The sequence below is a fragment of the Pseudarthrobacter scleromae genome, from assembly GCF_014644515.1.
GTDB classification, from domain to species: Bacteria; Actinomycetota; Actinomycetes; order Actinomycetales; family Micrococcaceae; genus Arthrobacter; species Arthrobacter scleromae.
In genome coordinates this window covers 56,135-170,026 of the sequence record NZ_BMKV01000003.1, presented here as the reverse complement: position 1 = coordinate 170,026, position 113,892 = coordinate 56,135, and the positions used below count along the sequence as shown (strand labels likewise).

General features: G+C 65.7%; 104 protein-coding genes, 2 tRNA genes, 1 pseudogene and 1 riboswitch (2 of these 108 only partly in view). Of the genes and pseudogenes, 45 read left to right on the top strand and 62 right to left on the bottom strand.

The genetic code is table 11. The features are described 5' to 3' along the window. The 3 genes from IEX33_RS08885 to IEX33_RS08875 all read left to right on the top strand — a co-directional run. On the top strand, nt 1-338 hold the end of the coding sequence (locus IEX33_RS08885; RefSeq protein ID WP_229675303.1) for a polysaccharide deacetylase family protein. The gene continues 694 nt to the left of window position 1, outside the view; 338 of the gene's 1,032 nt are visible here — the last part of the coding sequence; the start codon falls outside the window, past its left edge; its stop codon occupies nt 336-338. A gap of 17 nt (nt 339-355) precedes the next feature. Further along, nucleotides 356-3,163, top strand: a complete 2,808-nt coding sequence (locus tag IEX33_RS08880) for a cation-translocating P-type ATPase (protein WP_188729479.1) — start codon at nt 356-358, stop codon at nt 3,161-3,163. Between the two features lie 269 nt (nt 3,164-3,432). Then, nucleotides 3,433-3,963: a hemerythrin domain-containing protein gene (locus IEX33_RS08875; RefSeq protein WP_188729477.1), complete on the top strand. Its 531-nt coding sequence runs from the start codon at nt 3,433-3,435 to the stop codon at nt 3,961-3,963. A 10-nt stretch (nt 3,964-3,973) separates the two neighbouring features. On the opposite strand, the gene IEX33_RS08870 is transcribed toward IEX33_RS08875, so the two are convergent. Continuing rightward, nucleotides 3,974-4,456, bottom strand: a complete 483-nt coding sequence (locus IEX33_RS08870; protein ID WP_188729475.1) for a universal stress protein — start codon at nt 4,454-4,456, stop codon at nt 3,974-3,976. Between the two features lie 318 nt (nt 4,457-4,774). Between IEX33_RS08870 and IEX33_RS08865 the strand changes: the two genes are divergently transcribed. Continuing rightward, a complete protein-coding gene (locus IEX33_RS08865) occupies nt 4,775-5,398 on the top strand; it encodes a response regulator (protein WP_188729474.1) in 624 nt (207 codons plus the stop codon). 66 nt (nt 5,399-5,464) lie between these two features. Here IEX33_RS08865 and IEX33_RS08860 read toward each other — a convergent pair whose 3' ends face one another. Continuing rightward, nucleotides 5,465-7,144, bottom strand: coding sequence for a GAF domain-containing sensor histidine kinase (locus IEX33_RS08860; RefSeq protein WP_188729472.1), 1,680 nt, complete (start codon nt 7,142-7,144; stop codon nt 5,465-5,467). A gap of 252 nt (nt 7,145-7,396) precedes the next feature. Here IEX33_RS08860 and IEX33_RS08855 point away from each other — a divergent pair, with 252 nt between their 5' ends. The 5 genes from IEX33_RS08855 (at nt 7,397) to IEX33_RS08835 (ending at nt 12,876) form a co-directional block, all read left to right on the top strand. Beyond that, a complete protein-coding gene (locus IEX33_RS08855; protein WP_188729470.1) occupies nt 7,397-7,858 on the top strand; it encodes a pyridoxamine 5'-phosphate oxidase family protein in 462 nt (153 codons plus the stop codon). Nucleotides 7,859-7,913: 55 nt separating this feature from the next. Continuing rightward, a complete protein-coding gene (locus tag IEX33_RS08850) occupies nt 7,914-8,789 on the top strand; it encodes a universal stress protein (protein ID WP_188729468.1) in 876 nt (291 codons plus the stop codon). A 24-nt stretch (nt 8,790-8,813) separates the two neighbouring features. After that, the gene (locus IEX33_RS08845) at nt 8,814-11,258 is read left to right on the top strand and encodes an HAD-IC family P-type ATPase (protein ID WP_188729466.1); all 2,445 of its coding nucleotides are present in this window, start codon (nt 8,814-8,816) and stop codon (nt 11,256-11,258) included. Nucleotides 11,259-11,336: 78 nt separating this feature from the next. Then, nucleotides 11,337-12,350 (top strand): zinc-dependent alcohol dehydrogenase family protein, encoded by a 1,014-nt coding sequence (locus IEX33_RS08840; protein WP_188729464.1) that lies wholly within the window; start codon nt 11,337-11,339, stop codon nt 12,348-12,350. A 103-nt stretch (nt 12,351-12,453) separates the two neighbouring features. Then, nucleotides 12,454-12,876, top strand: a complete 423-nt coding sequence (locus IEX33_RS08835; RefSeq protein ID WP_188729462.1) for an Hsp20/alpha crystallin family protein — start codon at nt 12,454-12,456, stop codon at nt 12,874-12,876. A gap of 95 nt (nt 12,877-12,971) precedes the next feature. Here the strand turns inward: IEX33_RS08835 and IEX33_RS08830 are convergent, their stop codons facing one another. From IEX33_RS08830 to IEX33_RS08800, 7 genes are all read right to left on the bottom strand, one after another. Continuing rightward, a complete protein-coding gene (locus tag IEX33_RS08830; RefSeq protein ID WP_188729460.1) occupies nt 12,972-13,997 on the bottom strand; it encodes an ATP-dependent 6-phosphofructokinase in 1,026 nt (341 codons plus the stop codon). Continuing rightward, a complete protein-coding gene (locus IEX33_RS08825) occupies nt 13,994-17,215 on the bottom strand; it encodes an HAD-IA family hydrolase (RefSeq protein ID WP_188729458.1) in 3,222 nt (1,073 codons plus the stop codon). Before IEX33_RS08825 ends, IEX33_RS08830 begins: the two co-directional genes overlap by 4 nt. Before the next feature lie 42 nt (nt 17,216-17,257). Then, nucleotides 17,258-19,672 carry a phosphoenolpyruvate synthase gene (ppsA, locus tag IEX33_RS08820; protein WP_188729455.1) on the bottom strand — a complete coding sequence of 805 codons (2,415 nt, stop codon included), beginning with the start codon at nt 19,670-19,672 and terminating at the stop codon, nt 17,258-17,260. Between the two features lie 140 nt (nt 19,673-19,812). Continuing rightward, entirely contained in the window at nt 19,813-22,362 is a 2,550-nt protein-coding gene (locus tag IEX33_RS08815) for a cation-translocating P-type ATPase (protein ID WP_188729453.1), read from the bottom strand. Beyond that, a complete protein-coding gene (locus tag IEX33_RS08810; protein ID WP_104186003.1) occupies nt 22,359-22,823 on the bottom strand; it encodes a universal stress protein in 465 nt (154 codons plus the stop codon). Before IEX33_RS08810 ends, IEX33_RS08815 begins: the two co-directional genes overlap by 4 nt. Before the next feature lie 66 nt (nt 22,824-22,889). Then, nucleotides 22,890-24,704, bottom strand: a complete 1,815-nt coding sequence (locus IEX33_RS08805; protein WP_188730110.1) for a heavy metal translocating P-type ATPase — start codon at nt 24,702-24,704, stop codon at nt 22,890-22,892. 136 nt (nt 24,705-24,840) lie between these two features. After that, nucleotides 24,841-25,323, bottom strand: coding sequence for a pyridoxamine 5'-phosphate oxidase family protein (locus IEX33_RS08800; RefSeq protein WP_188729451.1), 483 nt, complete (start codon nt 25,321-25,323; stop codon nt 24,841-24,843). A gap of 141 nt (nt 25,324-25,464) precedes the next feature. Here IEX33_RS08800 and IEX33_RS08795 point away from each other — a divergent pair, with 141 nt between their 5' ends. From IEX33_RS08795 to IEX33_RS08780, 4 genes are all read left to right on the top strand, one after another. After that, nucleotides 25,465-25,935 carry a pyridoxamine 5'-phosphate oxidase family protein gene (locus IEX33_RS08795; protein WP_188729448.1) on the top strand — a complete coding sequence of 157 codons (471 nt, stop codon included), beginning with the start codon at nt 25,465-25,467 and terminating at the stop codon, nt 25,933-25,935. A gap of 14 nt (nt 25,936-25,949) precedes the next feature. Then, nucleotides 25,950-26,321 carry a DUF5655 domain-containing protein gene (locus IEX33_RS08790; protein WP_229675302.1) on the top strand — a complete coding sequence of 124 codons (372 nt, stop codon included), beginning with the start codon at nt 25,950-25,952 and terminating at the stop codon, nt 26,319-26,321. Between the two features lie 89 nt (nt 26,322-26,410). Continuing rightward, a complete protein-coding gene (locus IEX33_RS08785; RefSeq protein ID WP_188729446.1) occupies nt 26,411-26,881 on the top strand; it encodes a GyrI-like domain-containing protein in 471 nt (156 codons plus the stop codon). Between the two features lie 23 nt (nt 26,882-26,904). After that, nucleotides 26,905-27,414 (top strand): flavodoxin domain-containing protein, encoded by a 510-nt coding sequence (locus IEX33_RS08780; protein ID WP_229675301.1) that lies wholly within the window; start codon nt 26,905-26,907, stop codon nt 27,412-27,414. Nucleotides 27,415-27,481: 67 nt separating this feature from the next. Here the strand turns inward: IEX33_RS08780 and IEX33_RS08775 are convergent, their stop codons facing one another. Continuing rightward, a complete protein-coding gene (locus IEX33_RS08775) occupies nt 27,482-27,949 on the bottom strand; it encodes a DUF1003 domain-containing protein (protein ID WP_188729444.1) in 468 nt (155 codons plus the stop codon). A gap of 174 nt (nt 27,950-28,123) precedes the next feature. Here IEX33_RS08775 and IEX33_RS08770 point away from each other — a divergent pair, with 174 nt between their 5' ends. The 4 genes from IEX33_RS08770 to IEX33_RS08755 are packed head-to-tail and all read left to right on the top strand — an operon-like array spanning nt 28,124 to nt 31,711. Further along, on the top strand, nt 28,124-28,396 hold the full coding sequence (locus IEX33_RS08770; protein ID WP_188729442.1) for a YegP family protein: 273 nt from the start codon (nt 28,124-28,126) through the stop codon (nt 28,394-28,396). A 15-nt stretch (nt 28,397-28,411) separates the two neighbouring features. Beyond that, nucleotides 28,412-29,374, top strand: a complete 963-nt coding sequence (locus IEX33_RS08765) for an ABC transporter ATP-binding protein (protein ID WP_188729440.1) — start codon at nt 28,412-28,414, stop codon at nt 29,372-29,374. Nucleotides 29,375-29,393: 19 nt separating this feature from the next. Further along, complete coding sequence (locus IEX33_RS08760; RefSeq protein WP_188729438.1) at nt 29,394-30,548, top strand: ABC transporter permease; 1,155 nt, start codon at nt 29,394-29,396, stop codon at nt 30,546-30,548. Next, a complete protein-coding gene (locus IEX33_RS08755) occupies nt 30,545-31,711 on the top strand; it encodes an ABC transporter permease (RefSeq protein WP_188729436.1) in 1,167 nt (388 codons plus the stop codon). The genes IEX33_RS08760 and IEX33_RS08755 overlap by 4 nt, the downstream gene beginning before the upstream one ends. Nucleotides 31,712-31,760: 49 nt before the next feature. Here IEX33_RS08755 and IEX33_RS08750 read toward each other — a convergent pair whose 3' ends face one another. Then, entirely contained in the window at nt 31,761-33,221 is a 1,461-nt protein-coding gene (locus IEX33_RS08750) for a DUF5129 domain-containing protein (RefSeq protein ID WP_188730106.1), read from the bottom strand. A gap of 28 nt (nt 33,222-33,249) precedes the next feature. Next, nucleotides 33,250-34,020 (bottom strand): SDR family NAD(P)-dependent oxidoreductase, encoded by a 771-nt coding sequence (locus tag IEX33_RS08745; RefSeq protein WP_188729434.1) that lies wholly within the window; start codon nt 34,018-34,020, stop codon nt 33,250-33,252. A 154-nt stretch (nt 34,021-34,174) separates the two neighbouring features. On the opposite strand from IEX33_RS08745, the gene IEX33_RS08740 reads away from it, so the two are divergent. The 6 genes from IEX33_RS08740 to IEX33_RS08715 all read left to right on the top strand — a co-directional run bounded on the left by IEX33_RS08740 (nt 34,175) and on the right by IEX33_RS08715 (nt 38,449). Further along, the gene (locus tag IEX33_RS08740; RefSeq protein WP_188729432.1) at nt 34,175-35,047 is read left to right on the top strand and encodes a universal stress protein; all 873 of its coding nucleotides are present in this window, start codon (nt 34,175-34,177) and stop codon (nt 35,045-35,047) included. Between the two features lie 41 nt (nt 35,048-35,088). Next, on the top strand, nt 35,089-35,526 hold the full coding sequence (locus tag IEX33_RS08735; RefSeq protein WP_104186015.1) for a VOC family protein: 438 nt from the start codon (nt 35,089-35,091) through the stop codon (nt 35,524-35,526). A 128-nt stretch (nt 35,527-35,654) separates the two neighbouring features. Then, nucleotides 35,655-36,710 (top strand): zinc-dependent alcohol dehydrogenase family protein, encoded by a 1,056-nt coding sequence (locus tag IEX33_RS08730; RefSeq protein WP_188729430.1) that lies wholly within the window; start codon nt 35,655-35,657, stop codon nt 36,708-36,710. Nucleotides 36,711-36,783: 73 nt separating this feature from the next. Next, nucleotides 36,784-37,314, top strand: a complete 531-nt coding sequence (locus IEX33_RS08725; RefSeq protein WP_188729428.1) for a hypothetical protein — start codon at nt 36,784-36,786, stop codon at nt 37,312-37,314. Continuing rightward, complete coding sequence (locus IEX33_RS08720) at nt 37,311-37,505, top strand: hypothetical protein (protein WP_188729425.1); 195 nt, start codon at nt 37,311-37,313, stop codon at nt 37,503-37,505. The genes IEX33_RS08725 and IEX33_RS08720 overlap by 4 nt, the downstream gene beginning before the upstream one ends. Nucleotides 37,506-37,561: 56 nt before the next feature. After that, nucleotides 37,562-38,449, top strand: coding sequence for an HNH endonuclease (locus IEX33_RS08715; RefSeq protein WP_188729423.1), 888 nt, complete (start codon nt 37,562-37,564; stop codon nt 38,447-38,449). Here the strand turns inward: IEX33_RS08715 and IEX33_RS08710 are convergent. Both IEX33_RS08710 and IEX33_RS08705 read right to left on the bottom strand, forming a co-directional pair. Continuing rightward, the gene (locus IEX33_RS08710) at nt 38,446-39,168 is read right to left on the bottom strand and encodes a Pr6Pr family membrane protein (protein ID WP_188729421.1); all 723 of its coding nucleotides are present in this window, start codon (nt 39,166-39,168) and stop codon (nt 38,446-38,448) included. The two genes, IEX33_RS08715 and IEX33_RS08710, sit on opposite strands and share 4 nt — an antisense overlap. A 53-nt stretch (nt 39,169-39,221) precedes the next feature. Then, nucleotides 39,222-39,716, bottom strand: coding sequence for a hypothetical protein (locus IEX33_RS08705; RefSeq protein ID WP_229675300.1), 495 nt, complete (start codon nt 39,714-39,716; stop codon nt 39,222-39,224). Between the two features lie 238 nt (nt 39,717-39,954). Between IEX33_RS08705 and IEX33_RS08700 the strand changes: the two genes are divergently transcribed. The 5 genes from IEX33_RS08700 (at nt 39,955) to IEX33_RS08680 (ending at nt 45,907) form a co-directional block, all read left to right on the top strand. Beyond that, nucleotides 39,955-40,977: a LacI family DNA-binding transcriptional regulator gene (locus IEX33_RS08700; RefSeq protein ID WP_188729418.1), complete on the top strand. Its 1,023-nt coding sequence runs from the start codon at nt 39,955-39,957 to the stop codon at nt 40,975-40,977. Between the two features lie 147 nt (nt 40,978-41,124). Next, complete coding sequence (locus tag IEX33_RS08695) at nt 41,125-42,420, top strand: extracellular solute-binding protein (protein ID WP_104186022.1); 1,296 nt, start codon at nt 41,125-41,127, stop codon at nt 42,418-42,420. Nucleotides 42,421-42,502: 82 nt separating this feature from the next. After that, complete coding sequence (locus IEX33_RS08690) at nt 42,503-43,465, top strand: carbohydrate ABC transporter permease (protein WP_188729416.1); 963 nt, start codon at nt 42,503-42,505, stop codon at nt 43,463-43,465. Between the two features lie 46 nt (nt 43,466-43,511). Continuing rightward, a complete protein-coding gene (locus IEX33_RS08685; RefSeq protein ID WP_188730104.1) occupies nt 43,512-44,354 on the top strand; it encodes a carbohydrate ABC transporter permease in 843 nt (280 codons plus the stop codon). Between the two features lie 2 nt (nt 44,355-44,356). After that, the gene (locus tag IEX33_RS08680) at nt 44,357-45,907 is read left to right on the top strand and encodes a glycoside hydrolase family 32 protein (RefSeq protein ID WP_188729414.1); all 1,551 of its coding nucleotides are present in this window, start codon (nt 44,357-44,359) and stop codon (nt 45,905-45,907) included. Between the two features lie 38 nt (nt 45,908-45,945). Here IEX33_RS08680 and IEX33_RS08675 read toward each other — a convergent pair whose 3' ends face one another. After that, nucleotides 45,946-47,109 carry an alpha/beta hydrolase family protein gene (locus IEX33_RS08675; RefSeq protein WP_188729411.1) on the bottom strand — a complete coding sequence of 388 codons (1,164 nt, stop codon included), beginning with the start codon at nt 47,107-47,109 and terminating at the stop codon, nt 45,946-45,948. A 118-nt stretch (nt 47,110-47,227) separates the two neighbouring features. Between IEX33_RS08675 and IEX33_RS08670 the strand changes: the two genes are divergently transcribed. Beyond that, the gene (locus IEX33_RS08670; protein ID WP_188729410.1) at nt 47,228-48,772 is read left to right on the top strand and encodes an HNH endonuclease signature motif containing protein; all 1,545 of its coding nucleotides are present in this window, start codon (nt 47,228-47,230) and stop codon (nt 48,770-48,772) included. A 140-nt stretch (nt 48,773-48,912) separates the two neighbouring features. Here the strand turns inward: IEX33_RS08670 and IEX33_RS08665 are convergent, their stop codons facing one another. From IEX33_RS08665 to IEX33_RS08655, 3 genes are all read right to left on the bottom strand, one after another. Then, the gene (locus IEX33_RS08665) at nt 48,913-49,518 is read right to left on the bottom strand and encodes a hypothetical protein (RefSeq protein ID WP_188729408.1); all 606 of its coding nucleotides are present in this window, start codon (nt 49,516-49,518) and stop codon (nt 48,913-48,915) included. 58 nt (nt 49,519-49,576) lie between these two features. After that, nucleotides 49,577-50,398 (bottom strand): nuclease-related domain-containing protein, encoded by an 822-nt coding sequence (locus IEX33_RS08660; RefSeq protein ID WP_229675299.1) that lies wholly within the window; start codon nt 50,396-50,398, stop codon nt 49,577-49,579. Nucleotides 50,399-50,575: 177 nt separating this feature from the next. Further along, on the bottom strand, nt 50,576-51,397 hold the full coding sequence (locus IEX33_RS08655; protein WP_188729406.1) for a hypothetical protein: 822 nt from the start codon (nt 51,395-51,397) through the stop codon (nt 50,576-50,578). A gap of 643 nt (nt 51,398-52,040) precedes the next feature. Here IEX33_RS08655 and IEX33_RS08650 point away from each other — a divergent pair. After that, on the top strand, nt 52,041-52,559 hold the full coding sequence (locus tag IEX33_RS08650; protein WP_229675333.1) for an SRPBCC family protein: 519 nt from the start codon (nt 52,041-52,043) through the stop codon (nt 52,557-52,559). Here the strand turns inward: IEX33_RS08650 and IEX33_RS08645 are convergent. Continuing rightward, nucleotides 52,552-53,418: a hypothetical protein gene (locus tag IEX33_RS08645; RefSeq protein ID WP_188729402.1), complete on the bottom strand. Its 867-nt coding sequence runs from the start codon at nt 53,416-53,418 to the stop codon at nt 52,552-52,554. The two genes, IEX33_RS08650 and IEX33_RS08645, sit on opposite strands and share 8 nt — an antisense overlap. Further along, complete coding sequence (locus IEX33_RS08640) at nt 53,402-55,168, bottom strand: FAD-dependent oxidoreductase (RefSeq protein WP_188729399.1); 1,767 nt, start codon at nt 55,166-55,168, stop codon at nt 53,402-53,404. Before IEX33_RS08640 ends, IEX33_RS08645 begins: the two co-directional genes overlap by 17 nt. Between IEX33_RS08640 and IEX33_RS08635 the strand changes: the two genes are divergently transcribed. The 3 genes from IEX33_RS08635 to IEX33_RS08625 all read left to right on the top strand — a co-directional run bounded on the left by IEX33_RS08635 (nt 55,167) and on the right by IEX33_RS08625 (nt 57,605). Further along, complete coding sequence (locus IEX33_RS08635; protein WP_377089983.1) at nt 55,167-55,703, top strand: UBP-type zinc finger domain-containing protein; 537 nt, start codon at nt 55,167-55,169, stop codon at nt 55,701-55,703. The genes IEX33_RS08640 and IEX33_RS08635 overlap by 2 nt on opposite strands. An 87-nt stretch (nt 55,704-55,790) precedes the next feature. Further along, complete coding sequence (locus IEX33_RS08630; protein WP_229675298.1) at nt 55,791-56,996, top strand: cytochrome P450; 1,206 nt, start codon at nt 55,791-55,793, stop codon at nt 56,994-56,996. A 141-nt stretch (nt 56,997-57,137) separates the two neighbouring features. Then, a complete protein-coding gene (locus IEX33_RS08625) occupies nt 57,138-57,605 on the top strand; it encodes a hypothetical protein (RefSeq protein ID WP_229675297.1) in 468 nt (155 codons plus the stop codon). A gap of 11 nt (nt 57,606-57,616) precedes the next feature. Here the strand turns inward: IEX33_RS08625 and IEX33_RS08620 are convergent, their stop codons facing one another. Continuing rightward, nucleotides 57,617-57,778 carry a hypothetical protein gene (locus IEX33_RS08620; protein WP_229675296.1) on the bottom strand — a complete coding sequence of 54 codons (162 nt, stop codon included), beginning with the start codon at nt 57,776-57,778 and terminating at the stop codon, nt 57,617-57,619. Between the two features lie 286 nt (nt 57,779-58,064). Here IEX33_RS08620 and IEX33_RS08615 point away from each other — a divergent pair, with 286 nt between their 5' ends. The 5 genes from IEX33_RS08615 to IEX33_RS08595 all read left to right on the top strand — a co-directional run bounded on the left by IEX33_RS08615 (nt 58,065) and on the right by IEX33_RS08595 (nt 61,838). Continuing rightward, nucleotides 58,065-58,589 (top strand): hypothetical protein, encoded by a 525-nt coding sequence (locus tag IEX33_RS08615; RefSeq protein WP_188729395.1) that lies wholly within the window; start codon nt 58,065-58,067, stop codon nt 58,587-58,589. Nucleotides 58,590-58,667: 78 nt separating this feature from the next. After that, nucleotides 58,668-59,360, top strand: a complete 693-nt coding sequence (locus tag IEX33_RS08610; RefSeq protein ID WP_188729393.1) for a histidine phosphatase family protein — start codon at nt 58,668-58,670, stop codon at nt 59,358-59,360. A 24-nt stretch (nt 59,361-59,384) separates the two neighbouring features. Further along, nucleotides 59,385-59,939: a DUF3090 domain-containing protein gene (locus IEX33_RS08605; RefSeq protein ID WP_188729391.1), complete on the top strand. Its 555-nt coding sequence runs from the start codon at nt 59,385-59,387 to the stop codon at nt 59,937-59,939. Further along, nucleotides 59,939-60,706 (top strand): SCO1664 family protein, encoded by a 768-nt coding sequence (locus IEX33_RS08600; RefSeq protein ID WP_188729389.1) that lies wholly within the window; start codon nt 59,939-59,941, stop codon nt 60,704-60,706. Before IEX33_RS08605 ends, IEX33_RS08600 begins: the two co-directional genes overlap by 1 nt. A 325-nt stretch (nt 60,707-61,031) precedes the next feature. Then, entirely contained in the window at nt 61,032-61,838 is an 807-nt protein-coding gene (locus IEX33_RS08595; protein WP_188729387.1) for a DUF5677 domain-containing protein, read from the top strand. 495 nt (nt 61,839-62,333) lie between these two features. Here IEX33_RS08595 and IEX33_RS19330 read toward each other — a convergent pair whose 3' ends face one another. Together IEX33_RS19330 and IEX33_RS19525 are read right to left on the bottom strand one after the other, a co-directional pair. Then, nucleotides 62,334-62,675 carry a hypothetical protein gene (locus tag IEX33_RS19330; RefSeq protein WP_229675295.1) on the bottom strand — a complete coding sequence of 114 codons (342 nt, stop codon included), beginning with the start codon at nt 62,673-62,675 and terminating at the stop codon, nt 62,334-62,336. Nucleotides 62,676-62,720: 45 nt separating this feature from the next. Further along, nucleotides 62,721-63,548: pseudogene (locus tag IEX33_RS19525) on the bottom strand (zinc-ribbon domain-containing protein); the annotation flags it as partial. Between the two features lie 128 nt (nt 63,549-63,676). Between IEX33_RS19525 and IEX33_RS08585 the strand changes: the two are divergent. Then, entirely contained in the window at nt 63,677-63,919 is a 243-nt protein-coding gene (locus IEX33_RS08585) for a hypothetical protein (RefSeq protein WP_188729383.1), read from the top strand. A gap of 38 nt (nt 63,920-63,957) precedes the next feature. Here the strand turns inward: IEX33_RS08585 and IEX33_RS08580 are convergent, their stop codons facing one another. Next, a complete protein-coding gene (locus tag IEX33_RS08580) occupies nt 63,958-65,730 on the bottom strand; it encodes a DUF4209 domain-containing protein (RefSeq protein WP_188729381.1) in 1,773 nt (590 codons plus the stop codon). A 220-nt stretch (nt 65,731-65,950) separates the two neighbouring features. On the opposite strand from IEX33_RS08580, the gene IEX33_RS08575 reads away from it, so the two are divergent. Next, complete coding sequence (locus IEX33_RS08575; RefSeq protein WP_188729379.1) at nt 65,951-66,523, top strand: hypothetical protein; 573 nt, start codon at nt 65,951-65,953, stop codon at nt 66,521-66,523. A gap of 671 nt (nt 66,524-67,194) precedes the next feature. On the opposite strand, the gene nrdF is transcribed toward IEX33_RS08575, so the two are convergent. From nrdF to IEX33_RS08540, 7 genes are all read right to left on the bottom strand, one after another. Then, a complete protein-coding gene (gene nrdF / locus IEX33_RS08570; protein WP_056079660.1) occupies nt 67,195-68,169 on the bottom strand; it encodes a class 1b ribonucleoside-diphosphate reductase subunit beta in 975 nt (324 codons plus the stop codon). 90 nt (nt 68,170-68,259) lie between these two features. After that, nucleotides 68,260-70,380, bottom strand: a complete 2,121-nt coding sequence (nrdE, locus tag IEX33_RS08565; protein WP_188729377.1) for a class 1b ribonucleoside-diphosphate reductase subunit alpha — start codon at nt 70,378-70,380, stop codon at nt 68,260-68,262. A 20-nt stretch (nt 70,381-70,400) separates the two neighbouring features. After that, the gene (gene nrdI / locus IEX33_RS08560; protein ID WP_229675294.1) at nt 70,401-70,895 is read right to left on the bottom strand and encodes a class Ib ribonucleoside-diphosphate reductase assembly flavoprotein NrdI; all 495 of its coding nucleotides are present in this window, start codon (nt 70,893-70,895) and stop codon (nt 70,401-70,403) included. 46 nt (nt 70,896-70,941) lie between these two features. Then, nucleotides 70,942-71,187, bottom strand: coding sequence for a glutaredoxin-like protein NrdH (nrdH, locus tag IEX33_RS08555; protein WP_066276552.1), 246 nt, complete (start codon nt 71,185-71,187; stop codon nt 70,942-70,944). A gap of 369 nt (nt 71,188-71,556) precedes the next feature. Then, nucleotides 71,557-72,942: a class I SAM-dependent methyltransferase gene (locus tag IEX33_RS08550; RefSeq protein ID WP_188729375.1), complete on the bottom strand. Its 1,386-nt coding sequence runs from the start codon at nt 72,940-72,942 to the stop codon at nt 71,557-71,559. Continuing rightward, complete coding sequence (locus IEX33_RS08545) at nt 72,939-73,670, bottom strand: DUF1365 domain-containing protein (protein WP_188729373.1); 732 nt, start codon at nt 73,668-73,670, stop codon at nt 72,939-72,941. Before IEX33_RS08545 ends, IEX33_RS08550 begins: the two co-directional genes overlap by 4 nt. Next, nucleotides 73,667-75,067, bottom strand: a complete 1,401-nt coding sequence (locus tag IEX33_RS08540; RefSeq protein ID WP_188729371.1) for an NAD(P)/FAD-dependent oxidoreductase — start codon at nt 75,065-75,067, stop codon at nt 73,667-73,669. Before IEX33_RS08540 ends, IEX33_RS08545 begins: the two co-directional genes overlap by 4 nt. 119 nt (nt 75,068-75,186) lie before the next feature. On the opposite strand from IEX33_RS08540, the gene IEX33_RS08535 reads away from it, so the two are divergent. After that, nucleotides 75,187-76,104, top strand: coding sequence for a LysR family transcriptional regulator (locus IEX33_RS08535; protein WP_188729369.1), 918 nt, complete (start codon nt 75,187-75,189; stop codon nt 76,102-76,104). A gap of 45 nt (nt 76,105-76,149) precedes the next feature. Next, nucleotides 76,150-76,656: a DUF2004 domain-containing protein gene (locus tag IEX33_RS08530; protein ID WP_104186131.1), complete on the top strand. Its 507-nt coding sequence runs from the start codon at nt 76,150-76,152 to the stop codon at nt 76,654-76,656. A 78-nt stretch (nt 76,657-76,734) separates the two neighbouring features. On the opposite strand, the gene metE is transcribed toward IEX33_RS08530, so the two are convergent. The 8 genes from metE to IEX33_RS08490 form a co-directional block, all read right to left on the bottom strand. Next, nucleotides 76,735-79,077, bottom strand: a complete 2,343-nt coding sequence (metE, locus tag IEX33_RS08525; protein ID WP_188729368.1) for a 5-methyltetrahydropteroyltriglutamate--homocysteine S-methyltransferase — start codon at nt 79,075-79,077, stop codon at nt 76,735-76,737. A gap of 66 nt (nt 79,078-79,143) precedes the next feature. Beyond that, nucleotides 79,144-80,106, bottom strand: coding sequence for a methylenetetrahydrofolate reductase (locus tag IEX33_RS08520; protein ID WP_188729366.1), 963 nt, complete (start codon nt 80,104-80,106; stop codon nt 79,144-79,146). Between the two features lie 323 nt (nt 80,107-80,429). Beyond that, the gene (locus IEX33_RS08515) at nt 80,430-81,191 is read right to left on the bottom strand and encodes a hypothetical protein (RefSeq protein ID WP_188729365.1); all 762 of its coding nucleotides are present in this window, start codon (nt 81,189-81,191) and stop codon (nt 80,430-80,432) included. Continuing rightward, the gene (locus tag IEX33_RS08510) at nt 81,188-82,366 is read right to left on the bottom strand and encodes a vWA domain-containing protein (protein ID WP_188729363.1); all 1,179 of its coding nucleotides are present in this window, start codon (nt 82,364-82,366) and stop codon (nt 81,188-81,190) included. Before IEX33_RS08510 ends, IEX33_RS08515 begins: the two co-directional genes overlap by 4 nt. Then, complete coding sequence (locus tag IEX33_RS08505) at nt 82,363-83,352, bottom strand: vWA domain-containing protein (protein WP_188729360.1); 990 nt, start codon at nt 83,350-83,352, stop codon at nt 82,363-82,365. The genes IEX33_RS08510 and IEX33_RS08505 overlap by 4 nt, the downstream gene beginning before the upstream one ends. Continuing rightward, complete coding sequence (locus tag IEX33_RS08500) at nt 83,343-83,813, bottom strand: hypothetical protein (protein ID WP_188729357.1); 471 nt, start codon at nt 83,811-83,813, stop codon at nt 83,343-83,345. The genes IEX33_RS08505 and IEX33_RS08500 overlap by 10 nt, the downstream gene beginning before the upstream one ends. Beyond that, nucleotides 83,803-84,702 carry a DUF58 domain-containing protein gene (locus IEX33_RS08495; protein ID WP_188729355.1) on the bottom strand — a complete coding sequence of 300 codons (900 nt, stop codon included), beginning with the start codon at nt 84,700-84,702 and terminating at the stop codon, nt 83,803-83,805. The genes IEX33_RS08500 and IEX33_RS08495 overlap by 11 nt, the downstream gene beginning before the upstream one ends. Before the next feature lie 8 nt (nt 84,703-84,710). After that, nucleotides 84,711-85,718 carry an AAA family ATPase gene (locus IEX33_RS08490; RefSeq protein ID WP_188729353.1) on the bottom strand — a complete coding sequence of 336 codons (1,008 nt, stop codon included), beginning with the start codon at nt 85,716-85,718 and terminating at the stop codon, nt 84,711-84,713. Between the two features lie 140 nt (nt 85,719-85,858). On the opposite strand from IEX33_RS08490, the gene IEX33_RS08485 reads away from it, so the two are divergent. Continuing rightward, nucleotides 85,859-86,062, top strand: a complete 204-nt coding sequence (locus IEX33_RS08485; protein ID WP_188729352.1) for a hypothetical protein — start codon at nt 85,859-85,861, stop codon at nt 86,060-86,062. Between the two features lie 42 nt (nt 86,063-86,104). On the opposite strand, the gene IEX33_RS08480 is transcribed toward IEX33_RS08485, so the two are convergent. The 6 genes from IEX33_RS08480 to IEX33_RS08455 form a co-directional block, all read right to left on the bottom strand. Next, entirely contained in the window at nt 86,105-86,980 is an 876-nt protein-coding gene (locus tag IEX33_RS08480; protein WP_188729351.1) for a carbohydrate ABC transporter permease, read from the bottom strand. Next, entirely contained in the window at nt 86,977-87,858 is an 882-nt protein-coding gene (locus IEX33_RS08475; RefSeq protein ID WP_188729350.1) for a carbohydrate ABC transporter permease, read from the bottom strand. The genes IEX33_RS08480 and IEX33_RS08475 overlap by 4 nt, the downstream gene beginning before the upstream one ends. 3 nt (nt 87,859-87,861) lie before the next feature. Beyond that, on the bottom strand, nt 87,862-89,214 hold the full coding sequence (locus IEX33_RS08470) for an extracellular solute-binding protein (RefSeq protein WP_188729349.1): 1,353 nt from the start codon (nt 89,212-89,214) through the stop codon (nt 87,862-87,864). 115 nt (nt 89,215-89,329) lie between these two features. Further along, on the bottom strand, nt 89,330-90,532 hold the full coding sequence (locus IEX33_RS08465; RefSeq protein WP_188730095.1) for an ROK family transcriptional regulator: 1,203 nt from the start codon (nt 90,530-90,532) through the stop codon (nt 89,330-89,332). 210 nt (nt 90,533-90,742) lie between these two features. Further along, nucleotides 90,743-91,948, bottom strand: coding sequence for a class I SAM-dependent methyltransferase (locus IEX33_RS08460; protein WP_188729348.1), 1,206 nt, complete (start codon nt 91,946-91,948; stop codon nt 90,743-90,745). Nucleotides 91,949-92,017: 69 nt separating this feature from the next. Next, nucleotides 92,018-93,100 carry an FAD-dependent oxidoreductase gene (locus IEX33_RS08455; RefSeq protein ID WP_188729347.1) on the bottom strand — a complete coding sequence of 361 codons (1,083 nt, stop codon included), beginning with the start codon at nt 93,098-93,100 and terminating at the stop codon, nt 92,018-92,020. A 66-nt stretch (nt 93,101-93,166) separates the two neighbouring features. On the opposite strand from IEX33_RS08455, the gene IEX33_RS08450 reads away from it, so the two are divergent. Then, nucleotides 93,167-94,489, top strand: a complete 1,323-nt coding sequence (locus tag IEX33_RS08450) for a class I SAM-dependent methyltransferase (RefSeq protein WP_188729345.1) — start codon at nt 93,167-93,169, stop codon at nt 94,487-94,489. Between the two features lie 96 nt (nt 94,490-94,585). Here the strand turns inward: IEX33_RS08450 and IEX33_RS08445 are convergent. From IEX33_RS08445 to IEX33_RS08385, 13 genes are all read right to left on the bottom strand, one after another. Further along, a tRNA-Ala gene (locus tag IEX33_RS08445) sits at nt 94,586-94,658 on the bottom strand. A 179-nt stretch (nt 94,659-94,837) separates the two neighbouring features. After that, a tRNA-Ala gene (locus IEX33_RS08440) sits at nt 94,838-94,913 on the bottom strand. Between the two features lie 113 nt (nt 94,914-95,026). Then, entirely contained in the window at nt 95,027-95,428 is a 402-nt protein-coding gene (rsfS, locus tag IEX33_RS08435; RefSeq protein WP_188729342.1) for a ribosome silencing factor, read from the bottom strand. A 59-nt stretch (nt 95,429-95,487) separates the two neighbouring features. Next, nucleotides 95,488-96,900 carry a hypothetical protein gene (locus IEX33_RS08430; protein WP_188729340.1) on the bottom strand — a complete coding sequence of 471 codons (1,413 nt, stop codon included), beginning with the start codon at nt 96,898-96,900 and terminating at the stop codon, nt 95,488-95,490. 7 nt (nt 96,901-96,907) lie between these two features. Beyond that, a complete protein-coding gene (gene nadD, locus IEX33_RS08425) occupies nt 96,908-97,561 on the bottom strand; it encodes a nicotinate-nucleotide adenylyltransferase (RefSeq protein WP_268238412.1) in 654 nt (217 codons plus the stop codon). 13 nt (nt 97,562-97,574) lie between these two features. Next, nucleotides 97,575-97,805 (bottom strand): hypothetical protein, encoded by a 231-nt coding sequence (locus IEX33_RS08420; protein WP_104186060.1) that lies wholly within the window; start codon nt 97,803-97,805, stop codon nt 97,575-97,577. Nucleotides 97,806-97,882: 77 nt separating this feature from the next. Further along, on the bottom strand, nt 97,883-99,256 hold the full coding sequence (locus IEX33_RS08415; RefSeq protein WP_188729339.1) for a glutamate-5-semialdehyde dehydrogenase: 1,374 nt from the start codon (nt 99,254-99,256) through the stop codon (nt 97,883-97,885). Nucleotides 99,257-99,282: 26 nt separating this feature from the next. Beyond that, nucleotides 99,283-100,434: a glutamate 5-kinase gene (proB, locus tag IEX33_RS08410; RefSeq protein ID WP_188729337.1), complete on the bottom strand. Its 1,152-nt coding sequence runs from the start codon at nt 100,432-100,434 to the stop codon at nt 99,283-99,285. Beyond that, the gene (gene obgE, locus IEX33_RS08405) at nt 100,424-102,013 is read right to left on the bottom strand and encodes a GTPase ObgE (protein WP_188729335.1); all 1,590 of its coding nucleotides are present in this window, start codon (nt 102,011-102,013) and stop codon (nt 100,424-100,426) included. The genes proB and obgE overlap by 11 nt, the downstream gene beginning before the upstream one ends. A 115-nt stretch (nt 102,014-102,128) precedes the next feature. After that, nucleotides 102,129-102,392 carry a 50S ribosomal protein L27 gene (rpmA, locus tag IEX33_RS08400; protein ID WP_009372867.1) on the bottom strand — a complete coding sequence of 88 codons (264 nt, stop codon included), beginning with the start codon at nt 102,390-102,392 and terminating at the stop codon, nt 102,129-102,131. Nucleotides 102,393-102,453: 61 nt separating this feature from the next. Continuing rightward, a complete protein-coding gene (gene rplU / locus IEX33_RS08395; protein WP_066276623.1) occupies nt 102,454-102,762 on the bottom strand; it encodes a 50S ribosomal protein L21 in 309 nt (102 codons plus the stop codon). A gap of 264 nt (nt 102,763-103,026) precedes the next feature. After that, nucleotides 103,027-104,604, bottom strand: coding sequence for a bifunctional hydroxymethylpyrimidine kinase/phosphomethylpyrimidine kinase (gene thiD / locus IEX33_RS08390; protein ID WP_377089966.1), 1,578 nt, complete (start codon nt 104,602-104,604; stop codon nt 103,027-103,029). Continuing rightward, nucleotides 104,594-104,691: riboswitch (TPP riboswitch) on the bottom strand. (Overlaps the previous gene by 11 nt.) A gap of 219 nt (nt 104,692-104,910) precedes the next feature. Then, entirely contained in the window at nt 104,911-108,432 is a 3,522-nt protein-coding gene (locus IEX33_RS08385; RefSeq protein ID WP_188729334.1) for an Rne/Rng family ribonuclease, read from the bottom strand. Nucleotides 108,433-108,871: 439 nt separating this feature from the next. On the opposite strand from IEX33_RS08385, the gene IEX33_RS08380 reads away from it, so the two are divergent. Then, the gene (locus IEX33_RS08380; protein WP_104186066.1) at nt 108,872-109,543 is read left to right on the top strand and encodes a vitamin K epoxide reductase family protein; all 672 of its coding nucleotides are present in this window, start codon (nt 108,872-108,874) and stop codon (nt 109,541-109,543) included. Between the two features lie 63 nt (nt 109,544-109,606). On the opposite strand, the gene ndk is transcribed toward IEX33_RS08380, so the two are convergent. The 4 genes in view from ndk to ileS are tightly spaced (at most 39 nt apart) and all read right to left on the bottom strand, a layout consistent with a single transcriptional unit that may run on beyond the window. Further along, nucleotides 109,607-110,026 (bottom strand): nucleoside-diphosphate kinase, encoded by a 420-nt coding sequence (ndk, locus tag IEX33_RS08375; RefSeq protein WP_188729332.1) that lies wholly within the window; start codon nt 110,024-110,026, stop codon nt 109,607-109,609. Between the two features lie 39 nt (nt 110,027-110,065). Then, on the bottom strand, nt 110,066-110,530 hold the full coding sequence (locus IEX33_RS08370; RefSeq protein WP_104186068.1) for a DUF4233 domain-containing protein: 465 nt from the start codon (nt 110,528-110,530) through the stop codon (nt 110,066-110,068). Between the two features lie 4 nt (nt 110,531-110,534). Then, the gene (locus IEX33_RS08365; RefSeq protein ID WP_188729330.1) at nt 110,535-111,893 is read right to left on the bottom strand and encodes a bifunctional folylpolyglutamate synthase/dihydrofolate synthase; all 1,359 of its coding nucleotides are present in this window, start codon (nt 111,891-111,893) and stop codon (nt 110,535-110,537) included. Nucleotides 111,894-111,896: 3 nt separating this feature from the next. Continuing rightward, on the bottom strand, nt 111,897-113,892 hold the 3' portion of the coding sequence (gene ileS, locus IEX33_RS08360; RefSeq protein WP_188729328.1) for an isoleucine--tRNA ligase. It continues 1,337 nt past the right edge of the window; the window shows 1,996 of its 3,333 coding nt (coding positions 1,338-3,333); the start codon falls outside the window, past its right edge; the stop codon is at nt 111,897-111,899.

Below are 113,892 nucleotides of genomic sequence, written 5' to 3'. Positions count from 1 at the left end.
TCCTGGCGGCCGGAGGCGATCCGCGCCCGCTGTTCCGCTTCCCCTTCGGTGAACGGGATGCCCGCACCATTGCCGAAGTCAACAGCCTCGGCTACGTTGCGGTCCGGTGGACCGTGGACACCCTGGGGTGGAAGGGCACCAGTGGCGGCGCTACAGCCCAGACGGTCGCGGACCGCACGCTGGCCGCCCTGCAGCCAGGCAAAATTGTCCTGATGCACATCGGTTCGAATCCTGACGACGGTTCCACCCTTGATGCCGACGCCCTGCCCAACATCATCGACCGGATCAGCGCCGCAGGGTACGGCTTCGCCACCCTTGACGCGCTGCTGGCCCCCTAGGACCGGAAGGGCCAGTCATGGAAAAGACCAGGCAGGCGAGATCCACCGGCAGGCGTCCTGCTGCGGCAGCCAGCGGAACGGCTGACCCCGCTCACCACGGACTCCCCCTGCATGAGGTGGTCCTGCTGCTGGGGACGGACCACGTCCAGGGCCTCGCATCCGCGGAGGTGGCCAGCCGGCAGGTCCAGTTCGGCGCCAACGTCCTTCCGCGTTCACGCGGCGGGGGGATCTTCCGGAAACTCGCGCGGCAGTTCAACAATCCGCTGGTGTACGTGCTGCTGGCCGCGGCAGCCGTCACATTGTTCCTTGGTGAGTACCTGGATTCGGGCGTCATCCTGGCCGTCGTCCTGGTCAACACGGTGATTGGCTTTGTCCAGGAAGTCCGGGCAGAGGCTGCCCTGGATGCTCTCCACTCCCTGGTCCGCACCCGTGCAGTGGTGGTCAGGGATGGGCAACGGCTGGAGGTGCCCTCGGAGGATCTGGTTCCAGGAGACCTGGTCCTGCTCGAGGCCGGCGACAAGGTCCCGGCGGACCTTCGGCTGGTCCGGCTGTCCGGCCTGCGGGCGGACGAATCCGCACTGACAGGCGAGTCCGAAGCAGTGGCAAAGGACGAGGTGGTGCTTCCCCCGACAACACCGGTGGCGGACCGCCGGAACATGGTCTACAGCGGCACCCTGGTGACGGCCGGCACTGGCGCCGGGGTCGTCGTCGCCATCGGCGGCGAGACGGAGCTCGGTGAGATCCATCGGCTGATGGGAGCGGTCCAGCCGGTAGCCACCCCCCTGACCCAAAAGCTGGCGCGCTTCAGCATGACGCTGACGGTGGCCATCCTTGCCCTGGCCGCCGTGACCTTCCTTGCCGGCGTGGCACGCGGCCAGGAGCCCGCCCAAATGTTTACAGCCGCCGTCGCGCTGGCAGTGGGGGCAATCCCCGAAGGCCTTCCCGCGGCAGTCACCGTAACGCTCGCCATCGGCGTCCGCCGGATGGCACGGCGCCGCGCGGTGGTGCGCCGGCTGCCGGTTGTTGAGACGTTGGGCAGCACAACGGTCATCTGTTCTGACAAGACCGGCACGTTTACCGAAAACCAGATGACGGTGCGGGGCCTCTGGACTCCGGCCGGCTCCTACGACGTGACAGGCTCGGGCTACGGCCCGGAGGGGCGTATCCTTCCCGCAGGTGCGGGTGCAGGTGCGGCTGTCCAGGGCGTCGTGGAAGCGGCTGGTGGGGCGGCGACGGCGGCGCAGGACGTTGCGCTGCATTGGTCCCTCCTGGCCGGCGGCGCCTGCAATGACGCAAAGGTGGTCAGGGAAGGGGATGTCTGGCAGGTCCAGGGGGATCCCACGGAGGCGGCGATGCTGGTGGCCGCCGGGAAGGGCGGCGTGGACATTGCGCAGTTCCTCGCCGCCACTCCGCGCCGCAGCGCGCTGCCCTTCACGTCCGAGCGCCTGTACATGGCCACCCTCCACTCCCCCCGGCTCCCGGACGGAAGCGGCACCGGGAAGGACACCGTGCTGGTGAAGGGCGCCGTGGAACGGGTGCTGGAGCTGTGCGCCTGGCAAATGGACAGCCACGGCGCCAACGGGTACCTCAACAAGCAGGCAGTCCTGGAGGTTGCGCACCAGTTTGCCGGCACGGGACTGAGGGTCCTGGCGACCGCCACGATGCACTTGCCTGCCGGCACCGTCCTCTCGGAGGCAAACCTGCACGGGCAGATGACGCTGACAGGGCTCCAGGCGATGTTCGATCCGCCGCGGGAGGCGGCAGCGGCGGCAGTCCGTGCCTGCCACCAGGCCGGAGTGGCCGTCAAGATGATCACCGGGGACCACGTGGGAACGGCCGCCACCATCGCCGAGGCCGTGGGCATCACCGCGGACCGGGCGGACGGGACAGCACTGACCGGAGTGGAGCTGGACGCGATTCCCGCAGACCAGCTGCCGGATGCGGTGGAGCGGGCAACCGTCTTCGCGCGGGTATCCCCCGAGCAGAAGCTCCGCCTCATCGGTGCACTCCAGTCCCGGGGACACGTGGCTGCCATGACGGGGGACGGCGTCAACGATGCACCGGCCCTCCGCCAGGCGAACGTAGGGATCGCCATGGGCCGGTCGGGGACGGAAGTGGCCAAGGAGGCCTCGGACATCGTCCTCACCGACGACGACTTCGCCACGATTGAGGCAGCTGTAGAGGAAGGCAGGAACGTCTTTGACAACCTGACCAAATTCATGGTCTGGACCCTGCCCACCAACATGGGGGAAGGCCTGGTGATCCTCGTGGCGATCCTGGCCGGAGCAACGCTGCCCGTCCTGCCCACGCAGATTCTCTGGATCAACATGACCACCGCTGTGTGCCTGGGCCTGATGCTGGCCTTCGAACCGAAGGAGCCGGGCCTTATGTCCCGCCCTCCGCGGGCCCCCGGCCGGCCGCTCCTGACCTGGGCCCTCACGTTCCGGATCCTGCTGGTCTCCGCCCTGCTCGTGGCAGGCACCTGGTGGATATTCGAACTTGAACTGGCCAGTGGAGCGTCCCTCGCCGAGGCCCGGACCGCGGCGGTGAACGTCTTTGTGGCGGTGGAACTGTTCTACCTCTTCAGCTGCCGTTCCCTTACGCGGTCTGTCTGGCGGATCGGCTTCTTCAGCAACCGCTGGGTCATCCTGGGCGTCATGGTCCAGGCGGCCGGCCAGTTGGCCATCACCTACTCACCGGTGATGAACGGGCTCTTCCACACGGCCCCCATCGGTGTGGACACGTGGCTGCGGATCCTGGGCATCGCCGTGCTGGCTTCACTCGTTGTCGCCGTGGACAGGCGCTTCCGGCGCCACGCGTTCTAGGCAGGTCCAGCACTCCAGGACCTTTGCCGCACCAGGGCCATGCGATAAATCCGAGCATCTCGCCACAGCCCACCCACACCACCCAACGGGCAAGGAACGTGTTTCTGTGCGCCGCAACGGATCCACCGGCAGCCACCTCCCGAAGTAGGGGACCAATGGCTCTGCCACCCGCCCGGCCCCGCTGCCCATACTTAACGCCACGAGCAGGCGGGACGCTGCCGGCACGCTGCACGCACCGGGCTGCAAACCCTTGGGAAGGGGAAGGGACCATGAACCAGGGCAAGGACGATGCCGCCGAGGCAGCAGCACTCCAGGCTGTTGAACGACATCATGCGCACATGCTCAAACACCTCAACGGGCTTGTGGCCCTCCTGATGGAAGCCGTGGAGGCACGTGACGCTGTTGCCGAAGATACAGCGCAGGCCACTCTCCTGGACTGGTGCGACACCCACCTGATCCCCCATGCCCTCGCCGAAGAAGGCCCTTTGTACGGTGGACCGCACGCCACACCCGAGGGAAGGCTCCTGGTGGAGGGGATGCTTGCCGAGCACCGTGTGATAGTCGATCTCGTGGAGGAACTGCGAACCTCCAGCGGACTTGCCTCAGCCGTGGCCGGCTCTGCCATCCAGCGGTTGTTCGCCCTGCACCTGGACAAGGAAAACCGCCTGCTGATGCCCTTCATTGTCCAGTCCCCGGACATGTCCCTTGCCGAGTCAGTGCGGGGGCTTCACGAACTGACCGGAGAAGGCGCGGGTCACCACGGCGGAACGCACGACGGCGGCGCCGCGCACTATCGCTGATAAGCCGGCCTTACTGCCCGTCGTCGCTTTTCCGTGCGTGGCTTCCCCTTTTTCCGTGCGTGGCTTCCTCCGGGGCGTGGACCACCAGGACCGGGCAGTGGGCGTGGCTGACGCACGCCGAGCTCACCGAGCCCAGCACCAGGCTGCCGTGACCGCGCCGCCCCACGATGAGGAGGGATGCTTTCCGGCTACCCTCTATCAATTGCTCGCTGGCTTTCCCCCGTACCAGCCGCGGCTGGACGAATGCCGGCACTTCCGGGCCGAAAGCGTCCGCAAGGGCCTGCTCCAGTGACTGCTTGGCGGCGTATTCGAAGCCCTCAATGCCCACCACGAGGTAGAGCCCATAGCCGGGAGGCACGTCCCAGCATGCCCAGGCTTCCACCGTTGCTCCGAGGGGCCCGGCCAATGACCCGGCTGTGCGAAGGGCCGCGATCGAGGCGTCGGAACCGTCCACGCCTACAACAATCCTGGGGTGCCGCTCGGGGGCGTCCATGTGGCTCCGATCTGTTGGGTCTGCTCCCAGACTGTACAGGGTCCGGGCAACGGGATAGGGCCTAAAGTCACCGGCCGGCCGGGGCGCCGGGCCGGTGGCGGACAGCCGCCGGTGGTGGGGGCGGCAGATATATGATCAGGACTCCAGACTTTGGTCCCTTCCAGCGGGTCCGCGCGGAAGGAAAGATGGGACTAAGCCCCTGGCACGGGCTGGCCGGCACAGCAGTGCAGGCATAGTCCTTAAGACAATTGGGAGCATAGGGTGCAAAGGCTTGAGTCAGGCTCGCACGGGGCCGCAGATCCCCAGGAGCCGCTTCGCGTGTTCATTCTCGATGACCACGAGCTTGTCCGGCAGGGACTGAAGGACCTGCTGGAGGGCGAAGGATTCGAGGTGGTCGGGGAAAGCGGATCCGCGGCGGAGGCTACACGCCGTATTCCGGCGCTGCAGCCGGACATCGCGATCCTGGACGGACGGCTCCCGGACGGCACCGGCATCGAGGTATGCCGGGACGTGCGCTCGCTGGACCCCCGCCTGCATTGCCTGATCCTGACAAGCTACGACGACGAGCAGGCCATCCGCGGCGCCGTCCTGGCAGGAGCCTCCGGGTACGTCCTCAAGCAGATCAGGAGCGACGACCTCCTCGCCGGAATCCGGAGGGCCGCTGCCGGCGAGTCCCTGTTTGAGCCCGGAGTCAGGGAGCGGATCATCGCCGGGCTTTCCAAGACCCAGACAGACCCGCGGCTGGATGCGCTCAGTGCCCAGGAGAAGAAGGTCCTGACGCTGATCGGGCAGGGCATGACAAACCGCCAGATCGGCGAGGAACTCTTCCTGGCCGAGAAAACAGTGAAGAACTACGTGTCATCCATCCTCGCGAAGCTGGGCTTCGAGCGGAGGACACAGGCCGCCGTGTACGTCACGCGGAACAGCCAGGACGGGCAATAGCCTTCCCCACGGGCCCGCTGCTGCCGGTCACGGCAGAGGTTCAGGGCGGGCCGCTTTCCGGTTCTGTCACAGGCGCTGGGCGGTCCACGTGATCCGGGTGCCCTCCCCGGGCGCGCTCCGGATGGTGCAGCTGCCGCCCAGCATTTCTGCCCGGTGCCGCATATTGGCCAGGCCACTCACCTGTGCGGGTTCGTCAAAACCGCACCCGTTATCCTGGATCACCAGTTCAACCTGGCGTGGGGTTACGGACACGGCAACGCGGATCTCCTTGGCACCGGAGTGGCGGGCGGCATTGCTGAGTCCTTCGGAAAGAACGGACAGCACATGGCCGGCAACGTTCTCCCGGACTGCGTCCACGGGGCCGGTAAAGGCCACTTTCGGTTCCACGGCATAGCTGCGGGAGTTGTCCTGGACCACGCCCAGGATACGGCTCGTCAGGGGGTCATGGTTTTCCTCACCGGTCCGAAGGGAGTAGATGGTGTCCCTCAGCTTCCGGATGGTGTCGTCCAGTTCGGACGTGACCGTGGCAATCCGTTCGTGCGCTATGGGGTCAAGGGTGTAGCGGCGGAGGCTCTGGATACTCAATCCGGAGGCAAAAAGCCGCTGGATGACAAGATCGTGCAGGTCCCGGGCAATCCGCTCCCGGTCCGTGAACAGAAGGTTCTGTTCACGGAGCGCATGGACCCGCGCGAGGTCGAGTGCCAGCCCGACCCTGCTCCCGAAAATCGAGCTGGATTCCGCTTCGGCCTGGCTGTAGGCAATTGATCCCTGCGGACGGGCGAGCAGCAGCACGCCGTTCTCGCTGTTGCTGTGGCCGATGGCGCACACCAGCACCGACCCCAGCTTTTCCGCCACCTGGTCACCAAACACCTGCTGGGGATCACGCACCACGCGGGACTCCCCCGTCTCGATGACCTTGGAGACGGCATCAGAAGCACCGATTTCCTGCCCCGCCTGCAGGCCCTGGACGCCCAGGGACGACCTGCACCGCAGGACCCCGTCACCGGCCGGGACAGCAATCACGGCAAGCGCAGAGTCTGAGACCCGCAAGGCAGTTTCGGCCACCAGGTCCAGGTTGTCCGAGTCCCCGGGATGCGGCGCCATGATCAGCCGGCTGCTCAGTTCCATCCCCGCCTCCAGCCATTTCTGGCGACGCTTGCTGTCCTCGAACAGGCGGGCATTCTGGATGGCCACACCGGCAGCGGCGGCGAGGGCCACGGCAAGGTCTTCATCCTCCGGTGTGAAGTCCTGCCCGCCGTCCTTTTCGGTCAGGTAGAGGTTCCCATACACTTCGTCGCGGACACGGACCGGCACCCCAAGAAAGGTGTTCATCGGTGGATGGTTGGGGGGAAAGCCTGACGCCATGGGATGCCGGCCGAGGTCGTGGAGCCTCAGTGGCCGGGGCTCCCGGATCAGGTGTCCCAGGACGCCGTGTCCCGTAGGCAAGTCCCCAATGGACCTGATGTCTTCTTCATCGACTCCAACGGTGATGAAGTGGCTCAGGCTGCGGTCCTCCGCGATCACCCCCATCGCGCCGTACTTCGCACCCACAAGTTCACATGCCGACCGGACAAGACGGTCCAGCACGGCTTCAAGGCTCAGATCCTGGGCCAGGGCGACGACGGCGGCGAGCAGGCCGTTCATCCGTTCCTGGGTTTGCAGCAGCTCATCTGCGCGGGCAACGAAGTCCCGGAGGAGGTCTTCGGCCCGTTCCTTCATGGGAGAACTCCACGGCTCAGTGCTCATGTTTCGCCTCCTGTGACAAGTGCCGGCGTCGTTGCAGGCCCTCAGCGGTGTTGCGCGCGTCCGGGAAGTGGTTCCCCCGGCAACGCCGCTCCAGCCTGAGTACGAAGCGACGTCCCGGCACCAGTCTAGGAGAGTAAGTCAAGGTCTGAAATGCCCCATTATGGGAACGCCGGATATCAGCTGCCGCCGGGACCGGCTGCAGTAGGACCTTCTTCCCTATCCCCGTCCCGCTCGGCGGCCTAGGCTACGGCCATGGACACAGCTGCAACAGAACCGGAACACGAAAACCTTGGAGTGCATGACTGCTGGAGGTACCTGCGGTCAACCTCCGTGTGCAGGATGGCCTTTACCCGCGGCGACACGGTGGAGATCTTTCCGGTCAACTTTGTGCCCAGCAACGGCACCCTGCTGATTCGCACAGGCCCGGGAACGAAGATGGATGCAGTGGCCGGCCGCAAGGCAGTGTCCCTGGAAGCCGACGGGCTGAACCAGTACGGCACCATTGCTTGGAGCGTGGTGGTGAAGGGGCACGCTGCCGTAGTGGACGACGACGAAGACTTCCAGGATGCCTCAGACGCAGGTCTGTCTCCCTGGCAGGCAGGCCCAAAGGAAAGCCTTATCCGCGTGACGCCTGAGGAAATCACCGGGAGGAAATTCGTCATCGCCCCGCCAACCCGGTGGTGGGCCCCGCAGGAACCGGCCGGCAGGGCCTGAACCCCTGTCCGGCATGAGAAACCGTCAGCAACAGCAGATTCACGGAAGGTCACCCATGGACGCACACAAGCCCGTCGCCGTCGGCATCGCCGACTCCCCTCCTTCCAAGGCCGCACTGCTGTGGGCAGCGGCCCGAGCCCGCCGGCAAAAGGTGCCGTTGGCAATCCTTCATGTCCTCGACGACCGCTGGATGGCCGGCGAAAGGATTGAAGCCCTCCCCTACATCGACGTCCTGCGCAAGTCTGCGATGGACATGCTGGAAGAAGCCGGAGAAACGGTGCGCAGCGCAGAACCGGACCTGCAGGTTTCCCATGAACTGCTGGAAGGAAGCGTTGGGGCATCCCTTGGCAAGTACTCGGAGAACGCCTCGATGCTGGTCCTGGGCAGCAGCGGCCACTCCCGCGGTGCGCTGACCGACCGGGCCCTCCAGGCAGCTGCAACGGCCGAATGCCCGGTGGCCGTGATCGGGACAGGGCAGGGCAGTGGGCACGGTGTGGTGGTGGGCGTGGACGGGTCGAGGGAGTCCACGCAGGCCGTTGCTTTCGCGGCGGCCGAGGCTGATGCACTGGGCGAGGAACTCACCGTCCTGTACGCGTTCACTGGCCCCAACCGCTGGATCAGAGCGGGCCTGCCGTCCAGCAGCTTCGCTGGACATGTGGAGGAAGAGGAACAGGTTGTCCTGGCCGAGACTGTGGCCGGACTCCGCCAGGACTACCCCGGCCTTGTAGTGCACGGAGTCCTGGAAACAGTCTTGGAACCTGCAGATGCCCTGGTCCGCGCAGCCGCGGACGCCAGGATGCTGGTCCTGGGCAGCCGGGGCAGGGGAAGCTTCGGCAGGCTCCTGCTCGGGTCGACGGCGCACGGCGTCCTGACCCAGCCACCCTGCCCCACGGTCATCACCCGGCTGAAGAAGTCCCGGCATGACACATGACGGGCGGGCCCTGCGCTCCACGTGATGTTTGAAGCAGGGGAAAGCACCGGGCGGCACGTGGCTTCCGGCGCCTCCGCGGGACAGCCGGGGCTGGGCGGACTCAGCTCCGCCGAGGTCCTGGCCCGGACCAACGCGGGACAGATCAACAGCATCCCCGGTGCAACAAGCCGCAGTGCGTGGGACATTATCCGGGCGAACGTCCTGACCCTTTTCAACGCCATCGTGGCGGCCTGCTTTGTCCTGCTGCTGGTGCTGGGCCAGTGGCGGGATGCGCTCTTTGGCTTCTCGGCGCTGGGGAACTCCCTGATCGGAATCATCCAGGAATACCGCGCCAAGCAGTCCCTGGACAGGCTGGCCATTCTCCACGCGGCACAGAGCAGGGTCATCCGGGACGGCAGCCCCCGGCTGGTCCCGGCGGAGGCCCTGGTTCCGGATGACATCGTCCTCCTCAGCGCCGGGGAACAGGTGGCCGCTGACGTGCGGCTCCTGGACGGCGGGTACGTGGAGGCGGATGAATCCTTTTTGACCGGTGAGTCAGCGCCCGTGTCCAAGCAACCGGGAGCCGCGCTCCTGTCCGGGTCACTGATCATGGCCGGCAGCGGGCTGGCGGTGGTGGTCGGGGTAGGGCCGGATACGTTCGCCTACAAACTGACTGCCGAAGCCAGACGGTTCGCCCTGGTCACGTCCGAGATACGCTCCGGCCTGGACAAGGTGCTGCGCGTCATCACCTGGCTGCTCCTGCCCACTGCCGTCCTGGTTACCCACGCCCAGGTCCAAAACGCCGGCGGCTGGGAGGCCGCCTTCAGCTCCGGCCAGTGGATACCTGCCGCGGTGGGACTTGTGGCCAGCATCATGTCCATGATTCCCCTTGGCCTGGTCCTGCTCACCAGCGTGGCTTTTGCGGTGGGCGGGGTCCGGCTTGCCGGCCACATGGTCCTGGTCCAGGAGCTTGCGGCCGTTGAAGTACTGGCACGTGTGGATGTCCTGTGCCTGGACAAGACCGGGACCTTGTCCTCCGGCGCCATGACATTCGACGCCGTGCACGGCGCCGGCGCCCCACCGGCCGAGGGGTGGCGGAAGGCCCTTGAATGGTTCGGCGCCAAGGAGGAAGCCAGTACCACCGCCAAGTCCATCGGCGACGCTTTTCCCACAGCCGACGTTTTGCCCGAAGCGTCATCCGTGCCGTTCACCTCGGCCTTGAAATGGAGCTCAGTGACGTTCCCGCCGGGCTCGCAGGCCGCCGGAACCTGGGTACTTGGGGCCCCGGATTTCGTACTGGCGGAATTGCCATCCGACGCCCCCGCCCGCCGGAGCGCCGCGGCGCTGGCCTCCACCGGCCTGCGGACGCTGGCACTCGCCCACATGCCCGGGCCCCTGCCGGTATCGGAGCAGGACGGCGCACTGCCCGCGGGCCTCGTTCCGGTGGTGCTGCTGACCTTCCGCGAGGATATCCGGAAGGAAGCACCAGCGACCCTTGCCTATTTCCGGCAACAGGGGGTGGCCTTGAAGATCATCTCCGGTGACGACCCCCGCACGGTGGCAGTGCTCGCGCGCACGGTGGGCCTGGGCCCGGGCGGGGCCTACGACGCCAGGAAACTGCCAACGGACCCGTTGCTACTGGAGGAAGCGGTGGAGACGCATCACGTTTTTGGAAGCGTGACGCCGTCCCAGAAGAGGGACATGGTTCAGGCGCTGAAGCGGGGCGGGCACACGGTGGCCATGACCGGCGACGGGGTTAACGACGTCCTGGCACTCAAGGAAGCCGATCTGGGCATCGCCATGGACACAGCGTCACCGGCCACCAAGGCGGTAGCCCGGCTTATCCTCCTGGACGGGCGCTTCGACAGGTTGCCGGCGGTGGTTGCCGAGGGCCGCAGGGCCATCAGCAACATCGAGCGGGTTTCCATGGTGTTCCTCAGCAAAACCGTCTACATCACCGTCATCTCGTTGACGTTTGCCCTGCTCCTGTGGCCCTTTCCGTTCCTTCCGCGCCAGATGTCCGTCCTTGACGGACTCACCATCGGCCTGCCGGCATTCTTCCTGGCACTGCAACCCAGCGCGCAGCGTTATGAGGCCGGATTCCTGAAACGCTCCCTGGCCTTCTCGGTGCCGGCCGGAGTGTGCGTCGCCCTGTGTGTGCTGGCTGTCAGCATGTACGCGCGTTTCGCTGCACCTGGCAGCGCCGAGGCCACGCAGTCTGCCGCCGTCATCACCCTGGCCCTGATGGCCTCCTGGATCCTCGTGACCGCATCCCGGCCCCTCACCTGGACGAAGACCCTCATCCTGGCGGGCATGTACACGGGCCTGGCGCTGCTGTTCACCGTGCCCCCGGCAAAAGAGTTCTTCCGCCTGGGCTGGCCGCCCACGGACCTCCTGGCCGCTTCGGTCACGGTGGCCGTGGGCGGCAGCATCATCATCGAAGCAATCCGGTACGTCCAGCGGCGCCTGGCCGGCCGCTCAGCAGACTGAAGACCAGGGTGACCTTCGGCTCTGGGAGGCACAGCGAAGCTGGGCCATTGTTAAGTAACCCGGCAGAAGGAGGTAAAGGTGCTCGCATGGTGGGTGGGCCACCCCGGCCCCATGTCCACCCGTCCCCTGGTCAGGGGCCTCCGCGAAGACCCCAGGCCCGCGGCCAATGAACTCCTGGTGGACGTGAGTGTCTGCGGAATCTGCCGGACCGACCTCCATCTGGCCGAAGGGGACCTGCAACCACGCCGTCCCGGGGTTGTCCCGGGCCACGAGGCGGTGGGCGTGGTGGTGGAAACCGGCCCGGGCGCCCACCGCTTCGCGCCGGGCGACAGGGTAGGCGTCGCGTGGCTGGGCGGCGTCTGCGGAACGTGCACGTATTGCCGCCGGGGTGACGAGAACCTGTGCTCGGCGCCCGTCTTCACCGGATGGGACAAGGACGGCGGCTACGCCCAAAAACTCACTGTCTCCCAGGATTTTGCCTACCTCATTCCGGAGGTGTTCAGCGACGAACAGGCAGCACCGCTGCTGTGCTCAGGCATCATTGGCTACCGTGCGCTGCAACGCGCCAACCTGCCGGCCGGGGGGCGCATTGGTATCTACGGTTTCGGCAGTTCCGCGCACCTGACCGCGCAGATGGCGATCTACCAGGGGGCATCCGTTTTTGTCATGACCCGGTCTGAGGAGGCCCGGGCCCTTGCCCGGGACCTGGGAGCTGAATATGCCGGCGGCGCGTATGGCAAGCCACCGGTGCCGCTTGATTCCGCGATTCTTTTCGCCCCGGTGGGCGACCTGGTGCCGGCCGCGCTCGCAGCCCTTGACCGCGGCGGCACACTTGCGATTGCCGGTATCCACCTCACCGACATACCAGCCCTGAACTATGAGGACCACCTGTTCTACGAGCGCCAGGTCCGCAGCGTGACAGCCAATACACGCGCTGACGGGCGTGAGTTCCTTGCGCTCGCGGCCCGGATCCCGCTGGCACCCACCACCACCGCCTACCCGTTCGATGCCGCGGACACGGCCCTTGGTGATCTCGCTGCGGACAGGGTTACCGGTTCTGCCGTCCTGCGGGTCCGCCCGGAAAAAGCGTGAAGCCAAGGTGGGACCTTGGACTCTGGAACAGCACCTGCAGTGGGCGGATGGTGTTAATGCCGGGTGATGCGTCAGCCCGGCTCACAATGAGCAGGAGGCAACAATGACTGACCTGATGAAGTGGTTTGATTCCCGGCGTTCCCCCATGGATGTGATCGAAAGGCTCTTCGAAGGAGAGATGGGGTCGTCCGCAATCCGGGTTGAGGAAATGGTGGATGGCAACACCTTGGTGGTGCGGGCGGAGCTGCCCGGAATCGATCCGGAAAAGGATGTGGACGTGACCGTAACCGACGGCGTCCTGTCCATCAAGGCCGAGCGGCAGGAGAAGACGGAACACAAGGACAAGGACAGCTACCGGTCCGAATTCCGCTACGGTTCTTTCGTCCGGCGGCTCCCCCTCCCCAGCGGGGTGCAGCAGGGTGACGTCACCGCCTCCTACAAAGACGGCGTCCTGGAAGTCCGCGCTCCCCTTCCGGACCAGCAAGAGGTGGCTTCCGCATCGAAGATCCCGATCAGCAGAGGCTGACGGTTTGTGCCTGGCCCTCCGGGGCCAGGCACGGTCACGCCACGTCGCGCCACCCAGGTGTCCTGCAGCCAAGTGTCGCGTCAGCACCGGTGCCCTCAGCCGAACAGGACTGCCGCCTCCTTGTACCGGGCCTCGGGAACCACCTTCAGGCTTCCGAGCGCAAGCTCGAGGCCCACGGTGACGATGTCCGTGCCGCGGAGGGACACCATGGTCCCCCACGAGCCATTCGCCGCCGCATCGACGGCCGCCAGCCCCAGCCGCGTGGCAAGGACGCGGTCATAGGCCGTGGGCTCTCCACCGCGCTGGATGTGGCCCAGGACGGTGGCCCGCGTTTCTATCCCGGTGCTCTGCTGCAGCTGTTGTTCCAATAGCCGGCCGATGCCCCCAAGGCGGGGCCGGCCAAAGGTATCGAGCCCACGGGGCGCATACGGTGATTCCTGCCCCTCCGGTGCAAAAGCCTCGGCCACCACCACCAGGGGCGCCCGCCCGCGGTCCCGTGCTGACAGCACCCACGTGGAGATCTGGTCCAGTGACACCGGATGCTCCGGGATGAGGATGGCGTGGGCGCCCGAGGCCATCCCCGAGTGAAGGGCGATCCAGCCGGCATTCCGGCCCATGACCTCGGCGATCATGCACCGGTGGTGCGACTCCCCCGTAGTCCTCAGCCTGTCAATGGCTTCAGTGGCAGTCTGGACGGCCGAATCAAACCCAAACGTATAGTCCGTCGCACCGAGATCGTTATCGATGGTCTTGGGAACACCCACCACGTTGACGCCCTGGTCGCAGAGTTCCTTCGCTGCGGCGAGCGTCCCCTCACCGCCAATGGCGATCAGGCCCATCAGGCCGTTGCGCCGCAGGCTTTCCCGCACCGCGTCGGTTCCGCCACGTTCCAGCGGATTGGTGCGGGATGTTCCCAGGATGGTTCCGCCGAGCCGGGATATGCCGCGGACGCTCCGCCGGGGCAAAGGAACCACATCCTGTTCCAGGACTCCCCGCCAGCCGTCGCGGAACCCCACGAACCCGTATCCATGGACAACCTCACCGCCCAGCACGGCGCCGCGGATTACTGCATTGACGCCGGGGCAGTCCCCGCCGCTTGTCAGGATTCCGAGTTTCTTCACGACGCGGCCGATCCCTCCACCGGCATGGGCAGCCGGAATGTCCTGACCTGGCCGGCGGCGAGCGCAGCCTTCCTGCCGTTGACGCGCACGCTGATGGGTTCAGCGTCCCCGTCCGCCGAGGCAATCCTCATGCGACCGTCCTTCAATTCGACGTTCAGGAAATGCCCGCGGTACCGGACCCTGAAGGCGACGGACCGGAGGCCGGTGGGCAGGTTGGGAGCGAAGACGAGTGTGTCGCCGCTGAGCCTCAGCCCGGCGAAACTGCGCTGGATGACGTCGATGCTTCCCGCCATGGCCCCCAGGTGGATGCCCGTGCGTGTTGTGCCGTGCTGGGTATCGTCGAGGTCGGCGTCGAGCGCTTCCCGGAAGCTGTCCCAGGCACGGTCGGCGTCCAGCGCGGCAAGGACGGAAGCGTGGGCAACCCGGCTCAAGGTGGACCCGTGGGCAGTCCGTGCCAGGTAATACTCGATGGTCCGGTTCAACTGGTCGCCCGTCAACGCGTATCCCAGTTCCTGGAGCAGGGCGATCACCCCTTCATGGCCCAGCAGGTAGGGCAGCATCAGGACATCGGCCTGCTTGGCAAGCTTGTACCGGTTGGTTTCGTCACCTTCGGCTTCCAGGATCAGGTCGAGCCGCTCGATGCTGTCATAGGTTTCCCGGTACCGTTCCCAGTCGAGTTCCTCGAGCTCCTCGTACCCGGCAAACTGGCTGATGACGCCGTCCGTGTGGAACGGGATGAACATGGCCCTGCCCACCTGCTCCCAGCCAGCTGCCTCCTCACCGGTGATGCCAAGCCTTTCCATCAGGCCGGCGAGTTCGTTCCCGTGGAAGATGCCCATGATCTCCGCAGCCCTAAGGCAGACCCAGGCAGCCATGGCGTTGGTGTAGGCGTTGTCGTCCAGTCCGGGATCCGTGCGGCCCGGATATCCCGTGTGGTATTCATCTGGCCCGACGACGCCGCGGATGTGGTACCGCCCGGTGTCCTGGCTGTGCCCGGCCCGCGATGCGAAGAACCGGGCAACCTCGACCACCAGTTCGGCGCCCTTGCGGAGGAGCCAGGCTTTGTCGCGGGTGGCCTGGAAATACTGCCAGACGTTGAAGGCCACAGCCAGTCCCGAATGCAGCTGCATGTGCGAGTGGTCCTTCACCCACCTGCCTGATCTGTCGTTGTAGAGCCACTTGGGGGTTTCTTCCGTACCGTCGCTCCCGCTTTGCCAGGGAAACTGCGCCCCGGAGAGGCCCTGGACCGCTGCCGCGTGGCGGGCTGCCGGAAGCCTCCGCCACCGGTATTCGATGAGGGACCGGGCTACATCCGGCGTCCTGGTGGTCAGGAGCGGCAGGACAAACAATTCGTCCCAGAAGACATGGCCGCGGTAGCCCTCGCCGTGGAGCCCCCGGGCAGTGACCCCGGCGTCGAGTTCCGCCGTGTGGCGCGTGAGGGTCTGCAGCAGATGGAAGATGTGGAGGTTGAGGACAAGACGCACCTGAACCGGAGCCTCGATGTCCACCAGGAACGGATGGAGTTCGCTTCGCCAGGCGTCCTGGTGTGCGGTCATGAGGGCGTCGATGTCCCCGCCTGCGCGGGCCAGCACGGCCACGGCGGCTGAGGCCGGCGAGGCGATCGCCCGGTCGCGGGATGTCGCCACAGCGACGGTCTTGTTGATTCTTGCTGCAGCTCCGTCTGCGAGGGCCACTCGGAATGTCATGAAGTGGAAGGGGCCGATGCTGCCGGGCTTCCCCGCGCCTGTCCCGCCGGGGCCCGTTCCGCCGGCGCCTGCTCCCCCGGACACACTCGTCCGGAATGCCACGGCTACCCGGATCAGGCTCTGGGTCGTCTCGGCCTCGACCACGGAAACGTCCTCCGGAGCAGGCTGCTTGAAGCTGCCGCCGTCCATGGTCCGGTCAACAAGGTGAACCCCCGGGCTGGAGGCCGGTTCGGGGACATTCGAGTTGGTGACGCCCGTGGTGACGCCGCTGCGCACTTCCACGGCACCGCTCCAGCCCAAGGGCGTGATCTTCGTTTCAAGGCCCAGCAGGTGGGGTTCAGCCATGGACACGAACCTGGTCTGGACAATTTCCATCCGCTTTTTGTCCGCGGCCTGGAGCAGGAGCCGCCGTTCCAGGACCGCACGCTGGAGATCAAGGGTGCGGCGCTCGCGGATAACCGCCAGGCCTCCTTCCGACCACCACTGCCCGTCCGCCAGCCGCAGGTCCAGGGGAAGGCAGTCAGGCGCGTTGACCATGTGTTCTTCCACGAGTACTTCGCCGGCGACTTCGGCGGCCAGGCGGTTGAAGACGCCCGCCAGGTACATGCCGGCATACCGGATGCTTCCGCCGCCCTCCGGGGATGCGCCCCGGACGGCCAGGTAGCCATTGCCAAGGGTGGTCAGCGCTTCCCGGTGGCCCTCGTGTCCTGCATCGAAGCCCTCATAGACAAGCTGCCAGGGATCGCCAAGGACAAGGCCCAGGTCCAGTTCGCGGACGTCATTGAGGACGGTGCCGGCACCGGCGGCTTCGAGCTCCCGCCGCGTTCCGGTGCGGTCGATGCCCACCACCAGGCCGAACCCGCCCCGGTGCGCTGCGAGGACCCCTGCCACCGAATCCTCGATGACCACGGAGTGGGAAGGCGATACCCCAAGGCGGAACGCGGCCGCCAGGAAGACGTCAGGGGCGGGCTTCCCCCGGAGGCCCAAATTGGCTGCAGCAGTCCCGTCCAGGATCACGCCGAAAAGATCCGGAATGCCGGCGGCGTCCAGGACCGAGGACGCATTGCGGCTGGACGTGACCACCCCGGTGGGGACTCCGGCGTCGGAAAGCCTCTGCAGCAGTTGCACCGTTCCCGGGTAGCTCTGGACGCCGTCCCGCTTAAGCCGCTCCTGGAAGAGCCGGTTCTTCAGTGCACCGAGGCCGAATGCGGTCCAGGTGCCGGGCTCATCCCCGTCAGACCCATTTTCGACTTTGACCCCCCGTGAAGCAAGGAACTTCAGGACGCCTTCCTCCCGGGGAAGGCCGTCGATGTAGGTGCGGTAGTCAACTTTGGAAAGGGGTGAACGGTCGGCAGTGTCCGGCACCCTGGGGTCCTGCAGGATCTGTTCGAAGGCCTCCCGCCAGGCCGCCTGATGGACCATTGCCGTGTTGGTCACCACCCCGTCCAGATCGAAAATGACGGCGTCAAAGGGCGGCCTCGCGGCTGCGGCAGTGGGTGATGGCGCGGTCATATGACAGGGATACCAGCAGGCCGTCCGCCGTTGACAGTGCCGTTAGGCCTGTCTGGCCAGCCGCTGCTCGGCTGCGGCGATGACGGGCAGGGTCTTCACGTAGGTGTCCGGGTTCAGCGAGATGGAATCTATGCCGCGGGCGACCAGGAATTCGGCCAGATCCGGGTGGTTGCTTGGCCCCTGCCCGCAGATTCCGATCTTGATGCCCGCGGCGTGCGCCTTGTCGATGGCCTGGGCAATCATCGCGCTGACGGCAGGGTCCCTCTCATCGAACAGCCCGGCAAGCTGTTCGGAATCGCGGTCCACCCCCAGCACCAGTTGGGTCAGGTCGTTGGAGCCGATGGAGAACCCGTCGAAGCGTTCGGCGAACTGCTCGGCCAGCACGACGTTCGAGGGTATTTCACACATCATGTAGAGCTGCAGCCCGGCACTGCCCCGCACCAGTCCCTGGCCGGCCATCGCTTCGATGACCAGGTCTGCTTCCCGGACGGTCCGGCAGAACGGGACCATAACGATGATGTTGGCGAACCCCACTTCTTCGCGTACCCGTTTGAGGGCCCTGCATTCGAGGGCGAAGCCTTCCCGGTAGTGATCGCTGTAGTAGCGCGAAGCTCCGCGGAAGCCCAGCATGGGGTTCTCCTCCGGACGTTCAAAAAACCCTCCGCCGATCAGGTGGCTGTACTCGTTGCTTTTGAAATCGCTGAGCCGGACGATCACCGGTTTGGGGTGGAAGGGCGCCGCTATCTTGGCGATCCCGGTGGCCAGCACGTCAACAAAGTACTCCGTGGGGTCGCCGTAGCCGCTGGTGAGCTTCCGGATGAGCGCGGCTTCCTCCGGATCTGTCACTCTTTCAGGGTGGACCAGTGCCATGGGATGGATGCGGATGAGGTTGTTGATGATGAACTCCATCCTCGCGAGGCCCACTCCCGCCGCCGGCAGCCGCCACCATTTGAAGGCTGCGGCAGGACTGCCGATGTTCACCATCACGTCAGTGCGGGTGGCGGGAAGGGCCTCGAGGTCCACTTCTTCCACGCCGAACTCCAGCAGCCCCTCATAGACGCGGCCTTCCTCGCCTTCGGCGCAGGACAGGGTGATGGGGGCGCCATCAGGCACTGCTTCCGTAGCATTCCGGGTGCCGACGACGGCGGGCACGCCGAGTTCCCGGCTGACGATCGCTGCGTGGCTGGTGGGGCCGCCGTGGTCAGTGACGATGCCGGCTGCCCGCTTCATGACCGGGACCCAGTCCGGGTCCGTCATCCTGGTCACCAGCACGGAACCGTCCACGAAGGATTCGATGTCTTTTGCGTCCCGGATGACGCAGGCCTGACCGGCCGCGATGGCATCCCCAATGGCCGCCCCCGCGGTCAGCAGCCGCCCCTGCTGCCGGAGATGGTAAGTCCGGAATGACGTGCTGCTGCGCTGGGCCTGCACCGTTTCCGGCCTGGCCTGCACCATGAACAGTTCGCCCGTCACGCCGTCTTTGGCCCACTCCATGTCCATGGGCCGCCCGTAGTGGTCTTCCACGGCCTTGGCCCAGCGCGCCAGCAGAACCACTTCGTCGTCGGACAGCACCAGGGACTCCTGTTCCCGTTCGGTGGTCTCCACCATCCGGGTCCGCGCGTTGCCCCCGTGGCTGTAGACCATTTTGCGTTCCTTGGCGCCCCGTTCCCTCTCGATCACGGGGCTGAAGCGCTCGTCGGCGAGCAGCGGCTTGAACACCTGGTATTTGTCCGGATTGATGGTCCCCTGGACAACGGTCTCCCCGAGGCCCCACGCTGCGCTGATAAGCACGGCCTCCGGGAAGCCGGACTCGGTGTCAATGGAGAACATGACCCCGGAGGCGCCGAGGTCCGAGCGGACCATGCGCTGGACGCCCACGGACAGGGCCACGTCGAGGTGGTCGTAGCCCTTCATTTCGCGGTAGCTGATGGCCCTGTCCGTAAACAGCGAGGCATAGCAGTTCCGGCACGCCTCGAGGACGGCGCGCTCACCCGCCACATTGAGGAATGTCTCCTGCTGGCCCGCGAAGCTGGCGTCCGGCAGGTCCTCGGCCGTGGCGCTGCTGCGGACTGCGACGGACACCTCGCGTTGGCCGGCCCGGCGGGAAAGGAGCCGGTATCGCTCCTGGATCGCCTCGCCGATGCTGTCCGGGAACGTTGCTGACAGGAACAGCTCCCGGATTGCCGCCCCCGCCTGGCGCAGCGTTGCGCGTCCGGCCCGGTACTCCTCGATGTATGTCCTGATGCGCGGCTCCAGGGCGTTGGAAGCCAGGAAGGCGCGGTAGGCGCCGGCGGTGGTGGCAAACCCGTCGGGAACCCTCACGCCGGCGGACTGCAGGGAGCGGCTCAACTCGCCCAAAGACGCGTTTTTTCCTCCCACGGACGCGATGTCCCCGATCCCGGTGTCCTCGAACCACTTGACGTGGACATCGGCCGGGGATGTTGCGGGAGCAGTCATGCCTTGATTCTGGGCCGTGCCCGAAGGGCCGGGCAGAGTCTTTGGTCCCAAGCAGCCGCATGTCCAAGGACTGGACTCCCTCCCAACCCCGAGGGACAGACCACAGGGACGGGACCACGGGCGGGGATCACACGCCGGGGTCACCGGGCGCTGCGGCCCCTGAAGCCCTTATAGGCCCAGTCCGCCGCCAGGACCGCCGGGACGGCCAGGGCGGCAACGAACAAACCGGACGCCGGCGGCGGTGCCTGGCCCAGCAGGGCGGCGAGCTGCGGCAGGTACAGGCAGCCTGCAAGCACGGCCAGTTCAGCCAGGACAGCCCACGCCAGGAGCTTGTTCGAGCCCCACCCCAGCCTCCACGGCGGCACGGTGGCACTCCGGCAGGCGTAGGCGTTGGCCAGCTGGCCCAAGACCACCGCTGTGAAGGCAGCCCCTGACGCGGCCATGAGGAGCCCCGGATCCGGCGCCTCGCCCCGGGTCCAGCCGCCGCCGAAAAGGACAACGGAGAACGCGGTCATTTCAACAAGGGCCTCCACCGGGCCCAGCACGCAGAAGACCCGCACCATCAGCTGCCTGTCCATCAGGTGCCGGCGCTCCGGGGGCCGGGACAGCACCCGCTTGCCGGGCGGCTCGGCACCCAGGGCCAGGGCAGGAAGCAGGTCGGTACCGATGTCCAAGGCAAGGATCTGCAGGACGCCCAGCGCAAGCGGGAACTGGCCGCCCGAGAGGGCCCAGACCACAAAGGGGGTCAGCTCCGCCACATTGTCGGTGAGGTGGTAGGTGAGGAACCGGTGGATGTTGGAGTAGGTGGCCCGGCCCTGCTCGATAGCTGCCACGATGGTCGCGAAGTGGTCGTCAAGGAGCACCAGGTCGGCCGCTTCGCGGGCAACGTCGGTGCCGCTCAACCCCATGGCCACCCCAATATCAGCCTCACGGAGGGCCGGCCCGTCGTTGACGCCGTCGCCAGTCATGGCCACCACATGGCCCCGGGACTGCAAGGCTTTGGCAACCCGGAGTTTCTGCTCCGGGGACACCCTGCTCACCACTACCCCGTCCCGGTCCAGGAGCGCCCCCAGCAGCTGTTCATCCCCGGGAAGGTCCGAGCCCTCCAGGACGAATTCCGGTACCCCCATCAGCCCGATTTCACGGGCAATTGCCGCTGCGGTCGCAGGATGGTCGCCGGTGATCATGGCCAGTTTGAGTCCGGCCTTGCGGGCAGTCCGGATGACGTCGCCCACGTCCGGCCGCGGCGGATCATGGAGCCCGATCAGTCCCAGCAGCTCCATGCCGCATTCGATGTCCCCGGCGGGGCGGGACTCCCAGTCGGCGGACGGCCCATCGAGCCGCCGCCGCGCCACGGCCAGGACACGGAGCCCGCGGGAGGCCATGGCCTGGACCTGGTCCGCCACCGGGCCGTCGACGTCGCTGCACAGCGGAAGGACGGCCTCGGGAGCGCCCTTGCAGAAAAGGTCGTGCCCCACGATCGCCGACTCCCGCCGTCGTGAAGGATCAAAGGCGAAGCGGCGCGAAGGCGCCATGCGGGCACCTGCCACGCCCAGCCGCCGCGCCAGCACGTCGATGGCGGCTTCCATGGGGTCGCCCAATGCCCGCCATTGCCCGTCATGCAGTTCGGCCCGCCCCTGCGAGGCGGCGAGCGCCGCGAGCGCCGTTTCCGCGGCTCTCTCCTGCCCGTCCCCCTGGACGGTGCCCTCCGGGTTGTATCCCTCGCCCGCTATGTGGACCGAACCGCCGGATGTGAAAACTTCGACGGCGTTCATCCTGTTCTGGGTGAGGGTTCCGGTCTTGTCGGTGCAGATGAAGGTGGTGGAGCCGAGGGTTTCCACAGCCTCGAGGTTGCGGACCAGTGCGTTGCGGGAGGCCATGCGCTGCGCCCCCATTGCCAGCGACAGCGTCACGGTGGGCAGCAGGCCCTCGGGGACAAGCGCGACGGCGACGCCGATGGCGAACAGGAAGGAATCGCGCCATTCGATCCCCACCAGCAGGGACACCAGGAAGAACAGGGCCGCGATCCCCAGGGCAACGGATGCCACCACCCGGACTATCCGGCGCAGTTCCAGGGACAGCGGGGTAGGCGGGGGAACCGCGCCGCTGGTGAGGGCGGAGATCCCGGCCAGCCGTGTCCGGGCACCGGTGGCCGTGACAGTGGCCTCGGCGTCGCCGTTGACCAGGAACGTGCCGGCCCAGGCGGAGTCACCGCCCGTTTTAGGCACCGGATCGCTTTCGCCGGTCAGCATCGACTCGTCCACGGCGCAGGCTTGCGCCGTGGACAGGAGGACGTCTGCGGGGATGCGGTCGCCGGCGGTCAGGAGCACGGTGTCGGAGACCACCAGTTCACTGGCGTGGACTTTCCGGACGCGTCCGTCCCGCCGCACCATGACGTCAGCCGGCAGCAGCCCCCGCAACCTGGCCGCGGCGTGCTGGGCCCGTTCCTGCTGGATATGGGCAAAGACCCCGTTGACAAGAACGACGACGATGATCGCCACGCCCAGTTGCGGCAGGTCGGCGAGGAAGGCCAGGGCTGCCGCGCACCACAGCATGAGGGCAAAGAAGTGCGTCAGCTCCCCCCAGAGTTTCCGCCACTGCGGTACGGGCTCCTCGGCAGGGAGAAGGTTCGGTCCTGCCTGCTTCAGGAGTTCTGCAGCCTGGCCCGAGGTCAGGCCCGCCGCCGTCATGGCACGTCGTCCGCCTCCTGGCCCACCAGGAGCACCGGGCACGCGGAATGCGCTGCGCAGGCCTTGCTGACCGATCCCATGGACGTGCCGAGGAATCCGCCCTCACCGTGCCGGCCGACAACCAGCAGCTGCGCCCGCCGGCTCTCTTCCACGAGGACTTTGCCGGGCGGCCCGAACTTGACGGTGACGTCGATGTTCTGCGGCCGGTCCCCGGTGAATGCCCGGCCCAGGGCGTCCTCAACCAGGCGGCTGGCGGTGTCCTCCAGCCTCGCCGTCAAGGGATGCTCGGCGTTTTCGAGGTGGGCCACCACCAGGTAATCGGGCATGCCGATGCAGGTGATGACCTCCAGCCGCGCACCCAGGCGTGCGGCGAGGGTTCCGGCGTACCGCAGGGCGGCGGAGGAATATTCGGAACCGTCGACGCCCACGATCACAGGCTTGGACACTGTTTCTGCGTTCATACCCACCACATTCGCCACTGCCGGCGGAGTGCGGAAGGGCCGAAGGTCATGCCGGGGCCTGCCGGATCAGCCCCGGCCCGGGGGTTTCCGCGGCCGGGCCCCGTGCAGCGCCCTCAGCCCGTTCAGGATGGTGGCAAGGTCCACGAGTTCCTGCAGGAGGGCACCGGTGACTGCAGGTATGTAGCCCGTCATGGCCACGGCCATCAGGCCGATGCTCAGGCCTATTCCTGTCCAGATACTCACCAGGGCCACCGCTACCGTGCGCTTCCCGATTTCGACCGCCACGGCCACCTTGGACAGGTCATCGAGCATGATCACGACGTCCGCCGACTCACTCGCGGCGGTGGCACCCTTTGCCCCCATGGCGATGCCCACGTCCGCGGCTGCCAGGACGGGGGCGTCATTGACGCCGTCGCCCACCATGATGACGGGGCGCTCCCGGACGGCTGCCACCGCGTTGACCTTGTCCTCCGGCAGGCAGTCAGCCTGCACATTCCGGATACCGGCTTCCTCGGCGATGTGCGCCGCAGTTCCGTGGGCGTCGCCGGTCAGCAGCATGGTGTGCCGGACCCCCAGCCGGTGCAGCCGGGCAAGGGTCTCGCCTGCGTCGGTGCGCAGCGGGTCTTTCATGATCAGGGCTCCGGCATAGCTCCCGTTGACGGCGACATAGATGGCCAGTTGGCCGCTCTGCAATGCAGCTTCCCGGAAGCCTGCGGATGAGTTCCGGACCAGCCCCGCCTTGCCCACCACCACACTGTCCCCGCCGCATATGGCTTCCACGCCCTGGGTGGCATGTTCTGTGGCCCGGGTGACGGGGAGGAGCTCAAGGTTGTGCCGGGCGGCGGCTTCGATGACCGAGGCCGCCAGGACATGCGAGGAGTACTGCTCGGCTGAGGCGGCGAGCTGCAGGATCCGCCCGGCGTCCACCGCAGCACCTGCTCCCTGGTCCTGGGCAACCTGGACCGTGTCCAGCACGGGGCGCCCTGAGGTCAGCGTTCCGGTCTTGTCGAAGACCGCCGTCCTGGCTTTGGCCAGCTGCTCCAGGGTCCCGGAGTTCTTGATGATGATGCCCCTGTGGGCTGCCTGGCTGGTGCCGGCGAGGAACGCCACGGGCGCGGCGATCAGGAGCGGGCAGGGTGTTGCCACCACCAGGACCTGGGCGATGCGCACGGGATCCCCGGACAGGGCCCAGGCGGTTCCGGCCATGAGGATTGCCAGCGCGGTAAAGGGAACTGCGTACCGGTCGGCCAGGCGGACCACCGGGGCCCGGCTGGACGCCGCCTCCTCCACCAGGGCGATGATGCGGCTGTACTGTGAATCCTTGGCTGTGGCGGCCGCCCGCATCCTGATGGCCGTCTCGCCGTTGACCGAGCCGCTGAGCAGGAGGTCCCCCCGGACCCGCTCCACGGGCAGGCTCTCCCCCGTCAGCGACGATTCATCCAGGCTTGCGGCGTCGGACAGGAGCTCCCCGTCCACCGGAACCAGCTCGGAGGGGCGCACCACCAGCACATCGCCGGGAACAACCTCGCCCACGGGTGTTTCCTCCAGGACTGATCCGGCAGCCTCGCGGTGGGCGAAGCGGGGAGCCCTGTCAAGCAGGGACTTCAGTTCACGCGCTGCCCGTCCCTGGGCGAAGATTTCGAGCGCTTCCCCGCCGGACAGCATGAGGATCACCACAAGGGCGGCTAGGTACTCACCCACCCACACGGTGCTGGCAATCGCCATCAGCGCCAGGATGTCGATCCCCCAGCGGCCCTCGCGGAGCGAGCGGAACATCGCTACCGCACGGATGACGGCGACGGCGGCGGCGTAAACAGACGCGCCGAGCCGGGCAGGCTGTTCCAGTCCGGACTGCAGCATGATTCCGGTGACGGCGAGCATCAGGCACGTCAGTGCCACCAGGGGGTACTGACGGATCAGCGCGGAGGCCCGGCCGGGGAGCGACGTGCCGGGCTCTTCAGAGCCGGCGTCCGGCTGCGGCGGTGCGGGGGTGCCGGGCGGGGCTGCCGGCTTTCCCTCAGGCAAGGCCCGCCTGCGTCGGAACGTCCAGATGGCTCCACCAGGTCAGCGGGGAGGTGACGGTGAAGCGCCGGCCGCTTACCGCCGTCGGAATGATCCGCACGAAGTGGTCCTTGTGGCCTGCCTGCCAGGGGAACAGGGTGAGGCCGGCACCGGTCATCAGCTCCGGTGAGGGCTCAAGGACCTCGGCGTGGCCCTTCACAAGGACGCTCCAGGCGGTTCGTTTGTCCTGGCCAGTGCCGTCCGCTTCAAGCGCGACGGCAGTGGGCTGGGCCGCGGCGTGGAGCTTCGTCCCTTCTCCGGTGCGGAAGACCACGGATCCGTGATCCACCTTGTAGTTCACGGGGAAGATCTCCGGATGGCCGTCCACCAGGACGGCCAGGTGGCCCACCGAAACCCCGCGCAGGAGATCCCAGCAGTCGTTGGTGCCCAGGACTTCCACTGCGGATGGGGCGTCCCGTTCCGGTGAGGTATTGCGCATACAGCTGAAAATACTGCCGCCCCGCCGGGACCGCTAGGGCATTTAGGCCCGGGCCCGCCCCCGGAAACGGCCAGGGGCGGCGGCCAGGTCAAAGGTCTTTGGGCCCTGTCAGGGATGTGGCCCGCACCTTAGGATCTTGGCATGACCGACAAGAAAATCGCTCCTGAAGCAGAAATCCTCGAGTCCGATGAGTGCTGGAGACTGCTGGAACAAACGAGTATTGGACGGCTTGGCGTCGTCGTCGACGGACAGCCCGACGTGTTCCCGGTGAGTTTCAAGCGCGACGGCGAGGGCCTGGTCTTCCGGACGGGCAGCGGAACAAAGCTGCAGGCCATTGAAGCGAACTCGATGGTTGCCCTGGAGGCGGACAGCGTGAGTGCCGAGTTTGGCCTGGCCTGGAGTGTTGTGGTCAAGGGCGAGGCTGTGCAGGACGACGCCGCGTCCCCCGCCCTGAATGAGACACGCCGGGGGCTCTTTCCCTGGCAGGGCGTCGGGCAGGACCACCTGATCAGGATTATTCCGCAGTCGGTGACGGGCCGGAGGTTCACCCTGTCAGCCACCGGCACCTGGCAGACACCGTTGAACGAAGCCACCCGCGCAGGGCTCGAATAGCCACAGCCGTTCCGGTGCAAGGCGGCGAGCCCTGGACTGTTGACCGCTTTTTCGAGGGTTCCGGCGCTGCCCGGAACATCTACGATGCGGCAGAACGCATGGCGTCCGGAATCGGACCCATGACGGTCCGTGTGTCAAAGAGCCAGGTCTCGTTCCGCCGCCGCAGGGGCTTTGCGTATCTGTGGCGCCCGGGCAAGTACGTCAGGTCCGTGGTTCCTGTGGTGCTGTCGCTGGCGCTTCCCCACGAGATCGGCTCGCCCCGCTTCAAGGAGACAGCGCACCCTGCCGCCGGGATCTGGATGCACCACCTTGAGCTTTTGGACAGCAGCCAACTCGACGGCGAGGTGGAGCAATGGATGCGCCAGGCGTACGAGGCTGCAGGCTGAATGCGCGGGCCCAATTCCGCCCCGCGGGCCGGACAGTTTAGAGTCCTAAGGCCCTGTCAGGCCCGGTGCCAACGGCGCAGGCTGGAGCTATGAATGACTCTGGTGCGCACCCCAGGAAAGTCCACCTCGCTGAGCAGCCGGTCGCCGTCGTGCGTGAACGCGTCCGGATGGACTCACTGACGGATTTCTTCGGCAGGGCCTTCGGGACGGTCATGGCAGCAGCCCAGAAGCAGGGTGCGGCCCCCGCGGGCCCTCCTTTCGCGCTTTACCGGGGAAAGCCCGGCGAGACCGTTGACGTGGAAGCGGGCTTTCCCATGGCTGGGCACTTCAGTGACGCCGATGGAGTGGCCGGCGGGACGCTGCCGGAAACTGACGCCCTTGAGGCCATGCATATCGGGCCCTATGACACCCTGGAAAACACATACAACGCGGTCCTTGGCCAGATGCAGGCGGAAGGCCTCACCCCGGGGGACGTTATGTGGGAGTACTACCTGAGCGACCCCGAAACGGAACCCGACCCCGCAAAGTGGCAGACACGGGTCATCTGGCCCTTCGCGTGACTGCCCTGGCCCCAGGAGGTCCGGTGAGAATCCTTGTTGCGTACGCAACCCGCCATGGTGCAACGGCCGGCATAGCCGAACGCATCGCCTCCCGTCTCTCCGCGGACGGTATCCCGGCAGAGGCTCATTCGGTGACCGACGTGGACGACGTTGCTTTGTACGACGCCGTGGTGCTGGGCGGCGCCGCCTACATGGCGCACTGGTTGAAGGATGCCACAACCTTTGCCAAACGGCACCAGCAGGAACTGCAGAACCGGAAGGTGTGGCTTTTCAGCAGCGGCCCGCTCGGAAACGACGCCGTCGACAAGAACGGCGAAGATGTCCTGCAAAGTGCGCGGCCTAAGGAGTTTTCGGAACTTCAGACGCTGCTCCAGCCCAGCGGTGAAGAAGTATTTTTTGGTGCGTGGAACCCGGATACTCCACCGGTCGGCATCGGCGAGCGCCTGATCCGGCTCGCTCCGGCGTCCAGGGAAGCACTGCCGGCGGGTGACTCCGCAATTGGGACGCCGTCGATGCATGGGCTGACCACATAGCTGCCGAACTGAAATCAGGCAGCGAGCCCACACCGGGTTCCGGCGCACCAGGACCTGCCCAGGCGGGCTAACTGCCGCCGTCTGCCTGCCGCGGCGCACCAGGCTGCAGGACCCCGGGCTGCGGGACAGCAGGCTTCCCAAGCATGGCCCGGAGCTCCTCCAGCATTTCGAGCTGCTGGATATTGATGGCCATCAGCCGGTCCAGCTCTGACTTTGACTGCACATCGGTCTCGTAGTCGTGGCGTGCCATCGCCGCCGCAATGGCGTCCTGGCGTTTGGCGGCAATCAGCAGGATGGCGCCCTGGAGTCCGGCAAGCATCGAGAGGAAAAGGTTGAGGAGTATGTAGGGATAGGGGTCCCAGGCTGCTGCTGCCAGGACATACGTGTTGTACCCGGCCCACGCCGCCATGGCGGCGAGGAACAGACCCACAAAAGTCCAGCTGCCCATGCCGTTGCGGAGGACGTCAGCCGCCCGCTCACCCCGGCTCAGGCCCTCCTTGTGCCGCGCATGCCACGTACTTCTTCGCTCGCTCATGTGCCTAGGGTATGCGGCCTCCGCGGTCCCCGCTGGACTGATGTGCGGACAGACCTTGGCGGGGTTGACCCCCGGCGAACACCCATAACGGGACCTTGGCCCCTAATGGATTGCCTCGTCCTCTGGCACGGTGGACAGAGGCCGGATGCAAGACCATCGAGGGAGAGCACATTTATGGCGGGAACGTTCGAGCTGTTTGCCGATGAGGATGCGCGGATCAGGTTCAGGCTTGTCGCGCCGGACGGAACCGTGCTGGCGGTGTCCGGACAGTACCCGGACAAATACCAGGCTGCCGCGGCCATTGAGGATGTCCGCGAGTGCGCCGGAACGGGTTTGATCAGTGACCTCGCTCCGTCATCCAACCTTGCAAGGACCAGGACGCCCAAGCGTGCGCACCACGTCCGCCCGCGCCTTGCCGGCAAGGCAAACTCGCTCGGTGCCGCTTAGAAATCCGTTCGGCCAGTGGCGGCAGACGTTCGGATGCAGAGGACCCAGGTCCTGGGTGTAAAAGGCCTGGTCAAGCGCTATGGCGACCATACCGTCGTCGACGATGTCTCCTTCCATATCGGGGCCGGTGAAACGTACGGGCTGCTTGGTCCCAACGGCGCAGGCAAGACCACCATCATTTGCATGGTCTCCGGGCTCATTCCCGCCGACACGGGATCCATCGAGCTGGCCGGTTCGGCCATGACGCCGGCGAGCACTCGGCTGAAAAGCCACATCGGCCTGGTCCCCCAGGATCTTGCCATCTACCCGGACCTGACGGCGAAGGAGAACCTCCAGTTCTTTGGCCGGCTCCAGGGACTGAGTGGCCGGGACCTGAAGGCCCGCACCGGGGAGGTCCTTGACCTCATCGGCCTTGCGGACCGGGCGGGTGAGCAGACCAAGAAGTTTTCGGGCGGGATGAAGCGCCGGCTGAATATCGGCATCGGACTGCTGCACCGGCCCACCCTGCTGATCTTGGACGAACCAACGGTGGGGGTGGACCCCCAGTCCCGGAACTCGATTTTGGAATCGGTGGAGGCGCTTGCCACGGAGGGGATGGCGGTTCTCTATACCACCCATTACATGGAAGAGGCGGAACGGCTGTGCGACCGGATCGCCATCATCGACGAAGGCCGGATCCAGGCGGAGGGCACCAGGGGCGAACTGGTGGAGCTGACCGGCGGGGTGGACCGCATCGACCTGCACGGGAGCGGAAACACCGGTGCAGCTGCCTCGGCGCTGCGGCGGCTTCCAGGGGTAAAGCATGTCGACGGCGGCGCGTCAGGTTTGACGCTCACGGTGCACAACGGCCCGGGCCTCCTGGCCCCTGTTGTGGCCGAAGCGGGCGGAGCGGGGATGGCGTTGTCCTCCGTGGAAATCGTCCGGCCCGACCTTGAATCCGTCTTCCTGCACCTGACCGGCAAAGCCCTGCGGGACTGACGTGCGCGGGCTGTGGACGATGGTCGCCAATGACCTCCGGCAGCGGATCCGGGACAAATCCGTCTTCATTTTCTCCCTCGTTGTCCCTCTCGCGCTCATGGGAGTCCTGAACCTGTCCTTCGGCGGCTTCGATACCGGGAACGTCGACCTGAAGCCCGCCGTCGTCGTTGCCAGCTCGGAGGACAGCGGGCAGCTCGGTGACGCTCTGTTGGAAGCGGTGGACTCACTGCCCATCATGGACGTGACCGTCCGAAAGGTCGCTGCCAGCGATGTCAGCCGGGAAACCAAGGACACGGGAGCTGAGCTTGGCATCATCCTCCCGGCTGACTTTACGACGGCGGTGACGTCCGGGCAGGCGCCCTCGGTCCAGGTGGTTGAAGGGGATGCGGCCGGCATTGAAACTGACGTCCTGATTTCCGTGGTGGACGGGCTCCTGGGGCAGTTCGCGGCAGGCACCGAGGCTGCCGAGGCGGGCGAAAGTGCCGGACTCCCCCACGATGTCCTGGGCGGAATTGCCCAGCAGGCTGCGGCCGGGACGCCTGCCCTGACCTTGTCGGAAGGCCACGCGTCCGCTGGGCAGCTGTCACTCAAGGGAACGCTGGTGGCGGGGCAAACCGGGCTTTTCCTGCTCTTCACCGTCGGCTTCGGGGTCCTGGGGCTGCTGGCCGAACGGGAGGAGGGCACACTGTCCAGGCTGCAATCCACCCCTGTGGCTCCCGGCACGATTATCACGGCCAAGGCCCTTGTCGGATTCATTCTTGGCGTAGTGGCCACTGCGATACTGCTGGCAGCAGGAAGCATCCTGTTCGGCGTCTCCTTCGGTGCACCGGCGGTGGTGGCGCTCCTGGTCCTGGCTGTGGCCGCGGCGGCCACGAGCCTGACGTTCATCGTTGCCCGCCTTGTCCGCAGCGCCGAACAGGCCAACATCGCCCAGTCCATCCTGGCCATGGTGCTGGGTATCGCCGGCGGCGCCTTCTTCCCGATTGAAGCCTCGGGGTTCCTGGCCACGCTGATGGACCTGAACCCGATTGCTGCCTTCATCCGCGGCCTTGGCGTCACAGCAGGCGGAGGCGGAGTGACGGACGTGGCCGTCCCCCTTGCCGTGATGCTGGGCTTCGCCACCGTGGCCACCCTGGCATCCCGGGTGCTCCCGGACAGGGGTGCCCGGGGATGAGAAGCATCCTTGGAATCGCCGTCGTCGAAGTCAGGCTCTTCCTGCGGGACAGGTCCAATATCTTCTTTGTCTTCATCTTTCCCCTCCTGCTGATCCTGCTGCTGGGCTCCCAGTTCGGTGCCAACAGCGGCCAGGCACGCGTTGTCCTGTCCGGTGGTTCAGGCACAGAGTTGTCGAAGGTCCTTTCGGAGCAATTGAAGAAAGACGGTGTCCAGGTGTCCTCCGCCGGAGCCGGGGCGGCGCGGGACCAGCTCAGCCGGGGAAGGGCTGATGTCGGAATCTTCATCAGCGACGACGACTCCGCGGCTTTCGCGGCCGGCCAGCCGGCGGACCTTGAGGTGCTGACTGCGTCGCAGTCAGCCGCGCAGGCTGTGCTCCAGGAGGTGCGGGCCTCCGTCCAGGCCGTCAGCACGGACCGAAGGCAACAGTCCCTTCTCGAATCGGCAGGAGTGGGCGCGACGGAAGCTGCAACAGCGTTGAAGCAGGCGAAGGAATCGGTGCAACAGCCCCAGATGGTGCTGGTGGACACCAACGACGTCACGCAGGTCTTCCAGGGGCTGGGCCGGTTCGACCTGGGTGCCGCGCAGCAGCTCCTGCTGTTTGTCTTCCTGAGCTCCCTCACGGGTGCCGCCACCCTGATCAAGGCCCGGCGTTTAGGAGTCATAGCGCGCGTCATGACGGGCCCCGTTTCAAGCTGGCAGGCGCTCGCAGGCCAGGCGCTGGGACGGTTTGGCATTGCGGCCGTCCAGGGCGGTTACATCATGCTGGGAACGGCGCTGCTGTTCGGCGTTGACTGGGGAAATCCCCTGCTGGCGGGGTTGGTTTTGGCGTTCTTCTGCGCGGTCTCGGCCGCAGCAGCGATGGTAATCGGCTCGCTGATGGATAACGACGCCGCCGCGTCCGGCGTGGGGGTGGGACTGGGTTTGGTGCTGGCTGGGTTGGGCGGCTCCATGGTGCCCCCGGAGTTCTTCTCCGAGACGCTGCAGGCCGTCTCCCGGGTGACGCCACACCGCTGGGCGTACGACGCTTTCGCCTCTATCCAACGGCACGACGGCACCCTGGCGGATATCCTTCCGCAGCTCGGCGTCCTCGCCGCAATGGCGCTGGCACTGCTCGCACTCGGGTCATTCCTGCTGCAGCGGAGCCTCAGCCGGGCATTGTAGTTTCTGGTGCTTGGCCCGTTCCAGGGTGATGTCCGGCGGGAAGCCCGGACTAGAAACTGGATGAACTGCCCGAACCGGAGAAGCTTCCGCCGCTGCTTCCATAACCGGTGGTGCTGCCGCCTCCGCCCCGGGCGGAGCTGACGCTGCTGACTCCCGTGTTGAGGCCGGAGTTGAAGGTGGCCACGGAGAAGAAGTGGTAGGACGGGTATACGGTGCCCAGGATGCTGGGCTCGTAGCTGCGCCGCCTTTTGTGGTTGAGTCCGTCCTGGGCCGCCTGCATCTCCTTGCGCATCAGCTGCGCCTCGCGTTCGCTCTTCGCGAATCCCTCGATGACTGTCTGGGCATGATTTTCCAGCAGCACGGCCAGCCGGGACCGGGCGTCGTAGAGGCGGTCGAGCGCCTTTTCGGGGCTGATCTTCTCTTCGGCCAGCTCCGCCGTCCAGCGTTCGATGTCCCGGTGGCTCTGGTCCCGGAAGGACCGTAGGGCCGCCGCGGTGGTCGAGTCCCCCTGCCCGTGGCGCTTGGTGAGGAGTTGCTCCAGGCCGGCAAGATCCTTGCGGAAGGGTGCGAGTTGGCGGTCCCAAGCCGTAGGCCACGTGCCGGCCTTGTTGAGGAGGGCGTTGGTGTCGGCGATGACATCGTCCAGCGCGTCGAGCTCGGAGGCCGCGTCTGCGTATTCCCGGGTGAGCTTGAGGTGCCTTCGGCGGCCCAGGTCGCGGCTGGACAGCGCATGCACCTTGTTGGAGAGCTGGCTGGCGGTGTTGTACCGGTTGAGGAAAGTGCGGTGCTTCTCGAGGACATGGCCTCCGTACCGGGAGGCTTCGGGAATGGTGCCCGCGTTCAGCTCTGTCACCTCAAGGTCCATGCTGACGTTGGCGTAGCTTTGGTCACCGCGCTCAATCTCTTTACGGCTGGAGGATCTGGTGACGGCCCGCACAGTGATCCAGGCGGCCGCGCCCAGGGCTGCAGTTCCGGCGGTTACCCAGGCGGTGACCAGGAACGCCGCGGACAGGTACCACGGCTGGTTGATGAGCTCGGCCGCACGGCGGACCCCCGCCACGGTTCCGTCCGTCCACTGCGCGTCACGGAGGAGATCCTTCGCCGCGTCCTGGATGTCGCTCCGTTGTTCAAGGGACACCTTCCGGTCCTCGCCCATGTAGGTTCCAACGTGACGGCCCACCGGATCAAGGGCAAAAATGAAGAGCCCATCAGCCCACTTCTGCCCGTCCGAGCTGATCCACTCGGGATGCTCGCTCCGGGCAAACCTGAGGACTTCTTCGTTGAGGTTGTCCTCGGTGCTGCCGTTGTACGTGTAGATGACAACCCGCGTGGGCTCGTAGAAGTCAATCCCCTCAAGGGCCGGAATCAGCGTGTTCCGGTCCAGCACCCCCGCCGTGTCCTGAACTTCCACAGACACCGGCGGATCGGCGAAAGCGGCGGCCGCTCCGGCCGGTAATAACGCTGCCAGGACCAGCAGCAGGCCCACGAGCCTGTGCACTGCGGTGTTCATCGAAGACATCCAGCTGCTCCTTGCACGCTCAGACGGCGTTCCATCCGTTGTCGGAGGGAAGCACCACGCCGTTGATGTTGGAGCCGTCCCTGCTGAGCAGGAAGGTTATCCCGGCGGCGACTTCCCCGGCTTCCGCGATGGGCGGCACATTTGCCTGGAGCAGGGGGCCAAGGACCTCGGCGCCGAGCTGGGACTTGAATTCTGCATGGATGTTGGTTTTAGTGCCGCCGGGGGCTACTGCATTGACCCGGATCCCGCGGCGGCCGTACATGACCGCTGAGCTGCGGGTCAGGCCGATCAGGGCGTGTTTGGAGACGGTGTAGGCAGCACCTGCCGCCGACCCGCGCAGGCCCGCTTCGGAGGAGACGTTCACAATTGAGCCGTACCCCGCCGTCAGCATCACCGGCACCACGGCCCTTGTGAGGCGCATGACGGCAGTCAGGTTGACGTCCAGCACCCGCTCCCACGCGCCGTCGTCGAGCTCATGCACGGGCTGGAAGCTGTCCATGATGCCTGCCACGTTGGCCAGCGCGTCGATGCGTCCGCCGGCGGCGGCCACCACGCCCTGCACCGCGTCCTCTTTGCTGATGTCACCGGCAACCGGTACTAAACCGAGCTCCGAGTAGTCGGCTGCCAGCTTGTCCAGGCCTTCCCCGCTCAGGTCGCTTGCGATGACACGGCCGCCCTCACGGGCAACACGCAGGGCAGTTGCACGTCCTATCCCGGATGCGGCACCGGTGATAATAACCGTTTGGCCCTCGAACCGGCCCGGCGTGATGTTTTCCTGCCACACAGCCATGCGGTGCTCCTCAATCCTCAGCATGTGTTGCTTACCGCTGCTGTGTGGTGCTCTGCTTGGTTGAGCGGGTACACAGGAACCCACGCCACCAGCATGCAGTCCCAGAAGAAGCCACCACAGGGCCGAAAGTCCCCTGACCAGGAGCGCAGAAGCTATGCAGGATTCAAGGTCCATCGTTGCCGGCTATGACGGTTCGGCTGAAGCTGCAACCGCCATCCACTGGGCGGCGGAACAGGCGCAGCTGCGCAACCGCACCCTTCTTGTGGTGCACTGCTCCATCTGGCCGCTGCTGACCAGGAACCTCGGCCCGGTTCCTGGTGTTGCGGACAGCGGGCTGGAGCGGGCGGCGCAGGCAATTCTCGAGGAGGGCATCAGCCGTGCCGAGGCGGCGGCACCCGGGCTGAAGGTTGAAGGCACCCTGTTGCATGGATTGCCCGCATCGTATCTTGCCGAGATCTCTTCCGGCGAGGAGATGATCGTCGTCGGCAGCCGGGGCCTGGGCGGGTTCCTGGGACTCCTGGTGGGATCCGTAAGCCTGGAGCTGGCGGCCACCGCAACGTGTCCGGTAGCAGTGATTAGGCCTGATCTCCACCCCGGCGGGCCCGTCGTCGTCGCGGTGGACGGAACGGGGTCCCCCACTGCGCTTGAGGACGCCTGTGAACTCGCCTTTGCCTGGCAGGCGAGCCTCACCGTGGTCCATGTCCACCACACGCCGCCCGGGTACGGGCATCGCGGGATGCCTGACGCCGAGGCTGCCGCCAGGGAGGTCCTCGGTTCCGCCATTGGCCGTGCCCGCACCCTCGCCCCTACAGTTGCAGTGGACGGAAAGGTGCTCACCGATACCTCAGTCGCCCATGCCATCCTCAAAGCGTCGGAAGGTGCACGAATGCTGGTTGTGGGCACCAAGGGCCAAGGGCTCCTCAGGGAAACGATAGGTTCCACCGCCCATGCTGTCCTGCACCACGCATATGGCCCGGTCCTCATCTCACGCCGCGGCACAACCGCCCGCATCAGGGGAGAACAATAAGGCCACTGGAGCTGGTGGCTCGGCCTTGGTAGCTTCAACGCATGGCCATCAAGTTCGAGAACGTCGGCATCGCCGTCCGCGACATTGAAGCAGCAATTGCCTTCTTTACCGACCTCGGGCTCACGGTCGTCGGCCGCGATACGGTCAGCGGCGAGTGGACGGATACGGCCGTCGGGCTGGATGGCAACCACGCCAGGATTGCCATGCTCCAGACCCCGGACGGCCGTGGTCAACTTGAGCTTTTCGAATACATCCACCCCGAAGCGAACCAGACCAATCCAACCCGCCCCAACGACATTGGCATGCACCGCGTGGCCTTCTCGGTGGACAACCTGGACACAGCCCTTGAGGCAGCCGCGAAGCACGGATGCCATCCGCTGCGCGGCGTGGCGACCTACGGCGACGCCTATAAGCTCACGTACCTCCGCGGCCCCAGCGGAATCATCGTGATGCTCGCCGAGAAACTGCAGAAAGACTGACACCCGCGGACGGCACAATCCTGGCCACCGGGACCTAGGACCCTTATCGATCCCGGCACCCTCCTCCATCCTTGAGGTTGACGCAGCAGTCCGGGATCAACCCGATCGCCGACCAACAAGGAGCAGTCATGAAGGCCATTGTCTACGGCGGGCCCGGGAAAAAATCCTGGACCGATGTGCCGGACCCGTCGATCATCAATCCCAGCGACGCCATCGTCAAGGTGGACACCACCACCATCTGCGGAACAGACCTGCACATCCTCAAGGGTGATGTCCCTGCAGTCCAGGAGGGACGGATCCTGGGCCACGAAGGCGTGGGAACCATCACCGAAGTGGGGGCCTCCGTCACCACACTGAAACCTGGCGACAGGGTGATCATTTCCTGCATCAAGTCCTGCGGCCACTGCGCCAACTGCAAGACCGGGCTCCATTCCCATTGCCTCGGGGACGAAGGCGCATCAGGAATCGGCTGGGTCTTTGGCCACCTCATCGACGGCACCCAAGCCGAATACGTCCGCGTTCCCTATGCGGAAAACTCCCTTCATCTCCTCCCTGAGGGGGTTACGGACGAACAGGCCGTCATGCTCTCGGACATCCTCCCCACGGGCTTCGAAATCGGGGTCCAGTACGGCCGCGTGAAGCCCGGGGACACGGTGGCTGTGGTGGGAGCGGGCCCGGTGGGGCTGGCAGCGATTGCCACTGCGGGCCTCTACGGGGCGGCCACCATCATCGCCTTAGACCTTGACCGGAACCGCCTGGAGCAATCCCGCGCGTTCGGGTCTACACACGTTGTCCTGTCAGGCGATTCCGACTGGAAAGACCAAGTGCTGTCCCAGACGGACGGGCAGGGCGTGGATGTTGCCATCGAGGCCGTGGGCATTCCCGCCACCTTCGGTATGTGCACCGAGCTTGTCCGGCCCGGCGGCACAGTTGCCAACGTTGGCGTGCACGGCAAACCGGTGGAACTGCACCTGGAGAACCTCTGGATCCAGAACATCAACATCAGCATGGGCCTGGTAAACGCCAACACAACGCCCATGCTGCTGAAACTTGTTGCACAGAAGAAGCTGCCCGCAGAAAAGTTCGCCACACACCATTTCCGCTTCGAGCAGTTCATGGACGCGTACGACACTTTCGCCCGGGCCGCGGAGACCAACGCACTGAAGGTGGTCATCACCGCCTGACGGTCGCGTCCAGATGGGCACGGCGCGGGGCGTCCGCCCGGCTGACAGCCACACCGCCGCCTATGCTGGTCCAGTGACCCCTGACCCCACCCCAAGCCCGCTCGACGTCGTCGTCCATTCGGGACCGGCTGACTGGTGGGTCATCCTTGCCGGCCTGGGTCCCCTGTCCGTCCTCATCGCTGCACTGCTGGCGTTTTATATCAATTGGCGCACGCTTAAACAGCGCACTGCTGCCGATGCCACTGCGCTGGAGCAGAAGCGGGAGGCCGATGCCCATGCACTGCTGCAAAAGACCGAAGCGGACAGCCGCGCGGAATGGTGGCGCCGGACGCAGTGGGCGCTGGACCGGGCACTGGACCAGGACGAAGGAACGAAGGCCCTGGGGCTGGCAACCCTGGAAGTCCTGGCACGCAGCGAGCTCGCCCGCACCGAAGAGCTTGAGTTGTTCGACATCGCCTGGAAGAGCGTGTGGGGCGATGAAAACGCGGACGACGACGGGCAGGGCACCGAGACGGACCAGGAGACGGCGTTCGTGGACGCCGGTGGCAACATAGGCGAGAATGGAACCACGGGTGAAGACACTACCAAGGAGGTTGGACCATGAGCGCAGCATCGTCTGAACACCGGTTCGTCCATACTCCGCGGAGCGCCGCCGCCAAACCGGCTCCGAAGAAAGCCACCCCTGCCGAGCATCGCGTCCAGGTGGCTGCTGCCAGGCTGCGCGTCACGCTCGACCAGCGCCTCGGCCGCGAAACACCGGCCAGGACCAAGGCGCTGGCCAAGGAACCCATCTAGGTTCCGTTCTGCAGGCTGTAGAGGCCAACACACATGTGTGCTGGATTGGGTGAGTGATGGCTGCAGTAATTCTTGGATGGAACCCAAGCGGCTCCAACCCCTGGGACTATCATGCCGCCGTCGGGCTTGTGGCGGAGTCCGGCAGGTTCCTGCGGCGCTGGAGTGCTGACCGGCCACTCAGCGTTCCCGCAGGGAGTGAAGCCTGGCTCTTCGTCCAGGGCAGCAGCGACGCCGGCACTGGGCTGATCGGCCACGGGATGGTGGCGTCCGAGCCGTACCAGGTGCAGTCCGGGGACGACGGCGCCATGGCCTGGCACGCCAGCGTGCTGTTCGACGCACTGCTCCCCCTCGGTGAGCAGATCCGTCAGGACGCGCTCTGCGCAGCAGTCCCCGGGATTTCCTGGAGTGAGGCACTGATCCGCGGGGGCGTTACCGTTCCCGGTCACGCGGAGCCCGGCCTCCGCCGCCTCTGGCGGGACCTCGGGCCGGCGGCAACCGGTCCTCCACACGTTGTTTCAGGCGCCCTCCCGCCGGACGCCGTCAGCACCATTGACGTGAACCGCCATGAGCGAAACCCTGACGCACGCCGGGTGTGCTTGGCGTTCCATGGAACGTCCTGCGCTGCCTGCGGTTTCTCCTTCGAAGCCTTTGATGGCGACGCCGGCTCCGGGTCTATTGACGTGCACCACGTGGTGCCGCCGGAGCTGCTTGGGAGCGGGTACCAGCTGGACCCCGTAGCCGACCTCGTGCCGCTGTGCCCCAACTGCCATGCACTGGCACACCGCAGTGCCGGCCCGCCGCGCACCGTGTCCGAGCTCCGGCACATCATGTCCGCCTCCGGCCACCTGAGTGGCCAGGTGGTCAGCGACCTTGCCCTCCAGGCCCAGGAGGATGCGAGGAGAATTCTGGAAGGACCACCTGTTCACCGGCAGCCCCGGGATTAGGTTGCCGGCCCTTCGCGCTGCCGGCGTCCAAGGGCAGGAGCGGCGCGCGCGTTGCCGGCAAGATGCACCAGGGCCGCGATCACCAGGAAAGCCACCAGGACCTGGGCTATGGACGCCACGGCAGCAGGCCAGCCGCCCTCAAGCGTGGGATCCAGGAAATCGTAGACGTACCAGCCGTCGATCGAACCCCGGACCCAGGAAAAGATGAGGAATGCCACCGGGTACGCAAGCCACGCCAAAGGCCGCCACCAAGGACCGCGCACCGTCCTCGTGACCAGGAGCCAGTCGAGGAGAACATACAGCGGAGCCAGGCGGTGGTGTGCCATCTGCGGCCAGTACAGGTCCCAGCTCCACCATGGTTCCTCCGGCGGCGCCACGAGGACAATGTAGATAAGTCCCGTCATCACCAGGTAGAGCACAAAGGCGCCGAAGAGGTGGTCCCACCAACGCGGGAGCCTGGCCGCCGGCCATGCCGCCGATGCGATCAGCAGGAGCCCGAGGCCGAGGTTCGCCTGGACGGTGAATTCCGAATACAACTGAAAGCTGTCGACGTCGTTGCCCGGCAGGGTTGCGTCATAGGTCTTCTGCACGAGTGCGGCGAGCACGAACGCGCCCACCAGCAGCCGGACCGCCCTGACCCACGGGCTGTCCGGGTGCAGGGCGCTGGCCGGGTCGCGGTGATGCTCCTCCAGGGGAACCAACTTGCGTGCGCTGCTCATTCGCAAAGTGTCGCACGCCAGGGACGTCCCTGCGCAGGGCACAAAGACCGCTGTCAGCTGCTTTCACCCGACGGGCCCCGCATTCCGCTGTAGGCCGTGGCGGCGCCCGCCAGGAATATGAGGACAGCGAGGTACACCGGGCCGAGGTGTCCAAGCGTTGCCAGGCCCCAGGGGTAATGCGCCGGGACAGAGATTGCGAGGCTGACTGCCGTAACGGTGACGGTGGCGGCGAAGGCCCACCGTTCCCCCCGCCGCACCCCGAACCAGGACAAGGCTGCAATTGCCAGCCCGGTGGCAGCGATGAAGCCGCTAAGCGCAATGTGCAGATGGCTGATGTAGTGATACAGCTGGGGGCTGAACGCCTGGACCTCCGCCCTGCCTTTGTCCACCTCTTCGGGACCGATGCCCAGCTCCAGGAAGGCGCCCGAGAAGTTGAGAGCCAGGAAGGCTGCGGCGTACCCCACGAAGGCCAGCCCGGCAAGCGCCATCAGGGCTGCTCCGGCCCGGAGCCGGAACTGCTTTGCGGAAGTAGTTTGGATGGCAGGCACAGCCGCCACCCCCTCTCTGGTTCACGTTCTTCTTTGATGAGAGTCCCCTGTTCCACGCCTGTCAAGGGAACTTTTCCGGGAAGCGGCGGGCTGATTAACCCCTCAGAAGAAAGCCCCTGTTCGCCGTCTGCACGAAATAACCGGCAGTGGAATCCGCAAGAAAGCTTGACGGCTGCAAAACGTTTTGCATATAGTGATGCAAGCAACATACAAAACGTTTTGCAAAGGAACGAAGTCAATGGCGACAAAGGTAAACATCAGGGACGTGGCCAAGGCCGCAGGCGTCTCCGTGACCACTGTGTCGCATGCCCTGAGCGAAGCGCACAGCTCCCGGGTCAACGCCCGGACCGTGGAGCACATCAAGGCCGTGGCCGGCGACCTCGGCTACGCCCCTAACCGGCTGGCAAGCGGGCTGCGCAACCAGCGCTCCCAGATCCTGGGCCTCGTCAGCGACGAAATCACCACCACCCCTTTTGCCGGTGCGATGATCCAGGGTGCACAGGATGCCGCTTCCGAACACGGGCACCTGCTGATGGTGGTCAACTCCGGCCTCGATAACGAACTTGAACGCCAGGAAATCCGGGCACTGCAGCAGCACCAGGTGGACGGCATCATCTATGCGCGCATGTTCAACCAGCAGGTATCCGTCCCGGAGGAGCTCCAGGCCGTGCCCACCATCGTGCTGGATGCCACCTCGGACAACCCCGGGCTGTCCTCGGTTGTGCCGGACGAGTTCGGCGCCGGTGACTCTGCCGCCGAGCTGCTGGTCACGGCGGGGCACCGCAACATCGCCATGATCAACAACGAGGACGACATCCCCGCTGCCCACGGGCGGCTCGCCGGATTCCGGGCAGGCCTGGACCGCCACGGACGGCAGCTGCCGGCGGAGCTCCTTGTTGCGGGCCATCCCAGCACAGCGGGGGGCCGGCAGGCGGCACTGGAACTGTTATCCAGGCCGGACCGTCCCACAGCACTGTTCTGCTTCAGCGACCAGATGGCCATGGGGGCCTACCAGGCGGCCGGCCACCTTGGCCTGAAAATCCCGGATGACCTCTCGATTGTGGGCGTGGACAACCTCGAGCTCATCGCGGACGCCCTCTGGCCGGGGCTGTCCACCATGGCACTCCCCCATTACGAGATGGGCCGCTGGGCTGTCCTGAAGCTCCTTAACGAGCTTGAGAACCCCGGCACAACCCGGGTGCATGAAAAGATCGCCTGCCCGCTGGTGGAGCGGGGCTCCGTTGCTCCACCCAGGAACTGAGCGGCAGCAGAACTGATCCGGCGCAAGCGGCCGGTCAGGCTCCATCCTGAATTACCCCGAAAAAAACGGGAACGCAGCCGTTGCAGCGGCCGCGTTCCCTGCAGGACCCTCATCAATCCCCCGCTGTCCAAGCAGAAAGACCGACCCATGAACAAGAAGCTCACCAGGATCCTGGCGACCAGCATAGCCGCTGCCGCCCTCACTGCCACCCTCGCCGGCTGCGGCAAGGGCAGTTCCTCGTCCACCACCGAAGGCTCCACAGAGATCACCATGTGGACCCACGCCGCCGGAAACCCGGCCGAACTGGCGGCGACCCAGTCGATCGTGGACTCCTATAACAACAGCAGCGGCGCGAAGGCGCAGATCAAGGTGCAGGCTTTCCCTCAGGAGTCCTACAACGATTCCGTTGTTGGGGCCGCGTCAGCCGGCAATCTTCCCTGCATTGTGGACATTGACGGGCCTAACGTTCCCAACTGGGCGTGGGCCGAGTACCTGACGCCACTGAAGCTATCCGCGGACCTTTCCAAGAACCTCCCCAGCACCGTTGCCACGTGGGAGGGCGAGACTTATGCGGTTGGGTACGGCGACGTCGCTTTGTCCATGTTTGCCCGCAAATCTGATCTCGCTGCGGCGGGCGTCCGTGCCGCCACCATTGAGAAGCCATGGACGAAGGAGGAGTTCCAGGACGCGCTGACCAAGCTCAAGGCGCTGGGCAAGTGGGATTACCCGTTGGACATGGGTACTGCCGGAACGGGTGAGTGGCTGCCGTATGCGTACTCGCCGTTCCTCCAGTCCTTCGGCGGAGACCTGATCGACCGCGATGATTACCAGTCGGCTGACGGAGCCCTCAATGGTGACAAGGCTGTCGAGTGGGCCAAGTGGTTCCGCGGCCTGGCGGACCAGGGCTTCATGGCGACGAAGAGCGGGAAAGATTCCACCCAGGACTTCCTGAACAACAAGAGCGGCCTTCTCTACACCGGTTCCTGGGCAGGGGACACGGCCCGGGAGGCCCTGGGAGATGAGCTGGTGGTGATGCCCACGGTGGACCTGGGCAACGGTCCCAAGATCGGCGGAGCCTCCTGGCAGTGGGGCGTCACCAGCGGCTGCAACAATACGGATGCCGCAATGGACTACCTGTCCTATTCCCTTCAGCCGGAAAACGTGGCTGCCGTCATCAAGGCAACGGGAGGCATCCCCGCCACTGATGAAGCCGCGGCCCTGATTCCCGCGTTCGCCGAGGGTGGTGCAAACCGTATCTTCATGGAGTTCTCCCGCGAGTACGCCGTGTTGCGGCCTGAGACTCCGGCCTACCCGTTCATCGCTACCGAATACGGCAAGGCTGTCCAGGACATCCTGGCCGGCGCGGATCCCAAGGCAGCCCTGGACAAGGCGGTCAAGGCGATTGACGCCAACATCAAGTCCAACGGCGGCTACAAGAGCTAGCCAGCTGCCGAACGGTACGACGACGGCGGCGTGCAACCCGCCGTCGTCGTACCTCCGGCCCTGACTGTCAACGGAGAATCCCATGACAACAACCCAGCTTCCCCCTACTCCTGGCCGCCGCGTGGCGGCCCCGGCCCCGGCCGCACCGCCCAACAAACCCCATCGCAGGCCGCGCTACCTGCGCGAGCAGCTCAGCGGGTGGGCAATGATCGCCCCCGCGGCAGCCCTGCTGCTGCTCTTTGTCTTCCTCCCGGCGATCCTGGGCTTTGGCCTGGCATTCACTAATGCACGCCTTGTGTCGCCGCGGCCCGTTGAGTTTGTCGGTACGGACAATTTCGTCCGGCTCTTCACGGATCCCACGTTTTGGCGGGCGCTGCTGAACGTCAGCTACTTCGCGGTTGTGGTGGTGCCCGTCCAGTCAGGCCTGGCCCTCGCTATGGCGCTACTGATCAACAAGAAGTTCCGCGGCGTGAACTTCTTCCGCACCCTGTACTTCCTGCCCGTGGTGACGTCCATGGTGGTGGTGTCGCTGCTATGGCTGTTCATGTATCGCAAGGATGGGCTCATTAATGAGTTCCTGTCCGCGGCCAGCTTCGGCCTGATCGACGGCCCGGACTGGCTCAACAACCCCGCCACCGCCATGCCGGCCATCATCATCCTGTCCATCTGGCAGGCCGCCGGCTTCCACATGATCATCTGGCTCGCCGGCCTGCAGAGCATCTCCGGCGAACTGTACGAGGCAGCCCAGCTGGACGGAGCCAGCCGCTGGCACCAGTTCCGCTACGTGACCTGGCCGGGCCTCAAGCACACCCGCACACTGATTCTGGTGACCATCACCATTCAGGCACTCGGGCTCTTCGACCAAGTCAGCGTCATGACCCAGGGCGGGCCGCTCGATTCCACCACCACCATCATTTTCGAGGCGGTGCGCTCCGGCTTCAAGCAGCAGGAAACCTCCTACGCCTCGGCCATCTCCCTCGTATTCTTCGTCCTGGTGCTGCTGATCTCCGCAGTGCAGCGCTACCTGACCCGAGAGAAGGACTGACGTGAAGCAGAATCTCAAGTCCAACCGTCTCAGCATCGCAGGGACCATGGCGGTACGGATCCTGTTCGCCGTCGCCGCCGCTTTCCCCATCGTTTTCATGCTGGTGTCCTCGCTCAAGCCGGACCAGCAGATCTTCGGTGACATGTCCTCCGTGGCAGCGTTCCTGCCCATCGGCAACATCTCGTTCGACAACTATGGGGCCGTGTTCGACCGGGTGCCCGCCGCCCGCTTCCTGATGAACTCCATCGGAATATCCGCGATCACAGTGGTGCTGGGTATTTTCGTCAACAGCCTCTGCGCCTTCGCCCTGTCCCGCATGCAGGTCCGCGGGAAGAAGATTGTGTTCACCGCGATCCTCGCCACGCTGATTGTGCCTTTCCAGACCCTGGCCCTGCCGCTGGTGTGGTGGGTCAACCAGCTCCCCTACTTCGAACTGAACGGCTTCAGCCTCGAGTTCTCCAAGGGCTGGCTGGACACGTACCAGGTCCAGATCATCCCGTTCATCGCCAACGCCTTCTCCATCTACCTGTTCCACCAGTACTTCGAGTCCATTCCCAAGGAGCTGGACGAGGCCGCGCGCATCGACGGCGCCGGCTGGTTCAAGATCTACCGCCAGGTGGTCATGCCGCTGTCCGGCCCGGCCACCGCCACCGTGGCGATCCTGACCTTCCTCCCTGCCTGGAACTCCTACCTCTGGCCGCTGATGGTGGTCCAGTCCGAGGAACTGCGTCCGGTGATGATCGGCATCCAGTACTTCTTCCAGCTGAACGTCTCGTGGGGCGAGGTGATGGCATACGCTTCCCTCATCACCGTTCCGGTGGTGGTGCTCTTCATCGCCTTCCAGCGTTCGTTCGTCAACAGCATCGCCTCCAGCGGCGTGAAGGGCTGACCATGAATTCACTGACGACGGCGCCAGGCGCACCTCCCGCCACCACCGCACGTGCCGCCTCACCTGCCCGTGCCGCCGCGGACCCTTACCGGCCGGAGTTCCACTTCACCGCCGAACGCAACTGGCTGAACGATCCCAACGGGCTGGTGTACCTCAACGGCACCTACCACCTCTTCTACCAGCACAACCCGTTCGGCCCGGACTGGGGCAACATGTCCTGGGGTCACGCCACCTCCCCGGACCTGCTCCACTGGGACGAGCAGCCGGTGGCCATTCCGTGCGACGAGCGCGAGGCCATCTTCTCCGGCTCGGCGGTGTTCGACGAGCACAACACCAGTGGCCTCGGCACTGCCGGGAATCCTCCGCTGGTTGCCATCTACACCAGCGCCTACAGTGACCCCTCACCGTTGGCCGGCCGGCAGGCCCAGTCGCTCGCCTACAGCCTCGACGAGGGGACTACCTGGACAAAGTACTCCGGCAATCCCGTCCTGGACCGCGCGTCCGCGGACTTCCGGGATCCCAAGGTTTTTTGGTACGACGGCGCTGGGGGCAGTTACTGGGTGATGGCCGCCGTTGAGGCGGTGGAACGCCAGGTGGTGCTGTACAAGTCGGCCGACCTGACGAACTGGCAGTACCTGAGCACCTTTGGCCCGGCCAACGCCACCGGCGGAGTCTGGGAGTGCCCGGACCTCTTCGAGCTGCCCGTGGACGGCAAACCCGGTGAGACCATGTGGGTCCTCATCGTCAACATCAATCCGGGCGGCATCGCCGGCGGTTCCGCCGGGCAGTACTTCCTGGGCGCGTTCGACGGCGTGGAGTTCCGTTCCGAGTCGACGGTTACGGAGGGCTTACAACAGGACGGCAGCCGGATGCGTGAGTACGGCTGGCTCGACTGGGGCCGCGACTACTACGCCGCGGTCTCCTTCAGCGGGGTAGCCGACGGCCGGCGGATCATGATCGGCTGGATGAACAACTGGGACTATGCCGGCTCCACCCCCACCGGCGGGTGGCGCAGTGCGATGTCGCTGCCGAGGGAGGTCTCGCTGGCCAGGCTGGACGGGAAAATGGTGCTTCGGCAAACGCCCGTTGACCCGTTTGCCGGGCAGGAATCCCCAAGCTTCAGCCTGGGTCCGCAGGCCCTGGCATCTGGTATCCAGCAGCTGCCGGTGGCGGCCGCCGTGGCGCGGCTGGACGTGGTGTTCCAGCCGGGTGCAGCAACCCGTGTGGGGCTGGTGGTCCGGGCCGGCGCAGCCGAACGTACCGTCATCAGCTACGACGTTGCGGACGGCGTCCTTCGCCTGGACCGGCGGAAGTCGGGACGGGCAGATTTCCATGCAGCCTTCCCTTCCGTCGAAGCCGTCGCCGTTCCGCTGCGGGATGGCCGCCTTCGACTGTCAGTCCATCTGGACCGCTGCTCCGTGGAGGTCTTTGCCCAGGACGGGCTCGCCACCATCACGGACCTCGTGTTCCCTGCGGAGGCGAGCACGGCCCTGGCGGTCTTCGCGGAAGGTGGGGGCGCGCACCTCGTGGCGCTCGACGTCGTCGGACGCTAACGCTGGCAGGTGGTCCCGGCGTTCGGGACCATTCCTCCTCAGGCTGGGGACGTTTCGGCTGAGCCCGTGTCGGCAGCCTGCAGCCAGGTGGTGAGCACCGCGCACGCGAGCTCGAGGTTCCCCATCTGGCAGTGCTGGTCGGCGTTCTCAGCCCGGGTGAACACGCGTGTGGTGACGCTTCGGGCCGCCACGAGCGCCCTGGCTTGTGCCCTGGCCAGCGCTGACGGTTGGAAGGCGTCGTTTTCACCAACCATCAACAGCACGTCTTGGTTCACCCGGCCGCTGCCCAAGTGGGTGGCGTTCATGCCCAGGAACCATTCGGCGACGTCCGCCGGGTCATCGCTGTTGAGCATGTACAGGACCTGGTCCACCACAACACGCAGGGTGGGAAACAGCCGGGCCCGGGTCCGCACGCTCCAGCGCATGAAGCCGCGGCGCCGCACCATCCCGCGTACCGGGCCGCGCGCCACGCGAGGGAGCCTGTAAAGCCAGTCGTACACCGGCGGCCAGGCCACCACCCGGTGGATCCGGGGCTCGCGGCCTGCGGCACGCAATGCCCAGTACCCACCCATCGAGATGCCCACCAGGGCGGCCTGGTCGAGCCGGAAGTGGTCCAGCACCGCCCCGACGGGCTTCTCCCAGTCGTGGTCGAAGGTGAGCCCGTTCAACGTCCGGGCACCGCCTTGGCCCGGGCCCTCGAAGGCAATCACTTGGAAACCTGCGGCCGCGATCCGCTGGCAGATGGGGAAGAACTCCTCGATCAGGGAGTCGAACCCACCGTGCAGCAGCACCGTCCCGCCGTTTCGTGGGCCTGACGCCGGAAGCGAATAGGCTGGCAGCGACGCCCCGCCGTAGGGGATGTTGTGACGTGTCAGTCCAGCACCGAATGCCGTGTCGAAGAGCTGCAGGTAGCGGCGGTAGCGGGCTGTTTTCTCCACTGACCGTGGCGGCGTGAAGAACTCCGCGATCCTCGCGTAACCCGCCGCCTGCCGGTGCCGGTCCTCTGCTGCGGCCCGGTTGGACAAGGTCTCGAACACGGCGGCACAGTCATCCATCCCCCGCACCTGTGTGGCGGCGCTGAGCAGCTCATCCCGATCCGCAAATCCCAGGGCATGGGCGCGGTTGAGTTGGTAGTTGATGAAGTCCCGTCGATGGAATCGTTCAAACCCCACGGGAAGGGCCACAAGCTCCGGATCGCTCACATCGCGATCGTACTCTTGCGCTGATGGACGGCGCAGTAGGCGGCGGCGCTTCGCTGTGCTATTTCCCGGCTGCCCGATGCCAAACGTCATTGTCGGACCCCCTTGGCATGATGGGTTCATGGGCAGGGAAGCGGTGGCGGGGGCGTTTGCGGATATCAGGGCCGCTCTTGCCGTGCTCAACGCTGAGGTGGACGGGTGTGGTTCGGAGCCGTTCTCGGCCGTTGATCCGTTGGCCGGACTGGCGGATGGGAGCCTGGACATCCTCGCCGGCGCGGCGGCTGTGGAGGCCGGCGTGGCGGGCCTGAAGGCCCGAGCTGCCATGAAGTACGCCGGCACCGCCCATGCCCTGGCCCCTCCCGGGATGCCGGTGCAGGCGCAGGAAATGGCTGTGGCCGCCGAGATCGGGTGCGTGCTGGCCATCGGGCCGCGGGCCGCCAGCGCGTTCCTGGCCGTATCCCACGCCCTGACCAGCACCCTGCCCCTGACCCTCGCGGCCCTGCAGGCCGGCACGATCTCGTGGCAGCACGCCCGGGGCATGGCGGACGAGGCAGCCACCCTCGATGCCGCCGGCGCCGCCGCCCTGGAGGCCCACTTCCTGGACCCGGACACACCCCGGCCTGCCGGTGCGGCGACGATCGGGGAGATGCCGGCGTACCGGTTCAGGCACAAGGCCCGGACCTGGCGGGAACGCCACCATCCCGAATCGCTGGAGAAACGCCATACCAAGGCCGTGGCGGACCGGCGGGTGGAATACAGTCCTGACCAGGACGGGATGGCCTGGCTTTCGGCCTACCTCCCCGCCCACCAGGCAATGGCAGGCTGGAACCGGCTCAACGCCCTCGCCCGGGGAATGCAAGGCCCCCACGAGGCCCGCACCCTCACCCAACTCCGCGCCGACCACTTCGCCTCAGCCATCCTCACCAGCGGCACCAGCACCAGCAGCGGCGACGGGGCAGAGACAGGAACGGATCTCACCCCTTCGTCGCGGATCCGGGCGCAGGTTCTCGTCACCGTGCCGGTCCTCGCCCTCATGGGAGTGACCGACGAGCCAGCAATGCTCGACGGGTACGGACCCATCCCAGCCTCCATGGCGAGGGACCTGGTCGCCAACGGCGCCGATGCGTTCCACCGCGTCCTGGTCGATCCGCGGGACGGGGCCCCGCTGGAGATCGGGCGGACCAGCTACCGGGTCACCAAAGCCATGCGGAACTGGCTCCGGCTGCGCGACGGCACCTGCCCCTTCCCCGGCTGCAGCAACCCCTCCCTGGACAATGAGGCAGACCACCTCCTCGCCTGGCACCACGGCGGAACCACCGGCATCAGCAACCTCGGACAACCCTGCCCCAAACACCACAAACTCCGGCACACCACCGGCTGGACCCCAACACCAGCCACCACAAACCAACCACCCGGCTGGACCTCACCCACCGGCCGCCACTACAAAAGCGAACACCAGGACTGGGAACCACCCCACTGGCCCCAACCTGTCCTGTCGGCCATGCCCGCGCACCTGAAACCCCGGGAGCGCCGCAACGGGCAAGAGCATCAACCGAAGCCCTACCCGCCCATGCCCGCTGAGCCCGGCGGCCACGCGGACTATTTGTACATTCCACGGTCCCCAGGAGAAGAAAGCCTGCACCGCTTCCTCTACGGCGGCTCCTGACCGCTGCGCAGCTCCCTGCCTTCGGCTCCCCTGCAGGGGATTCCGCGATTGACCGCGGCTTGTCGGGCTGCAGACGGCCGGTCAGGCTTGCCCGGGCGGGAAACGGGAAGCGGCTCAACAGCCGGTTCTAGCTGGGGCTTTCAAGGCGCTGATTCAGCCCGATCGCGGAGGTTCAGCAGCATCTTGCGCATCATCCAGAAGTCGCCGAACTCAAGCAACAGGGAGAAGGCGATAGTGGGCGAGAGCCACCGGTACCGCGAGCGCACACGGCTGATCAGTCGCGTTGAGCCGTCCGAAATGGGGTCGAGCTGCCACGTCCAGGTGGTGTCACCGGGCGTACCCCAGATCATCGACTTCGGTGCGTCGATCTCCTGGACTGGCATGCCATGCTTGCCGTCGGGACTCATGGGCACAATGTCTCCCACGGCGAGGTCCTGAAGTTCGGGGATGATGCGCCGGGCGCTTGGACGGCCCAGGTTGTCGAGGATGTCGTAGCTGTACCAGCCGGCCCGGGTGAGTCCGTCCTGGACCAGCCACGGCCAGATCCGCTCCGGAGGGGCGCCAACCGTGACCGCTCGCGTGGCGTTGAACGTTGGTCCGGGCACGAGGTCATCTCCGGGCAAAGCACGCGAGACCTCTTCCGGCGTCGCGCCCCAGTGGAGCTGCCACGGACGCACGTACCGGGCATAAGTGGTGACCGCAGCGGCAGCTGTGAGCACGATGCCCAAACGCCTGTGGAACCGCATCACCCCAGTTTGCGCGTCACTCCCCTGCCAGGTCCAGAGGCCAAACGTCACGGCCGATTCAGCGACCGCCCAGGCCCTGGAGGATTGCTGCGCCCCATTGCGCGCTGTTAGCCAGGACCACGAAACCGACTGCCGGAACGCTCAACGCCCAGGCTGCCTGCCGCCGTCGTGCTTGTTCAACCATTATCCGGAGGGCAGTGAAGCTGTCCTGAAGGGCTGGCAGTTCGCTTGCGGCAAAAGGCTTCCGGCACCAGGTCCCCGGCCGGACCGCCGCCGACGCGATCTGGGCCACTTGCTCCGTGCCCAGGACGGGCTGGCTCCGGCGCAGCCAGGAAAGGAGCCGTGCGTCCGTCACCACGGTCACGCGCTCGGGCCGCGCTTTGATGGTCAGGCTCTTCGGTTGGACGATGACCACAACGCCGGTCACCTCGACGGGGAAGCCAGCAGCGGAGCCCAGAAGTTTTGCTGCCCGGGCAGCTTCGTAAGCAGCGCTACGAATGTGGTGGGTCCTCTTTCCCGCAACCAGGAGTGCCCGCCCTGCCACCCAGACGGGCTGGCCGGAGTGGTTCTTGGTGTTCAGGGTGAACACTCCCGCCGGCCCCACCAGCACGTGGTCAATATCCGAGGAACCCGTACCCACCGGCACGGCATGCAAGACCAGCCACTCGGGACCCAGCCCTTCAAGAATCCGTCCGACGGCGATTTCGCCGAGAGCCCCCTTGTACCAGGGCATGCTCTCCGGACTGAGTGGGCTGGCACCAAACACCCGCTGCAGCCAGCTACGGCGCGGAACGCGGCTTTGCACCGCCATCAACTCTTCGAGCACTGCCTGCCCGGGAACCCGCTCCCGCAGCAGCTGTGGCATGGCATCAGGGCTCATGGTCGTCTCCAAACTTTCGGATGCTGGACAGCGTAGATCGGGGAGAGTTCGGAAAACAGCGGCGGAGGGCCCTGTTTCGGAATGCTTCCGGAATATTTGCCCAACGTTGAGCCCTTCTTGCGGAAACACGGAATCTGGTGCTTCGTCCAGCGCTTCGCACCCCCGTGGCACATCCTTCTAAGGCAGACCGTCCACCGCGTCGAGCCCGCGCCGGGCGACGACGTACCCCCAGAGCAACAGCGCGTGGGGACGGGTTCCCCGCCAGCTCAAGGGGACAGAAGCGCCGTCCCGCTCCACAAGGGTGGCTGACCAGCGGCGGCGGACCAGCCCGGGCCGGCGGAGGCGGAGATTGGTGAGGGAGGCATAAGGGATCCAACGCCCTGCGTGCTGCTTGGCGAGTCTGACGGCTCGCGCCGGCGTCACGGTGGCGCGCTGAAAGCGAGGATTCTCGCCCTGGTCCAACGGACCGTGCGGGATGGTTCCGGCGGGCAGGATAAGGATGCCGTTCATGTTGACCCACACCTGAACCCGCCGGCCACCGCTGGCGGCGTCCCCGCAAACCAGCCGGCACAGGTCATCGTCCTCTTCAGGTTCCACCGGCTGCGTCGGACGGGACGTAGTGGTTGAGGCGTCCAGGTGGACTTCGCCTCCAGCCGGAACATCCTGCTGGTCCGCGACATAGGGGTCATGCGCCCTCACGTTGGCAGCTGCGACAGCCTGCATCACGGCCGCGCGCAATCCATCGGCGCACAACCGGGGCGCATCAACGGCGAACACCTCGCGATCGAGCTGGACAACCGAGCGGACGCCAGCCTGCCGGCCCAGGAGTTCTGCCAGATCGTCATGGTCGCGGCGAACAAACAGGCCGACTTCATCGCCGAGTCCCACCTGCCAGCCGTGGCCGGCAATCTCGGGCTCGGCGTCGGGATCAACATCGATCCAGTCCGCCAGCTCCGCTGCACCAACGGGTCCCAGATCCTCCCCTGCGCCGTAAGGCATAAGGAGTCCCAAATGGTGCAGAACATCAGCGGTGTGAACAGTACAGTCATGTTTGTTCAGTCGGTGTTGCACCAGCAGGCTCCCCCAGGATTAGTGCGGGCCAGGACCGGGACCGCACTAAGGGCGGGCATCGGTACTCTTCCTGGGTCCGCAGCGACATGTCATCGAATCAGCCGGTCTCGAAGTGAGTTCGATAGTAAGTCATTTCGACTGGGGCGAGGCCAGCCCCGGACCAAAAAAGTTTGATCCTTTACTTGGGCACGTTGCCGTGCGGCATCCGCACCGCTGGCGGCCATGTCAGTTCCAAAGGGACCTTGGGCTCTGGGTGCCGGGCCCGGCCGGGTCGTAGTGTCAGGGCAACCAAAATTTCCGTGGCGGCGTCCACGGCTTCCGTAGGGTACCCGGACACCACCTACTTCAGGAGACAGTTAAGATGCTTTCGCTTCGAAGCGCGGACCACCACGGATCGGCCCGCACTCCTGGGAATCGGGTTCCGCGAGCCATCGGGACCGCAGTGTCTGTCGGTGTCCTTACCCACGTCGTGCTGCCCCGTCTTTTAGGTAGGTGGGGTGCTGCCGGGTACGAGGCGGGTATGCCGCTACCAGGCGATCACCTGATCCCAGGGCCCGACTCCGTGCAGACCATGGCAGTGACCATCTCCGCGCCGCCTGCCCAAGTATGGCCCTGGCTGGTGCAGATGGGGGTTGACCGGGCTGGACTGTACTCATATACGTGGGTTGAGAACGGGCTGCTCCATTTGGGCGTAACCAACGCGGATCGGATCCACCCGGAGTGGCAGGACCTTGTAGTCGGTGACACCATCGCCTTCACGCCCGCCCACTACCCCGGAGGGCGCATGGGGCCCCGGGTAGTGGAGCTGGAGAGCGGCCGGCACCTCGTCCTCGACGCAAGCCCCGGCGCGCCGGCGGGCACGGTTACCGGCACGTGGCAGTTCATCCTCCACGAAGCGGACGACGGCGGGACGCGGCTGCTGCTGCGGACGCGCACCGGTCCGGGGCGGCCGGCAGGACTGCGCTTCATGGACTTCCTGCTTCAGCCGGGTTATTTGGTCATGGATCGCGCGATGCTGTTGGGCATCAAGCAGCGCGCTGAGCGGCAGGCGAAGAAGGATCAAGCGTTTGCGGAAAGTCCGCTCAGCTAATTTCGGCCTGTGCTCCGGGCGATCGGGATAGAGCGAGTGCCCATCCACCGGCGGTTCCAATGGCCAGCAGCACTGTGACGAAGCCGATGGCCGGTGCGCTCGGCCATGCCAGGGCGCCGCCATACCGCAGCAGGGCAAGCGCCTGCAGAATGACGAAGGCAACCGAGGTCAGGGCCACGGGGCGTACGGTGCGGAGGTCGGCGCTGGACTGGCCCTGCGCAGCCGACCATCCCAGGCCGACCAGCCACGCTCCGACCGCCCTCGCCGTGAGCTCGGACAGTGTCCAGGGCCACCACGTGGCGGCATAAGCGGGTATTGCCAGAAGCGCCACACCGAAGCACAGCAGTACCCCGGCGATCCCCACCATGAGCAGCCGTAGCGCAGGGGGCAGCACCGGCCGACCCGCCGTCACGGACGTTGGGGCAGGACGCCGGGAGCGGATCTGCATCCAGCTGACCACGAGCATCGCCACGGGCACCATGGCATAGATCGCCAGCCACGCCCAAGTGGCTATCTGGGCCAGTGCGCCATTTTCTGGCGAGAGGTGGAAGCGATCCAGATGAAGCAGGGTGACCCCAAGAGTCAGCGTAGTGAAGACGAACACGGGCCAGACTGCCAGCCTCGCTGACTCCCAACTCGCTGAGCGGGCGCCCGTCACCTCCAGACCGGCGGCCGACCAGTATGCCGCCCCGAGGAAGACGGCGGTCATGGGCGGATTGACTGTCCATGCGAACCATTCCGCAGTCCGCAGCGGAAACACGAACAGCACGAGCCCGGCAAGAAACACGAGGAATGCAGCAACGTAGAGCAACAGCCTCATCGCCGGGATCAACGGTGTGGCCTCAGTTGAAGCGGACATCTCCGGGCAGCTCCTCGGGTACGGCAGCATCACCTGGGGCAGGGGGCGAAGCAGGCAGGAGGTGCTCGGCCAGGTAGGTATGGAGCATAGATACCACTGTGGCGCCGTCCCCCACGGCGGTAGCCACCCTTTTGATGGAACCGGCCCGCACGTCGCCGATCGCAAAGATGCCGGGCATGCTGGTTTCCAGGGCCAGCGGATGCCTGCCGGGCATGACGGACCCGGCGTCATGAACATCCCGGTTGGTGCCAGTGCGGAGGAAGCCGGCCTGGTCACGCTCTACGGTGTCGGGCAGCCAGGAGGTCCGCGGCACCGAACCGATGAGCACAAATAAACCGCCAGCTTCGATCTCCTCACCCGGCGTTGCGTCGGGGGCGCCGGGTGCGGCGACCTTGACCGAGGCAAGGAATCCGTCCCGGTCGCGTGCGCCCACGATCACGGTGCCATAACGGATCGCAACGTTCCTGGTAGCCTCCAGCTGGGAGATGAGGTATTCCGACATGCTCACCGACAGGGTGGGTCCACGCACCAGCAGCGTCACCTTCTTCGCGAACTTCGCAAGGTGCAGGACCGCCTGTCCGGCCGAGTTGCCGCCCCCCACAACGCAGACGTTTTTTCCGGCCATCGACGGCGCCTCGGAGACTGTGGCCCCGTAGAAGACGCCCCTGCCCACCAGATCCTCTATCTGGGGTATCCCGAGGCGGCGGTAGTCCACTCCGGTGGCCACCACTACTGTGCGGCACCGCACCACGCTGCCATCGGAAATCGACACAGCGTACAGTGCTCCGTCCGGGGCGAGGCCTTCCACCTTCCGCAAGAACAGGAAGTCGGTGCCCAAAGTCCAGGCCTGGTGAAACGAGCGGTAGGCCAGATGGGCGCCGCTGACACCGCGGGAGAAGCCAGGGTAGTTGCGGATCAAGGAGCTGGTGCCGGCCTGGCCCCCCACAGCCTCTCCTTCAACCACCATGGTGGCGAGGCCCTCCGAGGAGGCATAGACGGCGGTCGCAAGACCGGAGGGGCCGGCTCCAACCACCACCACATCGAAAATCTTGTCCGGTGGTGGCGGTCGCGTCACCCCCATCGCTTCGGCAATCTCCAGGTCAGTTGGGTTCTGCAGGACAATTGGTGACGCAGTGAACTCCAGCACCAGGACCGGCAGCATGGGGTCGCGCAGGCCAAGGCTCTCCAGCGTCCGTTCCGCCGTCTCGGACCCCACAGGATGGAAGCCCACTGGGATGTGGTTTCGGCTCAGGGAATCGCGCAGCGAATGGGTTCTCCCGTCGCCAACCTCCCCGATCAGCCGGACCGCCTCGAACCCGACCCCCTGGGCCAGGTGCCAGTCATCAAGGGCGTCAGTGATCGCCCCATGGAATTCTTCGTCGCGCGAGCGTTCGGGTCGTATGATCAGCAGCTCCGCGTGCCCCTGCCCGATCGCACGGAATACGGTGGGCGCGCTGGCGAAGTCACCCCATGTCACCACAACTGCACGCTTTGCGGCCGGGTGAAAGCCATAGGCACGACGCAGGAAATCGAGCCCACCGCGGTCAGCTGGCCCGTAACACCCGAGTATGAGCGCGACCGGGCGGTTCCAGCGCCGGAGCCCCTCAAGCACCGCCCGCCCGTGGGCGTGCCCCTCGCAGGCCACCACCTCATAGTCGGCACCGTAGCGCCGGCGTAACTCGTCTCCGAGAATGCGCCGGGAGTCCGAGTCTGAGGTGGCAATCAGCATGATCGGAACCGAGTGATCCATGGCCGCCGTCTTTCCGGTTCAATGGTTCGGTGGCGCTCACGATACTCGCGCTGGGACAGTGCAGACAAGGGCGCGGAGATTCTGCCAGAATGGCTCCCGACAGGGCCGCCGGGATGACCTGAGCAGGACCGGAGTGATGGACATGGAGTACCCCTTGGAGGACCGCCCAATTGCGGGGATCAACCTTGCCGCCACACCCAGTGGAACGGGATGCCTGGAGTGCCTTGGCGGTGACGGCCCGGGTTGGTGGCTGCATCTTCGCCGCTGCGCACAGTGCGGCCACATCGGATGCTGCGATTCATCTCCGTCCCAGCATGCCAGTGCCCACGCGCGGAAAGCCGGTCACCCCGTCGTGAGGTCCTTTGAACCCGGGGAGGACTGGTTCTACGAGCACACCACGAAGAAATTCTTCCGTGGCCCCAGGCTTCCGGACCCTCAGTCCAGGCCACCGGAGCAGCCCTCACCTGCACCGGCGGACAAGGTACCGGCAGACTGGCGGGAGCGCCTCCACCCAGTAGGTAGCGATCCGGAGTAAACCGGGCCAACTCCAGCTAATGACCCGGAAGCTGGCAGTGGCTAAAATCAGGGTTCAACGCTCCAACTGGCTGAGGGCACGGCGTCCGTGGAGCCGAAGAGTCCCAGGCGAGCAGAGAGGCCAGCCATGGATTTCAGTGCGTCCCCTGAATATCAGCTCAACCCTTTCCCCTACTACGAACGCATGCGGGAAACTGCCCCCGTCTATTACGACGAACAGTCTGGCAGTTGGCACGTCTTCCGGTACGACGACGTTCAGCGGGCTTTGTCCGAATATGCCACCTTCTCGTCGCACATGGGAGGTGATGATGCATCGGGGACCGGCCAACTGTTTTCCTTGAGCCTGATCGCCACAGATCCTCCAAGGCACCGGCAGCTGCGCTCCCTGGTTACCCAGGCGTTCACTCCCAAGGCCGTGGATGCGCTGGCTCCCCGCATCGCCGGGCTCACGGACGAGCTGCTGGAGGGCATCGCGGACCGCGGCAGCGCGGACCTGATCAAGGCGTTGGCGTACCCGTTGCCTGTCATAGTGATCTCTGAACTCATGGGAATCCCCGCGCAGGACCGTGAGCGCTTCAAACGGTGGTCGGATGTGATTGTCAGCCAAACTCGGGCTGGTTCGGCCAGTGAGGATCACACCGCAGCGAACATGGAGATGACGGAGTACTTCCTGGCCCTGATCGACGAACGCAGGAGCCGCCCGGGCCAGGACCTGATCAGCACCCTGCTGGCAGCGGAGATTGACGGCCAAAAGCTGACAGTGCCCGAACTGCTCGGTTTTTGCGCCTTGCTGCTTGTCGCAGGCAATGAAACCACCACAAATCTGATCGGCAACGCCGTTTTGTGCCTGGCTGAGAACCCCGGAACCATGGAGCGCCTGCTCAGGGAACCAGCCCTGATTCCCCAAACCATCGAGGAAGTGCTGCGCTTTCGGTCGCCGGTGCAGTCCATGTACCGGTTGACGGTGGCGGAGACCACCCTGGGAGACGAAGTGATTCCAGCCGGAGCACCGATCGTGGCGTGGATCGGCTCCGCCAACCGCGACGAGAGGCAGTTCCAGCGGCCTGCCGAGTTCGATGTTGATCGCGGCCACAACCGGCATTTGGCATTCGGCCACGGCATTCACTTCTGCCTCGGCGCGCCGCTGGCCCGGCTAGAAGCCCGGATCGTGTTGGAGGCCCTGCTGGCCCGTTTGCCCGGGCTTTCCCTGGAACAGGGCGTTCACCTGGAACGAATGGACAGCACCATTGTCTATGGGGTGAAGGCACTCCTGGTGAGTTGGCAGCCGGCCTGACCGGCAAGACTTGGTGCGACTATGGCGGCGAGGGACAGGCGGCAGGTGGTTGCGCTTGCCGCGTGCTCGTTAATGACCCTGATGGGGTGCTCTTATGACTACCCTGAGCCGGAGTATCCGCCAGCAAGTGGCACTGATCCATTGAACAAGCCAACCTCTGCCCCGGATGCGTCGGCCGTGTCCCCGCCGGTGTACGTTGACCCGCTGGTACTGGAGCGGGAGGTCAAGAACTATGGTGAGCTGGACCGGCTCCTCAAGGCAGTGCCGGGACCCGCCATTCTTTTTGAGGAGGGGCCATTGGATGGCCCGGTCAGGGGCTTTGGAGCAATGGAGAAGGTGCCGGCGGCCGGACAGTACACCGTCACCGCAGCCTGTGTTGGTGCATCAGGCGCCAAGGTTTCCGTTGGCCAGGAGCATCCGGGTGCGCCCTTTCAGCCTCTGGAGCTGGCGCTGGATTGTGCCGGGTCCACTTCGAAAGTCATTGAACTCGAGCAGGGCTACATTTTCGCGCACCTGGACCTTCCCGGGCCCGGTGATACTCCGTGGACGGGGGCAGTTGGCGGGGTCCGCGTGACAGGCCCCCTTGCCGCAGCAGAAGGCGGACGATAACGTCCCACTGCTCACCCCGGCTGGTCCTCAAGGGACGAGATGATACTGCCGCAGCCCTGGAAGAACATCCGGCGGCCAAGACCGCCGTCGGCCCAGATCCAGACAATGGAGTGGTCGCCCGTCATGGCATCCACGACGCCCGTGCCGGACAGGCCGGCGTCCAGGAAGCTCACCCTCTCCCCTACAGTGAACCGCGGATGCCGGGTCCTCTTCCGGCGCAGCCTCGAGTGGGAGGTTCCGGCTACCACTGGAGGACGCCTGTTGGCTGGGAGGTGAACACGTTCATGAAATTCCTTGGGTCGCGGGCGGTTCTGCCAGCTCATTACAACCCTGCCCGCTGCTCCCAGGTCACGCATACACGTGGTGAAGCCACAGTATCCGTATTGGTGGGACGCTGCACCGGGAACGCTTGTTTTTCGAATGTGACCGGACAACACCTTCCAGCCATAGACTGCATCCATGAAAACGGGTTGGGGGATCCTGGGCGTTGCCGCGCTGATCGCGGTCACGCTGCCGGCTGCGGGCTGCAGTACGGCGTGTCCCGCCATTGGCTACGTCAGCACCCTCGAAGTGACCGTTCAAGGCGGTGCGGAAGCTGTCGACGACGTCCAGCTATGCACGGACGAGGGGTGCTCGGCGCCAGAACCCACTGCAGACCCAGCCGCTTCCCTCGCAGTCACCGACCACTGGATACAGCTTCCCGGTGGAGGATTCTCCCCCGCACCCGGCCCAAGTGTCCCGCCGCCCGCCTACCCCGACACCCGCTACATCGGCAGCAGGCAGGGCGAGGACACCTGGCGGTTCACCTTCATCCCTGGCCCGGTACCCAGTTACATCACCCTGCGCGCCCTCGCTACGGACGGCTCGGTGCTTGCCGAGCAGGTGAACGATCTGGAGTGGACCAGGGAAGACCCCTTCAATCCTTGCCCCGGCCCGGTCACTACTCCCCCGGTGGTCTTCTTGGTGGGTGAACGATCACCGTGAGTGGTCTGTGACCTGTGGCCGGCAGATTTCACGAGCCTGGGTGGGCGCTGCCACCGAGCGGGTGGATAGGCTGGGTGGATGGCAACAGTTATCCTCGTGCGGCACGGACGCACCACAGCCAATGCCACTGGACTGCTGGCCGGGCGGGCCGCCGGTGTCAGCCTGGACCAGACCGGGCGCGAGCAGGCGGCTTTGACCGGAGAACGGCTCGCGGCGGTGCCGGTCGTCGGGGTGGTATCTAGCCCTCTCGAGCGTTGCCAGCAGACCGCCCAGCTCATCCTCGACCGCCAGGCCGGCACTCCGTACGCGCCGGTGGAACCCGACCTTACCGAATGCGATTACGGCCAGTGGCAGGGCCGCAAGCTCAGTGACCTCGCAACCGAAGATCTGTGGTCGGCCGTGCAATCCCAGCCGTCCGCCGTCGTCTTTCCCGGCGGTGAATCCATGGCCGGGATGCAGGCCCGGGCGGTGGCCGCCATTCGCCGCCACGATGCCGCCTTCGAAGCCGAGTACGGGCCAGGAGCCGTCTGGGTGGCGGTGAGCCACGGTGACGTCATCAAATCCATCATTGCCGACGCACTGGGCATGCACCTGGACCTGTTCCAGCGAATTAGCGTGGGTCCGGCCTCCGTATCGATCGTGCGTTACAGCGCCACAAGCCCAAGCGTTTACGCGACCAACACCGAGGCCGGGGATCTGTCCTGGCTGTCGAATGGTGTCCACTCCACCGACGCGCCGGTGGGCGGCGGTGCAGGGCACCAGGCGCCTTGAGGCGCCTGTGCCTAAAATGCTCTTATGCCTACACGTGTTCATGAGTTCGACTGGCCTGATCGGGTAGTCGTCGGCACCATTGGCCCTCCGGGGGCACGGACGTTCTACCTGCAGGTGCGGGCAGGGAATCAGACGGTCAGTATCGCCATGGAGAAGCAGCAGTCGGCCCTGCTCGCGGAGAAGATCGACGAAATCCTCGACCAGCTTCTCACCATTGACGGGAACCCTCACAGCGTCCCCACCAGTACTCCCATTGAATTGGTTGACAATGACCAGCTCGAGGCCGTTCAGGAGCAGTTCCGGACCGGCGCCATGAGCTTAGGTTGGGACCCGACAACGGCCCAGGTCGTGATCGAGGCCTACCCCATCTCCGATGTCGACGCTGATAACGGCGACGAACGGCTTGATGAGGACGACGCCGACGTGCCCGAAATGCTGCTGGTGCGGATGCCGGTCGGCACCGCCCGCGCCTTCGCCAAGCGCACGCGGGAGGTTGTGGGCGCCGGGCGTCCGGCGTGCCCGCTGTGTGGTTACCCCGTAGACGCGGACGGTCACGTCTGCACCCTGCCCGAGGCCTGATGCCTGCGCCCGACATGGTGACGGCCGAGCTGACGCTCACGGGGCGCATCACGACGGCGTCGAACGCCACCTTCCTGGGCAGCATCGGCGACACGGCGGTTGTCTATAAGCCGATTGCCGGGGAGAAACCGCTGTGGGATTTTCCCGACGGGGTCCTTGCCCACAGGGAGGTTGCCGCTTATCTGGTCTCGGAGGTCCTCGGATGGAACGTGGTGCCCCGCACCTGGCTGCGCGATGGTCCGTTGGGCGAAGGGATGGTGCAGCTGTGGCAGGAGGCAGACCCCGACCAGAACGCAGTGGACCTAGTTGCGTCGGACGACGTACCTGAGATCGGTTGGAAACACGTCCTCGAGGGCCAGGATGAGACCGGTCGGATGGTCGCCCTCATCCACGAGGACTCCCCGGCGCTCAGGCGCATGGCGGTGTTCGACGTCGTCGTCAACAACGCCGACCGCAAAGGCGACCACATCCTTGCCATGACGGACGGACACCGGCACGGCGTGGACCACGGGCTTACCTTCCACCGTGACCACAAGCTGCGCACGGTGCTGTGGGGGTGGCTGGGGGACGCCCTGACCGCCGAGGAGCTTGAGGGTATCGACCGCGTCAGCGAAGGACTGGACGGTGAGCTGGGCCGGAACCTGGCTGACCTGCTCAGCGCCGAGGAAATTTCCTCGCTAGCCGCGCGCTGCGCCCGGTTGCGTGCGGCGGGCCGGTTTCCCGCTCCACGCGGTCAGATGTCGGCGGTGCCCTGGCCGCTGTTCTGAGGCTTGGGGTGCCCGCCCGGAACGGCTGCCTGGCGAAAAGCCCAACGGCCCCGTGTGAGATTCCGATCTAGCTGGACCATTCCGTCAAGTTAAACCCACTGTTTGTGGGAAGTTTTCGATCAGGCAATTAGGCCGCTGTTCCAAGATAGTTGGCCCTTCTTCTCAAAGACGGTCGACCAGCGTCCGGACCGAATTCACGGGGATGTAGCTGCACCTGGCCAATAAGTTCCATTCCCCAAGGGGATCTGGCCCGCCGATCACCGAAAGGCTTGCCGATGGATCAGAAGCTCAGCGTCCGCCACGCTGCCTTTGAGACACTTGAGCCATGAGCGAAAGCAGGAGCAAGAGGCAGCGCCAACAGAATCGCCATGCCACAGTGCCTCGGCGCGCGACCGAGATATATGACGAGCTGATCGCCCTCGTACATGGATTGCCGCTGCCACCGAATGTGCCTCCCGGTGAGTGGAATATCCAGAAGACCAAGGACGTCCATGCTCCTGCCGTGGCATGGGGCTGGCTTGCGCGAATCACTCGTTCAGGGCAGGCTGCCATCCATTTGGAGAACTTGGGTTTCGGTGCCGAAACCCCACCGCTGACTCGAAGCGCCATCGAGCATGCCATCAGATTGCTTTGGGCAGCGGATTCGGGAACGGCCTTCATCGATGTTGCGCTCCTGACGAAGGAGCAGGGCCTCATGAAGATCCTCGACGCCCAATCGGACGTCTGGTCATTCGAAAAGGAGCTTGCCGATGCCATGGAGCGACACATACTGGAAGCCGGAGCCGCGGATAGATCTCTCGGCCATCTCGGCCACCTTCGCAAAATTGTTGATCTAAATCCCGAGGAGCGAGGTCCGCTCTATATGGGCTGGCTCATCGACACCCAAGACAGCCACCCTTCACTGGCCAGCGCCCAGCCTTACTACACCGTAACGGACGGGGCCACCGCAAGAATCCAGTTCGAATGGGAGCCTCGGTTCTCGACAGCCGTGCATATGAAGGCAACGCTTGCTTTAATAGCAGGGCTTCATGCATACGCGAAGATCGTCGGAGCTACGGACCGCATAGAGCCTCTACTGGACGACATCATTCGGAGACTCAAAGCAAGACATTTACAGAAGGATGCCACGTAGGCTCGAGCGGGCCAATGTAGTCGATGCCGTACCCCTTGCTAGCCGGCCTCCACCGAAGTGTCAGCCAGTTCCGGCTCCGGTAAGAAATCTGTGTCGTCCATCTCCCAATTCGGCTGGATTTTGTCGTACCCGACCCGGGCGATGGCACTCCCCTATTTTTCGCGGGCCAGCTCCACACGCTCCCGCGCATCGTTGGCCCGGTCGCACTGCTGCGTTGACAAGTAGAAGGAATGGGCAGAAACAAGCCGGTCCCAGCGGGAAGCCGCTTGGAAGTCCACTTCCCCATGCGATGCGTGCTCTAGAGCAGCAACCAATTCACAATTATATGGAGATGCGGCAATGTCGAGTAGGACTTGGCTGGGCAGCATTCGCATACTAAAGAATATGGCTGGATACCTTGGTGATACTCGAGGAGGGAAACGGGATACCGGCACCCCAGTTGTTGCCCTGTAGTAGCCCTATCAGGGAGCCAACGCACTCCCTCCAAAGCTTTAGTCAGAACGCGGACAGCCAATCCTTTATGCCCCTAATTGTGTCCAGCGGGGCTGTCTTATACAGGAAGGAGCGAACCTGCAGCAGCCGCTCGTGTTGAATCTCAAGGAAAGGCAGATGGTTCTCTCTGATGCGGGCGACAAAGTAGCCTGCATCCAAAAGATCAAGAGTCTTGCGCGTGTCCACCTCACGTCGTTTGGCGTGCCAGTGCTCCCCGTCGTATTCGATGCTGAGTCCCATCGTGGGCCCGACGACAACTTGAATGTCGGTTCTCCAACGCTTTGTGCCGCCTGTCGAATCGACAATACCGGGAGCAGCGGCCCCGAAAATCGTCACGGCCGCCAATAGGTGTTCTTGTTCGACTGACGAGGTACCCGCTGTGGAACATACCTGGCAACCCGATCCGGAAGAGCGGGCAGCAACCTTGGCCCGCCAAGTATGCCCCGAGTCTTTCCTACATTGCCATGTCACCAGCGTTGGCGAAAAGGGCTTCACATGCCACGGTGTGATCGTGTTGTCTGGATGCCATTCTTCGGCTAGGTCAGGGTCACGAAGGCCGAGGCTGTCGAGTATTGTCTCACACTTCGGACAAAGGAACTGCTCGTACTTCAGCCGGGTCTTTGGTGACTGCTCCCACTCATGTCCGCAGCAGCCGGATTGCCACCAAACACTCCGAGTGGAGGCGATAACCACCTTTGATGACAAGAGCTTGTTTTTCGTTGGATGCCATTGAGGTGCCAGCTCGGTGTGATCCGCAACGAAGCTCTTTTTCGTTGCCTGGGCACGGCAAATCGGGCATCCCGATTGTTGAAATGTACTGGGACTCACCCTCGGGAAATGACCCGCGGGGCATTCAAAGCGCCTAGGGCGATAATCTCCGAGCGTAAGATCACCCATCGGCTCCTCGTCCCGCCAGGCGGCTGTGAGTTGCGGGATCTCTACAATGCGTTGTTGCCCGAGCGCACGGTGACGGTGGTCTCGGTCCTCGTTGCAATGTTTACACGCCCAGTTCTCCAAGGCACCGTAGACGGCGTACTCGTAGCTGTGGCCATCAGGGCAAATCCAGAAACACTCTTTGCGAGCCTTTTCCGTCAACGTGTTGAGTAACGTTGGATCATTTTTTTCGTGGTCCCACCGCCGAAGTAGCTCAGGGTTGGTGTCACGGAACGGGGGCCTCTTACGCCGATCCTGATCCGTTCTCACTACAGGCGAAGTCATCGTGAGTCCATTCCCTTCGCCGGTGAGTGCAGTCCACCCCAGATCGTACCCGTGAACGGCCAAGGAATCGCAATAGACCCGCCGATGCTGGTGACGCCATTTCGACGCCCTTCAGGACACGGCTTGACGTGCGAACAGGCGGGCTGCTCTACGCAGACGCAGGCCACGGACTAGCCCTGGTCGTGGCACCCGACGGCAGCTACCGCCCAATGCAGGGCAAGCGACTCCCCCCGGTCTGGGCGGCCCCGGCAGCCGAGGATGCCAAATGGCACCAACGCCTGGCCCAGCTCGTCGACTTCCGCGCCGAAGGCAAAGGCTTGAGGCTGCTGGGGCTGTCCAGTGAGGGACCCGATTACGTGCGCCGGTCTTAGCTGAACCAGACTGCAAACTGGGAAGTCACGCGGGCAGGTCATGACCAGACCCATCCCAGGCGTCGCCGAAGCCGCCTCCTTGTCATCGTGGGCAGGGCTTCTAGACTCTGCTGATCAAAATTGTTAGGCATGGCACAAAAGAGCCCCGCGAGGCGAAGCAACAAGGCAGATTGTTGCTCAGAAAATTCCATCATGAAGCCGTGAGCAGCCAGATTGCGAAGGTTCATCCCTGGCGTCAACAACGTCATTCGAAGTGCTCGAACCCAGTCGGGGTCGAGATCTCGCTTAGCCAGGGCGTCAACGTAGAAATCCATCGCGGGGAAACGCCCTGGAGAGTCACCGCGCTGGGTCCGGTAGAGCGGCTCGTCGAGTGTACGGAGCAGCCCTCGCGCGGCACTTTCGATCAGCGGAACTGAGAGCCTTGCCGAATCTGAATAGTTCTCCGCCCAGTGAAGGGAGAGCGACTCAGAGAAGAAGTGTGCAAGCGATCGATCTGCCGAGAGCGTTTCCACCATCCAGATAGTAATTTCATCAGCCCGTGCCATTGGGAAACGCTGGCGGATATGTTCCAGTTCAAGCGCAAGAAGCTCCGCCGTTGTACTGAGAGTCGTTGTTTCGATCCGTGTGATTTCTTCTTCCATGAAGTCGTCGTTGGTGCGCTCTGGAAGGCCATGTGTCCCGTAGACCGTCCGCGTGATGAGTGATCTTATCGATCCCGCCGCCGCCTTTTGGGCCCTTCGCTTGTTTGCTTCATGGTCTCCGGACGGTGAAGGACTGGCTAGGAACGTCATGAGGGCATGACTCCAGTCACGCGCGCGACCGTACTTGCGAAGATATGCGCGAAACGCGTTTTTGGACACTTTCACTTCGTGGTAAACCGATTCCCAGCCCATGGAGTCGCGGTCCACGGACTGCATGATGCGCACCGCTTCATCTCTGAGGTCGGACAAGCCATAGTCGCCTGCCAAACTTGCTGCGGTTTGCGCGTGATGCATCTTTACCATGCCATGGTCGTCGGCCCGGGCACGGGCTATGTACTGTTCTGTGTGCCAGCGGCGCGCTGATTCCAGTTCAGCGGGGTCATCCGCAAGTCGCGTAAGTGACTTGGCGATTTCATCAGTAAAAAAGGTCGACGCTCCTCCGATAGTGAAAAGACGACTGCGAATCCCCTCCCGCTCTTCCCTGGACATGCTCTCGCCGCCGCGCGGTTCGGCAGAAAGCGCAGCCAAGAGAGTGAGTGCGGGCCCGCTTGTCTCCGGCCTGCTCGTAAAAACCTCGCTTTTTATGTACATGGCCTGGCGAACTGCTCGTTCTTCAGTCATTCTGCGTGATCGAGCAATGGTATTGGCTCTTGCGAGGGACAGTGCTACCTGCTGAGGGGTAACTCTCTCAAGTTCTGCTGCCGCTAGATAAGATGCGACAGTCGCCGATGCGTGGTCGGGCTTAGGCCTTACGCGCGCCGTCAGGAGAATGTCGGCAACCTGGGCCCGGATGGTCGAGGGGCGCAGCATATCGTGCACTTCAGCCCAAAGGAACCAGGCGCCTGCCGGAGTCTCCGACATAGGGCGCGTGACCGTGACAGAAAGCGCAGACTGGACGAGATTCACGTCGCCGCCAGTTCCGAAGTCCTCTTGCAGTTCATATGAGAAAACGAAGTCTATTTCTGCCCGGAGACTCTCATCCAGAAGCTTATATTCTTCATTAGAACTCAGATGCTCCCAGATCTTCAAGATTTCATCAGACGGGGTCGCGACCTTTTCGAGTAGATCTGACACGACCGGAACATCGGCTGGATTGAACTCGTATGACACATTTCCTCTTCTCGACCACTTTGGGAGTGGTCCTCCTCGCGGCAGGAGTGTGCCGCCTCCTGACTGTACTCGTTGCAACAGACTCATGTGGAGGCTAGGTATTGGACTGCCTTCGCTTCCAATAGGCCAGCATAGGGGCGCTTTTATGCTTGACCAATGGGACAACATAACTTACTGTAGACTTATAGTAAGTTATAGTAAATAGACGAAAGGGGTGCAGATGAAGGTAGGTGGCCGGGACTTCGACCTCACGAAGCAGGAGGTGGAGGTCCGCATGATGGGTGAGGATCCTGAGCTGATTCAGAAGCACATGGTCGAGGTCAACGGGCAGATGTTCCCGCCCAAGCAGGTCCTCGGGCACGTCACTGGATGGGACCGCACAACGTTCACAACCCTGGAGGCGCAACGCGTACTGACCCGGATCGGGTTCGTGTGTACGGAGGCGCGTCCAGGGCGGATCCGGGAAGCAGGCCAGTTCGTCATGGATGCCGTTCGCGACTCAGTTCAAGGGACGATGAGCGACCACGGTGACGCAAAGTTCGCGCGCGGGTTCAGTGCGGCCTCCGGCATCGCGCTGCGGCAAATCCAGAAGAGGCTCGATGACTTGAGGGAGCAGATGAAGGGCAAGGGTCTCAGCCAAGCTGAGCAAGCGTTCTACGCCCATCTTGACGAGCTCAAGTCCGAGATCGAAGCCGAGTGCGACCGCTACTGGCGAGGTACCGGCGTGAACTGGCGTCCGCTCAAGCCTGTGGCCAAGGCTGTCATCCGGCACACGGACGAAACGGGGTCATAGCCGAGGCGCCAGACTCGCGAGCGATAAACCCCGCAGTATTGGAACGTCGGCGGCCGACGTGACTCATGTGGCAGGACCTTCGCCGCGCATCTGGTCGAGGGCCGTGGCTCGGGAGCCCTGTTCAAGGCTTTCGAGGTTCCTGCGACGCGGCGGCTAGCACCGATGTCCATCAGTTACAAAACTAATGGGCCCGCAAGGAACTCGGGCAGGTCCACGTCTCTACATCGGCCCGCGTTGTGCCGTCCTGATTCTTCACCAAAAGATCGGCGTCATCTGTCTTAGATTAACAATTGTTAATCTCCGGATAATTTTGACGGAGAATTGTTAATCTGCAGCCGTTCTGGACACCAGCACGGTGATGGCGACGAAGACAAGCGGCACCATCAGGAGCAAGGACAGAAAAGTGAATGCGACTACGACACTCCCCTGACCGGATCCTAGAAGCTTACAAAGGGGGCCCTGCACGATTCACCGTGCAGGGCCCGCTCAGGCGGTAGCTACTTGGAAGGCTTCCTCCAACTCGTCAACTAAGTCGGAACAGAGGTTCAAGTAGCGCGGAATAGGATCAACTTGAACGGAACAAGGGTCGACTAGCTTGGAATCTCACGGCCCCGCACTGGACGTGCGGGGCCGTTGGGGACAGCAGCCTTTGGTGATGATGAAAGGCGGACTTAGAAGTCCCAGTCCTCATCCTCGGTGTTGACGGCCTTGCCGATCACGTAGGACGAACCGGACCCGGAGAAGAAGTCGTGGTTCTCGTCAGCGTTCGGGGACAGGGCGGAGAGAATGGCCGGGTTCACGTCAGTGACGGACGCCGGGAACATGGCCTCGTAGCCCAGGTTCATCAGGGCCTTGTTGGCGTTGTAGTGCAGGAACTTCTTGACGTCTTCGGCCAGGCCCACGCCGTCGTAGAGGTCGTGCGTGTACTGGACCTCGTTCTCGTACAGCTCGAACAGCAGCTCGAACGTGTAGTCCTTGATTTCCTGGCGCTTCTCCTCGGAAACCCTCTCCAGGCCCTTCTGGAACTTGTAGCCAATGTAGTAGCCGTGCACTGCCTCATCGCGGATGATCAGGCGGATCAGGTCGGCCGTGTTCGTCAGCTTGGCGCGTGAGGACCAGTACATGGGCAGGTAGAAGCCCGAGTAGAACAGGAAGCTCTCCAGCAGCGTGGAGGCCACCTTCCGCTTCAGGGGGTCGTCACCCTGGTAGTAGTCCATCACGATCTGGGCCTTCTTCTGAAGGTTTTCGTTCTCTGTGGACCAGCGGAACGCCTCGTCGATCTCCTTGGTGGAGGCCAGCGTGGAGAAGATCGAGGAATAGCTCTTGGCGTGAACCGACTCCATGAACGCGATGTTCGTGTAGACGGCTTCCTCGTGCGGGGTCAGCGCATCCGGAATCAGGGAGACAGCGCCGACTGTGCCCTGGATGGTGTCCAGCAGGGTGAGGCCGGTGAACACGCGCATGGTGAGCTGCTGCTCTGCCGGCGTCAGCGTGTTCCACGACTGGACGTCGTTGGACAGCGGCACCTTCTCCGGCAGCCAGAAGTTGTTGACCAGGCGGTTCCAGACGTCCACGTCCTTGTCGTCCTGGATGCGGTTCCAGTTGATGGCCTCGACGTGGCTAAGCAGCTTGACCTTCTCGGTCATGTCATCCCCTAAGCGTTGGGTGGGTTTCACTAAGTTAAAGCGTACGACGGCGGGCGGGCGCCCGCCGTCGTACTGTCGCGTTGGTTGAAGCTACAGCATGCAGCTGACGCAGCCCTCAACCTCGGTCCCTTCCAGCGCGAGCTGGCGGAGACGGATGTAGTAGATGGTCTTGATGCCCTTTTTCCAGGCGTAGATCTGGGCCTTGTTGATGTCGCGCGTGGTGGCGGTGTCCTTGAAGAACAGCGTCAGGGACAGGCCCTGGTCCACGTGCTGCGTTGCAGCGGCGTAGGTGTCGATGACCTTCTCGTAGCCGATCTCGTACGCGTCCTGGTAGTACTCCAGGTTGTCGTTGGTGAGGTACGGCGCCGGGTAGTACACGCGGCCCAGCTTGCCTTCCTTGCGGATCTCGATCTTGGACGCCACCGGGTGGATCGAGGAGGTGGAGTTGTTGATGTAGGAGATCGAGCCGGTGGGCGGAACAGCCTGCAGGTTCTGGTTGTAGATGCCGTGCTCCATGACCGAGGCCTTCAGCGCCAGCCAGTCAGCCTGCGTGGGGATGTGCACGTTCTTGAACAGCTCCGCAACCTTCTCGGTCTGCGGCACCCATTCCTGCTCCGTGTACTTGTCGAAGAACTCGCCGGAGGCGTACTTGGACTTCTCGAAGCCGCCGAAGGTCTGGCCGGTCTCGATGGCCAGCAGGTTGGACGCGCGGACGGCGTGGTACACCACCGAGTAGAAGTAGATGTTGGTGAAATCCAGGCCCTCGTCGGAACCGTAGTGCACCCGCTCACGGGCCAGGTAGCCGTGGAGGTTCATCTGGCCCAGGCCGATGGCGTGGCTCTGGTCGTTGCCCTTGGCGATGGACGGCACCGAGGTGATGTTGGACATGTCGGACACCGCCGAGAGGGACCGGATGGCAGTCTCGATGGTCAGGCCGAAGTCCGGGCTGTCCATGGTCTTCGCGATGTTCAGCGAGCCCAGGTTGCAGGAGATGTCCTTGCCGGTGTCCGCGTAGGACAGGTCATCGTTGTACGTGGTGGGCTGGGAGACCTGGAGGATCTCGGAGCACAGGTTGGACATGATGATCTTGCCGTCGATCGGGTTGGCCCGGTTCACGGTGTCCTCGAACATGATGTACGGATAGCCGGATTCGAACTGGATCTCGGCGAGGGTCTGGAAGAACTCGCGCGCCTTGATCTTGGTCTTCTTGATCCGGGAGTCGTCCACCATCTCGTAGTACTTCTCGGTGACCGAGACGTCGGAGAACGGCATGCCGTAGACGCGTTCGACGTCGTACGGGGAGAACAGGTACATGTCCTCGTCCCTCTTGGCCAGCTCGAACGTGATGTCCGGGATGACGACGCCGAGCGAGAGGGTCTTGATGCGGATCTTCTCGTCCGCGTTCTCGCGCTTGGTGTCCAGGAACCGGTAGATGTCCGGGTGGTGGGCGTGCAGGTACACAGCTCCCGCACCCTGGCGGGCACCGAGCTGGTTGGCGTAGGAGAAGCTGTCTTCGAGGAGCTTCATCACGGGGATGACGCCGGAGGACTGGTTCTCGATCTGCTTGATGGGTGCGCCCACCTCGCGGATGTTGGTCAGCGCGAAGGCCACGCCGCCGCCGCGCTTGGACAGCTGCAGGGCGGAGTTGATGGAGCGGCCGATCGACTCCATGTTGTCTTCGATGCGGAGCAGGAAGCAGGAGACCAGCTCGCCGCGCTGCTTCTTGCCGGCGTTCAGGAAGGTGGGTGTGGCCGGCTGGAAGCGGCCCTCGATGATCTCATCCACCATCTGCAGGGCAAGCTGCTCGTTGCCGCGGGCCAGGTGCAGGGCAACCATGCAGACGCGGTCCTCGTAGCGCTCCAGGAAACGCTTGCCGTCGAACGTCTTCAGCGTGTAGGACGTGTAGAACTTGAACGCGCCCAGGAAGGTTTCGAAACGGAACTTCTTCTTGTATGCGCGGTTGAACAGCTCACGGATGAAGTTCATCGTGTACTGGTCCAGGGTTTCACGCTCGTAGTAGTCGTTCTTGACCAGGTACTCGAGCTTCTCTTCCAGGTCATGGAAGAACACGGTGTTGTTGTTGACGTGCTGCAGGAAGTACTGGTGCGCAGCCTCACGGTCGGCCTCGAACTGGATCTCGCCGTTGGGGCCGTACAGGTTCAGCATCGCGTTGAGCTCGTGGTAGCCCAGGCCCTTGTACGCTGCGGGCATCTCGGGCTTCTTGGCCCTGGTTACTTCTGTGTCTGCGACAGTCGTGTCCAAAACGTGTCCAATCCATTGTTTACGCGGGCCACGTCTTCTGGCGTGCCCATTAATTCGAAGCGGTAGAGGTGCGGTACTCCGCACTTGGCGGCGATGATGTCCCCCGCCATGCAGTAGTTGTCCCCGAAGTTGGTGTTGCCGGCCCCAATAACTCCGCGCAGGAGTTCCCTGTTCTGCGGGTTGTTCAGGAACCGGATGACCTGCTTGGGAACAGAACCCTCTCCCCCGGTGCCTCCATAGGTGGGCACCACCAGGACGAACGGCCGGGTGGCGAGGAGGGGGGCGTCCTTGGCTAAGAGCGGGATCCGGGCCACCTCACGGCCAAGCTTCGAGACAAAGCGGCTGGTGTTCTCGGATGCCGAGGAAAAGTAGATGAGCCGGCTGCCGGTGACTACCGGCGGGACCGGCCCGGAAGAATCCACACGCTGAGCCGCGTGGAAATCCTGGACTGCTGGTGCTGCCATTGAAGTCACCTCGGCTGGTTGTTGATTGCCGGCAGGGAAAGGCTCCTTATGCCACAGAGGAAACGGCGGAGAGAGCCAGTTCCTCGATCTTGTCCGGGCGGAAACCTGACCAGTGGTCCTGGTCCGTGACCACAACGGGGGCCTGCATGTAGCCCAGTGACTTCAGGCGCTCAAGGGCCTCGGCGTCCTGGGAGATGTCAACGCTCTGGTAGGTGATGCCCTTTTTGTCGAGCGCCCGGTAGGTGGCGTTGCACTGAACACAAGCAGGCTTTGTGTAAACCGTTACGGTCATGGTTCCTGTCCCCTTTTCTGGAAAACTTGCTGGTCCGGTGTCCCCGCCCAAGCTGTACCTAGATACTACATCTAGTGCAGACGCCTCTTTGGAACCCCAAGATGATGTATTACAAGTATGTCATTTAATGCACTTTTAATCCACAGGCAGGGGGCCCCAAAATGTCCGGAATCCCGCTGTTTTTGGGGACGGCGTCCACACCCTGTGGAGTACTTAGCCACAATTTTCGCCCAGCGTGTCGGGGAAACGGCGGCGTGTCGCGCAGCCCCGGCCAGCCGCACGGGACACCAAAAAGGGGCCCCGACGTGACCTTCGGAACCCCTCATGGTGACGAAACGCACGGCGGCGGCAGCCGCCCGGCCGCAGCGGCTAGAGCTGCGCCTCCCGGCGGTCCAGGACAACCTGCTGCACGTCCAGGTAGCCGGACTGGAAGCCTGCCCGCGAGTAGCACAGGTAGAACAGCCACATCCGCTGGAATACCGAATCGAAGCCCAGCTCCGCTACCTCCTGCGAGCGCGAAAGGAACCGTTCCTCCCACAGCCGCAGGGTGGCGGCGTAGTGGTCCCCCATGCCCATCCGTTCACGCACCCGCAGGGTGGTGTGCTGCTGGGTGACGCCCTCGATGGCGCGGACAGAGGGAAGGAAGCCGCCGGGGAAAATGTACTTGTGGACCCAGGTGTAGGCGTTCCGGGTGGCGAGCATGCGGCCATGCGGCATGGTGATCGCCTGGATGGCCACCTTCCCGCCGGGTGCCAGCACCCGGTCGATGGTCTGGAAGTAGATGGGCCAGTACTCGTAGCCAACAGCCTCGATCATCTCCACCGAGACCACGGCGTCGTATTCGCCCTCAACGGCCCGGTAGTCCTGCAGGGCCACGGTGACCTTGTCCGCGTAGCCGGCAGCCGCAATGCGTTCCTGCGCGAGGGCCTGCTGTTCACTGGACAGGGTGACGCTGTAGACGGTGGCGCCGCGGGCCGCTGCCCGCAGTGCCAGCTCACCCCAGCCGGTGCCGATTTCCAGGAGCCTGGTACCGGCCCCGACGCCGGCCTTGTCCAGCAGCCTGTCGATCTTCGCCTGCTGCGCTTCCGCCAGCGCTTCCCAGCCGACGGAAGCCAGCGGGCCCGAGGTCAGGGGAAACAGGGCCGACGAGTAGCTCATGGTGGAGTCGAGGAAGCTGGAGAACAGCTCGTTGGACAGGTCGTAGTGCCGCGAGATGTTGCTGCGCGTGTTCTGCTCGGCGTTCCGTTCCTGCCGGGGCGTGCGCGGCAGGTACAGCGCACGCAGCTTCTGCAGCGGCGTGGGAATGAGCGTGTCCACCGACGCAGCAAAGACCTCCAGGACTCCTGCGAGGTCGCTGGCTTCCCAGTCCCCCGCCATGAAGGACTCGCCCAGTCCGATCAGTCCGTTGTCGCCGATCCGGGCTTCAAACGCCTCCGGCCGCACCATGGTCATCACCGGCGCGTCCGGGCCGCCCGTGCCCAGCACGGTGCCGTTGGGGTAGTCCACGCGGAGGGGCAGCCGCTTGACCGCCCCCTTGAAGAGGAGGCCGGCGGCCTTGCCGGCCACCGCGGCTTTGGCGCCCGACGGCGGCTGCGCAACTTCCGGCCACAGGTCCGGATCGATGGTGGCAGGCGAGGCCGGCACCCCCGTTGCGGTCCAGGCTGAAGGGTAGGGCGTGGGAGCATCCTCAAGAGTCCTGCGCTGCGCCTTGCCTTCGGCGGATGCAGTTGCCTGGTTGTCGTCCGTCATTGTCATTGAACTGCCTCCTGTGAGGGGTGGTGTGGTCGGGCGACGACCGGCAGGCGTCTTGCCCAGAGTGTAATGCCCTGCACCCTGATGAGTGCGGAAACCAGAAGTGGCGCGGCGGGCACGGCAACGGCCGCCGCCAGGATGTTCCGGACCGTGGCGGGCCGGCGCGTGCCGTCCATCGAGGCCACGAAAGGCCGGTGGCCCTCGCGCTCCAGCACGATGGACACCCCCAGATTCTCCCCCGGTGCGGGCAGCTTCATGCGGTACTGCCCGTCCACATCGTTGAACGGTGAAACGTAGAACGCCTTCGGCACCGAAGCACGCCCCGCCGCGTCCGTCTGCAGCAGGTAGCAGTGGCGCTCCCCGTAGGTGTTGTGGACTTCGGCCACCACGCACTCAAGTTCGCCGCTGGTCCGGTAGCACCAGAACAGCGTGAGGGGGTTGAAAACATAGCCGAAAACCCTGGCGCTGGTCAGCATGTGGATCGCGCCGCCGTCGGGCTCCATGCCCTGGGTGCGCAGGAACCGCTCCACGTTGCTCCGGATGCTGGACCCGGGGTCCCCCAGGTGGTCACCGGACCGGAAAACGGCGAGCGGCCGGAGCATGAACGGAAGGCGGGGCAGGTGGTCCACGTCCACGAACCAGGAGTAGCTGCGGTACGTGAACGCGTTCTTCAGCGGCGTGCGGCGCACATGCGAAATGGCTGTGCGGTAGATCGCTGCCTCAATGGTCATGCCGGCTCAGCCGCGGAAAGCAGCTCCCGTTCCCCGCCGTCCCGGGAATCAGCCCGGTCAGCAGCCTGGGCGGCCAGCCAGGAGCGGCCCAGCGCCGCGGCCGCCCGCACCCCGGAGAGTGCGCCGTCCTCGTGGAATCCCCAGCCCAGGTAGGCGCCGGCGTACGCGATCCTGTTGTCACTGAGCCCGGCGATCGCCTGCTGGGCCCGCAGCGATTCGGGCGTGTACTGCGGGTGCTCGTACACCATCCGCTCCAGGACCCGGTCCTCCGCGATCAGCTCCGATTCCCCCAGGCTCACGAGGTACGGCTTGCTGTCCGCCGGGCTGAGCCGCTGCAGGCGGGTGAGGTCGTAGCTGACAAGGACTTTGTCCGGCCGGGCTTCGCAGGAGGGCAGGCGGTAGTTCCAGGACGCCCTGGCGTTGTCCGCGGAGGGCAGGACGGCCGGGTCCTGGTGGAAGACTGTGTGGTTGACCGAGTACGGCATGCCGCCCAGTGCCTCCTTCTCTGCCGGGGTGGCGTCGGCGAGGAACCCCAGTGCCTGGGCCGGGTGGGTGGCGATGACGACGGCGTCGAAGTCTTCCGGCCCGTGTGCAGTGGTGATCTTCACGCCGTCGGGATGGCGCCGGATGGCGGTCACGGGCGTGTTGAGCCGGACGTCCGTCAGCGTGGCGGCCAGTTTTTCGACGTACCTGGCGGAACCGCCGGTGACGGTACGCCACTGCGGGGAGCCCTTGACGCCCAGCAGGCCGTGATGGCCCAGGAAGGTGAAAAGGTACCGTGCCGGGTAGGCCAGCGCGGTGGTGGGGTCGCAGGACCACACGGCACTGACCACCGGGGTCATGAAGTGCGAAACAAAGTAGGGGCTGAACTTCTCGCGTTCCAGGAACTCGCCGAGGGTGGGTTCGGGAACCTCGAGATCCGGGGTGGCCGGGGAAACCGGTGCCGTCTGCAGCAGCGCCCGCGCCTTGCGGTAGAAGCGGGTCACTTCCAGCAGCATCAACAGGTAGCGGCCACGCAGCAGGCTTGAGGGCCGGGCGATGATTCCGCGTCCGCCCTCGCGGGCGCCTGCATATTCCAGCCCGCAGCCGTCACACCGGATGGACATGCTCATCTCGGAGTCCTGCGTCTCCACCCCGAGTTCCGCAAAGAGCCGCAGCAGCGTGGGATAGGTCCGCGTGTTGTGGACAATGAAGCCGGTATCCACGCCGATGGTGGAGCCGTCCGCCTGCGGCATGTCGTGCGTGTGCGCGTGCCCTCCCAGCCGGGAATCCGCTTCGAACAGCGTGACGTCGTCCTGCCTGTTGAGGACGTAGGCTGCGGTCAGGCCGGCCACGCCGCTGCCGATGACGGCCACCCGCCGTCGCCCGCCTCCGGTTACTGCTGGGTCAGGTGACAATGCATGCTCCTCTGCTGGACATTTGCCAATGTTAGAGGGCAATTCGGCACCGCCGCGGCAACGGATGGGTGCCGCGCGCTGAACTTCTTCGGGGCGGGACGGCGGAGTACTGTGGGCAGGTGGTAAACCCGGTACACCTGAAGACCCTCCTGGAGGTCACCCGGCTCGGCTCCTTTGCGGCCGCGGCCGCCACGTTGGGCTACACGGCATCAGCCGTCTCCCAACAGATGTCCGCCCTGGAACGGGACACCGGCGTCGTCCTGTTCCAGCGCTCGGCACGCAGCGTGGTGCCTACGGAAGCCGCCATCGTCATGACCCGGCACGCCGCCAAGGTACTCACGGACATCGAGGCGCTGATGGCTGCCGCCTCCAAGACCCAGGACTCGGCCAACCAGGAACTGCGGCTGGGGATCTTTCCCAGCCTGGCCACCTACGTGCTGCCGCGGATCCTGAAGAACCCGGCGTGGAAGAACCTGGGAATAGACCTTAAAGTGTCCGTCGCTGAACCCGGGCAGACCATCCAGGGGCTGCGAACCGGCGGCGAACTGGACCTCGCCGTGGTTTTCCAGGTGGGGCAGACCGGTTTCGCATGGCCCAACACCATCAACCGGCAATGGATCGGCGACGACGACTTCCGGGTGGTGCTGCCCGCCGGCTGGGGCTTCCGCAGTGACGCAAAGGTTGCCGCCGACCACCTCTCCGAAATGCCGTGGATCATGCACCATCCGGGAACCAGCGACGCCATGGTGATTGAGCGGCTCTTCGCCGGCTGCAACCTGCACCCGCGCGTGGTGGCCCACAGCGACGACTTCCACGCCAGCCTGGAGATGGCGGCCGCAGGACTGGGCGCGGCCCTGGTTCCGGAACTCGCGCTGCGGAACAAGCCGGCCGGTGTTGTGGTGCTGGACGTTCCGGAGATCCGGCTGGCCAGGAACGTCTTTGCACTCATCATCAATGACAGGAAAACTGCGCGGGTCCAGCTCTTCGTGGACCTCCTGGCCGAGACGCTTGCCGGAATGCGCACGGCCGTGAATTAGGCCTGAATGCTGGAATGCTCCGCTGTTCAGGTCTATGTTGAAACTATGAGCAAGGTAGCGAGCCGGCACTTTGGAGAGATCGAACTCAACCACGGCAAGGATCACTTAGTGGCCGCGAAGCACGAGCTTCGCGGGCATCCGCTGGAACTCGACCTCAACATCACGGCGCACGACCACTTCGATGAAGCCGCCCTCCGGAAGGTGGACTACCGCCTGCGGTTCCTGCCCGAACTCGTGGACGAGGTCCGGGACATGATCGCCGAGGAGCTGGAGCAGGAAGGCACCAGCCCCCAGGAATACCTGCACTTCCACTGCAACGCCCTCAAGGACGAACACCTGCAAAAAGTCTTCGGCGTGACCGACCGCAGCCAGCTCACCAACGAAGTTTTCCTCAAAGCCCTGAAGCTGGGCCACGTGGGCATCTATCCCGGCCAGCCCGAGCGCTACTTCGTCCTGGACTTCACCCTGGGCGAGCACTTCACCGATGAGGTCCTGGTGGCATCAGCCGACGAGGACGGCGTGGTGGACGACGAGATCGTCTGGGAGTCCTGAACTCTGCTTAAGGAACGACGGCGGCCGGTCACCTGAGATTCCCAGGTTACCGACCGCCGTCGTATTTATTGGTGTTGTCTATTTGGCCGCTTCCAGCAGGTTGGCGCGGACCGCCTGGGTTGCCTTGACCAGGTTCCGCAGGGAATCCTCGGTCTCGGCGTAGCCGCGGGTCTTCAGGCCGCAGTCCGGGTTCACCCACAGCTGGCGGGAGGGTACGTGCTTGACGGCGGTGGCCAGCAGTTCGGTCACCTCCGCCTCACCCGGAACACGCGGTGAGTGGATGTCGTAGACGCCCGGGCCAACGCCGCGGCCGAAGCCGTGGGACTCGAGGTCGTGGACAACCTCCATGCGGGACCTGGCGGCCTCGATGGACGTGACGTCCGCATCCAGTCCGTCGATCGCGTCGATGATCACGCCGAACTCGGAGTAGCAGAGGTGGGTGTGGATCTGGGTGGCGTCGGCAGCACCGGCGGTGGCCAGGCGGAAGGAGTCCACGGACCACTTCAGGTAGCCGGCGTGGTCAGCCTTGCGCAGCGGAAGGAGTTCGCGCAGTGCAGGCTCGTCCACCTGGATGACCTTGATGCCGGCAGCTTCGAGGTCTGCGATTTCGTCCCGCAGGGCCAGGCCCACCTGGTTGGCGGTCTCGCCCAGGGGCTGGTCGTCGCGGACGAAGGACCAGGCCAGGATGGTGACCGGACCCGTGAGCATGCCCTTCATCGGCTTGCTGGTCAGGGACTGCGCGTACTTGGCCCACTCAACCGTGATGGGCGCACTGCGGGTGACGTCGCCCCACAGGATGGACGGACGGGTGCAGCGGGATCCGTAGGACTGGACCCAGCCGTGGACGGTGACGTCGAAGCCCTCCAGGTTCTCGGCGAAGTACTGGACCATGTCGTTGCGCTCGGGCTCGCCGTGCACCAGGACGTCGTAGCCAAGCTCTTCCTGCAGCTGGACAACCCGCTTGATCTCGTCCTTCATGAGCTTTTCGTACTGCCCGTCGGTGAGGTCGCCCTTGTTGTTGCGGGCGCGCGCCGACCTGATCTCGGAGGTCTGGGGGAAGGAGCCGATGGTGGTGGTGGGCAGCGGCGGCAGGTGCAGCGCTTCTTCCTGGGCGGCTTCGCGGACTTCGTAGGCTGAGCGGGTGAAGTCGGCTGCGGTCAGCGCCTCGGTGCGTGCACGGACGTCGGAGCGGCGCACGCCTTCCGCGGTGGCCCGGGAGGCGATGACGGCCGTTGCCTCATCGATGGCCGCCCGGGCGGAGGCGGGATCGGCCAGGTAGGACGCGAGGGTCTTCACCTCGACGGCCTTCTGGTCCGAGAACGCCAGCCAGCTGCGGAGCTGCTCGGAGAGCTGGGTTTCCTCGGCAACATCGTGCGGGACGTGCTGGGTGGAGGTGGAGGTGGAGACGGCAACCTTGCCGGCTGCCGCCTTCAGTGCGTCCAGCTTGGCGGCCGATGCGGCGAGGTCGTTGCGCCAGATGTTGTGGCCGTCCACGACGCCGGCAACCAGGGTCTTGTTGCCCAGGCCTGCGAGTGCCGCGGCGGAGGGAACAGTGCCCTTGAAGACATCGATGTGGAGGGCGTCGATGTTGGTGGCGGCGAGGGTGCCGAGCTGGCCGTCCAGCGATCCGTACGGTGTTGAGACGAGGATCTGCGGGCGGTTGGCCGCCGAGGAGAGGACCTCGTAGGCGCGGGCCACGGCGGCCTCGACCTCGCCGGCCGGGGTGTCCTGGTCCACCACCAGGGCGGGCTCGTCGAGCTGGACCCAGCTGGCACCCGCGGCGGAGAGCTTCTCCACGAGCTGGACGTAGACGGGCAGGATGTCCTCGAGGCGGGACAGCGGCGCGAACCCGGCGGGGGCGCCGTCCGACGCCTTGGACAGGAGCAGGTAGGTGACGGGGCCCACGATGTACGGGCGGGTCTCGACGCCGTTGGCCAGTGCGAACGCGAACTCGTCAACCTTGGCGGTGGAGGCGAGGGTGAACTCGGTCTCCGGGCCGATCTCCGGGACCAGGTAGTGGTAGTTGGTGTCGAACCACTTGGTCATTTCGAGCGGCTGCTGGTCCCTGGTGCCGCGGGCCAGGGTGAAGTAGCCGTCAATGTCCAGCTGGCCCTTGTCATTGAGGAGCTTGCCGAAACGGGCGGGGACAGCGCCGAGGTGGGCGGTGGTGTCCAGGACCTGGTCGTAGTAGGAGAAGGTGCCCGGCACTGCGGCCGGTTCGGTGAGGCCGCGTTCCTGCAGGCGCTTGGCGATGGCCAGCTGGATGTCCTTGGCGGCGGAGTCCAGAGCGGCGGCGTCGATCTTTCCTGCCCAGTAGGCTTCGACGGCCTTCTTGAGCTCGCGGCGGCGGCCGATGCGCGGGTAGCCCAGGAGGGATGCAGCCGGGAACGGAGTGTGGTTGGGCGTGGTGATTTTAGACATGGGAAATCCTAAGAGTTGGGTACAGGTCCGCCGTGGGCGGAAAGATTCAGTGCAGGAAGGCGTGCGTCAGCTGGCGAGCTGGCGGGCAGCTGCATCCGGGCGGATGCCGGAATGCGTACGCCGCGGAAGGGCCAGCTTGTCCAGCAGCTCCAAGGCACTCTGGTGCTCATTGAAGGTGTAGATGTGGATGCCGGGTGCGCCGGCCTGCAGGGCTGCGTTGGCAAGGTCCACCGTGGCATCGACACCAATGCGGAGGCGTTCGATGTCATTGTCCGCTGAGGCCAGGCGTTCCAGCAGCTCGGGAGCGGGCTCCACGCCGGTCAGTTCGCCGAGGCGCCTGACGCGCCGGAGGCTGGTGAGGGGCATGACTCCAGGGATGATCGGGATGGTGACCCCTGCACGGCGTGCCCTGGTGAGGAGGTCCGCGTACTGGTCAGTGTGGAAGAAGACCTGCGTGATGGCGAAGTCCGCGCCGGAACGCTGCTTGGCAAGCAGCACCTCGACGTCGTGCTCCTCGCTGGGCGACTCCGGGTGGCGGGTGGGGTACGCCGCCACGCCTACCGCGATCTTTCCGGCGCAGAGCAGTGCCGAGCGGCGCTGCTCGACGCGGCGGATCAGCTCGATCAGGTCCTGGGCGTACCGGAGCGAACCGGCAACCGGCGCCGCGCCGTCCTTGGGCAGGTCGCCGCGGAGCGCCAGGATCCCGCGCACCCCGGTGTCCAGCAGTTCACCGATGATTCCCGCCAGTTCCTGGGGCGTGTTGCCGACGCACGTCAGGTGCGCCAGCGGCCGGAGGGTGGTTTCCAGCAGGAGCCGGTTGATGAGTTCGACGGCGGTGTCCCGGTTTGAGCCGCTCGCACCATAGGTGACGGACACGTAGTCAGGTGCGGTGGTTTCGAGTTCCCGGATGGTGGTCCAGAGGGTTTCCGCGGCTGCCGGCGACCGGGGCGGGAACAGCTCGTAGGAGAGCGCCACCGGAGCGGTGTCGGAGAGATTCGGGTGTGTGTCAATAAGGCTTGGTGGAGACATTTGCATCCTTGGCTTTGGGCCATTGGGGGCTGCCGTCGAATGCGACGGCGGACCGGCAATGAATTTGAGTTTGGGGAACACGGAAGAACTCCACAGGACGCAGCCGCGACTGTTACGCCTGGATTGAAGTTCTCCGTGAGCAAATGTCAGGCCCACATGGGGGCACCCACACCCTCCAGAAGGAGGATCGCTGACACGTTACCTCGGTAACTTGTATAAGACTCTATGAGGGACAGGTACCGCTTTCAAGTTGGCTCCCGAATTAAGACGCAGTTTTACGGCCTGCAGCTCGTCCCCACGGAATTTTGTTTCGCGCCGGTACGCTACCACGGCCGGCTGGTGCCGGCAGAGTCGCCGGAGCCGTCCAGGTAGTCCTCCCTTTCGCGGCCGCTGTTGCGCTCACGCTGGGCCTGCCGGGCACTGTCTTCCAGTTGTTCGAGCTTGCGTTGCTGCGCGGAATCCTCGCTGCCCTCGCCGGGGCTTTCCTCCGGCCCGGTTTCCTGGGCCGGCTCCTGGTCCTGCACCTGGCGGGCGTCGGAGAGCTTTTCCTGCAGCCGTGCTTCCGCTCCTGCAAGCCTGTCCCCCGTCCCGGCCGGGTGCCGGTCGGATAAACAGCCGTCCGGCGCCGCCGCGACGGCTGCGATCGCTTCCTCGAACAGGGAGGCGGCCGCCGCCGGGTCCTCCGCACCGAGCTTTTCGTCGCCAAGCCGCTCAATGGCCAGGACCAGGTTCACCCTGATAACGCATTCCCCGGCCGATCCGGATTGGCGGGGAGGGACGAGGCCAAGCGCTTCCTCGAACCGGAGCCGGGCGGCTGCGAAGTCCCCGGCAAGGACGTCCGCGTCCCCGGCAGCGAAGGGCGCCTTGTGCGGTTCAATAAGGTTCACGACGTGGAGTGCCTCCGCCGCGGACCGGACCGATGCGGCGACGTTCGCTTCATAGGCGCCGGCAGCCCGCGCTCCCAGCAGGCCAAGGCTCAGGAGTTTGGCCGCAACACACAGCATGAGGATCACGGGTACGGCTGACCAGGCCAGGAGGCGCCGTCTTGCCGTCCGCCGGTCCACGCCATGCTTGGCGGACGTCATCGGATAACCGCCTTGCTGCCGCTGGTTTTGTGGACGCTGGAGCGCCCGGCCGCCGCCGGAGCGGTGCATGAAGGAGCGGTGTGTGAAGGAGCGGTGCGTGAAGGAGCGGTGCGTGAAGGAGGGCCCGCCGGTATGCTGCGGAGTTCGCGGGACTGCCGAAGGAGCAGGACCAGCTCCCAAAGGCCCAGGACAAAGGCGCCTGCTGCCGGGATCCAGTAAAGCTCGGTCCGTGCGGCCAGGGAGCCGTCCTGGCCGGCGTTCGTGAGGGCGCCGGCGTCCAAGGCGGCGGGGCGGGCGTCCTGCAGCATCGGGGCGGCGGAGTTCCCGGCTGACCGGTGCACGTAGGGCACACCCAATTGCCCCGCGATCTGCTGGAGCCGGCCTTCATCAATCCTGGAAAGTGCATATCCGGCGCCATCACCGCTGCTGTCCCGGAGATAGGAGGCGTCACCACCTGGTGTGGACCCGTCGTCGTACTCCTCCCCGGTGTTCTCCCGCATCCTGCCACCGCCCGCAGTGCCGTAGCCCAGCACCGCTCCCCCGGCCACCAGGCCGTCCTCGAGATCCATCGGCGCCGGTGCTTTTGCGCTGGTCTGTTCGCCGTCGCCGAGGTAGAACACAAGCCGGAGCCGCCCGGGGTGGCTCTGCCTGGCAAGGCTCAGGCGTTCGGAAAGCACCTCGCGGGCCGCCGTGATACTGCTTCCCTTGGCATAGGCGGTCACCTGAGGCTCGAGGACGGACGTGATCGTATCCAGCGCCAACGTGTCGGTGGTCAGGGGCATCCGGACGTGGGCCGCGGTGTCGAAGGTGATGACCGAGAACCGGGCACCGGGCAATTCTTCGGCGATGGCCGCGATGTCCTTCCGTACCCCCGCCATCCGTGGTTCCGCGTTGCCGTAGTCCTCCGCCACCATGCTGGTGGTGGTGTCCACCACGAAGAACACGTTCAGGTCGGCCGTTGCCGCCTGGGCCGTTCCTCCCGGCAGCCCCGGGCGCAGCGAAGCCCCCACCAGCAACAGGACCAGCATGGTGTGCCGGACCCCGGCGCGGCGGCCCGCCCTTCCGCGCTGATGCCGGCTGTTCCCAGGCCTGCGGAGCTGCCATACCAGGACGGCCACGGCGGCAGCGATGAGGGGAAGAAGCAGCCACCAGGGCAGCACCGGCTGGAGGGTCATGGCCGCAACCGCCAGCCGGCAACCGCGAGGACCAGTCCGGACAGGAGGGCAGCGGCCAACGGAAGGCCCGGCTCATCGGAGACGACAGCCCGCGGGGCGCCGCGGAGCGCTGTTTTCTCCGTTTTCTCGACGCCCCGCACCACTCCCGGCACGGCCTCGGGGTTGTCCAGCGCATAGTAGGCCCCGCCGGTGGACTCTGCCGCGGCCCGCAACTGCGCCCCTGGCTGGTCCGGGCCGGCGCCGTAGTCGAGGTCCCCCGGATTGAGCGCGTAGACGTGCACCGCCCTGTCTTGTGCGATGGCTGCGGCTTCGGCAAGGGTCATGATGGGCTCCCCGGAGAGGAAGTTGTCCGTCGCCAGGACCACGGACCGCGAACGCTGCGGCTGGCCGGCGGTGCGCGGGAAGCTGTTGAGGCAGGATGCCAGGCCGTCCCCGATCAGGGAGGAGCCCCGGCCGCTCCACGTTCCGTCCAGGAATCCGGAACTGCCGGGCTTGCCGTCGAACGCGTCCCGGGCCAGCTCCAACTGCTCCCGGGCGTAGTGGTAGTCGTCGGTCAGCGGAAATACCTGGATGGCCGTGCTGTCAAAGATGGTGAGGCTGATCCGTTCTCCATCGAACTCCGCAGCGAGTGTGGCGAAGACGTCCACCACCGCGGCGTCGGCGCTGCTCATGGAACCCGAGGTGTCCAAACACAGCATGATGTCCCGGTTGTGCTGTTCGGGCCGCGTGGTTGTCACCCCGGCGGGCCGGGCTGCTGCCACCGCCGTGGAGGCGAGCAGCGCGGCGCAGGCGATCAGGGCGACCGCAAGCCAGCGGCGGTGCCGCCGCAGGGCCGCCTGGTATTCCGGGAGGAGGGTGAGCCGGTCCGCATGCGCCACCGGCCGTCGTCGTGCGTTGGCTGTGCTGTCGGTCCGTTTGGCTGCCCACCAGGCTGCGCCTGCCGCCACCGCGGCGGGGGGAAGCAGCCACCACCACATCAATTCCATGCCTGCACCGCCCTTCGGGCTGCGGCAGCGGACGAGGCTACGGAAGGAACGGGGTCGGGGCCGAACGCGGCCGGGTACAGGGCTCCGACGGCGGCCGCAGCCGCGGGAAGGGGATGCCTGGCCAGGTCCGCCTGCGTCATGCGGGGCGCGTCCACTCCGGTGGCGTCGCGGACGAACTTCCTCAGCAGGAGGCTGATTTCCTGGTGGGAGTCGCGGGCGCTCCGCGTTCCGGCGGCGGCGTCCCGTTCCACATCATCGATCCGCTGCAGGTACGCGGCCTTGAGTGCTGCCAGGTCCGTCAGCTGGGGAGGACGCTGCATGCCGTGCGCCTCCAGCGGCCTGCGCGTGGCTGCCAGCACAAAGACATACCAGGCGGCCACCAGGACCAGCAGCGCCACGCCGGCCCACATCCATTCCGGGCCATACTGCAGGGGGCCGTAGAACCCGGAGTCAGCCTGCACGACGGTGCCTTTCCAGGAGAGCGAACAGCGCGGTCACCACGTCCCGGCTGCACGCCACTTCGCCCTCCGTGATGCCGGCCTGGCGCAGCATGGCTTTCCGGCCGGTGTCGCGTTCGGCGACGGCGGTGGCATAGGCGGAGGCGACCGCCGGGTCCCGGGCGAGGTGTGCAAGGAGCGGGTAGGAGCCGGAAACGCTGTAGGAGTCCGGAACCTGGTCCGGCGGCAGGAGGGGTTCGTCCGGGACGAGCCCGGCGTCCCGGACGGTGAGCCAGAGGATCTCGTGCTGGGCCTGGAGGCGGCGGAGCAGCTGGCTGGTGGCCGGGCTTGCCGCCAGTTCATCGGCGACGATGAACAGCAGGTTGCGGCTTTTGATGGTCCGCGCAACATGGTCCAGCTGGACCTCGAGCCTGCTGGGCGCGGCGTCCAGTGTTGCCGCTGAGTCCACCCGCCGGAGGAGGCGTTCAAGGTGGGCCTCGCCGCCCTTGGCGGGAAACGCCGTCGTGCCCGCGGAATCGCCGGACACCAGCCCCACCACGTCGCCGTGCCGGTGGGCAAGGTACCCCATAACGCCCAGGGCCATCACCGCGATGTCCTTTTTTGTTTCCCCGCTGCGGGCCGCAGCGGCCATGTTGCGGCCGGTGTCGGTGACCAGGAGCACTGTCTGCCGGCGGACCGCCACGTAGCGCCTGATCAGCGGTGAACCGTGCCGAGCGGATGCCTTCCAGTCAATGTCGCGGACCTCGTCCCCCGGGATATAAGCGCGGAGGTCATCGAAGTCCAGGCTGCGGCCGCGGAACACCGAGCCGTACTCGCCGTCGAGCATGCCGCGGGCTTTGCGGTGGGCGAAGATGGCCATGTCCGACTTCACCCGCTGGAGGAGGCTGGTCACGCAGGGCCTCAGGGCGTCTGGACGGCAGCGACGACGGCGTCAATCACCGTTTCCACCCGCACTTGTTCCGCCACTGCGTCGAAGTTCAGGATCAGCCGGTGCCGCAGTACCCGGTGGGCCAGCGTTTTGACGTCCTCGGGAATGACGTGGTCCCTGCCGTTCAGCAGTGCCACCGCACGGGCGGCCTGGCTGAAGGCGATACTGGCCCGGGGGCTCGCGCCGAACTCGATGAAGCCGGCCAGCCGGGAGTCGATGTACTGGTGGGCGTTCCTGGTGACGAAGACCAGCCCCACGATGTAATTGATGACGGCGGGATCGATGTAGACACGCCGGACCAGTTCCTGGGCGGCGGTGACGGCCTCCAGGGAGGCGGCGGCGGCGGGCACCTGCTCCGGCGTGTACACCCCGGCATCGATGCGCCGGATGATCTCGGCTTCCTCCGCGGGGGACGGATAGTCCAGCACGTCCTTGAGCATGAAACGGTCCATCTGGGCTTCCGGCAGCTGGTAGGTGCCCTCCTGCTCGATGGGGTTCTGGGTGGCCAGGACCAGGAAGGGCGAGGGCAGCCGGTACTCCTGGCCGCCGATGGAGGTCTGGCGTTCCTGCATTGCCTCAAGCATGGCGCTCTGCGTTTTGGCGCTGGAACGGTTGATTTCGTCCAGGAGCACAATGTTGGCGTGGACCGGTCCCAGCTGCGTGAGGAACGTGCCGTTGGCGGCATCGTAGATCTGGGTTCCCACAATGTCGCTGGGCAGCAGGTCCGGGGTGCACTGGATCCGCCGGAAGTCGGCGCTCACTGCCTCTGCAACGGCCTGGGCGGCCGTGGTCTTGGCAAGGCCCGGGACGCTTTCCAGGAGGATATGCCCGCCGGTCAGCAGTCCCACCAGCAGCGATTCACGCAGCCGGGCCTGCCCCACAACCTTCGCGTCAAAGCTGCCGGCAATATTCGCCGCCACCTGCTGTGCCCGGGCCAGTTCCGTGGGTTCGATTCTCGCGGACGCACTGGTCGAAAGCACTGGATTTTCCCCCTGGTGGCTGAACTGGGCGTGGCTGCCGGCCGGCTGCACTCCGCCCGCCATCCTATCCAAGACCGCTCCGGCATTTTGGACAATGGGGACCCCTCCCCATCAGCCGTTGCCAGGTCTATCCTTTTGGCATGAGCGAGCTTCCAGCCAGTTACAAGGAGTTTCTCGCCGACAAAAGCGAGATGTTCATCAGCACCGTCAAGCCCGTCCTGCAGCAGTCCGCTGCGGACAAGCTTCATGGAGTACGGGTCACGTACAACCCGGGTGCCACCGGCCACCAGGCCCACCTCGACGAGACCCTTCCGTTCGGTGTGGTCCTGGAGGACATCGACTGAAACCGTTCCTCCTGCCCGTCCGGCTGCGGCAGCAAAGCCCGTTCAGCCCCGCACCGCTCCGGACAGGGCAAAGGAACCGCTGCCGCCCCTCGCCACGATGACGTAGAGAACCAGCACCGGCAGCGAATACAGAATGGAGAATGCGGCCAGCTGGCCGTAGGCCACTGCACCATGCTGTCCGAAGAAGCTGAAGATGGACACCGCCGCGGGCTGCCGTGCCTCCGAGAGGAGCAGCACGAATGGGACGAAGAAGTTTCCCCAGGCCTGGATGAACACAAAAATGAACACCACCCCCAGCCCCTGCTTCATCAGCGGCAGGACAATGGTCCGCAGTGCCGTCATCCGCGATGCGCCATCCACCCAGGCTGCTTCTTCCAGCGACACCGGCACGCCCTCCATGAAGTTCCGGGTCATCCAGATGGCCATGGGCAAGGTGGTGGTGGCCATAAAGAAGATGGTGGCAGTCATCGAGTCAAGCAGTTCAAGCTGGACGAAGAGCCCATACACGGGGACCATGATCGCCGTGATGGGCAGGCAGGTCCCAAAGAGGACGGTGTACATGAAGGGCCGGTTGAACCTGGACCGGTAGCGGGACAGCGGGTAGGCCGCCAGTACAGCGGCCACAACGGTGACCGTGGCCGTCCCCCCGGACAGCAGCACACTGTTCCATAAGGGCCGGAGCAGCAACTCCGGCGTCAGCACTGCGGCGAAGTTGCCCAGGCCGGCCCGGTCCGGAAGCTTCAGCTCATGCCCGGCTTCGGCGTCCAGCGAAGCCAGGATGAGCCAGAGCAGAGGCAGCAGAAAGCAGGCGCCGATCAGAAGCAGCACCAGGTCAGCCGGGGTGCTGCTGGCGTGGCGCCGTCTGGGCGCGGCGGGCCGGAGCGGAAGGCTGCCCAGCGTCCTGGCGGGGGCGGTCATGGCCGGGGCTCCCGGAGCAGCCGCACGTATGCCAGTCCAAAGACGGCGCCGATCAGGATCAGCACCGAAGCCACGGCTGTCCCGTACCCGATATCCCCGAACTTGAAGGCCTCCTGGTAGGCAAGGACAGGCAGGGTGGTGCTGGCGTTGGCGGGCCCGCCCGCCGTCATCACCCAGACGAGCGTAAAGACGGCGAGGGTCTGCAGCGTGATCAGCATCAGGTTGGTGGTGATGCTCCCCCGGATCATCGGCAGCGTTATGAACGCGAACCGCTGCCAGCCGTGGGCTCCATCCATCTGGGCCGCCTCGGTCACCTCCGCCGGAACCTCATTCAATGCGGCCCGGTACACCAGCATGGAAAAGGCTGTCCCCCGCCACACGTTGGCGAGCATCACGGCCACCATGGGAAAGGCGTACAGCCACTCCTGCCGGACAAGTCCCAGGCCGCCCAGTAGCTGGTTCAGGGTCCCGTCCCCGCTGAAGTACGCATAGGCGGCGAAGGCGGCCACGATTTCCGGCAGCACCCAGGCGGCCACCACGGTGGTGCCGACGACGGCGGACACCAGCGGCCGTGCCCGCCGCATCAGCACGGCCAGCGCGAGGCCCAGCAAGTTCTGCCCGAGCACCGCCGAACCCGCCACGAACACCACCGTGAGGAGGACGGAGAGCGGGAACACGGGATCCGTCAGCAGCCGCTGGTAGTTCTCCAGCCCCACCCATGAGGGATTGCGGGCACTGCGGCCGGTGAGGCCGGCGTCAGTGAGGGATGCGTGGAAGGCCCAGAGCACGGGGCCCGCCAGGAAGACAAGGAGGAGCAGGACAGCAGGAAGGACCGGAAGGTAACGGAGCAGTTGCCGTGCCGTGTCTGGAGACCGCACCCGCTACTTCCGGACGGTCTTGGCGGCACCCACGATGTCCGCCACGGCGGCGTCATAGTCCGCAGCCGCTTCCTGGGGCGACCTGGTGCCGGTGATGACCGCCTCGGTGGCTTCCTGGACAGCCGCGGAAATACGGGGGTAGTCGGCAGTTGCAGGGCGGTACTTCGTCACCGAAACGAGGGCGGAGACATCCCTGACGAACGGGTTGGCGTCAAGGTACCCGGGGTCGGCGGCCACGTCTTTCCGGACGGCGATCTGCGAGCTTTCCACGGTAAAGCTGAGGGAGTTCTGTTCGTTGAGCGCAGTTGTCAGGAAGCTGAACGCCAGCTCAGGCTCCTTGGTCTCCGCCCCGAGCGCCAGCGTCCAGCCGCCGGACATGCTCACAGCCCCCGGCGCCTGGCCGTCCTGGGTGGGGAAGGGGGCAACGCCCATCTCCTGTTCGTAGCCCGGCCACTCATAGCTTCCGCCATCCTGCCAGAACGACGGCGCGTAGGACCCTTCAACCGTGGCGCCCATCTTTGCGTTGGGGAGCCATTCCCCGAACACTTTCTTCCACACGTTGGCATCGAGGGCCTCGGCTGGAGAAACGGCCAGCTGTTCGTCATAAAGGGTCTTGAGGAAGGCCAGCGAGTCCTGGAAGCCGGCCGAGCCCACCACCCATTTCCCGGTCTCTTCGTCATAGAGCGAGGATCCCGTGCCGTACAGCAGCTCGTAGAAGCTCTGCATGACGGTTCCCTCGCCTGTTCCCTTGCCCGCGTACATGTTGAACGGGACAACGGTGGGGTCGTTGGCCTTGATCTTCCTCGCCGTGTCCAGGATGTCCTGCCAGCTGCGCGGCTCCCAGGGAAGGGTGACCCCGGCAGCTTCCAGGACTTTCCGGTTGTACCAGATGGCGCGGGTGTCGGTGCCCAGGGGCACTGCGTACGTCCCGCCGTCGTCCGCACGCCCTGCCGCCTTGGCGCCGTCGTCGAACGTGTCCCATTCCTCCCAGCCCTCCAGGTAGCTGTCCAGCTTCAGCAGGTAGCCGGCGTCCACGTCGGAGCGGACTTTGAACGTGTCCTCGTAAAAAACGTCGGGCGCCGTGGATGGCGAGCGCAGGGCAAGGGCCAGTTTTGTCCCGTAGTCGTCGTCGTTGGCCTGGATGGGCTGCAGCTCAACGGTCACTCCCTGGTTCGCCGACTCAAACTCCTGCTTGGCGGCCTGGAGCATGGTGTCCAGGGCGGTGAAGGAGTCCGTTTTCTGGTAGGCCACTTTCAGGGTTTTGGACGAAGCGCCAGGATCGCCCGGGCTGCAGGCCGCCAGAGCTACCGTTGCCGCGGCAATCAGGGACATGGTCTTCAGGGCCCGGCGACGCATGGCGCTCCATTCGGTCGATGGCGGCGGCCCTGTTTGGCGGGCCCCAAACCGCACAGTAAGCACATGCTAGATGGACGTCCTGCGGCAGGCAAGGCGCTGCGCACAGCCCGCCGGGTCAGCTCTCGAGGAGGAGCCGCTGCGCCCGCGGGGCCAGCGTATGTTCCAGGACGAGGGAAGCCGCCCCGATGGCGCCGACGTCGTCCCCCACCCCGGTGCCCACAACCTCGATGGGATGGATGAGCCGGGTGTCGCTGTGAGCGTCCAGCAGCGCCGGGATCTTCTCGAGGTAGCGGTCCGCCAGGCGGCTCCAGAACGGCCCGCCGAACACCACCCGTTCAACGTCCAGCGTGTTGGTCACCACGGCCACCGCCCGGGCCACGCGCACCGCGGACCGGTCGATGATGGCAAGGGCCTGTTCGTTGCCCTGGTCCGCGAGGTCGCACAACCGGGAAAAGCTCTGCTGGATTTCCGCTCCGCTGTTGCCTGAACGGGAGCCGTCCAGGATGCCGGCGTCTTCCGCTTCGGATACCAGCACCTGCGGGATGCAGGTGGATTTTACGCAGCCGCGCAGGCCGCAATCACAGGGGGCGCCGTCAGGATCCACAATGATGTGGCCGATCTCGCCGGCATTTCCGGAGGTTCCCCGGATCACCTCGTCATTGAGGACAATGCCGCAGCCTATGCCGGTGCCCATGTACATGAAGATGAAGCTGCCGGAACCGCTGGGGCCGCCGGCCCAGGTTTCCGCTACGGCCGCGCTCGTGACGTCCTTGTCCACCAGGACCGAGTATCCGGTGGCTTCGGAAAGGGCGCTGCGCAGTTCCACCCTGTCCCAGCCGGGCAGCAGCGGCGGATCCACCACAGTGCCGTTGTCCAGGTCGATGGGGCCCGGTGCGGCCACTCCCAGGCCGGCGATCCGCTCCCGGTCCACGCCGGAATCCTCCACCAACTGGTCGATCTCGGCCGCGATGGTGGTGATGACCGCCGAGGGGTCGTTGCCGCCGGGGGTTTTGATCCGGGAATGCCGCACCACCGATCCCACGAGGTCCAGGACCACGAACGTGGTCACCGCGGGATCGAGGTGGACGCCGAGGGCGTACACACCGCCAGGGTTGAGCCGGAGGATGGTGCGGGGCTTGCCCGGGCCGCTGCCTTCCTTGCCGGCTTCCACGATCAGGTTCTGGTCCAGGAGGCGCCGTGAGATGTTGGAGATGGTCTGCGGCGACAGGCCCACAATCTGGGCAAGTTCCACGCGGCTGAGGCCGCCGGAGGACCTTCGGATGGCGTCCAGGATCACCGTGAGGTTGAAGTCCCCCATTTTGGGCAGGTTGGTTCCGCGCCTCGGAGAGGATTGGCGGATCTCAGTCACAGCGTCCCCTAAACGTCTTCGGCCACGTACATATGGTGATGCTTGAATCGTACGTTACGCGTGGTCAGAGACCCATAGGACGGCACGACGGCGCGGCGCGGCCCCGGTGCGCGGGCCCGGCAGCGAAGGTGGGCTGCCCGGCAGGCTGCGGGCCACGGTTCAGGCCCCTGCCGGGTCCGCGCCGCGGCGGGTGCTCAAGGTCACCGTGAACTTGGGGTTCCGGCCCTTCACCACGGTTGGCCCGACGTGCCGCTCAAGCGCCGGCAGGTAGGGCAGGTGGCGGTTGAAGACCGTCCACAGTTCTCCCTTCGGAGCGAGCACCCTGCCCGCGGCTTCAATCATTTTCAATCCTGCCCCGGCATGGACGCCCGCACCTACGTGGAACGGCGGGTTGAGCAGGACCAGGTCCACGCTGCGGTCCGGCATGGTGCTGAGCGCGTCGTCCTGCAGGACCGTAATGCGCTCAGCCAGGCCGTTGGCTTGCGCCGTGGCCTGGGCGGACGCCACGGCAGCGGCGGACTGGTCCGTGGCGGTCACCTGCGAACCGGGGTGCTGCCGGGCGTACATGGCGGCAAGGATTCCGGTGCCGCAGCCGAGGTCGACGGCGTGCCGGGCCGCCGTCATGGAGGGAAGGAACGTCAGCAGGAACCTGGTGCCAATGTCCAGTTTGGTGCCTGCGAAGACGGCACCGTGGGCGGCGACCTTGAGGTCGAGTTCGGCGAGGTGTTCGACGACGGGATAGCGCTCCTGCTCCCCGCTCCCCTGCGGCCCGCCCGCCAGGATCACGCGGGATTTCTGCCGGGCAAGCTGGGGCCGGACCGAGCGGAAGTGCCGTTCCAGCACGGAGTTCATGCCGAGGGACATGTGCTTGACCCGCCCGCCCGCGAGCAGCGTGACGTCAGGCGCGGCGTACCGGGCCACGGCGGCAGCAACTTCATCCAGTTCAGCCAGGGTCTTGGGCAACTGCAAAAGCACCGCCTGGGCGCCGGCAAGGAGCTCAGGCCCGAGCGGCAGCTGCGTGAAGCCGGGCTGGTCCGCGGCTCCGCCGCCGGACGTTCGTGCTGTGGCCTCCGGCACGTGGGCGGCGTTGCGACATGCGGCCGCGTTGAGCTGCAACGCGCGCTCTCCCGTAATCAGGTCCTGGTGCACGCGCACCGAAGCCGGGCTGAGCGTGGCCAGGGCACCGAGGGTCAGGGCACCGTACCGGTCCCCGATGACGGCAACCGTGCTTCCGCCAGGAACCAAGTCCGCAGCTGCTTCCAGCAGGAGCCGGTCCGTGGCGTCCCACGCCTGCAGGTTGGGCGCTTCCACATCCGGCCTCCGCCGAAGTGCGCTGAAGACGTCCCCAAGATTGTCTGATGCCACGTGTTCTGCCGCTTCCGTTGTGCGTGTGCTGTGTGCGTTTGCTGGGGTGCGTGGACCGGGCACGGGCCGTCAGCCCCAACTTACTGGTGTTGCCGCCGGACTGATCCCGGGGAGTTTGAGGATGGCCGCCACGGCGGCGCGTCCGGCTCTGTTGGCCCCGATCGTGGACGACGACGGCCCGTAACCGACCAGGTGGACGCGGGGTTCCGAGGCTACCTGGGTTCCTTGCATCGCTATGCCGCCGCCGGATCCCCGCAGGTGCAGCGGCGCGAGATGCTCCAGCTCCGCACGGAACCCGGTGGCCCACAGGATCGCATCTGCGGGCCGGAAACCTCCGTCAGCAAGCCTCACGCCGCCGGGCTCTATGGAGGTGAACATCGGCTGCCGGTCCAGGGCGCCCCTGGCCGCCGCCACTTTGAGTGCCGGCGTCCGGATCAGGCCGGTCACCGACACCACGCTCTGCGGCGGCAAGCCCCTGCGGACCCGTTCCTCCACCAGGGCCACCGCGTCGTGTCCTGCCTTGGCGTCGAATTCCTCATCCCGCCACACCGGTTCCCGGCGGGTGAACCAGCTGGTGCTGGTGACGTGCGATATTTCGTCAAGGAGGCCTACAGCCGAGATGCCGCCGCCCACCACTATCACGTGCTGTCCCTTGAACTCCTCCGCGGAGACGTAGTCCGCCACGTGGAGCTGGCGTCCGCGGAAGGTGGACCGCCCGGGGTAGATGGGCCAGAACGGGCGGGTCCAGGTGCCGGTGGCGTTGATGACCGCCCTGGCTGTCCAGTCTCCGTCCGATGTGGCGATCCCGAGCAGGCCGGCAGGGTCCGCGTCCTCCCTGCTGACCGCGTGGACCTTCACGGGCCGCCGGACGGACAGCCCCAGTTCCTCCTCGTAGTCGCTGAAGTAGCGTGCCAGGAATTCCGAGCTGGGCTCGCGCGGATCCACGGCGGGCTTGGCTATACCGGGAAGATCACTGATGCCGTTGACCGTTTCCATCCGCAGGCTCTTCCACCGGTGCCGCCACGCACCGCCGGGACCATCCTCGGCGTCGAAAATTAGGTGGTCAACGCCACGGCGCTGAAGGTGATAGGCAGCCGAGAGCCCGGCCTGGCCCGCGCCGATAACAACGACGTCGGCACGGGCAGAATTCACTCCCCCATGATAGTCGCGGGGCGTCTCCCGGCCTTAGTCTTGGCCCATGGAGACGGGAGGACCACCATGACCACAAGCAAAGGACACGCAGAGCGCCTGGCCCAGGCCCTGTCAGTTGTGCTGGACACCGAAGACATACCATTGCGCCTGCGGGCCTGGGACGGGTCAGAGGCAGGGCCAGAGGGGGCACCTGTCCTGGAGTTCCGTTCCCGCCGGGCCCTCCGCCGGATCCTGTGGTCCCCGGGCCAGCTCGGCCTGAGCCGTGCCTACGTGGCGGGCGACATCGATTCGCCCGGGGACATCTTCGCGGCGTTCACCGCGTTGAGTTCAGCCGGGAAGTTCGCGGAGCCCGGTCCGTTCCGGCGGCTCACGGCCCGGGAAATGTGGACGCTGCTCCGCACGGCCGTCCGGCTGGGCGCGCTGGGCCCCAATCCGGCGCCGCCGCCGGAGGAGGCAAAACTGGTGAAGAAGGGCCGGCTGCATTCGCGCCGGCGCGACTCGGCAGCCATCTCCCATCACTACGATGTGGGCAACGATTTCTACGCCCTGGTGCTGGGGCAGTCCATGGTCTATTCGTGCGCGGTCTGGCCGGACGGCAGCTACGGCACGGAATCCCCGGAGTCGGGCGACCGGCTCGCCGCCGGCCTGGATGAAGCCCAGGAGGCAAAACTGGACCTGGTGTGCCGGAAGCTGGGCCTGCAGCCGGGAATGCGGGTGCTGGACGTAGGCTGCGGCTGGGGAAGTTTCGCCCTCCATGCTGCCGGAAAGTACGGCGCAACAGTGGTGGGAATCACCCTTTCCACGGAGCAGGCAAACCTTGCACGGAAGCGGGCCGCCGAGGCCGGCCTGACGGAGCGGGTGGACATCCGGGTCCAGGACTACCGGGACGTCGGGGACGGCCCTTTCGACGCCATCAGCTCCATCGGGATGTCCGAACATGTGGGCAGGGAGCAGACGCCAGCCTACGCGGCCGCTTTGTTCAGCCTGCTCCGGCCCGGCGGGCGGCTGCTGAACCATGCAATTTCCTGGAACGCCGGGCCCACCAAGCCGGATCCTGATTCGTTCATTCCGCGCTACGTGTTTCCGGACGGGGAGATGATCAGCCTTGGCGAGATGGTGGCCGCCCTGGAGGGCGCCGGATTCGAGGTCCTGGATGTGGAGGCGCTGCGGCGGCACTATGCGTTGACCCTGCGTGCCTGGGTCAACCGGCTGGAGGCCAACTGGGACCACGCCGTGAAACTCGCCAGCCTGGGCAGGGCGCGGGTCTGGCGGTTGTATATGGCTTCCAGCGCGCTTGGCTTTGAGGGCGGCCTGACGGGCGTCAACCAGGTCCTGGTCCAGCGGCCCGGCGGTGAGGAGCCCCCGCTGCGGCGGACAGCCTGGCTCTAAAGGAGAGAAAAATTAAAAGAGGAAGGGACGGTCCCGATGGGGACCGTCCCTTCCGATGCTCCTGCGCCTTCCGGCTTGATGCAGGATGTCTGCCGGTGGAGCTGAGGGGACTCGAACCCCTGACCCCCTGCATGCCATGCAGGTGCGCTACCAGCTGCGCCACAGCCCCGGACTTGCCGCTTTCGGAGTGAATCCCCGAAGCAACCTGTTCAGCTTAATGCACTTTCGCCCCGCACGCCAATCGTGGTGCCGTGTCCCGGGCTGCGGTCCGTCAGGGCCTGCCGGCGGGGTCCGCGGGACACGGCAACAAAAAATCCGCCGGAATCGCAGTGATTCCGGCGGATCGATTGGTGGAGCTGAGGGGACTCGAACCCCTGACCCCCTGCATGCCATGCAGGTGCGCTACCAGCTGCGCCACAGCCCCGAACTATTGCTGCTCTTTCGAGCTTTTTCGGCTTTCCCCGAAGCAACTCAAATATCTTAGAACAGCAATTCCGAAAATTCCAAATCGGGCATATTCCGCGCGATTCCGCGGAATTATTCGGTCTCGGACCCCGCGGTGGCTTTGGCCGACGTGTCGTCCCCGAGCTGCAGGTCCACCACGGGGCAGTCCTTCCAGAGGCGTTCCAGGGCGTAGAACACCCGGTCCTCCTCATGCTGGACGTGGATGACAATGTCCGAGTAATCGAGCAGCACCCAGCGGCCGCCGGAGCGGCCTTCACGCCGGACGGGCCGCAGGTCCTGCTTGGCGAGTTCTTCCTCAATTCCGTCAACGATGGCGTTGACCTGGCGTTCGCTGGGTGCCGAGGCGATGAGGAATACGTCGGCCAGGGCAAGCCGCTCGCTGACGTCCAGGGCAACAATATCCTGGGCAATCTTGTCCGCGGCTGCCCTGGCGGCTGTGCGGGCTATGGTGATGGACGATTCTGATGCAGTCACGTGACTCCTTGTTGGGTTAAATGTGCAGGGGCCGTCCGTTGCCGGCCGGCTGTTGGTGATCAACGGGACATGCCGTTGATGATCAGGATGACGCCTGAGACCAGGGCCACGATGCCCAATGCCAGGACCAGGAACTGCAGGACCCTGGTCCTGTTCGCCCGTGCAAGTCCCGCCGTGGCTGCGTCCAGGGGATCCAGGCCGTGGGCGGACGAAGCCGGGATCCGGGGCAGGTCCTCGAAGAGGTCGTCTCCCTGGGGCTCTTCAATAACCGCCGCCTGCGGGACCTCCGCGGCCCGGGCAGCAGCTTCAGCCCTGGCGATCACCTGCGAGCGGCCGGGTCCGGCATCAGCAGGGGCAGTGCGCTGGGAGCCCGGTGAGCGCCGCTTCTTGGTACCGGAAGGCGTCACCTTGCTTCCCGGGCGTGTGGTGACCGGTACGTGCGAGGTTGCGGGCGGCTTCATGACGGGCCGGTCGATGCCGGGGACCTGCACGAATTCCAGCGGCGTGACCATGGCCAGGTTGCTGGCAGTAGAGGGGGCGGGGCGCGGTCCGGCCGCCGGCTTCCCGGCCTGGTCCTTCGTGCCGGCGTCCCCGGGAAGCTTTCCGGTATCCCGCGAACGTCCCTGGAAGGGATCTTTCGGAGGGGTTGCCGGAGCCGGGGGAATTGTGGGAGCTCCGGCCTGCTCGGCCAGCTTTTGCTTGGCCATGGCCCGGCGGTTCATGACCGCCGCACGTTCCGCCAGGGCAATTTGCTCGGCGAGGATCTCCGGATCAACCGCTTCGGGATCCAGGGAAGCGATGTGCTCCATTTTGGCGATCTGGTTCTTGGCCTGCTCCGCGAGCAGGGACCGGGCCGCCAGCGCCTGTTCCACAGTCATGCCCTCGGGGCCCGGTGAACCGGCCTTAGCGCCAGGGGTGGTTGTACGGCCCTGACGGGCCTGCTCCCCCGCGCCGGCGTTTGTGAGGTCGGCGGACGGGTCACTGCCCTGGCTGCTGCCGCTGTGACTGTCCTTGTGGCCGCTGTCCTTGTGGCCGTTGTCCGTGTGGCTGACGCCATTCCGGGGCCCGTCCGCGGAACGCTGAGGAGTGGAAGCCGGCGGCACAACGGGGTTGGCCGCAGTCAGCGCCTGTTCCTTGAGCTGCTGGAGGCGGAGCTGCCGACGGGTGGGAGGACCACCGGCGGAGAGCTGGCCTTCCTTTTCCTCCAGTTCCTTGATGGCGCGAAGGGTTGCACGGTCCCGCGCCCGGATCTGGGATGACCGCTGGGTGCTGGCCTGCCCGGCGGCCGCTCCGGCGGCACCGGGTCCCGAGGGGGCCTCGGGTCCCGAGGGGGCAGCAGCACCCGGCGCACCAGCATCCGTCTTCAGGGCAGGCTGGAGCTGCTCCGTGCCCTTGGAAGCAGACTCCTGCTGGGCGTCCCTGGCCTTCCGGAGTTCCCGGCGGCTGCGGATGGGGGGCTGTTCCTGACTCATTGAGAACTCATTCAGTACTGGCTGGTTCACGTGCTAGGGACGGTGGGGTATCGGCTTCCGCGGCGGCTTCGTACAGGCCGTACTTGGCGATGTACTGCACGACGCCGTCCGGTACCAGGTACCAGACCGGATGGTTCGCGGCCACGCGCGCGCGGCAGTCCGTCGAGGAGATGGCCATGGCCGGGACCTCCAGGAGGCTGACGTCATCGCGTCCCATGCCGTCCAGGACATGCCCGGGCCTGGTGACCCCGACGAAATGGGCCAGCGACCACAGTTCGTCGATGTCCTTCCAGGAGAGGATCTGTGCCAGGGCGTCCGCCCCGGTGATGAAGAAGAGGTCGGCGTCGGGGCGCTGGGCCCGGAGGTCGCGAAGGGTATCGATGGTGTAGGTGGGACCTGGCCGGTCGACGTCCACCCTGCTGACCGTAAAGCGCGGGTTGGACGCCGTGGCGATGACGGTCATCAGGTAGCGGTGCTCGGGTTCGCTGACGTGCTTGTGGGACTTCTGCCACGGCTGGCCGGTGGGGACGAAAACCACCTCGTCCAGGTCGAATTCCGCCGCCACCTCGCTGGCAGCCACCAGGTGGCCGTGGTGGATGGGATCGAACGTCCCGCCCATCACGCCCAGCCGCAGCCTGCCGTTGGCACCCGAGCGGTGCAAAACGCGGGAAATGTTAGTGGCCCTGCCCGTGGTCGTGCTTATTCGGGTGCTGGCGGTGCGGATCCGCGTGCTCCTCGGTGGCCGTGTGGCGGTTGCCCAGGTTGGAGTAGGACAGGGTGATGAACATCATGACCAGCAGGATGGCGAAGATGACCACACCGAAGACCCACGGCTCAGCCCACAGCGGCGCGAGTTCGTGTTCTTCGCCTTCGGCGACGGACGTGGCAATCTGCTGGAACAGCATGTTCTCCCCTTGGGCTCAAACGATTGTGGCAGCGGAAAGCTCCGCCGTTTCTGGCTTCTGGTCTATGTTACCGTGCGCTACCCGCGCACCTGGCCCTCGCCCTGCACGATCCACTTGGTGGTGGTGAGTTCGGTCAGCCCCATGGGACCGCGGGCGTGCAGTTTCTGGGTGGAGATGCCCACCTCGGCGCCCAGCCCCAACTCCCCGCCGTCGGTAAACCGGGTGGACGCATTGACAATGACGGCCGCGGAATCCACCTCGGCGATGAAACGCTCGGCGTTGGACAGGTCATTGGTGAGGATGGCCTCGGTATGGCCGGTAGACCAGGTGCGGATGTGGCTGACTGCCTCGTCGAGGCTGTCCACCATGGCAACCGCAAGGTCAAGGTCCATGTATTCGGTGGCCCAGTCCTCGTCGGTGGCCGGTTCCGACTCGATGGAGGCAGGAAGGGCGGCGCGGGTGCGCTCATCGGTGTGCAGCCGGACGCCGGCCTTGCGCAGGGCGGCCGCCACGGCAGGAAGCACGCGTGAACCGGAGTGGACCAGGAGCGTCTCCACCGTGTTGCAGACGCTGGGCCGTTGCGTCTTGGCGTTCAGGAGGATCTCCACCGCCATGTCCTCGCTGGCCGACTCGTCGATGAAGATATGCACGTTACCCTCACCGGTTTCGATGACTGGGACGGCGGAGTTGGTGACGACAGTCTGGATCAGCTCGCGGCCGCCACGGGGAATCAGGACGTCCACCCTGCCACGGGCCTTCATCAGGACGTTGGCGCCGGCGCGGCCATACTGGTCCACCGTTTGGACCGCGTCTGCGGGCAGGCCCACGGATTCGAGCGCTTCGCGCAGCACCCGCACCAGGACCTCGTTGGTTGCCTGGGCGGCGCTGCCGCCACGCAGGATCACGGCGTTGCCGCTCTTGAGTGCAAGCCCGGCAATGTCCACCGTGACATTCGGCCGTGCTTCATAGATGGCGGCCACCACGCCCATGGGGACGTTGACCTGGCGGAGGCGCAGGCCGTTGGGGAGCGTCTGCCCGCGCACAACGTTGCCTACGGGATCGGGCAAGTTGGCCAGGTTTTCCAGGGCCGCCACCAGGCCCGCGATGCGGGTTTCCGTCAGGGTGAGGCGGTCCAGCATGGCAGCGGAGGTGCCGTTGGCCTTTCCTGCCGCCACATCCATGGCGTTGGCGGTGAGGATGGATTCCGTGCTCTCCTGCAGGGCGGTGCCCACTGCGCGGAGGGCGCGGTCCTTCCATGCCCGGTTGGCCATGGCCATCCGCCGCGCCGCATGGCGGGAACGGTCGGCGATGGCGTGCACTGCTGCCTCGACGTCGCCGGACGACAGCGCAATGTCAGCCGGGACCGGTGCTGCCGATGACTCAACGGGCTGCGTGGCGGCAGCGGTGTCTCCGGAATTTTCGGCAGTCTTGTGGATCAGGGCCTCAGTCATGTTCCAAGTTTAGGCGAGCCCGAAGCTCAGACCAGCACCAGGTCGTCAACATGAACAACTTCACGGTCATAGCCGCTGCCCAGCGCCTCACCGAGGTCCCTGGTGGACCGGCCCAACATCTGGGGCAGCTCCGCGGACGAGTAGTTCACCAGTCCGCGCGCAACCACCGTACCGTCGGCACCTGCTATCTCCACGGCGTCGCCCGCTTCAAAATCACCGTGGACGGCGGAAATGCCGGCTGGCAGGAGTGACGTGCGGTGGTGGCGGATGGCCTTCACGGCGCCGTCGTCCAGCACGAGCCGCCCCTGAACGGAGGCCACGTGCGCCAGCCAGAGAAGGCGCACAGGCTTCCGGGCGCCGTTGACCGTGAACCAGGTGCCCACGTCCTCGCCGTTAAGGGCCGCGGCGGCGTTGGGCGTGGAAGTGACCAGGGCATGGATGCCTGATCCCGCAGCCATGGACGCTGCCTCCACCTTGGTGAGCATGCCGCCTGTGCCGACGCCGGCCTTGCCGGTTTTGCCAATGGAGACGCCGTCGAGGTCGTGTGCCCCTTCCACAAGCGGGATCCGCTTCGCGCCAAGGGACGGCGGGCCGTCGTAGAGGGAGTCGACGTCGGACAGCAGCACCAGCGCGTCGGCGCGGACCAGGTGGGCCACGAGGGCAGCGAGCCGGTCGTTGTCGCCGAAGCGGATTTCATGCGTGGCTACGGTGTCGTTTTCGTTGACCACCGGGACCACGCCGAGGCTGAGCAGCCGGTTGAGGGCGCGGAACGCGTTGGTGTGCTGGCTGCGGCGCATCAGGTCTTCGGCGGTGAGGAGCACCTGGCTGACCGTCACGCCGTGGGCCCCGAAGGCCTGGGTGTAGCGGGCCATCAGCAGGCCCTGGCCCACGCTGGCGGCCGCCTGCTGGGTGGCGAGGTCGCGGGGCCGCTTGGCGAGCCCCAGTGGTGCGAGGCCCGCTGCGATGGCACCGGAGGAAACCAGGATGATCTCTGTCCCGGTGTTGCGCTTGGTGGCCAGCGCGTCCGCGAGGGCGGTCAGCGATTCTTCCGAGATGCCGCCCTTGATGCTGGTCAGCGACGACGAGCCCACCTTGACCACGATCCGGTGCGCGTTGGCCAGCACGCTCCTGTCCACGGACCGCGCCAGCGGTTCCGCGGACGCAGCCCTAGATGTCATCGTCTGCGCCCAGTCCACTCTCCTTGAGCGGCTTGGCAACCCTGCGGCTGCTCACGGATTCGGTCCAGATGCCGGCCTTGCGCTCCGCTTCGAGTTCGGCGCGGGCAGCGGCCTTGGCGTCCTTGCGTTCCTGCTGCTCGTCACGTTTCTGCCCACGTGTGGGTCGGTCGCCGATGTCGGCGAAACGGACGTCCGTACCGCGGGGCGAGGCCAGCAGTTCGGCGCCTGCCATCATGGTGGGCTCCCAGTCGAACACGACGCCGTCGTCCTCGCCGATAACAACCGTATCGCCGGGCTTGGCGCCCTGCTTGAACAGTTCCGTTTCCACACCGAGCTTGGCCAGGCGGTCGGCCAGGTAGCCGATGGCTTCCTCGTTGGTGAAGTCGGTCTGCTTGACCCAGCGCACCGGCTTTTCGCCCAGCACGCGGAACAACGGCTCAAGGCCCTTCTCCTCCCGGCGGATCCGGAAGCCGGTTTCGTTGACGGCGCGGGGCTTGATGACCACAGGCTGGACCTTGGGCGGCGCGGCTGCCACCGCGTCCCGGGCTGCCTGCACGATTTCGGCCATCGCGAAGCCCAGCTGGCGCAGGCCCTCGTGGCTGGTTGCCGAGATTTCGAAGACCCGGTAGCCGCGGGACTCCAGTTCCGGCCGGACGAATTCTGCCATGTCCTTGCCGTCGGGCAGGTCCACCTTGTTGAGGGCCACGAGGCGGGGGCGGTGGTTCAGCGGAACCACTTCGCCGTCCTGGCCTGCGTAGCTCATGTCCACGGCGTACTTTTCCAGCTCGGCCTCAATGACGGCCAGGTCCGAGAGCGGATCGCGGTCTGCTTCGAGGGTGCCACAGTCCAGGACGTGGACCAGGGCCGCGCAGCGCTCTACGTGGCGCAGGAAGTGGTGGCCCAGGCCCTTGCCTTCGCTGGCGCCTTCAATCAGCCCGGGCACGTCGGCAATGGTGAAGCGGACGTCGCCGGCCTGCACAACGCCAAGGTTGGGGACCAGTGTGGTGAACGGATAGTCGGCGATCTTGGGGCGGGCCGCGGACATGGCCGCGATCAGGCTCGATTTTCCGGCGGACGGGAAACCCACCAGGGCGATGTCCGCAATGGACTTCAGTTCCAGGACGACGTCGCTGGATTCGCCTTCGATGCCGAGCAGGGCGAACCCGGGCGCACGGCGCTTCTGGGAGGAGAGCGCGGCGTTGCCCAGGCCGCCGATGCCGCCGGCCGCCGCAACGTATTCAGTGCCTTCGCCCACGAGGTCCGCGAGGACGGTGCCGTCCTTGGACTTGACCACGGTGCCGTCCGGGACGGGAAGGATGAGCGTCTCGCCGTTCTTGCCGCCGCGCCAGTCGCCCATTCCGGGGCCACCATTGGTGGCATGGCGGTGGGGTGCGTGGTGGTAGTCGAGGAGCGTGGTGGTCTGGTGGTCCACGCGAAGGATCACGTCGCCGCCGTTGCCGCCGTTGCCGCCGTCGGGCCCGCCCAGCGGCTTGAACTTCTCGCGGTGGACGGAGACGCACCCGTGGCCGCCGGTACCGCCGGATACGTGCAGTACTACCCGGTCTACAAAGCTGGCCACGTGGATCTCCTCAGTGCTGTTTCCTGGACGCCCGGGGCGCCAAGATGATTGTAATGCGGTTAAAAGAGCAGTGGAGCGGACCATATGGCCCGCTCCACCGCTTCAGATCTGGTTGTTACTCTGCGGCTGCAGCAGCAACGATGTTGACGACGCGACGACCGCGGCGGGTACCGAATTCAACGGCGCCCGGGGTCAGTGCGAACAGGGTGTCGTCGCCGCCACGGCCAACGCCGGCGCCCGGGTGGAAGTGGGTGCCACGCTGGCGGACGATGATCTCGCCGGCGGAAACTACCTGGCCGCCGAAGCGCTTGACGCCAAGGTACTGTGCGTTGGAGTCACGACCGTTGCGAGTGGAGCTCGCGCCCTTTTTATGTGCCATCTGAAATGCCTGCCTCTAAATTCTGGGGAATCTGCTGAAAAACCTGAACAGTAACGGAAGGTTACTTGATACCAGTGATCTTGACCTTGGTCAGTTCCTGGCGGTGACCCTGGCGCTTCTTGTAACCGGTCTTGTTCTTGAACTTCTGGATCACAATCTTAGGACCACGGAGGTCCTGGAGGATCTCAGCCGTAACAGTTACCTTGGCCAGGTCAGCAGCGGCGGAGGTGACCTTGTCACCGTCAACCAGGAGCAGTGCGGGCAGCTGAATGGTGCTGCCAGCTCCACCGGCGACGCGGTTCAGGGTAACGAAGTCTCCAACGGAAACCTTCTCTTGGCGGCCGCCTGCGCGGACAATCGCGTACACCACTTGGGAACTCACTTCTCTCGACGTTTATTACAAATTTGCGTGCGGAACCCGGTTCCATGATTGGGTGGGCTCTCGCTGTGCCTCAACGCCGTGGGGTCATAACCCAAGTGTTGGCGTAAGCACCGAAGATCTAGAATACGCTAGTTTTGGCTTCGGCCGCAAATGAGGCTGGTTCCGGCGGGTTGTCTGTGATAGGCACCACAGCCCAGGTCCACGCCCTTACCTGTGCCCCACCATAGTACCGGCGGGACGCGCCACCAGGTGTCAGGAATGAATGCGCGGCGCGTCGAAAAAGTCCACTTCGAGGCGGCAGGACTGCCTGAACGCCGTCACCATGGCATCCCGGTCCCCCGCGGAAGCAGCGCGGCCGGCCCCGTCCACCATGGCAACCGCCGTGCGGGTGGCGGCAGCGAAGTCCTCGTCCGCGTACGTGCGCAGCCACTCGGCGTAGGGGTGGCCGCCTGGTTCCCCGGCAGCCACGAACTGGGCGTGGAGTGTTGTGCCCACCTCGGCATACAGCCAGAAGCAGGGCAGGACTGCTGCGGCCAGCACGGCGTAACTGCCCGACGCCGATGCCGCCGTCAGGTGGTCCACGTAGGACTTGGTCACGGGTCCCAGCTGCGGCTCAACGGTCCGTGTACTAAGCCAGGAGCGGTGCAGCTCAGACTCCACCTCCAGGCACTGTGCGGCGGAACGTGCCCAGAAGAGCTGCTCCTCTTCGGTGGGGGCCAGTGCACTGGTCCGCGCGAGCACCCGTGAGTAGCCGTTGAGGTAGATGGCGTCCTGGGCGAGGTAGTAGGCAAACTCCTTCTCCGGCAGGCTGCCGGAAACCAGGCCGCGGATGAAGTCCAGCGCGTAAATGTCCTCGAGGTCCTTTGCGGCGCCCGCCCAGAGCTGCGCCGCGAAGCTCCCCTTCCCGCGCACCGCGGGCACGTGATGGAAGTGGTGCACGGGCCCGTTGCCGGCCCCCACCTCCAGGGTCTCCGAGGCCTCCAGCGCGCCGGCAAGCCAGGGCTTGACCTCGCGCAGGGCTGCCTCCCAGTCCCCCACCCGGGCCTGGACCGTGGCCATGGCCGCCGACAGGGAGCATCCGGTGCCGTGGCTGTTCACTGTTGCCACCCGCTGTCCGGGAACCACCACCACGTCCCTGGACAACAGGCCTGCGGTGTTAACGAGGGCGTCGGGGCATTCGGCCCCTACGAGGTGCCCGCCCTTGACCAGAACCGTGGCTCCCGTGGCGGCGGAAAGATTCCGGCCCTGTTCCAGGGCGCCTTCCCAGGTCTCCTGCACGTCGCCGCCCACAAGCATGGCGAGTTCAGCCAGGTTGGGCGTGATGAGGTGTGCCAGCGGCAGCAGGCCGCGAAGCGCGGCTTCGGCGGATTCCTGGAGGAGCCGGTCGCCGCTGGTGGCCACCATGACAGGGTCCAGGACCACGACGGCGGGACGCACCTTTTCGAGCCACGCACGGACGGCGTCGATCACCCCGGCATCGCCCAGCATTCCGATCTTCACGGCGTCGATACTGATGTCGTCGCTCAGGGCATCGAGCTGCTGGGTGAGGAAGTTGGCGGGGGGAACGTGGACGCCGCGCACGCCGCGGGTGTTCTGTGCGGTGAGGGCGGTGATGGCGGCCATTCCGTAACCGCCGTGGGCGGCGATGCTTTTCAGGTCCGCCTGGACGCCGGCCCCGCCGGAAGGATCGGATCCGGCAATGGAAAGCACCCGGGGCGTGTCGCGGTACTCGCGGGTGGGGGCTGCAGACGCAGAAACAGCTGCGGGCCCGGGAGCAGGCGCGGGTGTGTCCTGGATGGTGGCAGTGGGCAGTGCAAAGGTGGAAGACAAGAGACATCCCTTCGCCGGTGCTAGCCGGACAGGTTCAACGGGTCTGGATCTCAGCCGGCTCTCTGCGCGGCACCCCGTGTCGGTTCCCCAGCCTAGCTTTTTTGCGGTCCACAGCGTGAAGGTGACACAGTGCGACCGGAGCGGGGTGGATCGCCGGTGTCCAATACCGGGTGTTCACGAGCGCTGCGGAACGCGCCTTAAATGACGGATGCCCGGCCGGCCACTGTCTGTGGCTGGCCGGGCATCCGGTTAATGCCCGCCCTGGGTTCGGGATTCCAGGAGCTCCGTTCCTGGCAGCTCCAGTTCCTAGAGCTCTGAGGCAGGGACCCCGACGCCGAGGATAATCGGGGCGTCCGGCCGCTTGTCGCCGGCCGGCTTTGAAGCACCCGCCTGGTCCGCTCCCGGTGCCTTGGCGGCGTGGGAATGCCCGGCCGCGGCGGCGGGAACATTCTCGTGCTGCTGGACCGAGGTCTCGTTGGCTGCTCCCTGTGCGCGGCTGGCACTGCGATTGCGGCGTGCCCTGCGCGGGCGTGACTGCTCCAGGGTGTGGTCGGAGTAGTCCTTCTCCGCTGCGGCAGCCACCGGCCGCTGCTGCGGCTGGACGTTGGCCGGTTCCCGCTGCTCCGGGGACGGCACCGGCTCGGGGGTCCGCTCCGGGGCATGAGCCTGCTGGGGACTCTCTTCAGCCCCACGTTGTACCGGCTGTCCAGCCGGCGTTTCGGCCGGCGTGCCGGCTGCCGGGGAGGGCTCGCCCAGGTGGGCGAAGGCTGCAGCCAGGCGGTCCAGGGTGAGCGCAGGCTTTGGCTGCTGCTCCTCTGCGTGCTCCACGAAGGGCAGGACGACTTTCTCCCCGCCAAAGGTCAGGACGGCAGCGGGCCTGGACGCATCGCCGTCGTGCTTCTCCGTTTCAGCCGGCACTGCGGGCTGGGCCTGCGTTGCCTGCCTGGCGGCGGCCAACTCGTCGTCATGCAGGTGGGCTGCATGTGCAGCCGCCGCGATGTTGGCAAGGGCCAGCCTGGTGGCCTCCGCTTTCGCATGCCGCTCGGCGTCCGTCGGATCAGGGTGGACCGTGTGGACGTGGACGGCAGCTGCCGGGGCTGCGTCCGGCTGCTGGCCGCCGCGGCCGCGGCGGCGCTTCCTGTCAGGACGGACACCGGGCTGGCTGCTGTCCGTGCGCTGAGCCTCGATGCGGTTGCCCTCGGTGCGTGCTTCCGGGCGGTGCTCGGAACGCTGCACGTGATGCTCGGCAGCCACAATGTTGGCGCGGCGGTGTTCCACCGGGTCATCGTGGGTGACTACGCCGCGGCCGGCGCAGGCTTCGCACTGCTCGCCGAACACCTCAAGGAGCCCCGTGCCCATGCGCTTACGGGTCATCTGCACCAGGCCCAGGGAGGTGACCTCCGCAACCTGGTGCTTGGTGCGGTCACGGCCCAGGCACTCCACCATGCGCCGCAGGACCAGGTCCCGGTTGGACTCAAGGACCATGTCGATGAAGTCGATGACAATGATGCCGCCGATGTCGCGGAGGCGGAGCTGGCGAACTACTTCCTCTGCAGCTTCCAGGTTGTTCTTGGTGACTGTTTCTTCCAGGTTGCCGCCGCTGCCGGTGAACTTGCCGGTGTTGACGTCCACCACGGTCATGGCTTCGGTACGGTCGATCACCAGCGAGCCGCCGGAGGGCAGGAAGACCTTCCGCTCCAGGGCCTTGTGGATCTGCTCATCGATCCGCCAGGCACTGAAGATGTCCTGGTCCTTGGTCCACTTCTCGAGGCGGCCCACCAGGTCCGGGGCGACGTAGGTGACGTACGCCTCGATGGTGTCCCAGGCTTCCTCGCCTGAAACGATCAGCTTGGAGAAGTCCTCGTTGAAGACGTCGCGGACCACCTTGATAGTGAGGTCCGGTTCGCCGTAGAGCAGCTCCGGGGCAAGGATCTTGGTGGACTTCGACTGGCTTTCGATGCCCTCCCACTGGGCGCGCAGCCGGTTGATGTCGTGCGTCAGCTCTTCCTCGGAAGCGCCCTCCGCAGCCGTACGGACAATCACGCCGGCGTGCTCAGGAAGGCGGTCCTTGAGGATCCGCTTCAGGCGGTTGCGTTCGACGTCGGGCAGCTTCCGGGAGATGCCGGTCATGGAGCCGCCGGGAACGTACACCAGGTAGCGGCCGGGCAGGGAGATCTGGCTGGTCAGGCGCGCGCCCTTGTGGCCCACCGGGTCCTTGGTCACCTGGACCAGGACGGTGTCGCCGGACTTCAGCGCGTTCTCGATGCGGCGCTGCTTGCCCTCAAGGTTGACGGCTTCCCAGTTGACCTCGCCGGCGTACAGCACGGCGTTGCGGCCGCGGCCGATGTCCACGAAGGCAGCTTCCATGGACGGCAGGACGTTCTGGACCTTGCCCAGGTAGACGTTGCCGATCAGGGAGTCCTGCTGGGTCTTGGACACGAAGTGCTCGGCCAGGACGCCGTCTTCGAGGACAGCGATCTGGATTCTGTCGTCGCGCTGGCGGACGATCATCTGCCGGTCCACGGATTCCCGGCGTGCCAGGAACTCGGCTTCGGTAATGACGGTACGGCGGCGGCCGGTATCGCGTGATTCGCGGCGGCGCTGCTTCTTGGCTTCCAGGCGGGTGGAGCCCTTGACGCTGGTGACGCGGTTGTTCACGGCCGGCTCGCTGACGGCGCGCGGGGCGCGGACCCGGGTGACCGTGTTGGGCGGATCGTCGTCTTCCCCGCCCGTGAGTTCGAGGTCCTGGTCGCCACGGCGGCGGCGGCGGCGGCGACGGGAGGTCACGCCTTCTTCGGCCTGCCCGGCGGCGTCCTCATCAGCGTCCTCGGCGGCGTCGCTGTCTGCAGCGGCGGCACTGTCGGCTTCTTCACCGTCACGCTCGCCGGCCCTGCTGCGGCCGCGGCGTCCGCGCCCGCGGCGCCTCCGGCGGTTGCCGGCGTCGTCCGAATCGTCCTCGGCGTCGTCCTCCTCGGCTTCCTCAGCTGCTGCCGGTGCGGGCCGGACGACAGTGCTGAGGTCCGGAGCCTGGAAGAGTACCGACGTGGGAGAACCCGGTTCCATGAAAAGGGACCCGAACGGGCCGGCGGGGGCTGAAGCCCCGGCAGCGCCGGCCTCGGTCCCGGCAGGAGAATTGGCGTCGCCTGTACCGGAAGGCTCGACGGCGGACGTGGGCTGTGCGGAATCGGTGGTGGCTTTGGCGGCGGGTGCCTGGGCTGCAGCCTCAGCTGCTGCTTCAGTGCCGGCGGACGCATCGGCGGCGGCCGGTGCAGTGCTGGCGGCCGCCGCAGCGGTGCCGGGCGCCGCGGGCTCAGCTGACGCGGTGTCAGCCGGTGCGGTCTCGGTGGGTGCGGTATCGGTGGGTGCGGTCTCGGCCGGGGCAGCCGTCCCTGCCGGCGTTTCCTCCGCGACGGCGACGGCGGGGGCGGACGTCTTGCGGGTGGCAACCCGGCGGCGGCGGACGGGCTTCGATTCTTCCGCGGCAACCTCTGCAGGCCCAGCGGCAAGCGCCTGCTGCGCGCCGTCGTCGGTGGCGCTGTTGGTGCCCCCGGCTTCAGCGCCGGCCTCCGCAGCAAAGACGGGAAGCGGCTCGGCGGTCTCGACTTTCTTCCGCGAACGGCTCCGGCGGGCGGGCGCCTTGGCTTCGTCTGCCGCAGCTTCTGCGGCCCCGGCCTCTGTGGTGACGGCGTCGGAGGCAGCCTCAGCAGCCACGGCCTCGCCGGTTTTTGGAGCGGCCTTCCGCCGGGTCCTGGGGGCCTTCTTCGGCGCGGAGTCGGCGTCCACGGACGCTGCTTCATCGTTAACGGCTAAAACTTGTTCATTATCCATATGTGGCAACACTCCTGCCCCTGACGTACCGCCACATCCGGCACCCATTGGGGCACATATTGTCAAAACCCGCAGGCGTTGACAGAAGTCAAGTGGATACCCCCAGGTTCGCACCGGCAGTGGGGTGCGGCAGCCCGTGGGGGCCGGCAGGATGTTCCAGAACCCGTTGTTCCACACGCCACAACCAGGTGCCGCCCCATGGAGTTGCGGAGTTCGGATCGAAGAATCCAAAGCCTGCGCTGCTCATCATGGGCGGTCTTGCGAACAAGCTGCCGGACTGGACCCCGAATGTGGATCGGGTTCCAGCCACGTTCATTCTCTCATACCCCGGCTATTCCACGGCGGAAGCAGCAGCACTTGTTCCCCTTCCTGGAAGGTCTTTCCAGCGTCCGGCGTTACAATCGGGCAAGGACCACCCGATGAAAAGGACGCCTTGCCAATGCCCAGCATCTCCCCCTTGAGCGGCACCCACGCGCCGGAACGGACTGTGGATCCGGACAGCAGTACAGCCGGAGCCCGCCCGCCGATGACCCGTGACCGGCCGCTCGGCTGGCTGATGGTCATTACCGGGATAATCGGCTGGCTGGCCTCCGGAACCCTGGTGCTGGAGAAACTGGAGGTCCTCAAGGACCCCAACCACACCACGGTGTGCGACGTGAACCCGTGGATCTCCTGCGGCCAGGTGATGCAGACGTGGCAGAGCTCGCTGTTTGGCTTCCCCAATATGTTTATCGGCATCGTGGCGTTCGCCATCACCATCACTGTGGGCATGTCACTGCTGGCCGGCGCCCAATTTGCGCGGTGGTACTGGCTGGGCCTGCAGGCCGGGGTCACGCTCGGTTTCGCGTTCGTGGTGTGGCTGTGGTCCCAGGCCCTCTACGTCATCCACATTCTGTGCCCGTTCTGCATGGTTGTCTGGGCGGCCATGATCCCGCTCTTTGTCTGGGTGACCATCCGGAACATCAGCGCCGGGGTCATCCCTGCCCCCGCCAACGCCGCCCGCATCCTGGGTGACTCCGGCTGGATCATCACCGCCCTGCTGTACGTGGCGGTCATCGCCACCATCTTCTTCGCCTTCATCCAGGTGTTCGCCGGAACCTCAGGATTCTAGGCCTGCAGACGGAAAAAGCCCCTGGTTCCGAGGAACCAGGGGCTTTTTGCTGTCCCTGGGCTGTCAGCCCTGGAACCAGATCTTGATCTCGCGCCCGGCGGATTCGGCGGAGTCGGAACCGTGGACCAGGTTCTGCTGGACCTTCAGGCCCCAGTCGCGGCCGAAGTCGCCGCGGATGGTGCCTGGGGCTGCCGTGGTGGGGTCGGTGGTGCCGGCCAGCGAACGGAACCCCTCGATGACACGGTGGCCCTCGAAGATGGCCGCCACCACGGGTCCGGAGAGCATGAACTCCACCAGGGGCTCGTAGAAGGGCTTGCCCACGTGCTCCTCATAGTGCTGCTCCAGGAGTTCGCGTGAGGCGTCAACCTTCTTCAGCTCAGCCAGGGTGTAGCCCTTGGCTTCGATCCGGGCCAGGATGGCGCCGGTAAGGTTGCGGGCGACGCCGTCGGGCTTGATCAGGACGAGGGTGCGCTCAGTAGTCACAACTGCTCCAATGCGTTGGTAAGGGGTTTCGGGTCAAGTCTACGGGGACTGCGGCTGCTGGCCGGGCCCGGCCCCGTCCGGATGGGCGGCTTCCCAGGCAGCCTGTTCGCGGGCCCGTTCCCCGGCTTCCCGGTCCAGCCGGATTCCTGTGCGGATCCCGTACCACCACGCCGCCGCGAACAGGGTGCCCACCAGGAACATGGCCGGCTCGAAGATCCCGGTGAGGATCAGGACCAGCTGAAGGATCCAGCCCAAGCCGATGCCCCAGGGCTTGGTGAGGAAGGCGCACGCAACAATCATCACCACGCACAGCGCAATCCCCACCCCCAGGATGACCGCCGGCGGGAACTCCCCCCGCCGCAGGCCGAACACCGCCAGGGTGGCGAAGAACATCACGAAGGCTTCCAGCAGGAGGACCGTGGAAGCGAACATCACCTTGGTTGAGCGGCGCTTCTTGGGCATGCCCGGCCGCCACTCGCGCTGCGCTTTGGTCAACTTGGCCATGGAATCAGGCCTCCGTCTTTCCGAGCAGGATCCGCGCCTCGGCCACGAGCGTGATGGAGCCGGTGACCAGCACTCCCCCGGAGAGGTCGTCATTGGCTTCGGCGCGTTCCACCGCCCATTCAAGGGCGTCGTCGAGCTTTTCGGCGATGTGCACGTTGTCCTCGCCGAAGCCAAGCTCAACCGCCAGTTCGGCCAGCTCAGCTGCCGGCACGGCCCGCGGGGAGTTCGACTGCGTGAAGCAGAACTCCTCCGCCATCCCGCCCAGGGATTCCTTGAGCTGGCGGAGGATCTCCTCGGCGTCCTTCTCCTTGAGCACTCCGACCACCGGGACAAGCCTGGTGAAGGTGAAGGCTTCCTGCAGGGCGGCTGCGGAGGCCTTGATGCCGTCCGGGTTGTGGGCAGCGTCCACCACGATGGTGGGAGCTGTCCGCACCACTTCCAGGCGGCCCGGCGACGTGACATTCGAGAAGCCTTCCTGGAGCACCTCGAAGTCGAGTTCCTTTTCTCCCCCGAAGAAGGCTTCCAGAGCCGCCACGGCCACCGCGGCGTTCTGTGCCTGGTGGGCGCCGTGCAGCGGGACCAGCAGTTCCGGGTAGCGGCCGGCGATGCCCTGGATGCTCACCACCTGCCCGCCCACTGCCACGGTCCGGGATTCGACGCCGAATTCCACGCCCTCGAAGCGGAACGGCACCCCCACGTCCTTGGCCTTGTCCAGCAGGACCTGGGCAGCGTCCAGAGGCTGGGCGGCACTGATGAGGTAGCCGCCGGGCTTGATAATGCCGGCCTTTTCGTACGCGATGTCCTCCGTGGTCTCACCCAGCAGGTCCGTGTGGTCCAGCGAGATGGGGGTGATCACGGAAACCTGCCCGTCCCCAACGTTGGTGGCGTCCGTGATGCCGCCGAGGCCAACCTCGATCACGGCCACGTTGACCGGCTGGTCCGCGAAGATGGCGAAGCCCAAGATGGTGAGGCATTCGAAGTAGGTGAGCCGCGGTTCGCCTGCAGCCTCGAGCTCGGAGTCGACGATCTGCAGGTAGGGGCGGATTTCGTCCCAGATGCGCACGAAGGTCTCGTCGGGGACCGGGTGCCCGTCGATGCTGATCCGCTCCGTCACCTTGGACAGGTGCGGGCTGGTGTACCGTCCGGTGCTCAGGCCGTGGGCCCGCAGGACGGATTCGATCATGCGGGCGGTGGAGGTCTTGCCGTTGGTCCCGGTGACGTGGATGATCGGGAACGCCTTGTTCGGCTCGCCCAGCACATCCATCGCCCGGAACAGCGGGGCCAGCCGCGGCTCCATCTTGTTTTCCGGCGCCCGGCCCAGCAGCTCGGCGTAGACGCTCTCTACGGAGAATTCATCAGTCATGGATCAGGCCTCTACTTTTTCGACGGCAACGGCCGGCTCTGCGGCGTCCCCGGGTTCCGCCGTGAGTTCCACGGACAGGGTCTCGCCCTTCACCAGGCCGGCGTTGGCCAGCAGGGCGTCGACGACGTTCTGCTGCGCCGTGACGGTGGTCCGGATCCGGTCGCTGACATTGAGTCCGGCGTCCTTGCGCGCCTGCTGGATGGCACGGACCATGTCGCGGGCCAGGCCTTCCGCCTCGAGCTCAGGAGTGACCTCGGTGTTGAGGACCACGAACCCGCCGCCGGGCAGGACCGCCACCGCTTTGGTGGCAGCGGCAGCACCGCCGTCGGACTCTGCCACGACGGTTTCCAAGGTGTATTCCTGCGGCTCCAACTCCAGGCCGCCCGCGGTGACCACGCCTGCCTCGGACACCGACCAGTCGCCTGACTTGGAGCCCTTGATGGCTTGCTGGACGTTCTTTCCCAGGCGCGGGCCCGCGGCGCGGGCGTTGACCACGAGTTTCTGCTGGATCCCGAACTCTTCCGGCGAGGCCGTGGCAGCATCCAGCAGCCTGACGGAGCGGAGGTTCAGCTCATCTGCGACGACGGCGGCAAAACCTTGCAGCGCATCGGCGCCGGGTGCCACGACCGTCAGTTCCTGCAGCGGCAGGCGGACGCGAAGGTTCGCAGCCTTGCGGAGCGAGGAGCCCGTGGAGCAGATCTGCTGGACCTTGTCCATGGCCTGGACCAGGTCCGGGTTGGCGGGGAACAGCGCAGCGTCCGGCCAGTCTGCCAGGTGGACGGACCGTCCGCCGGTGAGCCCGCGCCAGATCTCTTCCGACACCAGCGGCAGCAGGGATGCCGCTGCGCGGGACACCGTTTCCAGTGCAGTGTAGAGCGCATCAAAGGCGTCCCGGTCCTCGTCGAAGAACCGCTGGCGGCTCCTGCGGACGTACCAGTTGGTGAGCATGTCCAGGTAGCTGCGCAGCGCGTCGCAGGCACCTGAGATGTCGTAGTCGTCCAGCCGTTCGGTCATGGTGCCGACCAGTTCGCCGGTGTTGGCCAGCAGGTACTGGTCCAGGGTGTCGGCGTAGCCGTCGTAGCGCAGCTTCGCATCGTAGCCTGAGCCGCCGGCCGCGGCGTTGGTGTAGAGCGTGAAGAAGCTGTACACGTTCCACAGCGGCAGGATGACCTGGCGGACGCCGTCGCGGATTCCCTGCTCGGTGACCACCAGGTTGCCGCCGCGCAGGATAGGGCTGGACATGAGGAACCAGCGCATGGCATCCGAGCCGTCGCGGTCCAGCACCTCGGAGACGTCCGGGTAGTTGCGCAGGCTCTTGGACATCTTCTGCCCGTCCGAGCCCAGCACGATGCCGTGGCTGATGACGTTCCGGAAGGCCGGCCGGTCGAACAGGGCCGTGGAGAGGATGTGCAGCATGTAGAACCAGCCGCGGGTCTGGCCGATGTACTCCACGATGAAGTCAGCCGGGTTGTGGGTGTCGAACCAGGCCTCGTTCTGGAACGGGTAGTGGACCTGGCCGTACGGCATGGAGCCGGAGTCGAACCAGACGTCCAGGACGTCCTCCACGCGGCGCATGACGGACTGGCCCTCTTCGGGCGTGCGGGGGTCGTCCGGGTTGGGCCGGGTGAGTTCGTCGATGAACGGGCGGTGCAGGTCCACCTGGCCGTCCTTGTTCAGCGGCAGGCGGCCGAAGTCCGCCTCGATCTCGGCGAGCGAGCCGTAGACGTCGGTGCGGGGATATTCGGGGTCGCTGGACTGCCACACCGGGATGGGGCTGCCCCAGTACCGGTTGCGGCTGATGGACCAGTCGCGGGCGTTTTCCAGCCACTTGCCGAACTGGCCGTCCTTGACGTTGCCGGGGATCCAGTTGATCTCCTGGTTCAGTTCGGACATCCGGTCCTTGAACTTGGTGACTTCCACGTACCAGGAGGAGACGGCGCGGTAGATCAGCGGGTTGCGGCAGCGCCAGCAGTGCGGGTAGCTGTGCTCGTAGCTGGCC

Bases quoted from the DNA above. Each gene is read 5' to 3' on its own strand.
- IEX33_RS08545 (WP_188729373.1), bottom strand. From the start codon at position 73,670: ATGACCATTGAGGCAGCGATCTACCGCACAGCCATTTCGCATGTGCGC.
- IEX33_RS08720 (WP_188729425.1), top strand. From the start codon at position 37,311: ATGAGCGCAGCATCGTCTGAACACCGGTTCGTCCATACTCCGCGGAGC.
- IEX33_RS08650 (WP_229675333.1), top strand. From the start codon at position 52,041: ATGGCAGTGACCATCTCCGCGCCGCCTGCCCAAGTATGGCCCTGGCTG.
- rpmA (WP_009372867.1), bottom strand. From the start codon at position 102,392: ATGGCACATAAAAAGGGCGCGAGCTCCACTCGCAACGGTCGTGACTCC.
- IEX33_RS08870 (WP_188729475.1), bottom strand. From the start codon at position 4,456: ATGGACGCCCCCGAGCGGCACCCCAGGATTGTTGTAGGCGTGGACGGT.
- IEX33_RS08730 (WP_188729430.1), top strand. From the start codon at position 35,655: ATGAAGGCCATTGTCTACGGCGGGCCCGGGAAAAAATCCTGGACCGAT.
- IEX33_RS08755 (WP_188729436.1), top strand. From the start codon at position 30,545: ATGAGAAGCATCCTTGGAATCGCCGTCGTCGAAGTCAGGCTCTTCCTG.
- IEX33_RS08385 (WP_188729334.1), bottom strand. From the start codon at position 108,432: ATGGATAATGAACAAGTTTTAGCCGTTAACGATGAAGCAGCGTCCGTG.
- IEX33_RS08750 (WP_188730106.1), bottom strand. From the start codon at position 33,221: ATGAACACCGCAGTGCACAGGCTCGTGGGCCTGCTGCTGGTCCTGGCA.
- IEX33_RS08855 (WP_188729470.1), top strand. From the start codon at position 7,397: ATGGACACAGCTGCAACAGAACCGGAACACGAAAACCTTGGAGTGCAT.
- IEX33_RS08795 (WP_188729448.1), top strand. From the start codon at position 25,465: ATGACCGACAAGAAAATCGCTCCTGAAGCAGAAATCCTCGAGTCCGAT.
- IEX33_RS08710 (WP_188729421.1), bottom strand. From the start codon at position 39,168: ATGAGCAGCGCACGCAAGTTGGTTCCCCTGGAGGAGCATCACCGCGAC.
- IEX33_RS08415 (WP_188729339.1), bottom strand. From the start codon at position 99,256: ATGACTGAGGCCCTGATCCACAAGACTGCCGAAAATTCCGGAGACACC.
- nrdI (WP_229675294.1), bottom strand. From the start codon at position 70,895: ATGGCAGCACCAGCAGTCCAGGATTTCCACGCGGCTCAGCGTGTGGAT.
- IEX33_RS08505 (WP_188729360.1), bottom strand. From the start codon at position 83,352: ATGGAATTGATGTGGTGGTGGCTGCTTCCCCCCGCCGCGGTGGCGGCA.
- IEX33_RS08700 (WP_188729418.1), top strand. From the start codon at position 39,955: ATGGCGACAAAGGTAAACATCAGGGACGTGGCCAAGGCCGCAGGCGTC.
- IEX33_RS08530 (WP_104186131.1), top strand. From the start codon at position 76,150: ATGAGCAAGGTAGCGAGCCGGCACTTTGGAGAGATCGAACTCAACCAC.
- IEX33_RS08515 (WP_188729365.1), bottom strand. From the start codon at position 81,191: ATGACGTCCGCCAAGCATGGCGTGGACCGGCGGACGGCAAGACGGCGC.
- IEX33_RS08745 (WP_188729434.1), bottom strand. From the start codon at position 34,020: ATGGCTGTGTGGCAGGAAAACATCACGCCGGGCCGGTTCGAGGGCCAA.
- IEX33_RS08715 (WP_188729423.1), top strand. From the start codon at position 37,562: ATGGCTGCAGTAATTCTTGGATGGAACCCAAGCGGCTCCAACCCCTGG.
- proB (WP_188729337.1), bottom strand. From the start codon at position 100,434: ATGACATCTAGGGCTGCGTCCGCGGAACCGCTGGCGCGGTCCGTGGAC.
- IEX33_RS08610 (WP_188729393.1), top strand. From the start codon at position 58,668: ATGGCAACAGTTATCCTCGTGCGGCACGGACGCACCACAGCCAATGCC.
- IEX33_RS08665 (WP_188729408.1), bottom strand. From the start codon at position 49,518: ATGCGGTTCCACAGGCGTTTGGGCATCGTGCTCACAGCTGCCGCTGCG.
- IEX33_RS08695 (WP_104186022.1), top strand. From the start codon at position 41,125: ATGAACAAGAAGCTCACCAGGATCCTGGCGACCAGCATAGCCGCTGCC.
- IEX33_RS08380 (WP_104186066.1), top strand. From the start codon at position 108,872: ATGCCCAGCATCTCCCCCTTGAGCGGCACCCACGCGCCGGAACGGACT.
- IEX33_RS08770 (WP_188729442.1), top strand. From the start codon at position 28,124: ATGGCGGGAACGTTCGAGCTGTTTGCCGATGAGGATGCGCGGATCAGG.
- IEX33_RS08615 (WP_188729395.1), top strand. From the start codon at position 58,065: ATGAAAACGGGTTGGGGGATCCTGGGCGTTGCCGCGCTGATCGCGGTC.
- IEX33_RS08810 (WP_104186003.1), bottom strand. From the start codon at position 22,823: ATGAACGCAGAAACAGTGTCCAAGCCTGTGATCGTGGGCGTCGACGGT.
- IEX33_RS08470 (WP_188729349.1), bottom strand. From the start codon at position 89,214: ATGCGTCGCCGGGCCCTGAAGACCATGTCCCTGATTGCCGCGGCAACG.
- IEX33_RS08605 (WP_188729391.1), top strand. From the start codon at position 59,385: ATGCCTACACGTGTTCATGAGTTCGACTGGCCTGATCGGGTAGTCGTC.
- metE (WP_188729368.1), bottom strand. From the start codon at position 79,077: ATGTCTAAAATCACCACGCCCAACCACACTCCGTTCCCGGCTGCATCC.
- ppsA (WP_188729455.1), bottom strand. From the start codon at position 19,672: ATGACTGCTCCCGCAACATCCCCGGCCGATGTCCACGTCAAGTGGTTC.
- IEX33_RS08640 (WP_188729399.1), bottom strand. From the start codon at position 55,168: ATGGATCACTCGGTTCCGATCATGCTGATTGCCACCTCAGACTCGGAC.
- IEX33_RS08420 (WP_104186060.1), bottom strand. From the start codon at position 97,805: ATGCTGTTCCAGCAGATTGCCACGTCCGTCGCCGAAGGCGAAGAACAC.
- IEX33_RS08825 (WP_188729458.1), bottom strand. From the start codon at position 17,215: ATGACCGCGCCATCACCCACTGCCGCAGCCGCGAGGCCGCCCTTTGAC.
- IEX33_RS08370 (WP_104186068.1), bottom strand. From the start codon at position 110,530: ATGGCCAAGTTGACCAAAGCGCAGCGCGAGTGGCGGCCGGGCATGCCC.
- IEX33_RS08600 (WP_188729389.1), top strand. From the start codon at position 59,939: ATGCCTGCGCCCGACATGGTGACGGCCGAGCTGACGCTCACGGGGCGC.
- IEX33_RS08480 (WP_188729351.1), bottom strand. From the start codon at position 86,980: ATGACCGCCCCCGCCAGGACGCTGGGCAGCCTTCCGCTCCGGCCCGCC.
- IEX33_RS08685 (WP_188730104.1), top strand. From the start codon at position 43,512: ATGGCGGTACGGATCCTGTTCGCCGTCGCCGCCGCTTTCCCCATCGTT.
- IEX33_RS08690 (WP_188729416.1), top strand. From the start codon at position 42,503: ATGACAACAACCCAGCTTCCCCCTACTCCTGGCCGCCGCGTGGCGGCC.
- nrdF (WP_056079660.1), bottom strand. From the start codon at position 68,169: ATGACCGAGAAGGTCAAGCTGCTTAGCCACGTCGAGGCCATCAACTGG.
- IEX33_RS08735 (WP_104186015.1), top strand. From the start codon at position 35,089: ATGGCCATCAAGTTCGAGAACGTCGGCATCGCCGTCCGCGACATTGAA.
- IEX33_RS08595 (WP_188729387.1), top strand. From the start codon at position 61,032: ATGAGCGAAAGCAGGAGCAAGAGGCAGCGCCAACAGAATCGCCATGCC.
- IEX33_RS08850 (WP_188729468.1), top strand. From the start codon at position 7,914: ATGGACGCACACAAGCCCGTCGCCGTCGGCATCGCCGACTCCCCTCCT.
- IEX33_RS08520 (WP_188729366.1), bottom strand. From the start codon at position 80,106: ATGTCTCCACCAAGCCTTATTGACACACACCCGAATCTCTCCGACACC.
- nrdH (WP_066276552.1), bottom strand. From the start codon at position 71,187: ATGACCGTAACGGTTTACACAAAGCCTGCTTGTGTTCAGTGCAACGCC.
- IEX33_RS08670 (WP_188729410.1), top strand. From the start codon at position 47,228: ATGGGCAGGGAAGCGGTGGCGGGGGCGTTTGCGGATATCAGGGCCGCT.
- IEX33_RS08815 (WP_188729453.1), bottom strand. From the start codon at position 22,362: ATGACGGCGGCGGGCCTGACCTCGGGCCAGGCTGCAGAACTCCTGAAG.
- IEX33_RS08635 (WP_377089983.1), top strand. From the start codon at position 55,167: ATGGCCGCCGTCTTTCCGGTTCAATGGTTCGGTGGCGCTCACGATACT.
- IEX33_RS08805 (WP_188730110.1), bottom strand. From the start codon at position 24,704: ATGCTCGCCGTCACCGGAATCATGCTGCAGTCCGGACTGGAACAGCCT.
- IEX33_RS08775 (WP_188729444.1), bottom strand. From the start codon at position 27,949: ATGAGCGAGCGAAGAAGTACGTGGCATGCGCGGCACAAGGAGGGCCTG.
- IEX33_RS08860 (WP_188729472.1), bottom strand. From the start codon at position 7,144: ATGAGCACTGAGCCGTGGAGTTCTCCCATGAAGGAACGGGCCGAAGAC.
- IEX33_RS08655 (WP_188729406.1), bottom strand. From the start codon at position 51,397: ATGCCTTACGGCGCAGGGGAGGATCTGGGACCCGTTGGTGCAGCGGAG.
- IEX33_RS08430 (WP_188729340.1), bottom strand. From the start codon at position 96,900: ATGAGTCAGGAACAGCCCCCCATCCGCAGCCGCCGGGAACTCCGGAAG.
- IEX33_RS08760 (WP_188729438.1), top strand. From the start codon at position 29,394: ATGGTCGCCAATGACCTCCGGCAGCGGATCCGGGACAAATCCGTCTTC.
- IEX33_RS08450 (WP_188729345.1), top strand. From the start codon at position 93,167: ATGACCACAAGCAAAGGACACGCAGAGCGCCTGGCCCAGGCCCTGTCA.
- IEX33_RS08800 (WP_188729451.1), bottom strand. From the start codon at position 25,323: ATGCGCAATACCTCACCGGAACGGGACGCCCCATCCGCAGTGGAAGTC.
- IEX33_RS08575 (WP_188729379.1), top strand. From the start codon at position 65,951: ATGAAGGTAGGTGGCCGGGACTTCGACCTCACGAAGCAGGAGGTGGAG.
- IEX33_RS08645 (WP_188729402.1), bottom strand. From the start codon at position 53,418: ATGTCCGCTTCAACTGAGGCCACACCGTTGATCCCGGCGATGAGGCTG.
- IEX33_RS08680 (WP_188729414.1), top strand. From the start codon at position 44,357: ATGAATTCACTGACGACGGCGCCAGGCGCACCTCCCGCCACCACCGCA.
- IEX33_RS08880 (WP_188729479.1), top strand. From the start codon at position 356: ATGGAAAAGACCAGGCAGGCGAGATCCACCGGCAGGCGTCCTGCTGCG.
- IEX33_RS08835 (WP_188729462.1), top strand. From the start codon at position 12,454: ATGACTGACCTGATGAAGTGGTTTGATTCCCGGCGTTCCCCCATGGAT.
- nrdE (WP_188729377.1), bottom strand. From the start codon at position 70,380: ATGCCCGCAGCGTACAAGGGCCTGGGCTACCACGAGCTCAACGCGATG.
- IEX33_RS08465 (WP_188730095.1), bottom strand. From the start codon at position 90,532: ATGGGGGACTTCAACCTCACGGTGATCCTGGACGCCATCCGAAGGTCC.
- IEX33_RS08660 (WP_229675299.1), bottom strand. From the start codon at position 50,398: ATGAGCCCTGATGCCATGCCACAGCTGCTGCGGGAGCGGGTTCCCGGG.
- IEX33_RS08845 (WP_188729466.1), top strand. From the start codon at position 8,814: ATGTTTGAAGCAGGGGAAAGCACCGGGCGGCACGTGGCTTCCGGCGCC.
- IEX33_RS08485 (WP_188729352.1), top strand. From the start codon at position 85,859: ATGAGCGAGCTTCCAGCCAGTTACAAGGAGTTTCTCGCCGACAAAAGC.
- IEX33_RS08875 (WP_188729477.1), top strand. From the start codon at position 3,433: ATGAACCAGGGCAAGGACGATGCCGCCGAGGCAGCAGCACTCCAGGCT.
- IEX33_RS08510 (WP_188729363.1), bottom strand. From the start codon at position 82,366: ATGACCCTCCAGCCGGTGCTGCCCTGGTGGCTGCTTCTTCCCCTCATC.
- IEX33_RS08550 (WP_188729375.1), bottom strand. From the start codon at position 72,942: ATGACAATGACGGACGACAACCAGGCAACTGCATCCGCCGAAGGCAAG.
- IEX33_RS08785 (WP_188729446.1), top strand. From the start codon at position 26,411: ATGAATGACTCTGGTGCGCACCCCAGGAAAGTCCACCTCGCTGAGCAG.
- IEX33_RS08365 (WP_188729330.1), bottom strand. From the start codon at position 111,893: ATGACTGATGAATTCTCCGTAGAGAGCGTCTACGCCGAGCTGCTGGGC.
- IEX33_RS08740 (WP_188729432.1), top strand. From the start codon at position 34,175: ATGCAGGATTCAAGGTCCATCGTTGCCGGCTATGACGGTTCGGCTGAA.